Origin of the sequence: Fictibacillus sp. UD, from assembly GCF_043558025.1 — a bacterium.
Taxonomy (GTDB): domain Bacteria; phylum Bacillota; class Bacilli; order Bacillales; family Fictibacillaceae; genus Fictibacillus.
In genome coordinates, this window is the sequence record NZ_JARUHH010000001.1 from 346,028 (window position 1) to 461,370 (window position 115,343).

The following is a 115,343-nucleotide window of genomic DNA, read 5'->3' on the forward strand; positions in this document are numbered from 1 at the left end:
AGTACAACAAATCGTAGAGGAGCTGAAATCATTATGACAAAAAAAATGAATGTAGAAAGCTTTAACCTTGACCATACAAAAGTTGTTGCACCATATATCCGTTTAGCGGGTACAACAACAGGAGCAAACGGAGATGTGATCCACAAATATGATATCCGATTTTGCCAGCCTAACAAGGACCATATGCCGATGGAAGGACTTCATTCCATCGAGCACTTGATGGCAGAAAATATTCGCAACCATCATTCAACAGTCGTTGATATCAGCCCTATGGGTTGTCAGACTGGCTTCTATCTTTCTGTTATCAACCACGATAACTATGATGAGATTTTAGAGGTGCTTGAAAAGACCTTAAATGACGTTTTAGAAGCTACAGAAGTACCGGCATGTAACGAAGTGCAATGTGGCTGGGCAGCTAATCATAGTCTTGAAGGTGCGAAAGATATCGCACGTAAAATGCTTGCTAAAAAAGACGAGTGGCATATTGTTTTTTCAGAATAGAGGACGATTGAAATGAAATTTTATAAAAACGTGCACGAATTGATCGGCAATACGCCTCTGTTGGAAATTACTCAATTTCCCCTTCCGGAAGGTGTACGTCTTTTTGCGAAGTTAGAATTTATGAACCCTGGTGGAAGTGTGAAAGACCGTCTTGGGGTGGAACTTTTAGATTCTGCTTTGACAAAGGGGCAGCTGGTTAAAGGCGGAACCATTATAGAGCCTACAGCAGGGAATACAGGGATTGGACTTGCTCTTGCAGCAATCAATAAAGGAATTAACGTCATTTTTGTTATTCCAGAAAAATTTAGTATTGAGAAACAAGAGCTTATGAAAGCGTTAGGTGCTAGAATCATTCATACACCAACAGCAGATGGTATTAAAGGTGCAATTAAGAAGACAAAGGAGCTCTTAAATGAGAATCCGAACTCTTTTTCTCCGTCTCAATTCTCAAACCCTGATAATCCGAACACGTACTTTAAAACTTTAGGCCCTGAGATTTGGAATGACCTTGATGGAAATGTAGATGTTTTTGTGGCTGGTGCGGGTACGGGCGGAACATTCATGGGAACGGCTCGCTATTTGAAAGAAAAGAACAAAACAATAAAAACCGTAATTGTTGAACCAGAAGGATCAATTCTTAACGGAGGGCAATCTGGTCCGCATAAGACTGAAGGAATTGGGATGGAGTTTTTGCCAGAATACATGGATACTGCCTATTTCAACAGCATTCATACCGTTAATGATGTTGATGCTTTTCAGCGGGTAGCTGAGCTGGCTAAAAAGGAAGGGTTGCTCGTTGGGAGTTCCTCAGGAGCAGCACTTCACGCTGCATTGATCGAAGCACAATCGGCACAGTCAGGACAAAACATCGTCACCATATTTGCGGACAGTTCTGAACGATATTTAAGCAAGAAAATTTATGAAGGAGGCATCTGATATGAAACGTAAAACAAAACTAATCCACGGAGGCATTCCTTCTGATAAAACCACAGGAGCTGTGTCTTTTCCGATCTACCAAGTAAGCACGTATAAACAAGAAGATGTAGGAGTTCATAGCGGTTTTGAATACTCTAGAACTGGAAATCCTACAAGGCATGCACTTGAAGAGCTGATTAAAGACTTAGAAGGCGGCAAGCGCGGATTTGCGTTTGGCTCTGGCATGGCTGCAATCACTGCTGTCATGATGCTATTTGATTCTGGCGACCACGTTATTTTAACGGATGATGTTTATGGTGGAACGTATCGTGTGATGAGTAAAGTATTAAATCGCCTTGGGATTGACTCAACTTTTGTGGATACAACTGATATCGATCAGATTGAAGCGGCTCTGAAGCCAAACACAAAAGCCGTTTATGTTGAAACACCGACAAACCCACTGCTAAAAGTTACTGATATTGAAGCTGTAGCATCATGGGCAAAATCTAAAAACCTTTTATTCATGGTGGATAATACATTCAACACACCGTATTGGCAAAACCCAATCGAACTAGGGGCAGATATCGTTCTTCATTCTGCAACGAAATATATTGGCGGCCACAGTGACGTTGTAGCAGGCCTAGTTGTTGTAAATGATGAAAAGCTAGGGGAAGATCTTCATTTTGTACAAAATTCTACTGGCGGCGTTTTAGGACCTCAAGATTCATGGCTATTAATACGCGGTATCAAGACACTAGGTTTACGTATGGAAGCTCATGAGATCAATACTAAAAAAATTGTTGAGTTTTTAAAGGAGCATCCATCAGTCGAAAAAATTTATTACCCAGGACTTGAAGACCACCCGCAGCACGAAATTGCTAAAAAACAAGCTGGCGGTTTTGGAGGAATGGTATCGTTTGATGTTGGATCTCTTGAAAATGCCAATGCTGTACTGAAAAAAGTAAAGTACTTCACTCTAGCAGAAAGTTTAGGCGCAGTTGAAAGTCTTATCTCCGTTCCTGCACGAATGACTCACGCGTCAATTCCGGCTGAGCGCAGAGCAGAACTCGGCATCACAGATGGCTTGATTCGTATCTCTGTTGGTATAGAAGATGCAGACGATTTGATTGAAGATCTTAAAAATGCATTAAGCTAATGACAAATTGAAAGAACAAGTGCCTGAGCAGGTGCTTGTTCTTTTTTTATTTGGCTCTTCTCTTCAAAAGTTTGTTTCTTTCAAATGTTGTCTTCTAAGATGTTGATTGGAGTGGAAGATGCGAGACTCCTCGAAAATTAAACTTCAAATTTTCTTCGTGCGATGCTTCGCTGCCGTAGCCTTCCTTGTCCTGCGGGACAGGCGGGCAGGTGAAACACTTAAGAGTGAAACGTTAAGAATGTGGCTCACCGTCTGCCCCGCGGAAAGCGAGCATCTGGAATGGAAATCAACCACTTCCAATAATGCTTTCATTAAAGTCAGATCAAAAGCATTGAACTTCCATGATCACGATTTAGACAAAGTTTTTTCACGTTTTTGTCAAAAACTGCTTGGTAGGTCGCTGTCTTACCTATGTTATCCTTTTAGTAGAGGTTAGGAGGTAGAGACTGCTATGAAAAACAAAGCTGAACAATTACAAAAGAAGATGGCTGACTACCAGCGTTTCGGTTTTATTTTGTTGGCTGTTAGCACGTTCTTTTATTTAGGATTAGTACTTCCTGTTGAAGACAAAAACTTTATCCAATCTATCACATTAGGGATTGCTTCTACCATGTGTTTAGGATTCACTGCACTTATGTACAATGTCGTTAGAAAGTGCAAAACACAATTACAAGAACTGAGCGAATAAACTTAAAATAAAAATTTCACGTACCGTCCTTTAAAAAGGGCGGTATTTTTGTTTTTATGAAATGAAATTTAGGGAATGGATACGGAATGGCCACCAATGGCCATACTAAGTTTTAACAATCTATAGAGAGAAAGAAGTGGAGTACTTGGGTATCATATGGGCACTTATTACAGCAGTTTGCTGGGGAAGCATCGTATTAGTGAGTGAAAAGCTCGGCGGTGATTTTCACAGTCAAACATTTGGGATGACATTAGGAGCCTTGTTGTTTTCGGTTGTTGCTTTCTTTATCGTACAACCTGATCTAAACATGTCAGTTATCGCGATAGGGGTCGTTTCAGGTATCTTTTGGGTCATCGGCCAGCGTAACCAATTTGCAAGTGTTGATTATTTAGGAGTTTCTAAAATCGTCCCTTTATCAACAGGTATGCAGTTATTTGGAACAACATTATTTGGTGTCATCGTGTTTCACGAGTGGAAAACGACGACGGAAATTATTATAGGGGTAATTGCAATCTCAGCGATTGTAGCTGGAGCTCTTTTAACGTCGAGAAGAAGCAAGCAGGGCGATCAAAAAGACAAACAGAACTTTAAAAAAGGAATCACATTTCTTTTGATTTCTACAGTAGGATACGTTACATATGTGGTCATCATCAGATGGTTTGAAGTAAATGGCTGGCAGGCTATCCTACCACAGGCAGTTGGGATGTTTCTAGGAGCACTTGTCTTATCACTAAAACATAAACCATTCAATAAATATTCAGTCAGAAATATTCTAACAGGTTTGATATGGAGTACGGGTAATCTGACACTCCTGCTTGCTTTGCCTCTTATCGGAATCGCCACAAGCTTCTCGCTTTCGCAAACCGGTATCATCATCTCAACACTAGGCGGTATTTTCCTATTAGGTGAAAAAAGAAGCAAAAAAGAAATCATTTGGGTGATCTCAGGATGTGTGCTTATCATAGCAGGCGGTGTCATGTTAGGGTTCACTAAATCATAGAGGAGCTGATGTACAATGTACCCAGATTTAAATGGAAAAACAGTCATCATTACGGGAGCAGCTACGGGAATTGGTAAAGCATGTGCTTTACGGTTTGGGCAAGAAAAAGCGAATGTGGTTATTAATTATCACTCTGAAAAACAAGTAAAAGAAACAGATGAAATGATAAATGAAATTAAAAAAAGCGGAGGAAATGCGATATCCGTTCAGGGGGATGTAACGAAAGAAGAGGACATTAAAAAACTTATTAATAAAGCAACTGAAGAGTTTGGATCACTTCATATTATGATCAATAATGCAGGGATTGAGAATGAAGTGCCTTCACATGAACTGAAGTTAGAGGATTGGAATAAGGTAATCTCTACGAATTTAACAGGACAATTTTTAGGTTGCAGAGAAGCGATTGATTACTTTTTAAACAATGATATTCAAGGTGCCATAATCAACATGTCGAGTGTTCATGAGATTATCCCTTGGCCGCACTTTGTTCATTATGCAGCAAGTAAGGGCGGTATAAAATTAATGACACAAACTCTGGCACTTGAATATGCTCCTAAAAAAATAAGAATCAATAGTATTGCCCCGGGTGCTATTAATACGCCAATCAATGCAGAAAAATTTGCTGATCCAAAGCAAAAAGAAGGGGTTCTTAAGCTTATTCCAATGGGGTATATTGGTGAACCTGAAGAGATCGCAGCAACCGCTGTATGGCTAGCATCCAATCAAGCAAGCTATGTAACCGGGTTAACACTGATCGCTGACGGTGGAATGACTCTGTATCCAGGATTTCAAGCAGGAAAAGGTTAAAAAAAAATTGTCCGCCTTTAAATAGGCGGACAATTTTTTATGTTATAGAAGAATTCCAGTTAGTGTACCAACACATAGAAGAATCCCAAAAGCCATATGAAGCAGAGCTGTTAAACCAAGTGCTTTGTTTAATTCTTTGCTATCCCATGTAGATATTGCAATCTTAAGACCTTTTAATGCGATTGGCAGCGTAATGGCAGCTATAAGACTCCATAAAGGTAAAATATCCATTATAACAAGTGCAGCTAAGCTGACATATGCACCAAGCATTAAGATGTAATACTCTATTCTAGATGCTTTTCTCCCGATTAATCCAGCGACGGTCGTTTTACCGATCTGTTTATCAGTATCAAAGTCGCGTAAATTGTTGGCATGAAGAATGGCCATTACAAGAAGGGCATTCGGAATTGCAGCAAGGAAAATTTCAAGATTTAATGTTAATGTTTGTGTGTAAAAAGAACCTACAACAGCAAGTATTCCTAATGTACTTCCTGAGGCTATTTCACCCAAGCCGTTATAAGCAAGGGCATATCGAGTAGCTGTATAAAAATATCCTACTAATAAGGATGGTATACCAATATAAAGTACAACAGGGCCTGTTAAGGCAGTTAAGATAAGTCCAACAATTATGCTGAGGCCAAAGAAGATCAGACCAGTTATATAAACCTGACGAGGTGTCATCTCATTTCGGTCAATGACGCCGGAAGGACTCAATGAACCAGGGATATCTGCACCCTTTACATGATCAAAGTAGTCGTTAACAAGGTTTGTTCCACATTGTAAAAATATAGCACCAAGAAGTGTTAATAAAAAAGTAGTCCAATGAATGCTTGTCCATTGCAGCGCTAAAATCGTCCCGAAAATGACGGGTATGACTGAAGCAGTGAGTGAAAAAGGCCGAGTTGAAGCAAAGATGACCTTAGGATGTATCATTTGTGTTTCCCCCTTTACACTACTTATTATAGTAAAAGTTTGTGAAAGTGTACACATAAATATCTTGCACAGCAAATACCTATTTTTAGAATATTTATCGTTTTTTTTGTAAACTTTTTTCTTTTTCAGCATATCCTTATACAGGCTTAGAAATTATCTCTTTACATCAGTTGGTAATTTGTGTATTATTTGCTAAGTAAAGTAAAAAACAAAAGGAGGTTGAACACAATGATGAAATTGAAAATGATCAATCAATTGAATACTATACGTTCGACCGCCCTCTGGAGCATTATGTCTGTTTAAATTTGTTTAAAAGACACCGCGGGTCGAATGCCTGCGGTTTTTTGTGTGCTTATACAACACCGCAGGGATTAATCTGCGGTGTTTTTTTATAAATCTAAAGGAGGAGATGGAATTGATAATGGTTGGGATTACGCTGCTTACATGGCTTTTAACGGAGAAAGATTCGACCTAAGGAAAAAGATAAATGGAAATGAGGAGTGAATTTTATTATGTTTACACTGCACCTGTTTTTTGTAACGATAACCTTTTCTATAAAAACAAACAGCCGATCTAAAGAGTTACATGCTCATGATGAAGAAGTAAAATCTCTTTATGATCGTGCCAAAGAAAAGGCTTCTTATAATGTATCTTCTTGGCTATAAGACAAATAGAACAAGCGCCTGCCTTAAAGAAGGTTAGGCGCTATTTCTTTAAACAAGCAGGTAGGAAATAAGATAGATTATCTGTTATTGCGTTGCCGATACGATACCCAAAAGCGCTTGGCTTTCCGTTAATTAAAAAGGTACCTGTCATTCGATGGCCTTCTTGTACACCTTGCTGAGATTCAAATTTCATTTTAGGAAGCGGCACATGCTTTTGATAAATACTTACATAGTTCTCATAAGTGTTATGCTGATCTTTAGCAATCAAGCTGCCATTCTCGTCAAATACTCGGACCGTATCTCCCTCACGCCCAAACACTGGTTTTTGCACAAATTTTTCTTTATTATTTAGGAAAATATCAGGCTCTAAATAGGTGGGAAGAAAATAATGTTTGATCCATTCATGTTCTTCTTTTGTAAAGAATGGCGATTGTTCTTCATGAAGACCCCAGATAACAGCGAGAACAGCTTTGCTTTGTAGGAGAAATGCAGAAGGAGGATTAACAATTGCCAGCTTGTTTTGAATAACAAGCTGAGTAAGCTGAAGTCCAATTTCTTCATTGGTCTCACTATCTTTATCTTGAATAAGAAGTTCGATCGGAAACGTCTGTCTATATAATACATCGATTTTTTTGCCTTGCTGATCAAACAATCCTACATTCTTTTTAATAACTAATTCATCCAAAGGTACAAATTGTGAAGGAAAGCCAGATAACTCTTTTAAATAAAGCACCGTTTGTTTATCTTCTGTATTCTCATCATGTGCTGTAAAAACAATGTGAGGTGCATGTGATGTTTTTAATTGGCGATAAGCGGTTAAGATAGCAGAACGCACAGCTTGTTTTAATTGTTCTTCCATACCCTCATTCGGATCACTGCATCCAAAATGTTTACTAAGTAATCCGTTGACTTTAAAGCATTCATAGATAAAGGTAGGGGTATCACTGTTGAACTCCATAATCTTATGTCCAAAAGGTGTTTCGATAGAGTCGATTCTTCCGATCACTGTTTTGGCTAATGGTGTTTGATAGCGAAGAAAGGGAAGAATGGATTCTGGAAAGCCTAACAGCTTTAATGTATCATCCTCTATACTCTCTGATTGCAATAATGAGGCAGTCTTAAATAGAATACGCCCTGCTTTTTCACCAAGATTTTTTATGGCTTTTGGTACGTCTTCGGAGATTTTACATGGGTTGTATAACGCATATTCCTGTCCGTACATGTCCGCCCAAAATTCGGGTAGCTGTTTATAAAAAAATCTTCTGTCTTCCGTATAACTCATACTGATCAATACCTCCGAACATACATTCAAAACAATAAACTGGTATTATAAACATAACAAAGAATAAAGAGGATGAAAATAATGGAACTTACTTATTACATAGAAAAACAAGAGAGTTATGAACCCTTCTTAACCTATAAGATACCTGAAAACATGCATAATGATGAAAAGTATGCGAGGCAGCTTTGTGAATTTTTTGTTTCTGGACAAAGGGAGTACGAACTTCAATCCAACGAAATGAAGGGCAGCGAAGAAATCTTAATCGTAAAAGAAGTCGGTCCTGTTAGAAGCTTTGCAGAAGAACCGAGTTACAAAGGAAGAGGAATATTTTTAGAGTTTAGAAAGTACAACGAAACAGGAGATATGCCGATCCTGCATGTTCAAGCATTAAACAGCCACTGGGATGTTATGCGCTATTTATTAAAAGATGTCGTTGATATTCCAGGTAAAGGGCAGTACTTGCGCGATTCAGCGGAAATTGACGAAGACCGTGCTGTTTATGTTATGTATGTAGGTGAAAAAATTTAAGCATGCGGCAAAATGCCACATGCTTTTTTTAATATGTAAGACATTGAGCGATAACCCAGCCAACAGAAACGCTTAGAAACATAACGAGCAGTCCGACAGCTTTGTTGTCAGCGTCAATCGCTTTTGAGATGCTCGAACGAATGGCTAAGTGTTCTGCAACAAACAATGCTACGATTTGAGCGATAATTCCAACTGATCCCCAGATGAGCAAATCAACAATGCTCAATGAATTTGCAATGGAAGATCCAATTACAAAGGCAAGACCAAAAAGTCTCCCGCCAAGTGATAGAGCAGCCGCACAGTTACCTTTACTGATTAACTGTAGTTCTTTCGTTTTTGTAGTAAGTTCAAATATGATAAAGCCGACAAATAATAATGCAAGCCCCGTAGCCGCATATAGGGCAAAATTAAGAAATAAGTTTTCCATCTTCACAACTCCTCATGATTTATCCGCCAAATCCCTTGCTGCCTCCAAAACCAGATCCACCGCCTTTAAAACTGGAACTGCTTTTGTATGACTTATAAGCTGAGCTTTTTAACAAGCTGCTTTTTCCTTTGTAATATTTTCCGCCATAAAAATAACTGCCAAAATAGCGGGAATTCGTGTCATCACATTCATAAACGCCATCATCTGCATCCCATTCCCAATCTTGGCATTCAGTATCAGTTGGTTCTGGTGGAAGCTCTTCTGCTGAATAATCATTGCAGCCAGAAAGCATAACAGCTACAGAGGCAGAGGATACACTGGCGATAAGTTTTTTCGTTTTATTCACATTTTCACCTCATTCCATGCTCAATTATAGTATGGATCATCGTGTATTTAAACCATTTATTTCTAGTACGTGATAAAAAATAAAAAGGTTTCGTTTGATTTTGTATGTACAGACACACCCAAGCCCAGCTTCGCATAAACATAAGGGAATACAGAACGTCTTGGAGGTGCTGTTATGTCATTAGTAGGTGTGTTGGCCTATTTCTTTAAAGAAGTTATGCTGTTTGTGTCATACGTTAAGAACAATGCCTTTCCCCAGCCCCTGTCTGAAAATGAAGAGAAGCAGTACTTAAAAGAGATGGCAGAAGGAAACGAACACGCGAGGGCTATGCTGATCGAGCACAACTTACGGCTTGTGGCGCATATCGTCAAAAAATTTGAGAACACAGGAGAGGACACAGAGGATCTTATCTCCATCGGTACCATTGGCCTGATTAAAGCGATCGAGAGTTATTCCAGGGGAAAAGGAACGAAGCTTGCGACCTATGCAGCTCGTTGTATAGAAAATGAAATATTAATGCATCTGCGTGCTTTGAAGAAAACAAAAAAAGATGTTTCGCTTCATGATCCGATCGGAACGGATAAAGAAGGCAATGAGATCACATTGATCGATGTATTGAAAGCGGAAACAGAAGATGTAGTAGATGCCATTCAATTAAAGATGCAAAAAAAGAAAATTTACGATTATATTCATGTACTGGATGACCGGGAAAAAGAAGTCATTGTTGGACGTTTTGGCCTGGATCTTCAAAAAGAAAAAACACAGCGCGAGATCGCAAAACAGCTTGGGATTTCTAGGAGTTATGTTTCACGAATCGAAAAAAGAGCGCTTATGAAGTTGTTTCATGAGTTCTATAGAAGCCGTCAGCAATCAGAACGGTAAAACAAAGATGTTCAAGGCTGGTAACATTTACAGCCTTTTTATTTTGGGCTTCGGGCAAACTAAAGAAAAAAAGGAGTTTTTATAGATGGCAAGCAGAAAAAGACAGCCTATTGTTCCTGAAGCTAGAGAAGGTCTTGATCGGCTAAAAGCGAAAGTGATGAGAGAAGCAGGATATAAAGTGTCTGATCAGTCACCAGATGATGTGAAATATGAAGTGGCAAGAGATATGGGAGTATCGTTAGAAAAAGGATATAACGGAACGATTACTTCTAAAGATGCAGGCCGTGTAGGCGGGCAGATTGGCGGAAGAATGGTAAAAGAATTAATACAGCAAGCAAAAGCAAACTTAGGTAAACAAGTGCGTTAAAAAGAATAAAAATGTTCTGTGTTTAAATAAATAAAACAGGGAATAGAATAGGTAAAAAACCAGGAGGCGTTCTTATGCAAGAAGCTGTTTTATATGGATCATTCGTCGTCATGTTGGCCTATTTTGTTTATGCGGCAATAGCTGAATAATATTTAAAGTAAAAACTCTCCATAATAGGGGAGTTTTTTATTTTGATGTTTTTTTGAAGAAGTGGCAAATCAAAAAAATCAGCAAGATGAAAGCTAATGTTATGGCCTCTAGAAAAATAAACACACAAAAATAAACTTCATAGTCGATTTTTGTTTGAATATTTTTTATAATAAGAAAAGAGTGGAAATACGTACATAATGGGGGAGAAATAATGTTATTACAAGACTTAAGGCAAACATGGGAACTTGATTCCGTTTTTCCTGGTGGAAGTGAATCCAAAGAATTATTAGCAGAAATAAAGTGGACGGAAGAAGAAGCGAAGGAATTAGCTAAAAAAGCAGAATCATTCACTTTTTCAAACGAAAATTTTTTAAATCTTATTGAAGAGCTTCAAAACTTTTCTGAGCGATTATCAACTGCAGGAGCTTTTATCGGCTGTTTGATCGCTCAAGATGTAAAAGATAAGAAGGCGATGGCTCTTCGTGGAAGATTAGAATCTGTTTACGCAGCCTTCTCTAACGTAGGTTCAGTAATCGATCAAAAGTTGATGGATATCTCTGAAGATGTATGGAAAGATCTTATGAGTCTTCCTGAATATGAACATATTGCGTTCTCTTTAAACGAGAGAAGAGGAAAAGCAAAAGAAAAGCTTGGCATTTCAGAAGAATCTTTAATCAATGATCTAGCAGTTGACGGCTACCATGCATGGTCAACTCTTTATGATTTAGTAGTGGGCAGAATTAACATTAAGGTAGAGATCGATGGTAAAGAGGAAGAACTATCAGTTGGCCAGGCAGAAAACAAATTCTCAAGTCCTGATCGTCAAGTCCGAAAAGATACGTTCAAAAAGTTTGTTGAAGCTTGGGATCATGAAGGAGAATTTTGTGCTGCGTCTATTAATCACATCGCAGGCTTTAGAAATGAAATCTATAAGCATAGAGGATGGGAAGAAACGTTAAAAGAACCTCTTGCGATCAATCGTATGAAGGAAGAAACGCTTACAGCAATGTGGGATGCAATTACATCTAAAAAAGACATCTTCGTAAAGTATCTTGACCGTAAAGCCAAACTTTTAAATCTTGAGAAATTAAGCTGGTATGATGTAGATGCACCATTGTCTTCAGCAAACAGCAAAATGAGCTATGATGAAGCTGCTCAGTTTATTGTTGAACATTTCCGTACATTAGCACCTAAAATGGCAGATTTCTCAGAAAAAGCATTTTTGGATGGCTGGATTGAAGCGGAAGATCGTTCGGGAAAAAGACCAGGCGGGTTCTGTACAGGTTTTCCTACCAAAAAAGAAACACGTATCTTTATGACATTCTCAGGAACACCTAGCAATGTTTCTACGCTTGCCCATGAGTTAGGTCATGCTTTTCATTCTGATGTATTAAAAGAAATGCCATACTATGCAACAAATTATGCGATGAATGTAGCGGAAACAGCTTCTACATTCGCTGAGATGATCGTTGCAGATGCAGCAGTATCAAATGCAAAAACAAAAGAGGGAAAAATTGCGCTTCTCGAAGACAAAGCACAAAGATCTGTAGCGTTCTTTATGAACATACATGCGCGTTTCTTGTTCGAAACAAGAATGTATGAAGAAAGAAAATCTGGTCAGCTGTCTGTTGACCGTTTATGCGAACTAATGGAAGAAGCGCAAAAAGAAGCGTTTAACGATGCGCTTGAAGAGTATCACCCATACTTCTGGGCGTCTAAGCTTCATTTCTACATTACCGATGTTCCGTTTTACAACTTCCCATATACGTTCGGCTATTTATTCTCTGCAGGTATTTATGCAAAAGCAAAAGAAGAAGGGCCATCGTTTGAGGAAAAATACATTGCGCTTCTTCAAGACACAGGGAAGATGCAAGTGGAAGAGCTCGCACAAAAGCATTTAGGCATTGATGTTACAAAACAAGATTTCTGGTTAAAAGGAATTGAATTAGCAGCAGCAGATGTAGAGGAATTTTTGGCACTAACTGAAGAGTAATATGACTGGTTTGAAGTATACTGGCAGTTTCCGTTATGGGAGCTGCCATTTTTTTGTGAAGGTTTGTCTATATGAGGAGTACACAATTAAGCGGATTGATTTTTTTCCGTGATGGAGCGTATTTTTCCGTGATTCCAGCATGTTTTTCGAAAGTTCATCTTAGTAGTGTATTTACCACACAGAATACTAGAAGAAAGGCTTTGTGAAATATAAAAAAAGCTTGGCATAACACCAAGCTTTTTCTAATTCACAGCACTCCACTATTAGAGAAAAGATATTTATCTCTTTTCAATGGAGATATTGCTTATCATCAAGATAGATAACCCAAAGGTAAGGAACATATATAGAAAACCTGGTACTACATGTACTGTCAAATATCCAGCAGCCATTAAACAGCCTGCTACGGTAATGGGCACACCCACAAAGGAACCGGTAAACTCGGTAATATTGAAGCGGGCAAGACGTATGGCACCGCAAACAATAAAAATGATGGTAAATAGCATACCAGGTACGCCAAACTGATAAAGAACAACTTGATAGATTAAAAAGGCTGGTGCAATACCGAATGAGATTAAATCACAAAGTGAATCTAATTGCTTTCCAAACTCTGATTCAATATTTAGCATTCTAGCGACCATCCCATCAAAACGGTCGAACAAACCTGCCAAAAAGATCAAGATAAATCCAATTTTCAAGTCTCCTGAAATCATAAGTAATAAAGCTAAAACACCTAGTGATAAATTGATTAACGTTAAGAAGTTGGCTGTTTGCCCCTTCACTTTCTTTAACGTTGAATCAATCCTCTCTCTCTCAAGCATGAACATATAATCACTCCTCAAAGGGTAGCAAGCTAGAACAATAAATGAAAGCGGCAGATGAATATAGTAATTCCTGCCGCCCATTTTACCAACAATGTCCGTTGCTTAAAATTATATACCCAATGTTTTTAATATATGTCTGAGAGAAGTTGATTCTAGTTATTGACCGTTGGACCTATGATTCTTTTCGAGTTCATTAAAAACTGTTTTATCAGACAGTGGAACACCTGTCCGATACGCAGCTCTAGAGATCATATGACCTGCTACAGGAGCTGTCATAAGTACGAAGAGGATTCCAAGAATTAGTTTTCCACTGAACAAATTCATCTCAGCTAATACGTATATAAACGACCCAATAAGAATTCCTGACACACCTAGAGTCGAAGCTTTACTGGCTGCATGAAGTCTTGAATACACATCTGGAAATCGAAGAACGCCAAGTGTACCGGAAAAAATGATAAAGGTGCCGATGATAAGGAAAAAGCTAATCACGATCTTGATCAATGATAACACCCTTTTCTAAGAATTTTGCAACTGCAACCGTTGCAATAAAAGTTAATATTCCAATCAGCAAGATGATATCGTTCAATTGGACCGTATCTAAAATTATAGCCATTAGCCCAGTGATCGCAATTAAGTTAATTCCTATTGTATCGAGTGCTACAACACGATCTGGATTGGATGGACCAACTACTGCTCTATAAAGGAGAAGCAGGATAGAGATGGTAGTGACGAATAAACATATATAGACAACAATGGAGAACCAATCTGTCATCGTGTTACCTCCCTTATTGCTTTTTCGAATGAATCCTTAATTGAAACGATTGTTTCATTTACATCAGGTAAATCTAGGGCATGTATATAGATGAATCTTTGATCTTTAGAAACATCAACAGAAAGAGTACCTGGTGTAAGAGTGATCAAGTTTGCGAGCAGCGTAATTTCCCAATTCTTCTTTACATCAATAGGGAGCGCTAAAATTCCTGGTTGAAAATCAAGCCGAGGTTTGTATATCCACTTTAGTACTTCTATGTTTGATAAAATCAGCTCTTTAATGAACAGAAAGATCAAAAATCCAATCGCTTTTACATGTTTGAAATAGTAAGAATCTGGAATGAATCGGTTTAATAAAAACAGAAGAGCAGCCCCAATCACAAATCCAACTAAAAAACTTGCGAAAGAGTAGCTCTCAGATAAAAACATCCAAATAACGCCGATCAGCAAATTTAGAATAAGTTGAAATGTCATGGGATTACTCCTTTAATACATAATCAATATAGATTTGCGGATCAATTAGGCTGTCTGCCGCGGCCTGAATATATGGATAAAACCATTCCGCACCAACCCCTAAAACAATAGAGATAGCCAGCAGTACAGCAGAAGCCGTTAATCCTGAAGATTTCACTTTTTGTTGAGGCTCTTCTTTTAACTCTCCCCAGAAAGCACCTATGAAAATGCGGATTACTGAAAATAAGATTAACAAACTAGATAACAATCCGGCCCCAGCAGCGATATAGTGACCCTCGTCCATTGCGCCTCTTAAAAGAAGGTATTTACCGATAAATCCGCTGAACGGCGGTATTCCTGCTAAAACAAGGGATGCGATAAAAAACATCCAGCCCATAAATGGTGCTGTTTTAATATATCCGCCCATCTTGTGAAGGTTTGAAGTTCCAGCATGCCAAGCAAGTAATCCCACCAAGAAAAATAGTGCAGCCTTGATTGCCATGTCGTGTACTAAATAATAGATCGTACCGGCAATTGATTCAGCTGAGAACGTTCCGATTCCAAGCAGCATAAACCCTATGGCAGGCATGATATTATAGGCGATGATTAGTTTTACATTCGATGTGGATAGTGCTCCAATAACTCCTATTAACATAGTTAGAGTGGCTATCCAAATGAAAAAGGTATGAGTCAGCTCAAGTTTGTGAGAAAAAATGAGTGTAAATACTCTTAGCATGGAATAAACGCCAACTTTAGTTAACAGGGCTCCGAATAGTGCAGAAACAATCGGTGAAGGAACAATGTATGACTTAGGAAGCCAAAAATACAAAGGAAATAATGCTCCTTTAGTTGCGAAAACGATGAATAATAAAATCGCAATACCGGTTAAGATCCCTTGCTGTTCAACTTCGGCAACACGTTCTCCAAGTTGTGCCATATTAACTGTCCCGGTAACAGAGTATAGAAAGGCTACCGTTGTTACAAATAGAATAGACGAAAACAAATTTAGCAAGATATACTTTACAGATTCCCGGAATTGATGCTTGGAACCCCCGATGATAATCAATCCATAGGAGGCCATCAAAAGTACCTCGAAAAATACGAATAGGTTGAAAAGATCACCTGTTAAGAATGCACCACATACTCCTGCAACCAATAAAAAGAACAAAGGATAAAAGTAGTGGTGTATCATCTTCTCGGTAACTGATGATAATGCAAAAATAGCTGCAGTTGCCGCAATTACATTGACAGCAAGTATCATAATGACCGATAACTGGTCAGCAACAAGAACAATTCCATATGGTGCTTTCCATCCACCGGTTTCAAGAACAAGCGGACCTTTTGTAAAAACATAATAACTTAGAAAGATAGATATCCCTAAGTTTAGAAAAACTACAAGAAAAGAAGTATTAATCGTTAGCTTTTGTTTCTTATTAAAAAACACGAGCAAAACACCGAAAAATAATGGTATGAAAATTGGCAAAAATACTAAATTACTCATCATCCGTTCCCCTTAGCTGATCCATCATATCCGTCTTATTGCTTTGATAGGTACGATAAGCTAGAACAAGAAGAAAGCTCGTTACCCCAAAACTTATAACAATAGATGTCAGTATTAGCGCTTGAGGAAGAGGATCAGTGTATACTTTGATCCCCTTTTCTAAAATGGGAGGTGCACCACGGTTCAATTTTCCCATCGTTAAAATAAACAGGTGTGCCCCATGTGATAAAAGCGCTGTGCCTAGTACAATTTTTAATAGTTGTTTTTGAAGTATAAGATAAACGCCGGCTGCAAATAAAGTTCCGGCAAGTATAGACATAAGAATTTCCATTAGTGATTCATGTCTCCTTTATCCCGGTATTTTATCATGGCGAAAATGCCCAAAGCAGCTAGACCAAGTACTGCTATTTCAAATAAAGTATCCAATCCACGGAAATCAACAAGGATGACGTTTACGATATTATCTCCTCCGCCGAGTTTATAAGAGTTATCGACGAAATATTTTGCAATGCTGTCAAAGTATTGTGAGCTATGTGAAGAGATCGCTACAATGGTAAGCAAAGCTCCTGTCGAAGCAGCAATTACAAAATCCACAAGTTTTTCAGAACTCTTTTTATCCGACTTTTTTAGCTTTGGCAAATGAGCAAAGCATAGCAAGAACAATGCTACAGTAATTGTTTCAACGATTAGCTGTGTTAATGCCAAGTCAGGTGCCCGGAAGAATACGAACAGTAAAGAAAGTCCATACCCTACGACCCCGATTACAATGATTGCAGCAATGCGCTGGTTCATCCAAATGGTTGCAATCGCAGCAACAGCCATTACAGATCCAATTAACACCTCAGGCCAAGTGACAGGCGCTAAGTCATCAAAAGAAATTTTAAATCCGTCTGTAATGAAGATAAAGGCTGATGTTGAAATGACCAAAAATACAAGGATGATGGATGTGTATAAACGCAATGACCCCGTCATATAGGATTTTGTAAAGATATTCGAAAACCTCAATAACCCATTTACTAATGCTTGATATAAACGGTCCGTTGAAAATTTCCCAGGTACCCTGTTATAGACCGGCTGCCATTTTTTTAATGTCAGTGTTAGTAAAATCCCAAGTATTACAACAATAATTGACATATAAAGCGGTCCATTCAAACCGTGCCAAAATTTAAGGTGTATAAGAGCAAAATCTCCCGTGACAGAAGCGACTGCTGGTGCAAGAAGGGGCTCGTTGATTAAATTTGGCAATAATCCAATCAATACTACTAATCCAATAAGTACAATCGGTGATATAAGCATGCCGATTGGTGCCTCATGAGGCTTTTTCTCTAACTGATCAAGCTTTGCCTTCCCTGTGAATGTGCCAAATACAAGATACATGGAATAAACAAATGTAAAAATACTCCCAGCTACTGCAAAAACGGGAACCCATTGGGCAAACATTGCAGCAAATCCACTCGTTTGTTCTAGTTTCAAGGAGGCGTCAAAAAACATCTCCTTACTTAGAAAGCCGTTGAAGATGGGAAGTGGTATTCCGGCCATAGAAAACGCCCCAAAAAAGGCAAGAGTAGCAGAGATAGGCATAAACGTGTATAGTCCGCCAAGTCTCCTAATATCTCTTGTTCCTGTCTCATGATCTACAATACCTGCAATCATAAACAGGCTGCCTTTAAAAGTGGCGTGATTAAAGATATGGAAGATAGCAGCTAGAGTAGCAACTCCAGAGCCAAAGCCTAGCATAGACATGATCATACCGAGCTGACTGATTGTAGAATAAGCAAGAATTCCTTTTAAATCGGTTTGGCGTGACGCGAGAAAAGACCCAACACAGAGCGTGATTAGCCCGGCACCTGTAACGATAATAAAAAATATATCCGTACCGCTGAAAATGAGTGAGAATCTTGCGACTAAGTAGATTCCCGCTTTAACCATCGTTGCCGAGTGAAGGTACGCACTGACAGGTGTTGGTGCTTCCATTGCATCAGGAAGCCAGCTGTGAAACGGAAACTGTGCTGATTTAGTAAAAGCTCCAATCAGCAGCAAAAGCATAATGGGAATAAACAAATCGCTCTCAATGATCTCAGATCGATTTGCAATCATCTCTCGAATGCTGTTAGTCTCTGCTGTTATGGAAAGGAGAATAAGAGCACCAAGCATCGATAGCCCTCCAAAGACCGTGACCAGCATCGATTTTTGTGCACCATATGTTGAACGTTCACGGTAGAACCAAAAACCGATTAATAGAAATGATGAGATACTCGTGAATTCCCAGAAGGTATAGAGTACGAATACGTTGTCAGATAGAACGACTCCTAACATCGATCCCATAAATAAGAGTAAATACACATAAAAATGGACGAGTTGTTCTTTTTTCGATAAGTAAAAGATGGAATAAAGAACCACCAATGAACCAATACCAGTTATCAATAAGGAAAAAAGCATACTAAGCCCGTCCAAGTAAAAGCTCAATTGAATATCAAGCGATGGAATCCAGTTAGCGACGCTTTGAACAATTTTCCCTTCAGCTAATACAGGCAATTTCGAACAAAACAGAATAAACAGTACGGCTGGAACAGGAAATACAAACCAGCCAGTATGTATCCGGCTTTCTTTTTTAGCGACAAGCCCGATCAACAGTGCTGCTAAAAAAGGTACAAGTATGTAAATATGTAACATAAATACCGGTAAACCTCCTTAAAACCCAATAATAATCATGATAGTCCATTACATTGTAAGCAAAACCTTTCCGTTTTAGCAAATAGTTTACTAAGCAGAAACTCTCTCGTTCACATTAGATTTATTAACTCTTGAATATCCTTCCCAAAAAATACCTAACCTATTTGAGAGGTGAATGATAATGAGACTATTTCATATATACGGATTACTTTTGATTTTGTTTCAATTAACAGGATGTTTAAATGATTCTGTATATAAAAAAGAAGAAGGAAGCCCTGGTTTTCAGCCAAGAGAATATTATAGGAAACACATAAGTTTTTCCGATACAGGTGTTTTTAACGCTTCGTCGCTTGCCGAAGAAATGAAAAGAGAAATAACAAAAGACAAACATATCAAACATGCGATTGTGCTAAAAGATCAAGAAAAATATGTAGTCGCGATAAAAGTAAAAGCTTATCATCATAAAGAAGCAGAAGCATTGAGTAAGAAGTATAAGCAGTTCTGGGAAGAAAAATGGAGAATTCCTGTTGAAATTACTTTTTCACCAGGGGATTACCGAAAAGCAGAGAAGATGCTAGCCACAAAAAAATAGAGCGTACGTATACGCTCTACATTAAAACTTGCTGTAATCTAGCATGAAGTGATCTTCTGTCAATCTCTTTCTTTATAAGTAAAATAAAGTCTTTGCTAAGTTTCAGTTCTCTTGCCTTTAAGTAGGATTCAATCAACAGGTCGTCCGAAAGTTTTTCCATAATATAGCCCTCACGAAGCGGCATGGTCACCTCCTGTTTTTTATAAAAAAATGATGGAACAGCTATTCTAAATTCGTATAAAAGTCATAAAATGTTAGGTTGATGTTTTATGTACTTGCTTTATGTATTTGAAGCTTACCATGTATTGTAAAAAGGAACAACCGTTCGTTTATCCACAGTGTTTGGTGGATAAGTTGTGGGTAAAATGTTAACATCTTAAAGAAAGATAACTGATACCAAGGTGAATAATGTGTATAAGATTATCCACATTGTTGGGTAGGGGAACAATTTGTCGAAAACTTTTTTATTATTTTAAATAATGCTCTTTTCTTAAGGCTGTTTTCGGATTTTATGTTGAGCTTTGAAAGTAGTGATTTCCGCCAGGTTTTTCGCTTTCAACTTTTCAATGAAGAACAAGAAAAAAGAATTTCTTAAAAAAGATCTTTTAGAAGTTGCTCTTTTAAAGTAATCCTTTTAGGTGTGGTGTGCCACATACAAAACAATCATCTTGTCCAGGAAGCGCATGAACAAAAATAATGTTCTGTATTTCATATTTGAATTCTTACTAATAGCAAACGTCACGAAAATACCCTAAAATCGGGAAATGTAGAAAAATCGTTTGTACTTCCTTTCATTACTGGTAAAATAGAAACGTTCATAAGGAAATGTGAAGAGGTGCTTGAAATGTTAAAACATTTTTTGCCGGATCAGCATGTTCAAAATATATTGGACATTACACCGGAAATGTTAGTTGAACGAGGAGTTAAAGGGATTATCACAGATTTAGATAATACGCTTGTGGAATGGGATAGACCTGAAGCAACTCCCGAATTAATTAAATGGTTTACTTCTATTAAAGAAAAAGGAATCTTGATTACCATCGTATCGAATAACACACAGCATAGAGTGAAAAGTTTCTCAGACCCTGTGGGGATCCCGTTTATCTATAGTGCAAGAAAGCCTATGACAAAAGCTTTTAAAAGAGCTCTAAAGGATATGAAGTTAAAAAATGAGGAAGTTGTTGTAATTGGTGATCAGCTTCTTACTGACGTATTAGGCGGAAACCGATTAGGGCTGCATACCATTCTAGTTGTACCTGTTGCTAGCAGTGACGGGTTCTGGACAAGGTTTAACAGAAAGATCGAACGCATTATATTGTCTTGGATGAAAAGAAAAGGCATGTTGCATTGGGAGGAATAAGTTTGGAACAAATAAAATGTGTGGGCTGCGGAGTCTCCATACAAACAGAGGACAAAGAAGCGCTCGGATACGCACCTCTTTCAGCACTAACGAAAGAGCTGCCTATCTGCCAGCGCTGTTTTCGTTTAAAACACTATAATGAGATTCATGACGTTAGTTTAACAGATGATGATTATCGTAAAATTGTCTCTAGTATTGGTGATGAAGATGCGCTTGTCGTAAAAATTGTAGATATCTTTGATTTTAGTGGAAGCTGGCTACCTGGGTTACATCGATATGCAGGCAAAAATCCGATACTTCTTGTAGGGAACAAACTTGATTTACTGCCAAAATCAGTAAATCCTAATAAAGTCATTCATTGGATGAAGAAAGAAGCGAAAGAACTGGGATTAAAGCCAATTGATGTCCAGTTGATTTCAGCAGAAAAGGGTTACGGAATTGAAGAATTAGCAGAAGCTATCGATCATTACCGTCAAGGAAAAGATGTGTATGTTGTAGGTTGTACGAATACAGGTAAATCTACATTTATTAACCGATTGATTAAGCAGTATGGAGAAGATGCTGCTGATTTTATTACAACTTCTCATTTCCCGGGCACAACTCTTGATCTCATTGATATTCCGCTTGATGGAAGAAGTCACATGTATGATACTCCAGGAATCATAAATCACCATCAGATGGCACATTATGTTTCTAAAAAAGAACTGAATATCATCATGCCGAAAAAAGAGATAAAGCCGATGGTGTTTCAACTAAACGAAATGCAGACGTTGTTCTTTGGCGGACTTGCGAGAATGGATTATGTAAAAGGCGGAAAACAATCCTTTGTCTGTCATTTCTCTAACCATCTAAACATCCATCGAACCAAAACAGAAAAAGCAGACGAGCTTTATGAAAACCACTTGGGTGATATGCTAGCTCCACCAGAAGACGTTACAAACTTCCCTAAGCTTAAACGCTATGAATTCATGATTAAAGAAAGTAAAACTGACGTTGTGATCTCAGGACTAGGTTGGGTTACGTTTCCGGAAGCAGGAGCAAAAGTTGTTTTTCATGCTCCTGAAGGTGTAGCGGTCACTGTTCGTAAATCCTTAATTTAAGGAGGATCTTTCATAATGATAAAAGCACTTGTAATCGGAGATCCAATAGAACATTCTTTGTCACCGGTTATGCATAATGAAGCTTTTAAGCATACGGGAATCTCTGGAATATATGAAAAACAAAGAGTGAAGTCAGAGGATTTAGAAGTTTTTATTAATAAGCTTAAAGAAAGCAACTACGCTGGATGTAATGTAACCATTCCACATAAAGTATCCATTCTTCCTTTTTTGGATGAGGTTGATGAAGAAGCGAGAGAGATTGGTGCTGTTAATACCGTCGTAAACAACGGCGGAAAATTGATTGGATATAATACAGACGGTAAAGGCTTTTTACTAAGTTTAAAGGATAAAATCAGTAAACCTCTTTCAGAACTTAACGTATTGCTAATTGGTGCAGGTGGTGCAGCACGTTCGATTTGTTACGCATTAAAAAAAGAAAACCCAAAACAGTTAGCTATTGCTAATCGTTCAGAGGGACGGCTTCAATCTCTATTAAACGACCTAAAAGATGAGCGTATAGAAGGGTTGTCTTTACAAAGGGCAGAAAAAGTTCTTGAACGGTTTGACGTACTGATAAATACGACTAACGCAGGGATGTACCCTGAGATGGATTCTGTCCCTTTAAAGCTAGCTCATTTGAAGGAAGAGGCAGTTGTATGTGACATTGTATACAATCCTCTCGTCACGAAATGGTTAGAAGAAGCAAAAGCTAGAGGTGCTGTTACAGATAATGGTGTTTCAATGCTCGTCATGCAAGGAGCAATGGCTTTTGAAAAATGGACAGGTATTTTTCCTGACACAAATAAAATGAAACAAATTGTTATTGAACAACTTAGGAGGTAACTATGCTTACAGGTAAACAAAAACGCTTTTTGCGTTCCAAGGCGCATCATATTCAACCCATTTTTCAAGTTGGTAAAGGTGGGGTAAATTCAAATTTAGTCAAGCAAGTTGAAGAAGCATTAGAAGCTAGAGAGTTAATTAAAGTAAGTGTTTTGCAAAACTGTGATGAAGATAAAGATACAGTAGCATCAGAACTATCTAGTGGATCTAAGGCTCAATTGGTACAAGTAATCGGCAGTACAATCGTGCTATACAAAGAATCCGTTAATCAGAAACGCATTGAACTCCCTTAAGGAGTGAAAAAAAGAATGGAAAAGCAGATCGGGCTTTTTGGTGGAACTTTCAATCCGCCGCACATCGGACACTTGCTCATTGCCGAAGAAGCATTGGTACAGTTGAATTTAGATGAAGTGTGGTGGATGCCTTCATCTAAACCACCTCACAAAGAGAAAGACGTCGAAGTACCAGATGAACAGCGTATTGAAATGGTAAGAAGAGCAATTGGTAACAATAATCAATTTTCCCTTTCTTTACTTGAGTTTGAGAGAAGTGGTCCTTCATATACTATTGATACGATACGACTTCTCACCCATAAATATCCGCATATAAAATTCACTTTCATTATGGGTGGAGATATGGTTCATTCATTAAGCAGCTGGCATGAAATTGATGAGTTAAAAAATCTTGTTCAATTTGCAGGTGTCGGACGTGCAGGATACCCCATTGACCAACATTGGGAAAGGTATTCGGTAAAACATGTAGAAATACCTATTATTGAGATCTCTTCTTCTTTCATACGTTCAAGATCAAGATCTGGGGGAAACATCCGTTATTATGTCTCGGATGAGGTATGGAAATATGTTAAGGAGAACCATCTTTATGGAACGAACTGAAGCACTTGAAATTGTTAAGAAGCAGCTTACTGACCACCGCTTTATTCATACGTTAGGCGTAGAAGAAACGAGTATCCTTTTAGCGAATAAATTTGGCGCGGACCCAAAGAAAGCTGAAACTGCTGCGATCTTTCATGATTACGCTAAATTCCGTCCAAAGGATGAAATGAGAGAGATCGTTCGAAATGAGGGACTTCCTCAAGACCTTCTTCTATATGGCAGTGAAGTATTGCATGCACCAGTTGGCGCATTTTTAGTTAAAAAAGAAGTAGGAATTGCAGATCCGGAAATCTTAAATGCGATTTATTATCATACAACGGGTAAAGAAAATATGACAATACTCGAAAAAGTGATCTTTCTAGCTGATTATATTGAACCTAACCGTCAATTTCCCGGCGTTGAAGCTGTTAGAGAACTGGCGCAGGTAAATTTGGATCAAGCCTGTTTAATGGCAGTTAAGAATACGATAGGATTTTTAATGAAACAGAATCAAAAAATCTACCCACTCACGTTTGAAACGTATAACGGATTGCTTCAAGAAATTAAACAATAATTTTAGGAGGAGTGCACTGGATGAACGTAAAAGAACTTATGGAATTGGTAGTAAGAACGGCAGATGATAAGAGAGCAGAAAACATTGCTGTTTTGGATATGGAAGGAATCTCACTCGTTGCGGATTACTTTGTTATCTGTCACGGTAATTCAGAAAAACAAGTTCAGGCCATTTCAAAGGAACTGAAGGATGTTGCTTTAGAAAATGATATTCAAATTCGCCGCATGGAAGGCTACGATCATGCTCGCTGGGTATTGATTGACTTAGCTAATATCGTCGTTCATGTATTTCATCGTGATGACCGCAGTTACTATAATTTAGAAAAACTTTGGGGAGATGCTAACAAAGTTGATGTAGATGCTATCCTTGCCCCTCAACAGAACTTATAAATGAGCTACCAGCAATTTGCATACCTTTATGATGAATTAATGGAGGATGCTCCTTATTCGGATTGGCTTTCTTTTGTAAAAGCGTCTGTATCAAAATATCTTAAGGATGGAACACGTTTTTTAGACGTGGGCTGCGGAACCGGCTCATTGACTATACTCTTAGCAAAAGAGGGCTTTAATGTAACTGGAGTGGATCTTTCATCAGACATGCTAATGGTCGCTAGAGAAAAAGCAGAAGCTGAAAAAGTTTCAATCTCTCTCTTTCAACAGGATATGAGGGATTTAGAAGGATTAGGCTCCTTCGACTGTGTGACGATACTATGTGATTCGCTTAACTACATTTTAACAGAAGAAGATGTAAAACGTACCTTTCTTTCAGCAGGAAATCATCTTAAAGCTGGAGGACTTCTGCTGTTCGATGTTCATTCTATACATAAGATCAACGAAATCTTTATAGGACAAACCTTTGGAAGTAACGAAGAGAAGCTCTCTTACATATGGCAGTGCTATCAAGGTGAATTTGAAAATAGTGTGGAACATGATTTATCCTTTTTTATTCAAAACGGAACCAAGTATGATCGATATGACGAACTTCATATGCAGCGAACATTCTCAGTAGAAGACTATTCAAGATGGTTACTAGAATGCGGCTACGACCTATTAAATGTTTCAGCTGATTTTAAACCTGAAGATCCATCAGATGAAAGTGAACGTATTTTATTCGCTGCGAAGAAAAGATAATAGTTTAGACTTTTTTAAATTGTTTTATTTGAAGCTATCATTGTTGTTTTTGAAAGTAATTGATTTCCGTTTCAGGTGCTTCGCTTTCCGCGGGGCAGGCGGTGAGCCACATTCGTAACGTTTCACTCTTAAGTGTCTCACCTGCCCGCCTGTCCCGCAGGAGTCTCGCACCCTACACTTCAATCAACAATCATAGAAGACAACATTTGAAAGCAGCAATCTTTTAGATAAGGGCTCTTTTCATAATCAATGCTTTTTTGAAAGTAGTTGATTTCCGTTTCTGGTTCCTCGCTTTCTGCAGGACAGGCGGTGAGCTACATTCGTACGTTCCACTCTAAGTGTCTCACCAATCTAGTTGGCTACAAGTTTTAAATATGAAGAGAGTCAATTCTTAAAAGACAGCCTAAGTGCTGTCTTTTATTGTAGGAAACGTTACAATACCATTAAAGAGTATTAGTTTTTTACAGAAATAGGGTGGATATATTTGTTAGTTCAAGATCCGTTATTTAAAAAAACATTTTAGAGACGATTATTGATAGCGCTTACGAATGGATTGTAGTCGTTGATCATGAAGGCATCGTCCGCTATATGAATAAGACATATTGTAAGTTCTTAGGTGAGGATCCTCAAGAAGTTATTGGCAAACATGTAACAAATGTTATTGAAAATACAAGAATGGACAAAGCGGTTTTACAGGGTAAGGTAGAAATTGCTGATCTGCAATTCATTCGAGGCAACTACATGATTGCTAATAGAATTCCCATCTTTAATGAGGGGAAAGTAATAGGCGCAGTCGGAACAGTGATCTTTAGAGACACTGAACAATGGAAAAAGATGAACTCTCATATTAAAGCTTTGCTTCATGAGCTGAATTTTTATAAAAATGAGTGGGAAGAAATCAATGGAGCATCTTATACATTAAATGATTTTGCTGGAACATCTGCTGAAGTTGAAAAAATAAAAAAACATGTAAAAAACATTGCTAGTGGTGATTTATCTGTATTGATTCGGGGTGAAAGCGGAACGGGTAAGGAATTACTGGCTCATAGCATTCATCAGTTAAGCGAAAGAAGTGCAAAACCGTTCATAAAGCTCAATTGTGGCGCGGTACCTGAGCATTTATTTGAGTCGGAATTATTCGGTTATTCAGAAGGCGCTTTTACGGGAGCAAAAAAAGGCGGGAAATTAGGAAAGTTTCAGCTTGCAGATGGGGGAACATTATTTTTAGATGAAATTGGGGATCTCCCTCAAAGTATGCAGATCAAGCTGCTTCGTGTACTTCAAGAGAAAGAGGTAGAGCCTGTTGGTGCTGTACATACTCAGAAGGTAAATGTTAGAGTGATCGCAGCCACAAACCGTCCTCTTGAAAAGCTAATTATGGAAAACAAATTTCGGGAAGATCTATTCTATCGTATTAATGTGCTACAGATTAAGGTACCTCCTCTTCGTGAACGAAAAGAAGATATTTGGCCTTTGGCAGAAAATTTTATAGTGATGAATTGCAAAGTGACAGGTAAAAGAATCCTCAGTATTGATGATGATGTAAAAGAAGCTTTTCTAGAATATGAATGGCCTGGAAATGCTAGAGAACTTAAAAATTTCGTAGAAGCAGCTATTCAGCTTACACTGAGTGATCGATTGACGATTGATTCTTTTCCGGATTTTCTAAAAGAAAAATTAGGTGTACATAAAACAGTAATGACACTTAAAGAACATGTGCAAGAAACAGAAAGGAACGTTATCTCTTATTATCTAGAGAAGATGAATGGTGATATTAAGAGTGTCGCTCAACAACTAGGTATAGGGAAGACAAATTTGTACGATAAAATCAAAAAGTACAATATTCGTTAATTCGCACTCATCTTCCGGAAAAACGGAATCACTTTCCGTTTTTCCGGAATTATTCATAATGTTAATAAAATGAATAGATTAGTAGCTTTGGAAACATTCTTTACAGCAATATTTATTTTTGCAAGAAACTTTATTAGCTTAATGTTCCGCTTTTTCGGAAAAAATGCTTTACTGTGACCTGAATAAAGGAATTTTCATGTTGGCATGGAACTTGCATTACATTACGGGGTGTAGTTTATAAGGAAAGGTGCTGATGCCACAGTAAAATGAAAGCGCTTCAAAGGATACGAGAACGTAAGAAATGGGGGAATAGAAATGGACATTATTATTATTTTATTGGCATTATTTTTCTTAATGTTTGTAGCGTATAGAGGATTTAGTGTTATCTTATTTGCACCGATTGCAGCACTTTTTGCTGTGCTGCTAACAGAACCAGGACATGTACTTCCGTTTTTCTCTGGGGTTTTTATGGAGAAGATGGTTGGATTCATTAAGCTATACTTTCCAGTCTTCTTATTAGGAGCAATATTCGGAAAGGTTATTGAGATGTCAGGGTTTGCAAAATCCATTACGCAGTTTGTTATCAAATTGATCGGACCATCCAGAGCGATGCTTGCTATTGTGCTCGTTGGAGCCATTCTAACTTACGGAGGCGTATCATTATTCGTAGTTGCCTTTGCTCTTTATCCGTTCGCAGCAGAACTCTTTAGACTGGCAAATATTCCAAAAAGACTTATACCTGGAACCATCGCGTTAGGTGCTTTTACCTTTACGATGGATGCTTTTCCAGGCAGTCCTCAGATTCAGAATATCATCCCAACGTCATTCTTTGGAACGACAACATGGGCAGCGCCGTGGCTTGGCTTTATTGGGGGAATGTTTGTCTTTATTATTGGTATGGTTTACTTGGAATGGAGACGAAGACAAGCGGCAGCAAAGGGAGAAGGCTATGGGACGGGGCACAGCAACGAGCCTGAAAAACTAGAGTCTGAAAACCTTCCGAACGCATTTATTGCGATCCTTCCACTCATTTTGGTAGGAGTCTTCAACAAATGGTTCACGGTTCTTATTCCTAAGTATTACGGAACAACTTTTGACTTTTCTGCCATTGGTATGAAGAATGTACCCGCGATCCAGATTCCGACACTTGCTGCAGTTTGGGCAGTTGAAGGTGCATTGATTATTGGTATCGTTACGGTACTTCTGTTCTCATTTAAAAGAATTAAAAACAACTTTAATAAAGGTATCAACTTATCGATTGGCGGTGCTTTGCTTGCCACTCTAAATACAGCATCAGAGTATGGGTTTGGGGGAGTAATTGCAGCACTTCCAGGTTTTACGGCAGTGAATACAGCCATGTCAAATACAATTAAAGATCCGTTAATAAATGAAGCAGTGACGACTACAACTTTAGCTGGGATTACAGGATCAGCCTCAGGCGGTATGAGTATAGCGCTCGCAACAATGAGTGAAACGTATATCGCACAAGCGAATAAATTAGGCATTGATCCAGAAGTCCTTCACCGTGTTGCTTCTATGGCGAGCGGCGGGATGGATACTCTTCCTCACAATGGAGCCGTAATTACACTGTTAGCTGTTACAGGATTAACTCATAAACAGGCTTATATTGATATTTTCGCAATGACAATTATTAAAACAGTAGCTGTATTTGTCATTATTGGACTTTACTATGGTCTTGGTATCGTATAAGAATTATGAAAGAAAAGGAGTAGTCATTCATGAGATCCTTCGTAGAAAAAAAAGTTGTTTTTATTACTGGAGCTGCAAGCGGGATCGGGCTGCAATTAGCTAAAGCGTTTGCTGAACAAGGTGCAAAGGTCGTAATCAGTGACCTTAATGATGAGAAGGCAAAAGAGTCAGCTGAAGTTTTGGTACGTAATGGCCATGATGCCATCGGGCTAGGGTGCAATGTTACAAAAGAGGAAGACATAACAAACGCATTGGATCAAGCTCTTCAACATTATAATCGGATTGATATCCTGATCAACAACGCTGGATTACAATACGTATCACCACTAGAAGAGTTCCCTACTGAAAAGTTTCAGCAGTTGATTTCTGTAATGCTTACTGCTCCTTTTATTGCTACAAAACATGTGTTTCCGATCATGAAAAAACAAGGGTTCGGACGGATTATCAACATGGCATCAATAAATGGATTAGTCGGTTTTGCTGGAAAATCCGCTTATAATAGTGCAAAGCATGGAGTAATCGGATTAACTAAAGTAGCAGCTTTAGAAGGTGCACCACATGGCATAACTGTTAATGCTGTTTGCCCTGGTTATGTTGATACACCCCTTGTAAGAGGGCAGCTTGAGGATCTTGCAAAAACTAGAAACGTTGAACTCGAAAAAGTTTTGGAAGAAGTGATCTATCCGCTTGTTCCTCAAAAACGCTTGCTTGATGTTCAAGAAATTGCCGATTATACCCTGTTTCTTTCTAGTGAAAATGCAAAAGGTGTTACAGGGCAGGCTATTGTGATTGATGGCGGATATGTGGCTCAATAAAAAAGAATAATTTTATAGATTTAATTGACATTTACTATATTTAGTGTCAGAGTAAATAATACAAACCTATATATGGAGAATTTAGGTGCCGGAAGTTTCCGGCTTAAAAGGGAATTCGGTGTAAAACCGAAGCTGTCCCCGCAACTGTAATTGTGGACGAAATGGAATAGCCACTGTACAGATTAGCTATAAGTATTATGGCTGCTGTATGGGAAGGCCCAAAGTAGGAAGAAGCAAAAGCCAGTAGACCTGCCTGAAATACTCCTATTTTCTTTTCCTCGGGGATTGGGAGAAAGAACAGTGACTGTATAAAGGTATTCTTGCAGCAATCACACGTTTCTTTCACCCTCTTCCTGATGGAAGGGGGTTTTTATTATGATTTAAGGAGTGTTTGAACAATGAAAATGACAGCTGCAAACTCTTTACTCGGGGAGTGGTTAAGAGAATGTGTCGAGAATTTCCCAGGAATAGAAGCGAAGGCATTTTTAGAAAGAGCTGAAAAACTAGAAAGTGAAACTGAAACAAACGATTCTGCATCTCTATTCAGACAATTAGTGATGGAAGCATTAAATGGTTTAACTGCAGAAGAACCTGATTGGACGTTTGTAGCGGCACAGATTTATTTGAGGCAGCTATATGAAGAAGTAAGACGTAACAGAGGAGAATTAGAGAATCCCCCCTATTCAAATCTGTGTGGATTAATTCAAAAATTAGTGGGCTTGAATATCTACGATTCTACGATCCTAACCTGTTATAATGAGCAAGAAATTGAAGAAGCTGAAAAAATGATAGATCCAGCTAAAGATAAGCTTTTTACATACATAGGGTTGAAAACGCTGGCTGACCGATATTTGGCAAAAGGGTTTGATAATGAGATTTATGAACTGCCTCAAGAACGGTGGATGCTGATTGCTTTGTATTTAATGAGAGACGAGGATAAAACGAATAGGCTTCAACAAGTGAAAGAAGCTTATTGGGCACTTTCTAATTTATATATGACGGTTGCAACCCCGACCCTAGCTAATGCAGGTAAAAGTTTTGGCCAGCTTAGCTCATGCTTTATTGATACGATCGACGACAGTCTTAGAGGGATTTTCGATTCGAATACCGATGCAGCAACCGTCTCTAAAGGCGGTGGAGGACTAGGAATCTATCTTGGTAAGATTCGTGCGAGAGGCTCAGATATTAAAGGATTTAAAGGGAATTCATCAGGTGTTATTCCATGGATGAAGCAGTTAAACAATACTGCAGTTTCTGTTGATCAACTAGGACAAAGGCAAGGAGCGATTGCCGTTTACCTAGATATATGGCATAAAGATATTTTAGAATTTTTAGATGCAAAGTTAAATAATGGTGATGAGCGAATGAGAACACATGACCTGTTTACAGGAGTATGTCTTCCGGATCTATTCATGGAACAAGTTGAGAAACGGGGAGAGTGGCATCTGTTTGATCCCCATGAAATAAGAAAGGTAAAGGGATACTCATTGGAGGATTTCTTTGACGAAACAAAGGGCATGGGAAGCTTCAGAGAAAAATATACGGAGTGTCTTGAAGACGATAGACTTTCTAAAAAATGTGTACCGGCAATTGAAATCATGAAACGTATCATGAAATCTCAGCTAGAGACGGGAACTCCTTTTATGTTTTATCGCGATACGGTCAACCGTTTAAATCCCAATACTCATCTAGGAATGATCTATGCTTCTAACCTGTGTACAGAGATTATGCAAAACATGTCCGCAACCGTCGTTTCTTCTGAAGAGACTGAAGATGGAGAAATTCTTATCAGAAAAACACCAGGAGATTTTGTGGTATGTAACTTATCGTCGCTTTCTCTCGCTAAGGTAATTCAAGATAATGTGTTAAAAAGAGTAATTGATATTCAGATCAGAATGCTCGATAATGTGATCAATCTTAACCGTATTGATGTACCTCAAGCAATGCTTACTAATCAAAAATACAGAGCAATAGGGGTAGGGACATTCGGATGGCATCATCTTCTTGCAAAAGAGGGGATCAAATGGGAAAGTGATGAAGCGGTATCTTATGCAGACAAACTTTATGAAATAATCAATTACTATGTAATAAGTGCTAGTTGTGAGCTCGCAAAAGAAAAAGGAAAGTATCCCGCATTTGATGGGTCAGACTGGGCCAATGGAGACTATTTTTTAAAGCGAGGGTATTCTTCTGAAGAGTGGGAGTGCTTAAAAGAAAGAGTAAGAGTGCACGGCTTAAGAAATGGATATCTTATTGCTGTTGCCCCAAATTCTTCTACGTCAATTATTGCAAATTCAACGCCTAGTGTTGATCCGATCTTTAAAAAGTTTTATTCAGAAGAAAAAAAGAATTATAAGATTCCAGTAACAGCACCCGATCTGAGTATTGAGACAACGTGGTTCTATAAATCTGCTTTTCTTATTGATCAAACTTGGAGTATCAAGCAGAATGCTGTAAGACAAAGACATGTGGATCAATCCATTTCGTTTAACCTTTATGTTAATCACAATATAAAAGCGAAAGAGCTGCTTGATCTGCATATGTTGAGCTTCCAAAAAGGGTTGAAGACTACCTATTATACGAGATCTACATCAATTGAGCTGGAAGGATGTGAAAGCTGTGAAAGTTAAAGCTGCCGAACATCTGCAGAAGAGAAAAATCTATGATGTGGAAGCGCCTAACGCTTCTACGGGTATTATCAATGGTAGAAGCTCTAATATACTGAACTGGGACGACGTAAGATACAAATGGGCATATCCGCTGTATAAAAATATGTTATCTAATTTTTGGACGCCTTTTGAGATCAATATGTCTAGCGACAGCAAACAATATGTAAATCTATCTGAAAAAGAGCAAGATACCTTTAATAAAATTATTGGATTGTTAGCTTTTTTAGATAGTGTACAAACCGATTATTCAAGCAGAGTAGCAGCCTATTTAACAGATTCGAGTCTAGCTGCACTCATGGCGACCCTATCTTTTCAAGAAGTCATTCATAATCAGTCGTATTCATACGTATTGTCTTCGTTGGTTCCTAAGGCGAAGCAAGATGAAATCTTTGAGTATTGGAAGACAGACGCTGTTCTAAGAGAACGCAACGATTTTATTGTGCAAGGCTATGAGGAGTTTCTTCATCACCCCAGCCCTGAAACATTTTTAAAGTCTATTATTTACGATGTGATTCTAGAAGGATTAAATTTTTATTCGGGATTCAGTTTTTTCTATAATTTAGCTAGAAATCAAAAGATGGTCTCTACTTCAACGATGATTAACTATATTAATAGAGATGAACAGCTGCACGTTTATTTATTCTGCCAAGTATTTAAAGCAGTCTTAGCTGAATATCCGCACTTGAAAGACGAAGAACTTGAGATGTTTGCTAAGAGTACTTTCAAAAAAGCTGCTGAGCTGGAAATTAAGTGGAGTAATTATATTATAGGAAATTCGTTCGATGGCATCCATGCTTCTGATTTAGAAGCGTATATTAAGTTTATGGCAAATAAACGTCTAAATGAGCTCGGGTTTGAAAAGATATATCCACAGCATAATAAAAACCCTCTTCCTTGGATCAAAGCATATTCTGATGTGAATGCTGGAAAAAGTGATTTTTTTGAGCAGAAATCGAGACAATACACTAAGGTATCTGATGAAAATGGGTTTGATGAACTATAAAAAGCCGGGAAATTCATTCCGGCTTTTTTCATTTGATTGTTTATAATGACAATAAACCTTATTTCAGTTCTTCCTTCACTTCAAACTGCTGACTCACTTTTTCACACTCTTCATAGTATTTTTCATGTGTCCGTTTAATAACATGATCAAACACTTCGTCAACCTCGTTGCTTAAAATCTTTATTCCTTCTCCTGTAATACCGCCCTTTACACACACTTTCTGTATGAGTGTAGGCAATGTGTAAATATCTTTTTCTAGTAATTTTCCCATGCCGATGATCATGTCACTAGCAAGCTGAGTTGCTTGAGCTTTTGTTATGTCTGTTTGATTAACCGCAGAGTTAATGAAACATTGCAGGACGTAGCCTATAAATGCAGGACCGCAGCTAGCGATATCCGAGGAGATCCGAGTTATATTCTCATCAATAACAAGCGGCGTAGAAATATAGGCCATTAATGAAAGGAGCTTCTCCCTATAATCAGAGTGACAATTTTTTCCGAAAGATAGGAGAGATGATCCGGATAATGCTCGGTTATTGATGCTCGGGATGGCTCTGGCAACATTGCATTCTACTACATCTTCAAGCTGTTCACAGGAAATAGGACTTGTGATCGACACGACTAACTGATGTTTAGAAATATTGTTTTTGTTGGTAGACAGCAGCGAATAAAATTCATGTGGTTTTACACAAATAAATACAATTTCAGCAAAACGAAAAACTTCTTCAGGTGTTTTTCCGATTCTCATTTTAGGATAGGCGTTCTGCAGCCTCTCCGCTTTCGACAGGGTGCGGTTAGTAACCATCAGCCTAGATGGTGAAACGGCTGAAGATTCGATAAAAGAAGAAGCAAGAACGCTTCCCATATTTCCGGTTCCGATAATTCCAACCTTCATACCTGAACCTCCTTCCTCTACCTTAAAATCTATGCACACGATGTTTTGAATATGATTTTTGCGTAGTTCAAGCTTATCTAAGTAGGTGAAATAATGGAGAAAATTAAAGAACATCTGAATGGAATCATTGGCATAGGTATCGTCTTTCTACTCGTAATAAGTTTATCTTTATTCAATTATTTCAAAAGCGAGGAAAATATTCCGATAACATCTCAAATACCTGCACATAATGAACCCGTAATAAAGATTTCTGACACGCCTAAGCAAGAGGAAATAGATGAGAATAAAGAAGTACAAGATATTATGGTCGATGTTCAAGGAAGTGTTAAGAATCCTGGTGTATATAAAATGAGAGATGGAGACCGCGTGATGCATGCTATTCAAAAGGCGGGCGGTTTCCAAGAGCAAGCAGAGCTTCGTTCCGTTAATCAGGCTATGAAAATATCTGATGAGATGATTGTTTATGTTGCTTCAAAAGGAGAGGAATATGAAGTTCAGAGGGAAGAAGGAAGCAATGGGTCTCAAACTAGCGGTTTAATAAACATTAATTCTGCTGATGAAGCCTTGCTGCAAACGTTAAACGGCGTAGGTCCTGCCAAAGCACAAAGTATCATCACATATCGAGAAGAACATGGACCATTTACTTCAATAGAACAATTAATGGAAGTTAGGGGTATTGGAGAAAAGACGATCGAACAATGGAAAGATAAAATCAGTTTTCAGTAATGGTTTTTATTGACCCTATAAATAACGGGGTCTACACTAGTGTTATACAAAATAGAGGAGGCGGTTGGTGTTGCAGCGAATTTCCTGGAATGAATATTATATGGCACAAAGTCAGTTGCTTGCTCTGCGGAGTACCTGTACGAGGCTAGCGGTGGGCGCAACAATTGTTAGAGATAAACGGATTATCGCGGGTGGATATAACGGTTCTATCTCAGGTGGAGTGCACTGTATTGACGAAGGTTGTTACGTTATTGATGGCCACTGTGTAAGGACAATACATGCTGAAATGAACGCTCTTTTGCAATGCGCAAAGTTCGGAGTGCCGACTGAAGGTGCTGAGATGTATGTAACCCATTTTCCTTGTTTGCATTGCTGCAGATCTATTATCCAAAGCGGTATAAAAAAGATCTATTATGGTGAAGATTACAAAAACCATCCGTACAGCATTGAACAGTTTAAAGAAGCGGGTGTGATTGTAGAAAAAGTTGAAATGAAAACCCCTCCTGCAGCCTTTATCACGAACGAAGCATGAATCCTCGATACGCCGTCTTAAGTGCACTTGTTGCGCTATGTGGAATTTGGCTGTCAAAATATCAAACGGTAACCGGAATTGCAGGTACTGCTTTTCTGGTTATCGTAATAGTTATTCAGATTAAAAGAAAATCCCTTCTTATCCTCTGTTTCCTCCCACTCTTTTTTATTTATTCTCAATATGATTTGAAGCACAGCAAATCTAAAATACCTCATGATCAAATGATATTCACTGGTCAAATAAACACCATCCCAAAAATTGACGGAAAGATGCTCCGTTTTCATTATGAAACAAACAACGAAACTATAGTTGTTCAACACAAAATGAAATCTTCAATTGAAAAAGAACAACTGAGCAATCTAGAAATTAATATGACATGCATGCTAAAAGGAAACCTGAAAGAACCTGAACAAAAAAGTCATTTTTACGGAATGGATTATCCCGAGTACTTAAAAAATAAGGATATATATTGGATCCTTGAGACTAGGGATTTTAATCTTGATCATTGTCAGATGAAGAATAAGCTAGATTTTCAAGATAAGATAAAAGTATGGAGAAGCAGGGCGATTCAACAAATCGAAAGTCAATTTTCAAAAAACACGGCCGGTCTAATGAATGCACTTCTTTTTGGCTATAGGGATGGCATAGAATCAGGAACTCTTCAAGCCTATCAGAGGCTGGGCTTGACACATCTTTTAGCTGTATCAGGATTTAATGTTGGTATCGTTTCATTTATTTTATATTTCTTCTTTGTACGAGTGGGTATTGTGAAAGAATTCGCCTACTTAATCATCATTTTTTTCTTGCCGGTTTACATTGTATTAACCGGAGGAGAGAGTTCTATCATTCGAGCTGGTTTGATGGGGATAATTGTGATGCTGGTCATGATGTTTAGAAAAAAGGTTAGCCCAGCGACTCTTCTGTCAGGTGTTTGCATAGGAATGCTGGTATATCATCCCTCTTATAGCTTTGAACTAGGGTTTCAGCTTTCCTTTTTAATGACCTTCGTCTTAATTACCTCAATCTCATTATTCCAAGGCAGATCCTACATCAGTTTGCTGATCATGACATCTTTTATGTGTTCTTTATTTTCTTTTCCTATCATTCTCTATCATTTTTACGAGTTTTCAATATGGTCTATTCCTTTTAACATGATCTACATACCATTTGTATCTTTTGTGCTGCTCCCTATTTCTTTTGTTGCGCTTGTTCTTTCTTTTAGTGTACCTGGGGTAATTTCACACGTTTCATTTTTCATTGAATTTGTCTTCGGATTTTCTGTAACCCTCCTTACTTATGCTCAATCATTAAAAGGAAGTATCGTTCTTGGTCGTCCAGCTACGTGGTTATTTGTATTTTATTTTATATCTATATTTTATTTTTTTTATAAATGGGAGGTAAATAAGCGATTTCAATTACAATTAGCCATACCCTTTTTGCTTATAATTTTGATACACACCTTTATCCCTTATTTCAATTCAAAGGCGACTGTAACCTTTTTAAACGTTGGTCAAGGAGACAGTATTTTAATAGAATTACCTTATAGAAAAGCTGTCTATTTAATTGATACAGGCGGAACAATTTCTTTTGATAAAGAGGACTGGGAAAAACGAGAAGAAGAGTATGATGTTACGAAAGAAGTTGTACTTCCTTTCTTAAAAGCTAAGGGAATAAGGGAAATAGACGGGATGATCATTAGCCATGGAGATATGGATCATGCTGGCGGGGCAATATTTTTACTGGAAGATTTCAAGGTTAACACTGTTTATTTGCCGCTTAATCAAAGTGATAATGAACTAGAAGAAACGATTCAGATTGCTGCTCAAGCGAAAGATATCGAACTAATCAGGTTAAGTAAAGGTATGCAATGGGGAACCGATCAGACTTTCTTTTACGTATTGCATCCGGGTTCCAGTCCTTACTCCTCTAACAACGGCTCTATTGTTTTATGGGTTAATCTTTTTAATCAGCGTTTCCTTTTTACAGGTGATCTTGAAAAAGAAGGAGAAGCTGAAATCATGTACAATTTTAATGATCTGCATGCAGACGTTCTCAAAATAGGCCACCATGGAAGTGCGACTTCGTCTACTGATGACTTTCTAAAAAAACTATCACCGCAATATGCGATTATCTCGGCGGGGAAAAATAATATCTATGGCCATCCTGCTCATGAGGTTGTAGAACGGTTGAAACACGAAAGAATCGAGATCTACCGAACGGACCAACATGGTGATATATCATTTGAAGTTGGAAAAGAGAGTTTGAAAATAAGAACATCACAATAAAAAAGGACCGAATGCAATTCGCGATTCGGTCCTTTTTTATGTATTATGCAATTGCTTTTAGAATGACTCCGATGGCGAAAATAACTGTGAAGAATCCAAATGATACGACAAAGCCCATGCCGGAATCTATAAGGTCGTTACGCTTGCTCTGTACATCTTTCTCAAAATGGTTCATGTGACAACCCTCCTAATCCATTTTTAGTATACGTTATCATTTTTGAAAAATCCATACTGAAAATGCTTTCTTTTATTCCTTTTATCAAAAACTTACCAGAGATGAGATTCGTTGTCACCAATAATATAAAAATGCATAGGATATCCTAATTAAAGCTAACCGTAAACGATAGGCTCGTTTAGGTGTTAGTGTTTATCATAAATGAAGGAACAGGCATATTGCTCTGTTCCTTCTTTTGCTTGCAAATGCCGTTAGTTCACCATAGGATTATAAGGAGAGGTGAAAAAGGTGCTAACAGTTGAATCATTAAAAAAGAGAATTAAAAATAAAGAGATGTCTCCGATCTATCTCATTTGGGGAACAGAGCTTTATTTAGCAGAAGATGCTATACAAACCATAACAAGCCTCTTGTCTCCTGACGAGAAGGACTTTAACTTGAGCGTACATAACCTGGATGAGATCTCCGTTCAGGAAGTGATTGAAGATGCAGAGACGATGCCTTTTTTAGGGGACCGTCGAGTTGTAGTCATGAAAAATGCTGCATTTTTAACTGCTGTCAAAGAAAAGACAAAAATAGAACACGACTATAAAGTATTTGAACATTACATACAAAACCCTGCTGATTATACAATTTTAATTATTGCAGTACCCTATGAAAAGCTGGATGAACGCAAAAAGATCGTTAAACAGCTAAAAACACAAGCAGAAGTCATTCAAGTTTCCCAGCTTAGCAATGATACTGCAGAAAAATGGCTACAAAAAGAGGCGGTGAATTTAGGGGTTTCAATCGATGGTGAAGCCATCCGGCTTCTTCTTTCAAGACTGGGTACACATATGGCAGTATTGGCAAAAGAGATGGAGAAAATGGCTCTCTTTGTAGGTGAGAATGGGGTTATTACAAAGGAAACAGTGGATTCATTAGTTGCTAGAACACTTGAAGATGATGTGTTTGGGCTTGTGGATCACGTTGTTCATAAAAAGACAGAACAAGCGCTAAGAAGTTTTTATGATCTTATGAAACAGAATCAGGAGCCCATACAGATTCACGCATTAATTACGAGGCAATTTCGAATGATTAACGGAGTAAAAGAGCTGCAAAAGAAAGGATACGGCGAGAAACAGATTGCTTCTTCCCTAAAATTGCATCCTTACGCAGTAAAGCTGGCTTCAAAGCATGCTAATCGATTTCATGAAGAATTTCTAAGGAACTGTCTGAATGAATTTGCGGAAACGGATTATAAATTAAAAACAGGTCAGATGGATAAAACGCTTTTACTGGAGATGGAGATTGTAAAACTTTCACAAGGTTCATAAGAAGCTACAATTCCACGTTAGGTTCTTAATCTGAATAAAGAGCCACATTCTTTTGCACAATGATCATATGTAAGGCACGGATGGTGCCTAAAATTAGCTACGATCATGAACCTTGAGCAACTTTTAAAAGCCGTAAAATTAATTTATGGGCCCTTAAAAAGTTTTATAGTCCTTCAAATTATTTTATAGTCCCTCCGCAAATTTTATAGTCCCTCTTATAGTCCCTCAAAACTTTTTATTGGCTTTTCGACAATCGGCAAACAAAACAACGCCTCACAAATTTGCCTTGCCCGAAAATGCTAATTAAACAATTAAAAAGACTGCCATTATACTAAACGTAAATGCCAGCCTTTTCTATGTAGTGAGACCCCTTTTCATCAGTTGAAAAGGGTTTTTTTGTACTTTCTGCCTAAAGTCAGAGAAAAACCAGCTCATATTAGGTTAGAGCTGGCTCAAAAAAAATGATTTTTTAGGCAAAATAAAAAAACGACCTATTGGTGTAAGGCCGTTTTTCGGGTTTCATCCTTCAATTTATGCGTTAACACCGTTTAAAGCCTTAGCAAGACGAGACTTTTGGCGAGAAGCTGCATTTTTGTGGATAAGTCCTTTGTTTGCTGCTTTGTCAATCTTCTTAGAAGCAGTAACAAAAGCTGCTTGAGCACCTTCTGCATTGTTTGAAGCTGCTAGTACTTCAAAGTTTTTGATAGCAGTACGCATGCCAGACTTAAGTGAAGCGTTGTGAGCACGACGCTTTTCGTTCGTTTTTACACGTTTAATCGCTGATTTAATATTAGCCAATCCATTCACCTCCCTAAATGAACCATGAGCAACAAAATTACTTTCCGTTGCAAAAAATAGGACACAAAGTATTCTATCAAAATCGCCCTTTAAATGCAATACAAGAATGAAAAGGAAGAGTTGCGGCAAAAATACATGATAAAGGATGGTGGTAGATTATGGGTAAAGATTTAGATCTACAAGCCTATTCAGTTCGAACTGATTTGGCGATTGAAGCTCACGATATGCTGGTAAAAGAAGATGCGGCCGTTAATAAGAGTACTCTTGAGGGCGTCATTATACATGAAAAAGACAGAGATGGTATCAAGTGTGTACGAGTTGAAATCGATGAAAAGGGTGCAGAAACAACAGGTAAAAAAGCGGGGGTATATATAACTTTTGAAGTTCAAGGAATTCGTGAAAAAGATTCAAAGCTCCAAGAAAGAGTTCAAGAAGTTTTTGCACACGATTTTAATCAGTTTTTAAATGAACAAGGTGTAAAAAAAGATGATACTTGCTTAGTCGTGGGTCTAGGCAACTGGAATGTAACACCAGACTCACTAGGTCCTCTTGTTGTTGAAAACTTAACAATCACGAAGCACCTTTTTGAATTAGCTCCTGAAAACGTTGAAGAAGGATTCAGACCCGTATGTGCGATCTCTCCGGGAGTAATGGGTATTACAGGGATTGAAACAAGCGATATTATTGATGGCATCGTAAAAAGGGTGAACCCTGATTTTGTAATCGCAATCGATGCTTTAGCATCACGATCAATTGAGAGGGTAAACGCTACGATTCAAGTTTCTAATACTGGGATTCATCCGGGTTCAGGCGTTGGCAACAAACGTAAAGAACTGAGCAAAGAAACACTAGGTATTCCGGTTATATCTATAGGTATCCCAACCGTTGTTGATGCAGCAACCATTACAAGTGATACAATTGATTTTATCTTAAAACACTTCGGGCGGGAGATGAACGAGAAAGACAAACCTTCCAAATCTCTTTTGCCTGCTGGCATGACGTTTGGAGAAAAGAAAGTATTAACCGATGATGACATGCCTGAAGAAGGTCACCGCAAATCATTTTTAGGTATTGTCGGCGTGTTAGAGGACGACGAAAAGCTTCGGTTGATTCGTGAAGTTTTAGCACCACTTGGACATAATTTAATGGTTACGCCAAAGGAAGTGGATGTGTTTATAGAAGATATGGCGAACGTTCTTGCCAATGGATTAAACACCGCTCTTCACGGTGGAATCGATCAAGGGAACACATCATCCTATACACATTAAGTTTTATAGTCATGTTTGGACAAGCTTGTGCATAAATTTAAATTGTATATCCCCACGTGGAGGAAAAATCATGGCAAAATTTATGTTAAAGTGTTTCGGACTGGTAATTATACTTTTATTTGGGGTCTTATTTGGTATTCAAAAAGCGCATTTTGAAATGGATGAATTAAAGACGCCATCTCTAAAGAGTATTGAATCTTTATCATCAACATCACAAAATCAATCTAAAACAACAGAAGCTGAGACCGTAACGAGTCATGATATTAAAACAAAACAAGAAACGTTAAATAAAATTGATTCTTTTAATGTGTTTTCTGCACTGGGTCAAAATCTTACATCATGGATTTCTTCAGCTTTTAGTGTCATGATCTCTGTTTTCGGTATTATCATACAGGAGATGTTAGCAGTCTTTTCGCCATAAGAACCATGAAGGATTTTTTCCTTTAGAGGTTCTTTTTATTTGTTTTGCTTGTGGCAGAGAGATTTTCTCGTTTTATTTAAAAGGCTATTTTCGCAAGCTTTGTTGCTCTTGAAGGTAGTTGATTTCCGTTCCAGGTGCTCGCTTTCCGCGGGGCAGGCGGTGAGCCACATTCGTAACGTTTCACTTATAAGTGTCTCACCTGCCCGCCTGTCCCGCAGGAGTCTCACACCTTACACTCCAATCAACTTGTCATAGAAGAGAATTGAACAAAACTCTTCCAAAGCAACAATCCTTTAGAAAAGAGCCATTTAATATGAATGGTATTTGGGTAATTTATGAAAATAAAGATGTGCTAATCGTAATTTTATTAGGTTGTCATTGAAACAGGTACCTTGTATTGCTATAATCAAAGCTAGTGACTTTTCCTAAAATTGTAGGAGTGAACGTATAATGAATAGAGAAGAAAAATTAAAAAGACAAGCTAAGATACGAAACTTTTCCATCATTGCTCATATTGACCATGGGAAATCTACATTAGCTGACAGAATTTTGGAAGAAACAAGTGCTCTAACACAGCGTGAGATGAAAGAACAGCTGTTAGACTCAATGGATCTAGAACGTGAACGTGGAATTACGATTAAATTAAATGCCGTTCAGCTTCAATATAAAGCAAAAGATGGTGAGATTTATACGTTCCACTTGATTGATACCCCGGGACACGTAGACTTTACATACGAGGTTTCTAGAAGCTTAGCAGCTTGTGAGGGAGCGTTGCTTATTGTAGATGCCGCTCAGGGTATTGAAGCGCAAACGTTAGCAAACGTATACTTGGCTCTTGAGAATGATCTTGAGATCTTGCCAGTTATCAACAAGATCGATCTTCCGAGTGCTGAGCCAGAAAGAGTACGCCAAGAGATTGAAGATGTTATCGGACTGGATGCTTCAGAAGCAGTACTTGCTTCAGCGAAAGCAGGTATTGGTATTCAAGATATTCTAGAACAGATTGTAGCAAAAGTACCAGCTCCTCCAGGTGATCCTGAGGGACCTCTTAAAGCGCTTATCTTTGACTCTCTTTATGATCCATATAGAGGCGTAGTAACGTATATTCGTGTGGCTGAAGGTACAGTTAAGGTCGGCGATAAAATTAGAATGATGGCAACTGGAAAAGAGTTTGAGGTGCTTGAACTCGGAGTATTCACTCCTAAAGCGGTTCAAAAAGACTTTTTAACAGTTGGTGATGTTGGTTTCTTAACAGCTTCTATCAAAAACGTTGGGGATACTCAAGTCGGGGATACGATAACAAGTGCAGTTAAAGGCGCATCTGAACCTCTACCTGGTTATAGAAAGATGAACCCAATGGTATATTGCGGACTATATCCAGTAGACACTGCAAAATATAACGACCTGCGTGAAGCGTTAGAACGACTTGTGTTGAATGATTCTGCTCTTCAATATGAGCCTGAGACTTCTCAAGCCCTTGGCTTTGGATTCCGGTGTGGATTCTTAGGACTTCTTCATATGGAGATCATTCAAGAACGTATTGAACGTGAATTTAATATTGACCTTATCGCAACAGCACCAAGCGTTATTTATAACGTTACGATGACGGACGGTGAAAAAATAATCGTCGATAACCCTGCTAATATGCCTGAAGCACAGAAGATTTCTGTCGTTGAAGAACCATATGTTAAAGCTTCAATCATGACACCTAACGATTATGTTGGGACAATTATGGAGATCTGCCAAAAGAAACGCGGCATCTTCATGACGATGGATTATTTAGAAAACAATCGCGTAAACGTTCTTTACGAGATTCCGCTTTCTGAGATCGTTTATGATTTCTTTGATCAGTTAAAATCTAGTACAAAAGGGTACGCATCTCTTGATTATGAGTTGATTGGTTATAAACCATCAAAGCTGGTTAAGATGGAAATATTGCTGAACAATGAAAAGATTGATGCCTTGTCTGTTATTGTTCATAAAGACTTCGCGTATGAGCGCGGTAAAGTAGTAGTTGAAAAGCTAAAAGAATTGATTCCGCGTCAACAGTTTGAAGTGCCAATACAAGCTGCAATTGGTCAGAAGATTGTCGCTCGTTCAAACATTAAGGCATTAAGAAAGAACGTTTTAGCTAAGTGTTACGGCGGGGATATCTCGCGTAAACGTAAGCTTTTAGATAAACAAAAAGAAGGTAAAAAGCGTATGAAGACAATCGGTCGAGTAGATGTACCTCAAGAAGCGTTTATGGCCGTTCTTCGTATGGATGATACAAACAACAACAAATAAAAGCTGTTTTAAGACCGCGAAGGCAATTTTAGCGGTCTTTCCTAATTTATGAGAATAAAAGGCGGTGAACATCGTGCTTAAAGCGGCATACCTTCATATCCCATTCTGTGTCCAGATTTGTAACTATTGTGATTTTAATAAGATTTTTATTCATCAACAGCCAGTAGATGAATATTTAGCGTCTATGAAAAAAGAGATGCTGAATACGACGTCCAGGTTTAAGAACTATGAAATGGAGACGATTTTCGTAGGAGGGGGAACGCCTACTTCTCTAAGTGAAGATCAATTGAAAACTTTCTTAAATGATGTAAACGAAGTGTTTGGAAACAAATACTTAAAAGAATTCACAGTTGAGGCAAATCCAGAACAAACAACAAAAGAAAAAATCGCAGTTTTAAAAGATAATGGGGTTAACAGGCTGAGTATCGGCGTGCAGGCGTTTCAATCCTCTTTGTTAAAAAAATTAGGTCGGACACATAACAGAGAAGATGTGTATTCAACTGTTGCTGAAGCTAAAGTTGCAGGAATTCACAATATGTCGATTGATTTGATGTTTGGTTTGCCAGGACAAACGATGGATATGTTCAAGAAGTCAGTAGACGAGGCACTGGCACTTGATGTTCCGCACATATCGTCTTATTCATTGCAGATTGAAAAGAAAACTGTATTTTATAATCTAGCCCAAAAAGGTAAGCTCGTCTTGCCAGAGCAAGAGCTTGAAGCCGCAATGTATGAATATTTAATTGAGACTCTTGATAAAAAAGGGTTCAAGCAATATGAGATCAGCAATTTTGCAGTTCCTGGGTTTGAGAGCAAACATAATCTCCAATACTGGAATAATAACGAATATTTTGGGATTGGTGCAGGAGCCCATAGTTATGTTGAGGGGACGAGAAGAAGAAATGCGGGTCCATTAAAACAATATATGAACTTAATCGAGGAACAAGGTTTTCCTTATATCGAAGAACATCAAGTACCTATAGCTGAAAAGATGGAAGAAGAAATGTTCATGGGTCTTCGTAAAGAAGAAGGTGTTTCTGATAAGACGTTTATGAATCGTTATGGCAGATCCATGTTTGATATTTATAAAGAACCCATTCAAAGACTCATTCAAAAAGGTTGGCTGGAACAGAGGGAAGACACTCTTCTTTTAACAAAGGATGGAAGACCTTTAGGCAACGAAGTCTTTCAAGAATTTATTGGTGTAGTTTTAGATTGACAACGAAGAGTACCTTTTGGTAACTTATATTATAGATTTAGCACTCGCTCTTTAAGAGTGCTAACAAATGGGGTGATGGTATGTTAACGGAACGTCAACTCTTTATTCTGCGTGTTTTAATAGATGACTATATTAAGCATGTTGAGCCTGTAGGTTCCCGTACAATTTCTAAGCGAGAGGACATTACCTACAGTCCCGCAACCATTCGAAATGAACTTGCGGATTTGGAGGATCTTGGATTCTTAGAAAAAACCCATACATCATCTGGTAGAATACCGTCTGAAAAAGGTTATCGTTTTTATGTAGATCATCTTCTACCTTCTCTTTTCATGAAGGAAAGTGAGATTGGACATTCAGAACTTTTATTCACAGAAAAAGTTCAGGAGGCAGAAGCGTTATTTGATCAATCTGCTAAAATTCTATCAGATCTGACCAATTATACATCTGTTGTTTTAGGGCCTAACGCCCTAGATATGAAGCTCAAACACATGCAGATCATTCCGATATCGTCTCAGATGGCTGTTGCTATTTTCGTAACGAACACCGGACATGTTGAAAACAGACAGATCGTTCTACCTGAAACAATTGAACCGTCTGAACTTGAGAAGCTCGTGAATATTTTGAACGAAAGACTTGCAGGGGTTAGATTGATAGAGCTGAACACACGTATTCAAAAAGAACTTTCAGCTGTGTTTAAAAAACATCTCCGAGATTATCAAAACATGGGAGTTTTCCTTGATCAGCTTCTATTATGGAGTAAGAAAGAAAAGCTTTTTTATGGCGGGAAAACAAACATGCTTTCTCAACCGGAATTCCGTGATCTTGATAAGGTTAGACCGCTACTCGACTTTTTGGAAACGCGTGATCTAATGGAAAAGCTTGTTTCCTCTACTGATAAGGGTCTAACAATTCGGATTGGTACAGAGAATGAGCATGAAGCCATGAAAAACTGCAGTGTGATAAATGCTTCCTATACCATGCATGGCAAACATATAGGAACCATTTCATTAATCGGTCCAACGAGAATGGAATACAAGAAAGTTATTTCGCTGCTAGATTCGTTATCCAAGGAAATGACAAATCGATTAAACGGTTTTTCTAATTAATTGTATTAGTTTAGGGAGGTGAAAGCATGAACAAAGAGGATATCACTCAAGATCAATCACAGACAGATGTGAATGAAGAAGTGGCGGAAACTGAAGAAGTTGTTGAAGAATCAGCAGAATCTTCAACGGAGGAAACTCTTAGTGAGGAACAGCTACGTATCTCAGAATTAGAAGCAAAACTTGAGGAAGCTAGTCAAAAGAATCTTCGTTTGCAAGCGGATTACGATAATTTCCGTCGCCGTACAAGAGAAGAACAGGCAGCGAGCCTTAAATATAAATCTCAAAGTCTTTTAGAACAGTTATTACCTGCACTCGATAACTTTGAGCGTGCTTTGAAGACTGAAGCTACGAACGAGCAAACCAAAACGCTAATCCAAGGGATGGAAATGGTTTATCGTCAGTTGGCAGATGCTCTGAAACAAGAGGGATTGACAGAAATTCCGTCAGTTGGTCAAACATTTGACCCGAACTTGCACCAAGCTGTAATGCAAGTAGAGGATTCTGAATTTGAATCCAACACGGTTATTGAGGAATTGCAAAAAGGTTACCTGTTAAAAGATCGAGTAATTCGACCAGCAATGGTAAAAGTAAACGCTTAAGAACTACATATGAATGATGGAGGGAAAAAACATGAGTAAAATCATCGGTATTGACTTAGGTACAACAAACTCTTGTGTAGCTGTTATGGAAGGTGGAGAAGCGGTTGTAATTCCTAATCCGGAAGGAAACCGTACAACACCATCAGTAGTAGCATTCAAAGACGGAGATCGTTCAGTTGGGGAAGTTGCAAAGCGTCAGGCTGTAACGAACCCGAATACAATCATGTCGATCAAGCGTTATATGGGAACTGACCATAAAGAAACGGTTGAAGGTAAAGATTACACTCCACAAGAAATCTCTGCGATCATCTTGCAAAAATTAAAGTCTCATGCAGAAGACTATCTTGGAGAAAAAGTTGAAAAAGCGGTTATTACAGTGCCTGCTTATTTCAATGATGCACAGCGTCAAGCAACTAAAGATGCTGGACAAATCGCAGGACTTCAAGTTGAGCGTATCGTAAACGAGCCTACAGCAGCTGCTTTAGCTTACGGTCTTGAAAAAGACGAAGACCAAACGATTCTAGTATTTGACCTTGGTGGTGGTACGTTTGACGTATCTATCCTTGAACTAGGCGATGGTTTCTTTGAAGTAAAAGCTACTTCTGGAGATAACAAGCTTGGTGGAGATGATTTTGACCAAGTAATCATCGACCACTTAGTTAGCGAATTCAAGAAAGAGAACGGCATTGACCTTTCTAAAGATAAAATGGCACTTCAGCGTTTGAAGGATGCAGCTGAGAAAGCGAAGAAAGATCTTTCTGGTGTAACATCTACTCAAATCTCATTGCCGTTTATTACTGCGGACGCTTCTGGACCTAAGCACTTAGAGTTAAACTTATCTCGAGCAAAATTTGAAGATCTTTCTTCAGACTTAGTTGAGCGCACTATGGGACCTACTCGTCGAGCACTTCAAGATGCTGGAATGTCACCTTCTGATCTTGATAAAGTAATTCTTGTCGGTGGATCTACTCGTATCCCTGCTGTGCAAGAAGCGATCAAGAAGTTTACGGGCAAAGAGCCTCATAAAGGTGTAAACCCTGATGAAGTTGTAGCACTAGGTGCAGCTATTCAAGGTGGAGTGCTTGCTGGTGATGTAAAGGATGTTGTTCTTCTAGATGTAACACCACTTTCATTAGGTATCGAAACAATGGGTGGAGTATTTACTAGATTGATCGATCGTAACACGACGATCCCAACTTCAAAATCCCAAGTATTTTCAACGGCTGCTGACAACCAAACATCTGTTGATATCCATGTTCTTCAAGGAGAGCGTGAGATGGCAGCGCACAATAAAACGCTTGGAAGATTCCAGTTATCTGAAATCCCACCAGCACCGCGTGGAGTGCCTCAAATCGAAGTAAGCTTTGACATCGATGCGAACGGGATTGTAAACGTACGTGCAAAAGATCTAGGAACGAATAAAGAGCAATCCATCACGATTAAATCTTCTACAGGACTTTCTGACGAAGAGATCGATCGCATGGTAAAAGACGCTGAAGAAAATGCTGAAGCGGATAAGAAGAAACGTGAAGAGATCGACACTAGAAATGAAGCGGATCAGCTTGTATTCACAGTTGATAAAACGTTGAAAGACCTTGAAGGTAAAGTAGACGAAGCTGAAGTGAAGAAAGCTGAAGAAGCTAAAGAGAGCTTGAAAAAGGCCCTTGAAGGTGACGATATTGAAGCGATTAAGAAAGAAAAGGACGCATTGAGCGAAATCGTTCAACAGCTTTCTGTTAAACTTTATGAGCAAGCAGCTCAACAAGCTCAAGCTCAACAAGGCGATGCAGAAGGACAATCAACGAAGAATGATGACAACATCGTTGACGCTGATTATGAAGAAGTAAACGACGACAAAAAGTAATTTTTAGCAGATAAAAGTCAAAGTCAGGTCATCTTGACTTTGACTTTTTTTCTGAGTTGACGATGAGAACATCGGACTTAAGACCGTAACAAAACCTTTGCAGTTTTCGTCTTGAGTCAGGTGGTATTCAATGGTAAGATAACTTTTATGTGAGAAATCGGGAGTGTCCTATATGAGTAAACGAGATTATTACGAAGTACTTGGATTAGATAAAAACGCCTCAGGTGATGAGGTAAAAAAAGCATACCGTAAACTTGCCAGAAAGTATCACCCAGATGTAAATAAAGAGGCAGATGCGGAAACGAAATTTAAAGAAGTTAAAGATGCATATGAAACGTTGAGCGATCCTCAAAAGAAAGCTCACTATGATCAATTTGGCCATACGGATCCAAATCAAGGATTCGGTGGAGGTGGAGCTGGTTTTGACGGCTTTGGCGATATATTTGATATGTTTTTCGGCGGTGGCGGAGGAAGACGAAATCCGAATGCTCCCCGCCAAGGTAATGACCTTCAGTACGGACTGCGTCTTTCTTTTGAAGAAGCTGTGTTCGGAAAGGAAACCGATATTCAGATTCCTACAGAAGAGTCGTGTGCTACTTGTCACGGATCAGGTGCAAAGCCTGGAACAAAACCGGAAACGTGCTCACATTGTAATGGCAGCGGCCAGCTGAATGTTGAACAAAACACACCTTTTGGCCGAATTGTAAACAGAAGAGTATGTAACCATTGCAGTGGTAAAGGAAAGATTATTAAAGAAAAATGTAATACATGCCATGGTGCAGGAAAAGTACGCAAAAACAAGAAAATCTCAGTTAAAGTACCTGCTGGTGTTGATAATGGTCAGCAGATCCGTATGTCTGGGCATGGAGAACCAGGCGTGAACGGCGGACCTGCAGGTGATCTTTATGTGGTGTTCCAAGTAGCAGATCATGAGTTCTTCGAGCGTGATGGAGATGATATCCTGTGCGAGATGCCATTGACGTTTTCTCAAGCAGCTCTGGGAGATGAAATAGAAGTCCCAACCTTGTACGGGAAAGTTAAGCTGAAGATTCCAGCAGGAACACAAACAGGAACTCATTTCCGCTTAAGAGGAAAAGGTGTGAAAAATGTTCATGGAAGAGGTCAAGGTGACCAGCATATTCAAGTGAAAGTCATAACACCTAAAAATCTTACCGAGAAACAAAAACAGCTGCTGCGTGACTTCTCAGAGATCAGCGGAAGCCTGCCAGATGAACAACAAGATGGATTTTTCGATAAAGTAAAGCGCGCGTTCAAAGGCGACTAAACAAACTCAGCATTCGAGTAACTTATTAACTTACTCGGATGCATTTAATTGTTCTTTTTTAATTTAAATGCTCTTTCTAAAAGATTGTTGCTTAAGGTATTACTTTGTATTATTCTCATCATTGACAAGTTGATTGGAGCGTAAGGTGAGAGACTCCTGCGGGATGAGTGGGGCAGGTGAGACTCCTAACAGCATAGAGCGCTAGGAGGCTCACCGCACACCCCGCGGAAAGCGAACACCTTGAGCGGAAATCAACTACTTTCAATAGCAACAAAGTTTTACGAAAACAGTCTATTTAAAATATCTAAAAGCCAAACTAACTAACGGAGTTGATATGATGAAATGGTCAGAGATTAGCATCCACACTACTCAGGAAGCTGTTGAACCAGTATCGAATATTTTACATGAGGCAGGAGCAAGCGGAGTTGTGATTGAGGATGTTGATGACCTCTCTAAAGAGCGTCAATCCGTATTTGGCGAAATCTATCAGCTGAATCCATCTGATTATCCTTCTGAAGGGGTTATTTTAAAAGCGTACTTACCTGTAAATAGTTTTTTAGGTGAAACGGTCGAAGAGATCAAACAAGCGATTACGAATCTTGTTAAGTACGATATTGATATTGGGGCAAACACGATATCTATTTCAGAAGTGAATGAAGAAGAATGGGCAACTGCTTGGAAAAAATATTATAAGCCGGTAAAAATCTCAAAGAGAATTACAATTACCCCTACTTGGGAAGACTACAAGCCTGTAAATTCTGATGAACTTATAATCGAATTAGATCCTGGGATGGCTTTTGGTACGGGAACACACCCTACAACTGTTATGAGCTTACAGGCTATCGAAAAATATATCAAAGAAGGCGATTCTGTTATTGATGTTGGAACAGGATCAGGAGTTTTAAGTATCGCGTCTGCTATGTTAGGTGCAAAACAAATTGAAGCTTATGACCTTGATGAAGTAGCAGTGAACTCTGCCCGTTTAAATGTGAAGCTGAATAAGGTTCATACAAAAGTCCATGTAGACCAGAATGATCTCTTAAAAGGCATTGATGGTCCAGTCGATCTTGTTGTAGGAAACCTTTTGGCTGAAATCATTCTATTATTTGTCGAAGATACAGCAAAAGCATTGAAGCCGGGCGGATACTTTATTACATCAGGTATTATACAAGGTAAAAAACGCGATGTGAAAGAAAAGTTAGAACAACAAGGCTTTACCATCGTAGAAGTTCTAGAAATGGAAGATTGGGTAGCGATCGTTGCTCAAAATCAGAAATAAGATGATAGGAAGTGCGCTTCATGCAAAGGTACTTTGTTCCGTCAGAAAACTGGAGAGATAACCGCGTGTCAATAACAGGCGAAGATGCGAAACACATCTTAAAAGTGATGAGAATGCAAGATGGAGATCACATCATCTGTTCGGATAACAACGGTCGCACCTCTTTGTGTGAAATCGTGGAGCTTGACGGTAACGCTGTTGAGGTACAGGTAGTTAAAGATGTTGAGACAGAAACTGAGATGCCTGTGTTTGTTACCATTGCACAGGGACTTCCAAAGGGAGATAAGCTCGAGTATATTGTCCAAAAAGGCACAGAACTTGGAGCTGTATCCTTTTTCCCATATACAGCTGAGCGTTCAGTCGTAAAATGGGATGAAAAAAAAGCTTTGAAGAAACAAGAACGTTTAGAAAAAATTGCAAAAGAAGCTGCAGAACAGTCTCATAGAAGCAGGGTTCCAGAGATTCTGAAGCCAGGTTCTTTTTCTGATTTGCTTAAAATGGCAGAACAGTATAATATAAAAATCGTTGCGTTTGAAGAAGAAGCTAAACAACACGAATCATCACGTTTTGCTTCTGTTTTGAAAACAGCAGCTAAGGGAGATTCCATCCTCTGTGTCATTGGACCTGAGGGAGGAATCAGTGAAAAAGAAGCGTTTTCTCTTAGTGAACGTGGATTCGTATTATGCGGGCTTGGTCCCAGAATCTTAAGGACAGAAACAGCGCCATTATATATGTTATCTGCCATTTCTTATCATTTTGAATTAAAGGGGTGATCAATATGCCATCCGTTGCATTTCATACATTAGGTTGTAAAGTAAATCATTACGAAACAGAAGCAATCTGGCAGCTTTTTCAAGCTGAAGGTTACGAACGAGCTGATTTTGACAATACAGCAGACGTCTATGTGATTAATACATGTACAGTGACAAACACTGGTGATAAAAAAAGCAGACAAGTAATTAGAAGAGCCATCCGTAAAAACCCTGATGCGGTTATTTGTGTTACAGGTTGCTATGCTCAGACTTCACCAGCCGAAATTATGGCGATCCCGGGCGTAGATGTTGTTGTAGGCACACAAGATCGTTCTAAAATGCTTTCCTATATCCAACAATACAAAGAGGAACGTATGCCGATTAATGGAGTCTCTAACATTATGAAGGCACGAGTATATGAAGAATTAGATGTGCCAGCCTTTACTGATCGAACAAGAGCATCATTAAAGATTCAAGAAGGCTGCAATAATTTCTGCACATTTTGTATTATTCCTTGGGCAAGGGGGCTTCTTCGTTCTCGAAAACCAGAAGATGTTCTTTCTCAAGCACAGCAGCTCGTTGATGCAGGATACAAAGAAATCGTTCTTACTGGAATCCATACAGCAGGTTACGGCGAGGATATGAAAGATTATTCGTTTGCAAAACTGCTTGATGATTTAGATAAAAATATTTCGGGGCTTAAACGTATACGTATTTCTTCTATTGAGGCTAGTCAGATTTCTGATGAAGTGATTGAGGTAATGGGCAGATCTGACAAAGTGGTTCCCCATCTTCACATACCGCTTCAATCTGGTTCTAATTCAGTTCTGCAAAGAATGAGAAGAAAGTATTCGATGGAAATGTTTGGAGAAAGATTAGATCGTTTGAAAGAGGCGCTTCCGGGTCTTGCGATTACATCGGATGTTATAGTTGGGTTCCCAGGAGAGACAGAAGAAGAGTTTATGGAGACGTATCGATTCATTGAGAACCATAAATTTATGGAACTTCATGTATTTCCTTACTCGAAACGTACCGGTACCCCAGCTGCTAAGATGGAGAATCAAGTTCCAGAAGATGTTAAGAATGAACGTGTTCACAAGCTGATCGCATTATCCGATCAATTAGCGAAAGAATATGCTTCGAACTATGAAGATACAGTTGTTGAAGTTATTCCAGAAGAAGCTTTTAAAGAAGAAGCTGGAAGCCATTTATTTGTAGGATATACGCCAAATTATCTAAAAGTTGTATTTGAAGGCAGCGAAGAGATGATCGGTAAATTAGTGAAAGTGAAAATTACTGAAGCTGGGTATCCTTATAATAAAGGTGTATTTGTAAAACAAGAGATGGAAGAAATCCTGAAGCAAGCTGTTTCAAGCTAACACCCTGGAGTTCATGCCAGGGTGTTTTTTAAAAAGAAAAAAAATTCTTGAAAGCAACAATGTTTACAAAAACTGCGATTTATCATTTAAGATTTGAAGTAACTCGATTTATGTCGAATTATTTGATATGATACTAACGGTGTTTAATTTTTTATTTAAGAAAGGGTTTGTTGAAATGAGCAATTTAAACGTTGCAAGAATGATTGACCACACAGCATTAAAAGCAGATACTTCAAAGCAAGAGATCTTAACTCTTTGTGAAGAAGCTAAAAAATATAATTTCTTTTCTGTATGTGTTAATCCAACTTGGGTTTATACAGCATTTGAACAATTAAAGGATTCAGATGTTGCCGTTTGTACGGTAATTGGTTTCCCATTAGGTGCAAATACGCCAGAAGTAAAGGCATTTGAAACAAAGAATGCGATTGAAAATGGTGCTACTGAAGTTGATATGGTTATTAACATTGGTGCTTTAAAAGATGGAAATTATGAACTAGTTGAACAAGATGTTCGTGCAGTTGTTGAAGCAGCTAAAGGCAAGGCACTTACTAAAATTATTATTGAAACGTCTCTTTTAACGAATGAAGAAAAAGTTAAAGCATGTGAAATCGCTGTAAAAGCTGGTATTGACTTCGTTAAAACATCTACTGGATTTTCAACTGGCGGAGCGACTGTTGAAGATGTTAAGTTAATGCGTGAAACAGTTGGACCAAACATTGGAGTAAAAGCATCTGGTGCTGTACGTGACCGTGAAACAGCTTTAGCTATGATCGAAGCTGGTGCGACTCGTATTGGTGCTAGTGCAGGAATCGCAATTGTTGAAGGCGGAACATCCACTTCAGACTATTAATATCTGTTTTTGAATAATTACCTGCTCTCTCCGACCAACTTGTTTAAATTAAGTTGACCGTATTGCAAGGATATATTATAATGGCAAAAGATATGTGACGCATCTTTACTTTATGTAAGGGTGGTCTGGAGGGAGGGAAATACAAATGGCAGAAACACGTATTCGCAAGAATGAATCCATTGATGATGCTCTTCGTCGTTTTAAAAGATCCGTTTCCAAAGATGGAACATTGGCTGAAGTTAAAAAGCGCAAGCATTATGAAAAGCCAAGCGTAAAGCGTAAGAAGAAGGCTGAGGCAGCAAGAAAGCGTAAGTTCTAAGCGGGGTGTAAGTAAGAATTATGAGTCTTCTTAACGATTTAAATCAAGATATGAAACAAGCGATGAAGGACAAGAACAAGCAAAAGCTTTCTGTTATTCGTATGCTTAAGGCATCACTTCAAAATGAAGCCATCAAGCTAGGACGCGAATTAAATGAGGAAGAAGAGCTTACCGTTCTTGTACGCGAAATGAAACAAAGAAAAGACTCCCTCCAAGAATTCGAAAAAGCTGGCCGCGATGATTTAGTCGCTGGTCTTCAAGATGAAATTGCTGTTCTTACGCCATACTTACCAAAACAGCTTACAGAAGAAGAACTGCAAGAAATCGTTGCTCAAACGATTTCTGAAACAGGTGCTGCTTCAAAAGCTGATATGGGTAAAGTTATGGGTGCTCTTATGCCGAAAGTTAAAGGGAAAGCCGATGGCGGACTCGTTAACCGTATTGTGCAGCAACAATTATCATAATTGAATTGACAAACGCTCTGTATACTATACAGAGCGTTTTCTTATTTTTTGAAACTTTTCCCACAAAATAACGTAAAATAAAATGAAGGGGGGGTTCTTGTGAAAAAAACCCGTTTATTCATATATTTGCTTTGTCTTTTATGGGGGATATACGGTTTGATTTCTACACAACATGTTTTCTCTGCTGGAAAAGGGAAGACTGTAACTTTTATTCCAGTTGAACATGAGGTTGAGAGAGGTCTCGAAGCTTTTTTAGAACGGAATATTAAAAAAGCAGAAGAAGATGGTACTGATCATATCGTGCTTGAAATCTACACACCAGGAGGCAGAGTAGACGCCGCATTACATATAGCAAAAGTCATGCGGGAAACAGAGATTCCGATTACGGCTTATGTCGTGAAGAATGCTTTTTCTGCAGGAGCTTATATAGCTCTTAATGCCGATCAAATTGTCATGAAGCCTTCTACTACCATTGGATCAGCAGCTGTTATCGATGGCCAAGGTAATGCAGCAGGTCAAAAAGCAGAATCTGCATGGAAGGCAGAAATGCTAGCAGCAGCCGAGCTAAATGACAGAGATCCATTGTATGCTGAAGCAATGGTAGATCCAGACATCGAGATATCAGAGTTGAATGTAAAAAAAGGAGATTTGCTAACGTTAACAGCTAGTGAAGCTTTAAAGGTTGGTTACGCTGAGAAAATTGCTCAAGACAGGCAGGAGCTTTTAGCGTACTTAAATCTAGAAGATGCTAAAGTTTTAGAATCCAATCCTACATTTGCTGATAAGATAGCCCGGTTCGTTACAAATCCAGTAGTTGTACCGATCTTACTTTCATTAGGAAGCCTAGGCCTCGTTTTAGAGCTATATACACCAGGATTCGGGCTTGCAGGCTCAATCGGAGCACTATCATTAATGTTGTTTTTTTATGGCCATATGATTGCGGGTCTTGCTGGCTGGGAAGCCATTATATTGTTTGGTGTCGGATTAGTTCTGATCATATTGGAGTTATTTCTGCCTGGAGGAATTATGGGTATACTGGGGGTGGCAGCAATGTTAACGGGGTTGATACTCGCTGGCGGTTCGCTATCTGGAATTCTGATCGCGATTGCAATCGCAATTGTTGTAACAATTATAGGGTCTTACTTTTTTATTAAATCTTTTGGATACAACGGGCCTTTGAAGCGGTTAGTTCTTTTTGATTCAACCAGTTCTGAAAAAGGTTACCTCTCCCATCAAGAGCGTATAGATCTAACTGGCAGAACAGGTGTAACAGCTACACCATTGAGACCATCAGGTAGTGTGAAGGTTGATGAGGAATATCTCGATGTTGTTACAGAAGGCTCATATATTGAAAAAGGTCAACTAGTAAAGATTGTAAAAGTTAGTGGAGGACGTGTCGTTGTCAGATCAGTTGAAAATAATGAATGAATGGAGTGTGTGTGAATGTTAGAATTCGGTTCTATCGCAAGTATTGTAATTATCGGACTCATTGTTATTGGTTTAGCAGTATTATTTACTTTTGTCCCAGTAATGCTATGGATCTCAGCATTAGCTGCAGGTGTTAGAGTGGGAATCTTTACTTTAGTAGGGATGAGATTAAGAAGGGTTATTCCGAATCGCGTAGTTAACCCATTAATCAAAGCTGTAAAAGCTGGATTAGGCTTGAGTACCAATCAGCTTGAGAGTCATTACCTGGCTGGAGGGAACGTAGACCGTGTCGTTAACGCATTAATTGCTGCGCACCGTGCAAATATAGAACTGAGCTTTGAAAGAGCCGCAGCAATCGACTTGGCAGGACGTGATGTACTTGAAGCCGTTCAGATGAGTGTTAACCCAAAAGTAATAGAAACTCCTTTCATTGCCGGTGTGGCTTTAGATGGAATTGAAGTTAAAGCAAAAGCTAGAATCACGGTTCGTGCAAACATCGACCGCCTTGTAGGGGGAGCTGGAGAAGAAACAATTATCGCCCGTGTTGGTGAGGGGATCGTAAGTACAATCGGTTCATCTGAAACGCATAAAAAAGTTCTTGAAAATCCAGATTTAATTTCTCAAACGGTATTATCAAAAGGACTGGACGCAGGCACAGCTTTCGAAATTCTATCCATTGATATTGCGGATATTGATATCGGTAAAAACATTGGGGCTGAACTTCAAACAGATCAAGCTATGGCTGATAAGAATATTGCTCAAGCAAAAGCCGAAGAGAGACGTGCCATGGCCGTTGCTAATGAACAAGAGATGAAGGCAAGAGTTCAGGAGATGAGAGCAAAAGTTGTGGAAGCAGAAGCAGAGGTTCCTATGGCTTTAGCAGAAGCGCTTAGATCAGGAAACATGGGCTTTATGGATTATATGAACATGAAGAACATTATGGCAGACACAACGATGCGTGAATCCATCAGCAAGTCCTCTAATACAGATAAAGAGAACAACGATGATAAAGGACGGAAGATTTAAGGATGAACATCTTTGAAGCGATTCTTGAACTGCTGTTTGCGAATATCTTTTTTGTTATTCTGGTTGCAGGTGGGATATTTAGCTTCTTTAAAAGGATGAAAGAAACTCAGAATACCTCGAGACCTGTGCCTGATAGGCGTGCAGCGGAACAACCAAAACAAACCGTATCTCCTTTTGGCAGCCCAGCACATGTTGAACATCAAGAAATCGCTGAAAGTAAAGCTGCAGAGGCTGGAGGCAAGAAATACGAAAGGCAGACGCCTAAACGTCAAAAAAGTGCCGATTTTAATAATCGATCGAACCGCTACCAAGATAAAGAAGAAGAAATTCTGAGCAGCTTTAAAGTAGATCAGCAAGAACTCCAAAAAGCGATTATCTGGTCTGAAATTCTTTCAAAGCCTAAAGCTATGCAAAAGCGATAGAGTATCTAAACAAATGACTCTTTTACATTAGTTTTTTTCTAAAGAAATGCTGCCACTGGCTTTCTCTACTCTTATCATTACTTTCAGCGAAGCCATGCGAAAACAACGAAACGAAACAATGAAATAGTGATAGTTTACCCCCTGCTCTCATAAAAATGGAGAGAGGGGGTTTTTTTATGGGAAAATTGCGGCAGCAAGTAAACAAATGGATGATGCAGAACCTTGAACTACCAGCAGATGTAGTGATGGATTTACCCCGAATCACGATGATTGGACAATTACACATATATATTGAAAACCACAGAGGTGTAAAAGCTTTTTCGAATGAACAGCTTACACTCAAATTAAAACAAGGGACTCTCGTTATTAAAGGAAGTGAATTTGTCATTAAAACCATCTTACCGGAAGAAATCTTACTTGAAGGAACGATATCTTCAGTTGATTTTAAAAATGAATAACGTGTTGATGAATAGGGAGGGACAAGATGAAAACCAATTGGAATCATATAAAAGGCTATATAAGGGTTGAAATTATTGGACAAGATTCTAGCTCTTTTATAAATACTTGCATACAATCTGGAATACAGATATGGGATATTCAGCCTCTTGATCATAACCGCGTACTCGTTTCCATATCCTTATCTGATGTAAGAAAAGCAAAAGTCATTCTAAAAGAAAACAAATTAAGAATTAGAATAAAAGAAAAGAAGGGTACACCTTTTCTATTGAATAGAATGTGGAAAAGAAATGGTTTTATCCTAGGTATGGCCTCTTTTATCTTTGTGCTTTTTTTATTATCTAATATGATTTGGAATATAAATGTTACGGGGGCAAATCCTAAGACTGAATATGAGTTAAGAAAAGCCGCTGTTGAAATAGGAGTGACGAAGGGGAAATTTATTTTTCTATTGCCTAACGTTAGAGAAATTCAGCGGGAATTAACAGAAAAAATGGACAATGTCACATGGATCGGTGTTACCCAACATGGTACCTCATATCGCTTGGAAGTAGTTGAAAAGGAGATACCTGAAGCAAAACCGATTACCGGCCCAAGACATCTTGTCGCAACGAAAGAAGCTGTGATTCATTCTGTATTCGTTGAAAAAGGACAACCCATCGTTGGTGTGAATGATTATGTTAAGAAAGGGTCCTTATTAGTTTCTGGGCTTATAGGAAAAGAAAAAAAACCACAGCTCGTAAGTGCAAAAGGGAAGATCTGGGGAGAAGTATGGTATCAAACAGAGGTGGAAGTTCCTTTAAATACTTCTTTTCAAACGTACACAGGTGAATATAAAAACAGACATTATGTATCTTTGTTTGGTCTAAATCTTCCGATATACGGATTTTCTGATGGAGAATTTAAAGACAAAACGGAAACACTAAATGAAAGCCCTCTTTACTTAGCGAAATGGAAGATGCCCTTTTCTTATATAAAAAAAGAAATCAGGGAAACGGATGGAGTCAAGCGCTCCTACACGAAAGCAGAAGCCATCGAAGTTGGTAAGAAGATGGCAAAGAAAGAATTAGGAAAGAAATTGCCTGAAGATGCAAAAATTAAAGGTGAAAAAGTTTGGCAACAAAACGTCTCGAATGGTAAAGTTAAATTAACGATGCTCTACCAAGTAATTGAAAATATTGCATCTGAACAACCTATACCTATCCAACAAGGAGAATGAGTAGTTTGTCAGAAACGAAAAGACTTAATTCATTACAACTCGAAAATACGACTGAAGCAGCTTCCCTTTTTGGGCCGAACGATGCTTTCTTGAAGGTGATTGAAGACAAGCTCAATGTTAGTATAGTTACCAGAGGAGAAGACATTTTAGTCTCAGGTGAACTTACTAAAGCAGAAATGGTTGAAGAGACTCTGTTTGTCTTGCTGAAATTGGTACGCAAAGGAATTAAGATTTCAGAAAGAGACATTGTTTATGCTGTTCAGCTTGCTGAAAAAAATATGCTGGATGAATTAAGTGAACTTTATGAAGAAGATATTGCGGTTACTGCAAAAGGAAAACCAATTCGTGTAAAAACTCTTGGTCAGCGGCATTACGTTCAATCCATGAGAAAGCGCGACCTTGTATTTGGTATTGGTCCTGCTGGTACTGGTAAGACCTATCTTGCTGTAGTTATGGCAGTTAACGCTTTAAAAGAAGGTAAAATGAAAAAGATTGTACTTACTCGCCCTGCTGTTGAAGCAGGAGAGAGCCTTGGTTTTTTGCCGGGGGATTTAAAAGAAAAAGTGGATCCTTATCTGCGGCCTCTTTACGATGCGCTGCATGACCTTCTAGGGGCTGAACATACTGAAAGGCTGATTGAGCGCGGGACGATTGAAATTGCTCCATTAGCGTACATGAGAGGCCGTACACTTGATGAAAGCTTTGTTATTTTAGACGAAGCGCAAAACACAACACCAGAACAAATGAAAATGTTTATAACGCGTCTTGGCTTTGGCTCTAAGATGGTTATTACAGGTGACTTAACACAGATCGATCTTCCGCGTGGAAAAGAATCTGGGTTGAAAGTAACCGAAAAAAGGCTCGAGAGCGTAAAGGGCATTGATTTTATATACTTAAAACAATTGGATGTTGTACGTCATCCGCTAGTACAACGAATCATCGAAGCATATGAAACATACGAAGACTAAGCCGCCATTTCTCTGGGGGCTTTTTTACGTGCTGTTTGGACATTGCGGCTGTTATTAATATACTTAAAAGTGAAACGTTATGAATGTGGCTCACCGCCTGCCCAGCGGAAAGCGAGCATGTGAAATGGAGCTCAACTACTTTTAAAAGCAAAAACAGCCTATTTAAAAATACTTCATTCAAAAAAACTGCAATTATCTTTTCCCCCTAGAAAAGTACCATATTTGTACAATTTTTGCTAAGATTAGAACAGGATGTACAAGTTTAAGGAGTGGTATCGCTTGTCCAATATCAGGCATCTTTTGTCCAATTACTTTCGTTTAAGTGTAGCAACAGTATCCTTTATTGTTATGGGCATCATTTTGTTTTCCCTTTTAGTCAGCAATGTTACTCCCAATGTAGTGGACGTCAATGTTTATGAGCGTGCTCCTAGGGATATCCAATCTCCTATTACGATTCCGCTTGAAGATCAGACGGAAGCGAGGAAAAGGCTGGCTGAAGAGAGTGTTAAGAATGAATATACATTTAATAAAGATCTCGCTTTACTTCAAGCAGAAGCCTTGAAAGATCTATTTGATCTAGTTATAACCATTAATAAGTCAGAAGAGGAAAAAAAGGATGACGAAGCCCCGCTATCCATGGATCAGAAGCTGGAACAGATAAAAGATTCAATAGACAAATCTGAAATATCTGATGAGACATATACTGCTTTGGCTCAAGCGAGTGAAACAGAATTAAACAATATGAAAAATTTAGGTCCGGATGTTGTGAACAAGGTATTATCCAATCCTATCATGGTTGAAGAGGTAGAAGAGGCCAGAAATGAAGCTGTTCAACTGATCCGTGAAAACAGCAATCTGTCTTATTCTTTAAGGAATGCTACAGAAGAAATCACTAGAAGTTTTATTATTGCGAATAGAACGCTTGATACTGAGAAAACAAGACAAAAACGAAAAGAAGCAAGTGATAAAGTTGAAGAGGTTGTGATTAGAGAAGGAGAAGTCCTAGTTAAAAGTGGGGCGGTAATCACACCTGAAATCTTTGATAGGCTCAAAAAGGTTGGATTACTGGATCAGGAAATGAAAACGTATCCGTATTATGGTTTGTTCCTCTTTGTGTTGATCGTAATGGCTGGTTTGTATTATTTTATGAAAGAAGAGCGCGAGAAGGAGCATTTTAGAAAATATGTAACAATCTACGCCTTATTGTTCACGCTTACCCTTGTCGTAATGAAAGTATTGAGTATCAGTACCAATCTTGGTTTAACAAGTCTAATGTATGCCGTTCCTGTTGCTGCAGGTGCGATGATGATCAAGATGCTCTTTAATGAAGAGCTCGCAGTTGTTTCTACGATTATCTTTGCTTTTAGTGCAGCTTTAATCTTTAACGAACAAACAGCAGGAAACTTTAACTTTATCATGAGCATGTATGTTTTATTTAACGGGATTTCTGGAATTGTGTTTCTAGGCAAAACACAGCAGCGTTCGAAAATCCTTCAAGCTGGATTTTTTGTATCTTTTATTGCCATCCTAACTGTAGCGAGTGTTCTATTGCTGCAAAACGGAAAGTTCACATCTCTGCAAATAGGATTAGATCTTGGCTGTGCAGCCATTTCTGGTTTTGTCTCAGCTGTACTTACGCTAGGGTTGTTACCTGTTATAGAGTCTTCTTTTAACATATTGTCAGTAACAAAACTTATCGAACTATCTAATCCAAATCATCCTATATTGCGAAAAGTGCTGATGGAAGCACCGGGTACTTATCACCATAGCATCATGGTAGCCAATCTTTCTGAAGCAGCTTGTGAGTCTATTGGTGCTAATGGACTTCTTGCAAGAGTGGGTTCATATTATCACGATGTAGGAAAAACGAAACGCCCCCATTTTTTTATAGAGAATCAAATGAATATGGAGAATCCGCATGACAAGATTGCTCCACAATTAAGTAAGACGATAATAACGGCGCATCCCTACGACGGAGCAGATATGCTTAGAGCAGAAAAAATACCGAAAGAGATTATTGACATAGCTGAACAACATCACGGAACGACTTTGTTAAAATTCTTTTATCATAAAGCAGCTAAGCTAACAGATAAGGAAGTCGCAGAATCAGACTTTCGATATCCTGGGCCAAAAGCACAAACAAAAGAAGTTGCTATTATCGGTATATCTGATGCTGTTGAAGCGGCTGTTCGATCATTATCGAAACCGACACCAGTTAAAATCGACGGAATCATTCGAAAGATAATAAATGATAGACTTGAGGATGGACAGTTTGACGAATGTGACATTACCCTTAAAGAACTGGATACGGTAGCTAAGACATTGACCGAAACATTGAAAGGAATTTTCCATTCCAGAATTGAGTATCCAGAAGAAACGAAAAAGGTGGAAAAACAATGATACTACATGTAGAGTATTTAAACGAAATTGATGAAAACAGTACAGAATTTCAGGAACTTTTAACAAAGGTACTTGAAAAAGCGGCTGAAATGGAAGAAACAGGCCAAGCGGAAGTATCTGTAACCATTGTAACCAAAGAAAGAATTCAAGAAATTAATAGCGAGTATCGCCAAAAAGACAGCGTAACAGATGTGATTTCTTTTGCCATGGAAGAGATGGGTGAAGATGAGACAGAAATTATAGGCGGAGAAGAGACGAGGTTTCTAGGAGACATTATTATCTGCTTAGATGTTGCTAAAGAACAGGCTGAAGAGTATGGACACTCTTTAGATAGAGAAATGGGCTTCCTCGCTGTACACGGTTTTCTGCATTTGTTAGGTTATGACCATATGAACGAAGAAGATGAAAAGAAAATGTTTGGCAGACAAGAAGAAATATTGGAGCAATACGGATTAAGCAGATGATTTCATGGAGAAAGTTGTTCTCAAGTTTTATGTTTGCATTTGCAGGCATATTTACAACGTTTAAAACAGAGCAAAATTTTCGGATTCACACCATTATTAGTGTAATCGTTATCACTACAGCGATTGCACTTGATTTTTCTTCATTGAAATTAATCATTTTATTGATTGTAATCGGTCTGGTTTTGGCACTCGAGTTGATCAACACTGCGATTGAAAACACAGTGGACTTAATCACACCTGAATATCATCTCCTTGCGAAGAAGGCGAAAGATGCTGCTGCAGGAGCAGTTTTGGTTTTTTCAATATTTGCTGTTATAATCGGTATACTGCTCTTTATTGAACCGCTTATGAACAGCATAAACAATATGAAGCAATAATTGTTAAGAAGGTGAATGTGTAATGAACAAAGAACAATTGATGGATCAAGCGAAACTAGCACGTGAAAAGGCTTATGTACCTTACTCTAAATTTCAAGTAGGTGCAGCACTTCTAACGTCTGAAGGTAAAGTATATATGGGTGCAAACATTGAAAACGCTGCATACAGCCTTACTTGTTGTGCTGAAAGAACGGCATTATTTAAAGCGTATACAGAAGGCGATAAGAAATTTAGTGCAATCGCTGTAGTGGCAGACACAAAGCGTCCAGTGCCGCCATGTGGAGCATGCCGCCAGGTGATCTCAGAGCTTTGCCCGCCGGAAATGCCAGTATATTTAACAAACTTAAAAGGTGACGTTCAAGAAATCTTAGTAAAAGATTTATTGCCAGGTGCTTTTTCGCCGGAGGATTTAAATGAATAAAGAAAGTTATAAATCTGGATTTGTTACGATCATTGGAAGACCGAACGTTGGAAAATCCACACTGTTAAATCAAGTGATCGGCCAGAAAATTGCCATTATGAGCGATAAGCCTCAAACAACAAGAAATAAGATTCAAGCTGTTTACACAACAGATGAAGCGCAAGTTATTTTTATTGATACACCAGGTATTCATAAACCTAAGCACAAGCTAGGGGATTTTATGACGAGAACCGCTCAGCAGACGTTAAATGAAGTGGATCTGATCCTCTTTGTGATCAATGCTGAAGAAGGGTATGGCCGTGGAGATCAATTCATCATCGATAGACTTGAGCATGTAAAGAATCCTATTTTCTTGGTTGTGAATAAAATTGATAAAGTCCATCCTGATCAATTGCTTCCGCTGATTGACATGTACAGAAATAAATTAGACGTTGCTGAAGTAGTGCCGATTTCTGCTTTAAACGGCAATAATGTTGATACTCTTTTAGAACAGATCGTTTCCTACATGGAAGAGGGGCCGCAATTTTATCCTGAAGACCAGGTTACTGATCATCCTGAACGGTTCATTACTGCAGAGCTGATTCGGGAAAAGGTTCTTCATCTTACTCGAGAAGAAATCCCTCATTCAGTGGCTGTTGTCATCGAAGAGATGAAAGTGCGTGAAGAAAAGAATGTTGTGTTTGTAAATGCTACGATTATCGTAGAACGTTCTTCTCAAAAAGGAATCATCATCGGTAAACAAGGAAAGATGCTTAAAGAGATCGGAAAAAGAGCAAGAACAGACATCGAAACACTGTTAGGATCCCGCGTCTTTTTAGAACTGTATGTAAAAGTACAAACCGACTGGAGAAACAAGCAAAAACAGCTAGTTGAATATGGTTTTAACGAAGACGAGTACTAATAATAAAGATACTCTCTAAAGATTGTTGCTTATGAATTGGCTCCTTGAATTTCTTAATTCTCTTCATTGACAAGTTGATTGAAGTGGAAGATGCGAGACTCCTGCGGGACAGGCGGGCAGGTGAGACAATTAAGAGTGAAACGTACAAATGTGGCTCACCGCCTGCCCCGCGGAAAGCGAGCATCTGAAACGTAGATCAACTACTTTCAATGACAACAATGAATGCGACAACAGCCATCATTAAAAACTGTTAAAATTTCCTTCACATGAAAAAAACAATTAAGGTGAACCTAGTTATAACAGGAGAAAAACAAATAGAAAGGTGTGTCCAAAATGAAAGAATTTACTTGGAAAGTATTCTGTGAAACGGGCAGTATTGATACCTATTTGTTATACAAAGAGCTAGACCATGAAATAACAGCATTATCAGCAGTTATTCCTTATGAAGAGTCTCTTGAGGAACCTCCATTTCATTAATCGTAACTACGGTGCCTTCTTGACGAGAGGGTGGTGATTTACCTTGCTTTATAAAGTCGAAGGAATAGTCATTAAAACCGTTCCGTATGGTGAATCCAATACAATTATAACTTTGTATACAAAAGAATTAGGGAAAATCGGCGTAATGGCCAGAGGGGCTAAAAAACCAAAAAGCCGCTTCACATCCATTACGCAGCTTTTTACATACGGAATTTTTGTTTTTCAAAAAGGAAGAGGGCTTGGAACACTGCAGCAAGGTGAGGCGTTGTCTTCTTTTCGCAAAATTAGAGAAGATTTAGTTAAGACCGCTTATGCTGCTTATTTAGCAGAATTGTTAGATAGACATACATCTGAAGATGATCTGAGGCCAGACCTTTTTGGATGGATTAAACAATCGCTGGAATATATCAATCACGGTATTGACCCAGAAGTGATTACCTTTTTATTTGAAATGAAAATGATGAAAACAGCTGGAATTGTACCTGAGTTAACCAAATGTGTATCTTGCCACTCGACAGAAGGGGATTTTTCTTTTTCTATTCGAGAAGGTGGTTTTCTTTGTGAAAGGTGTTCTTATAAAGACCCTTATCGAATGAACATTTCTAAAGGTACAGCTAAACTTTTAAATATGTTTTACTACTTAGATTTAGCTAGACTTGGCAATGTATCTTTAAAAAAAGAAACGAAAAAAGAACTTAGGATGTTATTTGATGCATACATGGATGAATATTCAGGTGTGTTTTTAAAATCAAAGAAATTCCTTAAACAATTAGATGATCTATCTTGAAAAACTGTGAAGCCCTAAATCTTTGCAGTTTTTTTAGTTCGCATTCTTCCTTTAATAGGTTATAATAATGAAAATAAGTATAACACATTGGATGCGGCAAAAGGTGGTGTAAACAATCGAACTAAATAAGAGGCAGCAAAAAATTATAGAGATTGTTAAAGATAATGGACCAATAACCGGAGAGCAAATTGCAGATCAGCTGGACTTAACAAGAGCGACTTTGAGACCAGATCTAGCTATTTTAACGATGGCAGGGTACCTGGATGCAAGACCAAGAGTAGGGTATTTTTATACAGGTAAGACGGGTTCACAATTGTTAACCGAAAAGGTAAAAAAGATTAAAGTTGCTGAGTTTACTTCTATTCCAGTGGTTGTTCAGGACTCAGCTACTGTTTACGAAGCGATTTGCACGATGTTTTTAGAAGACGTCGGAACACTATTTATTATTAATAAAAACGGACATCTGGCAGGGGTCGCTTCACGAAAAGATTTATTGAGAGCAAGTATGGGGAAACAAGAAATAAACAGCATTCCAATAAACATTATCATGACAAGAATGCCTAATATAACGTATTGTTTTAAAGAGGATTACTTGTTAGATATCGCTCACATTTTGATTGGAAAGCAAATCGACTGTCTTCCAGTAGTTAAGCGTTCGAACGAAGAAAGCGGTCTTGAAGTTGTTGGCAGAATAACAAAGACCAATATCACTAAGGCTTTTGTCGAACTAGCGCATGACGAATTACTATAATGAAATGGGGAGGCCAACATGAAAGGACGTCCAATTGTATACGTCGTTTCCGATTCAGTTGGTGAAACGGCAGAGTTGGTTGTTAAAGCAGCTGCTAGCCAGTTTAATTCAACCGGGATTGAGATTAAACGTGTACCTTATGTAGAAGATAAAGAAACGATTGATGAAGTGGTCTCTTTAGCGAAAGACCATAATGGTATTATTGCTTTTACACTTGTGGTACCTGAAATAAGCAACTACCTTGCAAAACAAGCTGCATCACTCAACATCCCGACTGTGGATATTATGGGACCGATGATGGACCAGCTGCAATCAAGATTAAATCAAGTTCCTAGATATGAACCGGGTGTTGTACACAAACTCGATGATGACTACTTTAGAAAAGTTGAAGCGATAGAATTTGCTGTAAAGTATGATGATGGAAGAGACCCGCGAGGTATTTTAAAAGCAGATGTCGTTTTAATAGGTGTTTCTAGAACCTCAAAAACACCTCTATCACAATATTTAGCACATAAACGATTGAAGGTTGCTAATGTGCCGATTGTTCCTGAAGTAGAACCGCCCGAAGAATTATTCAAGGTATCGCCTAATAAATGCTTCGGCCTTAAGATCACACCTGAAAAGCTAAACGACATTCGTCGTGAGCGTTTAAAAGCACTTGGATTAAATTCAGAGGCAAACTACGCTAACATGGAAAGAATCAAGCAAGAGCTTGTTTATTTTAACAAAGTCGTAGATCGAATTGGATGCAGAGTAGTAGAGGTTTCCAATAAAGCAGTTGAGGAATCTGCAAATGTTATCTACAATCTGTTTCAAGGAAAGTCTTATAAATAAATAACGAATCGTAAACTCCCCCTATGCAAATATAAAAATTATGGGGTCTATCATAAAAAGCGCAGAAGATTGCGCTTTTTATTTTGGGATGGATCATTGTTTTCAAGTCTCATTTTTAATTTCTTCTATGGCAGTTGAATGGAGAAAGTGATCACCTGGAACGGAAATCAACCACTTCCAATAATAACAAAGTTTTTACAACTTTATTTTTTATTCTTTTTACTGGTAAAACAGGCCGACTTTTATTATAATATTACATTGTGATTAAAATTTATAAGTTTGTCCAAAATAGTGATACATTGACTATGCTTTTTTTCGACAAATGCTCTTATATGAAGGAGAATCACTGTTAAAGTAGAACATAAGAATATGGAAAAATTAATTGGAAATGTATTTGTTGATGCAGATGCTTGCCCCGTTGTTATAAAAGAAGAGATTAATAAGTTCTCTAACATGTTTAACTTTGAACCTATCTTCGTCACTTCGTATGCACACGCAAGCAGCACTGACCAGCCTGGGCGCTGGGTTTTGGTTGATGCAAGTCCTGAGGAAGTTGATCTGTACATACATAATCATTCTAAGCAAAATGATCTTGTTGTTACCCAAGATCATGCATTGGCTAGTCTTCTTCTTTCAAAAGGGGTTTACGTGATTACCCCAAGAGGGAAACAATTTCAAGAGAATGAAATGGAAAGAGTACTGCATGAACGTTATATGTCTGCAAAAGCAAGACGTTCAGGCAAGCATTCAAAGGGACCTGCAAAATTTAAAAAGGAGGACACTGAAAGGTTCTGCACAGTTTTTTGCGAAATCCTGTCGAATGTTGAAGGAAAATAGAGTTGTGCCACGAATATATATCTAGTGTCTAAAGAAACAGAGATTCTGTGGTGGTAATATGGAACGAATACCTGAGGATTTAATAGAGAAAGTCAGGTCATCAAACGATATAGTAGATGTGATTAGTGATTATGTTCCTCTAAAAAAACAAGGCAGAAATTATTTTGGCCTTTGCCCGTTTCACGGGGAAAAGTCGCCTTCCTTTTCTGTTTCGCCTGAAAAGCAGATCTACCATTGTTTCGGGTGTGGAGCAGGAGGCAATGTTTTTTCTTTTTTGATGAACATTGAAGGGTACTCTTTTATTGAAGCGGTAACTCAACTTGGGAAAAAAAGTGCCATTGAATTGCCTCAAATTCATCAGCAAAATTTCTCCGAAAAAAGTACTGACGAAAAAAGGACAATGGCTGAGGTTCATGAGTTATTGGCTAAATTGTATCATCATTGCTTACTCCACACAAAACAGGGCAGACCAGCATTGGAATATTTGGAAAACAGAGGATTTACAAGAGAATCCATCGAACGCTTCCAAATTGGCTTTGCACCAGATTCATGGGAAACAGCTTCACAGTTTCTTCAAAAACGAGGTATGGATCTGAATACAGCTGAAAAAGTTGGACTGATTGGAAAAAGACAATCAGAGGGGAAGCCATATGATCGTTTTAGGAATCGGATCATGTTTCCAATCTGGGATCGCACAGGTTTAGTCGTGGCTTTTGGAGGAAGGGTGTTAGACGGAGAGGACGAGCCGAAATATTTAAACAGTCCTGAGTCTAAAATCTTTCAAAAAGGAAAAACGCTCTACGGATTAAACTTGTCACGTGCTGAGATGAGACAGAAGCAGCATGCTGTCATTTTTGAGGGATATGTAGATACGATTGCAGCTTTCAGAGCAGGAGTTACAAATGGTGTTGCAACATTAGGTACATCGCTTACCGAGGATCATGCTTCTATTTTGAAACGAAATGTTCAATCAGTCACAATCTGCTATGATTCTGACCGTGCAGGAGTAGAGGCAGCGTTTCGTGCATCTGAAATTTTAACGAAACAAGGCTGTGCCGTGAAGATTTCACAAATGCCAGATGGAATGGACCCCGATGACTATATTTCAAAATATGGAAACGAATCGTTTCTAAAAGATATAATAGGGGCTAGCCTGACCGTGATGGCATTTAAAATACAATACTACAGACGGGGCAAAAACCTTCGTGATGAAGGAGAACGGATGATCTATATCGAAGAGATTATCAAGGAAATAGCCCGTCTGCCAAAAGCGGTGGAACGAGATCATTATCTTCGGCAAATCGCTTCTGAATTTAATCTGTCTTTAGATGCATTAAAGCAGCAACAAACTCAGACTTTCAAGCAACTGCAAAGGTCTAAGGATAACGGCCCTAAAAAGCGGGATAATAATTTTAGAATACAAACACTTTTGCAGAAGTCATTGTTGCCGAGAAATCTGAATGCTGAACGAATTGTTCTTGCTCACATGCTAAAGAGTGAGGACGCAGCTTTTTTAATTCAGGAAAAGTTGGACTCGGGCTTTAATGTAGAAGAACATAATGCAATCGCCGCATACTTATATGCCTTTTATGAAGAAGGAAATAAACCCAATGTAGGGTTGTTCATGCAGCGTATTGACGATGACAAGTTAAGAAAATTAGCTTCAGAATTGGCGATGCTCACAATCAGTGAGGAATTGAATGAAATAGAGCTCGCAGATTATATTCGTATTATTTCTAGTTATCCTTTATTGCGGGAAATACAAGAAAAAGAGAAGCAGCAAGAAGACGCGATAAGAAGGAATGAAATAAAACTGGCAGCCCAAATTGCCCAAGAAATTATGAGAATGAAAAGATCTCTTAAATAATCGGGATGTAGGATGGTTGAAGTTTTGGAAGGAGGGGATCGAATGGCTGAGAAACCAAACCGTCAAGGGACGGAAGGCGAATTAACCATCGATCAAGTTAAAGAACAATTAGTTGAAGCCGGTAAAAAGCGAGGACGGCTCACATATACAGAAATTACAAGTAAGCTAGCTCCGTTTGAACAAGATTCAGATCAGATGGACGAGTTCTATCATTACTTGGAAGAGCAAGGTGTTGAAGTTGCCGAAGCATCTGATGATTCCGACGATGAAGAAGATCCTAAGTTTGAAATGGAAAAAGAGGAAGAAGAATTCGATCTGAATGATTTAAGTGTGCCACCAGGAGTTAAGATTAACGATCCAGTTCGTATGTATTTAAAAGAAATCGGACGTGTGGACTTGCTTTCAGCAGATGAAGAGATCGAACTCGCTAAGCGTATTGAAAACGGTGATGAAGAAGCAAAACGCCGTCTTGCAGAAGCTAACTTGCGTCTAGTTGTTAGTATTGCGAAACGATACGTTGGCCGGGGTATGCTGTTCCTGGATCTTATTCAAGAAGGAAACATGGGTCTGATTAAAGCTGTTGAAAAATTCGACTATGACAAAGGATTTAAATTCAGTACGTATGCTACGTGGTGGATTCGTCAAGCAATTACACGTGCAATTGCAGACCAAGCCCGTACAATCCGTATTCCTGTTCATATGGTCGAGACGATCAATAAATTAATTCGCGTTCAGCGCCAGCTTCTTCAAGATTTAGGCCGAGAACCATCTCCAGAAGAAATCGGAGCTGAAATGGAACTGACACCTGAAAAGGTCCGTGAAATCCTTAAGATCGCACAAGAGCCGGTTTCATTGGAAACTCCTATTGGTGAAGAGGACGACTCACATCTTGGTGATTTTATTGAAGATCAGGATGCACTTGCACCTTCTGAAGCTGCTGCATACGAACTATTAAAAGAACAACTTGAGGATGTCCTAGATACGTTAACAGATCGAGAAGAAAATGTTCTTCGCTTACGTTTTGGTCTTGATGACGGACGCACTCGCACTCTTGAAGAAGTAGGTAAAGTATTTGGCGTAACACGTGAACGTATTCGTCAAATTGAAGCCAAAGCTCTCCGTAAACTCCGCCATCCAAGCAGAAGTAAACGATTAAAAGATTTCTTAGAATAGAAAGTTTGCCCCATAGCGGGCAAGCTTTTTTTATTTTTATTTTACTGATTATTGCACTTCAATGCAAACTGCCCAAAAATCTATTTCCTGCGGCTTTTTTCTGCCAAATTCTATTTTTTGCTTACTCATTCTGCTGTATATTAAATTTAAAATTCTTTAAATCTTGTAAAAATTCAGCCTTTATATCTATAATAAATATGTAAGCGCATACAATATTGAAGCTAAAATTATTAAAGGGTGGGATGCAACCATGAATTTTACATTAACGGAAGAGCAGTTAATGATTCAAAAGATGATGAGGGAATTTGCAGATGAAGTTGTAGCACCAGGTGCTGAAGCAAGAGATAAAAATAAAGAATTTCCACTAGAAATTTTCCAAAAACTTTCTAAGCTTGGCATGATGGGTCTTCCTTTTCCAGAAGAATATGGAGGGGGCGGCGCTGACACGATTAGTTTTGCGATTGCTGTTGAAGAACTAAGCCGTGCATGCGGATCTACAGGAATTACATATTCTGCACACGTTTCTTTAGGTGGAGCTCCATTAAATTTATTTGGTACTCATGAACAAAAAGAGAAGTATCTAACACCGATCTGTACGGGTGAATCTTTTGGGGCATTCGGATTAACTGAACCGAATGCGGGATCAGATGCTGGAGGTACGGAAACATCTGCGGTACTGAATAACGGAGAATGGGTTATTAATGGAAGTAAATGCTACATTACGAATGCAAGCTATGCAAAGCATTTAGCGTTAACCGCTATTACGAACAGAAATGGCAGTGATAAGGAAATCTCTGCGATTATCGTTCCAACAGATGCTAAAGGTTTCCGAGTTATTGATAATTATGAAAAAATGGGCCTTCATTCTTCTAATACAACTGAACTTTTTATGGAAGATGTAACAGTTCCAGAAGAAAACTTGCTAGGGAAGCGCGGAGATGGCTTTAAACAGTTCCTGGTGACGTTGGATGGCGGAAGAATAGGAATAGGCGCTATGGCAGTTGGAATTGCACAGGCGGCTTATGAGAAGGCTCTTGCGTATGCAAAAGAACGTAAACAGTTTGGAAGGTCGATTTCTAAGTTTCAAGCTATTCAGTTTAAACTTGCAGATATGGCTATGAAGATTGAGCTTGCAAGAATGATGGTATATAAAGCAGCTTGGTTAAAAGACCAGGGTAAAAAGTTCTCTAAAGAAGCTTCAATGGCAAAATTATATGCGTCTGAAGCGTGCATGCAGATTTGTTCTGAATCTGTTCAAATTCATGGTGGTAACGGGTACATGAGAGATTATCATGTAGAACGTTATTTTAGAGATGCAAAGCTTCTAGAAATCGGAGAAGGTACTTCAGAAGTACAACGTATTGTTATCGCTAGAGAGATTGGTTGCTAACGTTCATATTATCAGGTGATGGGGTGAATTATGGCTGAGTTAATGAAAGTAACTATAGGAGATTGTTTGAAGAAACAAGCTTTAAATTTTAAAGATCAAGAAGCTATGGTTTACAGTAAACTTGGAGTTCGCTACACCTATAAGGAATTTTATGAATTAACGACTAAAGTTGCCAAAGGCTTGATGGCAATGGGAATTGAAAAAGGAGATCACATTGCTGTATGGGCTACAAATGTACCAGAATGGCTGCTTCTTCAATTTGGATCAGCCCGAGCAGGGGCTGTTTTAGTAACTGTAAATACGAACTATCAGCTTTCAGAACTCGATTATTTATTAAAACAATCTGACGCAAAGGCACTTTTCTTTATAGAAGAATTCCGTTCCACTTCATATAAGGAAATGGTTGACTCTGTTAAAGGCAGACCGGATGAATTCCCATTGCTAAAACACTTTGTTTTACTGGGGTCAGATTCTTCATCTTATGAAGCGTTCCAAGATATTTTAGAAGCAGGGGATGTGATATCAGATGAAGCCCTTCAGGAAAGAGAGGCTTCTCTTCACTATGATGATGTAATCAATATGCAATACACATCAGGTACGACAGGGTTTCCTAAAGGTGTAATGCTGACACACTACAACATTGTGAATAACGCTAGGCAGATTGCTGATAGCATGAATCTCACAAATGCTGATCGGTTATGCATTCCTGTTCCTTTTTTCCATTGTTTTGGATGTGTTCTTGGAACGCTCGCTGCTGTTTCTGTTGGAGCAACGATGGTACCAATCGTACAGTTTGATCCACAAGAAGTTTTAGAAACGGTAGAAAAGGAAAAATGCACAGGTTTGCATGGAGTTCCGACGATGTTTATTGCAGAACTCAACCTTCCAAACTTTGATTCATATGATTTAAGCACACTGCGTACGGGCATCATGGCAGGATCACCATGTCCGATTGAAGTAATGAAAAACGTGATCGGAAAAATGGGTATGTCTGAAATTACGATTGCATATGGCCAGACAGAGGCATCACCTGTTATCACACAAACGAGAACAGATGACCCGATTGAGAGAAGAGTTGAAACGGTCGGTAAAAAACATGAACAAGTGGAAGCGAAAGTGATAGACCCTGTCACAAATAAAGAAGTTAAAGCAGGGGAGCAGGGCGAACTTTGTACGAGAGGCTATCATGTGATGAAAGGCTATTACAAAATGCCTGAAGCTACAAATGAAGCCATTGATAGCGAAGGGTGGCTTCATACTGGGGATTTGGCAACGGTGGATGGTGAAGGTTATTTTAGGATTACAGGCCGCTTAAAAGATATGATCATACGTGGCGGTGAAAACGTATATCCAAGAGAGGTAGAAGAGTTTATTTATTCTCATCCTTCCATTTTAGATGTTCAAGTCATAGGAGTACCAGATAAAAAGTTTGGTGAAAAAGTAGCAGCGTGTATTCAGCTGAAAGAAGGGCACACTCTTTCTGAAAAAGAATTAAAAGATTTTTGTAAAGGGAAAATCGCTCACTTTAAGATTCCTGAATACTACATCTTTCTCGAACAGTATCCTATGACTGCTTCTGGTAAAGTACAAAAGTTTAAGTTAAGAGAACAAGCAATCGAGGCTTTGTCTGTTACCCATGAATAGCCACCTTGTGTGGCTGTTTTTTTTATATCAAAGAAGCTCAGAGTTGCAGTACGAAGATAAAAATAAGTTTAAATCGTTAATACTGTGACAAAACTGGGAAAAATAGAGTTTGTACTTCCCAAGTAAACGCTTTTACAGTACAATAGGTTATGGATTGTAAACCAATACATATTAAGTTTATCAAGACGACAACAAATGTACCTGTACAGATGAAGGAGGAATTTGCATGAAACGTAATCCACTCATTCCTTTTGCCATTATTGGAGTTATTGGAATTGTTCTTATGCTTACAATGGGCGGATATGGTATTAACAAAATTCATACGGCTAGTCAGGATAAAGAAAAGGCTGCTATGGATCCAGAAGCAATCTATAAGCAGAACTGTTCTTCTTGTCATGGACAAAATTTAGAAGGTAACGTTGGTCCTGCACTTGAAAAGATTGGCGGACAGTATAAGGCAGAAGAAATTGCAGATATCGTTAAAAACGGTAAAGGATCTGGAATGCCAGCAGGGCTAGTAAAAGGTGAAGAAGCGAAAATACTAGTTGATTGGTTAGCAGAAAAAAAATAAAATAAGAAGAGCTTCTTGTTTCTATAACAAGAAGTTTTTTTATTTGCAAAAAATCAAACAAGTTACGAATACTAAAATGAACAAACTAATGAAACGGTGATGAAATATGAATTCTGAAAAATTATCGAAACGGCTTGAAAGAGTCGCATCCTATGTACCACAAAACTCAATTTTAGCGGATATCGGTTCTGATCATGCTTATTTGCCTTGCTTTTTGGGGTTGAAAAAAGTTATAAAAAAAGGAATTGCTGGAGAGATCACAGATGGACCATTCTTATCTGCAAAAGAGCAGGTAACATTAGACGGATTGAACGATATGATCGAAGTGAGAAAAGGTGATGGCCTTTCGGTTCTGGAAACAGGTGAAGCAGAAGTCGTAACCATATGCGGTATGGGAGGTTCTCTTATAACATCTATTCTTGAAAAAGGAAAAGAGAAACTAGGAAATACTGAACGTCTCATTCTTCAGCCTAATATTGGTTCTAGAACCGTTAGGAACTGGCTATTAAAAGAAGATTGGGTGCTATCAGAAGAAGAAATTCTAAAAGAAGACGGAAAAATTTATGAAATTCTTATTGCTGATCGAGCAGGGAACCAGCCGTACACGAGCAACATGGATGCAGAGATTTTATTCGGACCCTTTTTATTGAAAAATCAAAACGAAGCGTTTAAAGAAAAATGGACTGGAGAAGTCAAGCAATGGAAAACAATTTTGAATCAGATGGAAAACAGTCAAGGAACAGCATCAGAAGATAAAAGAAAAGAAATTGAAAAAAATCTAAGACTAGCAGAGGAGTGGATTCTTTGAGTAAAGCGGCAAGCGGGCAATATATTATTTCTCTCTTAGAAAGCTTTGCACCAAAAAAGATGGCAATGGAGGGCGACCCGATTGGATTGCAGGTTGGCACACTAGATAAGCCTGTAAAAAAAGTAATGATTGCTCTAGATGTTTTAGAAAGTGTTGTAGATGAAGCGATTGAAGGTGATGTAGATTTAATCATTGCACATCACCCATTGCTATACCGTTCTTTAAAGAAAATAGACACAAGTACTTCAAAAGGAAGAGTGATCGAAAAGCTAATCAAAAACGATATCACGGTATATGCTGCCCATACAAACCTTGATGTTACCGCTTTAGGTGTGAATGAGTGGCTGGCGAATCAATTGCAGTTAACACAAACCGAAGTGCTTTCAACTACTTATGAAGATCAACTTGTAAAATTATCTGTCTTTGTACCAGCTTCACATGAGGAGCAGGTGAGGGAAGCGATTGGCAATGCAGGGGCAGGCCATATTGGCAACTACAGTCATTGTACGTTCACTTCTAAGGGGCTTGGTACATTTACTCCGCTGGAAGGGACTGCGCCATACATTGGAAAACAAGGTCAATTAGAGCGGACTGAAGAAGTTAAGATTGAGTCAATCCTGCCGGAATCCATTCAAAAAGCTGTGATTGCAGCCATGAAAAAAGCTCATCCATACGAAGAGGTAGCCTTCGATCTTTATCCGCTGTTGAATAAAGGAAACGAGCTCGGAATAGGCAAAATCGGAAAGCTGCCTAAAGAGATGAGTCTTCAAGAATTTGTAGATCATGTAAAAAAGGTCTTTCAGATTTCAAATGTTCGTGTTATTAAGGGGAACAAGTCTTTTATAAAAAAAGTAGCCGTTGTTGGCGGAGATGGAAACAAATATATTTATCCAGCACTTCATAAAGGTGCAGATGTTTTAGTGACAGGTGATATTTATTATCACAATGCACATGATGCACAAGAAGATGGCCTGACAATTATTGATGCAGGACATCATATTGAACAAATTATGAAACGTGAACTAAAAAACGTTTTGGAGAACAAGCTTACGTCCGGTAAATATGAGACTGTTGTTGTAGAATCAAATCTGATAACCGATCCTTTCACGTTTATGTAGAATTCTTTTAGTAGGACGATGAAAAAAAGCAAAGCTGATCTTTTTGTCAGCTTTGCTTTTTCTTATTTTTTTTCTTTTACTTTTGGAAGAATGCGGTTTAATGTAACTTTACGTTCTTTTTTCCACGTTTCCTCATTCGTACCATCATAATTTTTAAGAAAATCAATAACTTCTTTAGTTATTGGTGTAGGAGTAGAAGCACCAGAAGTGATGCCAACCTTTTTAACCCCTTCTAACCATGCTAGATCAATCTCTGATACATCTGAAATTCGATAAGCGGTTGTACCAGCAATTTCTTCTGATACTTGTGCCAAGCGGTTTGAGTTATTGCTTCTAGGGTCACCGACCACAAGAACAAGGTCACAATCTCCAGCTTGGTTCGCAACAGCTTCCTGTCTTACTTGAGTCGCTAAACAGATTTCTTTATGAACCTCTGCAGAAGGGTATTTCATTAGCAAGCGTTTAATAAGTTCTGCTACATCCCATTGGCTCATTGTTGTTTGATTCGTAATAAGAATCTTATCGCTTTGAACATCTAGTGCTTCTAAATCATCAATATTTTCAACTAAGTGAACAATGTGTGGCGCGATGCCGATCGCACCTTCTGGCTCAGGATGGCCCTTTTTTCCGATATAGATAATTTCATAGCCTTCTTTTTCTTTTTCTCGTATAAGATCATGTGTTTTTGTTACATCTGGGCACGTTGCATCTATTTCGTATAGACCCTTTTCGTGAGCGATTCGTCTCACTTCTGGTGAAACTCCATGAGCCGTATAGATTACTGTACCTGAATCAATATTGCGGATGATATCTAAGCGGTTATTTCCGTCGAGCGTAATGATTCCTTCTTCTTCAAAGGCATCTGTTACATGTTTGTTGTGAACAATCATACCAAGAATATAGATAGGTCTTGGCAGAGTGGGATCGTTCGCAGCTTGCCGAGCCATAACCATTGCATCAACCACGCCGTAACAATACCCTCTCGGAGATATTTTTACTATTTCCATGTTTGGATCTCTCCTTTATTCATATAAAAGACAGCACAGAGATCTATGCTGTCTTGGGAGATTTACTTCTGTATGTCTTTTATTATATAGGAGAGATCATTAGAACTCAAACACTATACTTATACATATAACTTAGGTCCTTGCAATCTAAAGCCTTTTGGCACATTTGTCTTTGGCGCAGATGGTATGGATTTCGTTCCCGGTGAAGCGATCTTGCCTTTGGGCGCTTCGTTGGGCTGTATGGTAGCTTTTGAAGATTTAGGACCTGCTACAGCTATTTTTTCTTCAGAATCTGATTTTTCTTTTTCTCTCTTTTCTTTCTTCTTTGATTCAGTATTTTCTTTTTTCTTTGACTCAGTATTTTCTTTAACTTCATTTTTCTCAACGTTCATTTCCGCTTTTTCGGAGGTATCTGCCTCAGTATCGTTGTCCGCCTTTTTGTTCGATCCGCTCTGAAAATCTTTAAGAGCTGTCATGATGGATGGCAGATTTCTCATTGCAGGACCGTATTGTTTGATCATAGGACCCATGGTTTCAGCAACTTTTAGTACCTTTTGAACATTGTTCAGCATTGTAAAGACACTCGTGCCGCCTGCCACACTGCCACCGCTTCCAATCGTTCCTAAAAATCGATCTACTGACCCCATCTGACGAGGCATGTGGTTCATTCCAGGCATTCCATGCATGTTGTGCATATGAGGATTTACTTGAAACGGCTGCATCGGATGCTGAGGTTGATTCGGATATCTATAAAATGGCTGCATAATTCCCCCTCCTTTCCAAAATAATACGCTCATATACAGAATATGAAATTAGAAAAACATGTGTGATATTTATCCCTGTTTTCTTCCTAATCTTAAGGATGGTTGGCGGAAAAGCAAAACTTACTCTATAATACTAAAAGTGAATGAATTTATATTGAAAAAGAAAAGGTGAGCGTATGAAATCTCCGTTTGAACGGTTAAAAATAAACGAATCGCTCCAAACTGCGTTAAGCAGTATTGGATTTGAAAGACCAACTGATATACAAGAACGTGTTATTCCTGGAATTATTAATGGACAAGACATGATCGGACAGTCACAAACAGGGTCAGGAAAGACATTTGCATTCTTGCTGCCTCTTATGCACAGAATTGATGTAACTAAAGATGAAGTACAAGCTGTTATTACAGCTCCAACTCGTGAATTGGCTCAACAGATCTACAACGAGTTTCTTAAGATCTCTGAACATATGCCAGAAGAGAAACAAATCCGTGCAAAAGCAATCGTTGGCGGAACAGACAGAAAGAGAATGGCAGAAAAATTGAAGACTGTTCCTCAACTTGTAATCGGTACTCCAGGGCGTATTAAAGATCTTGTAAACGCGCAAGAGCTCGTTGTTTTCACAGCTAACATGCTCGTAGTAGACGAAGCGGATCAGATGCTTGATATGGGCTTTATTGAAGATGTGGACTTGATTGCATCTCGTATGGCGAACGAACTTCAGATGATGGTGTTCTCTGCAACTGTACCGGAAAAATTGCAGCCTTTCTTGAAAAAATATATGCAGAACCCTAAGCACGTTCATGTAGAGCCTCAGCATATTACGGCAAAAGACATCAAGCATGTTCTTATTCAAGCAAAGCATAATGATAAGCTTCCCATGTTGATAAAAACAGCGAGAAATTATAATCCTTATTTTGCGATTATTTTTGCTAACACCAAAAAAGCAGTTGATGAAATCGCGGACGCTATGAGTGCAGAAGGAATGAGTGTTGAGCGTTTGCATGGTGACATACCGCCACGAACAAGAAAGAGCATCATGAAACGCGTTCAAAAAGCGGAATTTCAATTCTTAGTTGCTACAGATCTTGCAGCACGCGGAATTGATATTAAAGGTGTCAGCCACATCATTAATTATGAGTTTCCGAAAGATCTTGATTTTTACATTCACAGAGCGGGCAGAACTGGCCGTGCAGGAATGTCAGGAATCTGTGCTTCTCTTTATGAACAGACAGATCAGCATTCTGTTCAAAAACTTAAAGAGAAAAAAATTGTTTTCCACTTAGAACAATATAAGAATGGTGAATGGGTACCTGTAAAACCGAGTAAGAAAAGCACAGGATCTAAAGAGCAAGACGGCGTGTATGTACCTAAACCTCGTAAAGTAAAACCAGGTTATAAGAAGAAAATGGACGAGCAGAAAAAGAAATTAATGAAGAAGAAAAGAAGAAACATCAGATAGTTTGTTAGGGAAGAGGGGAAAATATGATTAAACTAGGATCTCACGTTTCAATGAGCGGTAAAAAAATGCTTCTCGCTGCTAGTGAAGAAGCTGTTTCATATGGTGCCAACACATTTATGATCTATACAGGTGCACCCCAAAACACGAGACGAAAAAAAATCGAAGACCTTAATATTGAAGCCGGAACGAAGCACATGATCGAGAACGGCATCGTTGATATTGTCGTTCATGCTCCGTACATCATCAATATCGGAAATGCAGTTAAACCTGAAACCTTTGAGCTCGGTGTTGACTTTTTAAGAAGAGAGATCGAACGAACAGATGCACTTGGAGCGAAACAGATTGTGCTGCATCCTGGTGCACATGTTGGTGAAGGTTCTGAGGTCGGTATCAAAAAGATTATCGAAGGTCTTAATGAAGTGCTGACAAAAGAGCAAAATGTTCAAATCGCGCTAGAGACAATGGCTGGAAAAGGATCTGAATGCGGAAAAACGTTTGAAGAGCTTGCACAGATAATTGATGGCGTTACTCTGAACGAAAAGCTTTCTGTTTGCTTTGATACGTGTCATACACATGATGCAGGCTATGACATCGTAAACGATTTTGATGGAGTTATGAATCAGTTTGATAAGATAGTCGGCATGGATCGGATAAAAGTATTTCATATTAACGACAGTAAAAATGTTACCGGAGCAGCAAAAGACAGACATGAAAACATTGGCTTCGGACATATTGGATTTGATGCATTAAGCTATATCGTACATCATGATCAATTCAAAGATATCCCTAAAATCCTTGAAACACCTTATGTAGGTACTGATAAAAATAACAAAAAACCACCTTATCAACTTGAGATCGAGATGATTAAAGCAAAGACGTTTGACCCTGAACTTCAGAATAAACTGTTGAACGCATAAGTTTGTGCGACAACAAGAAAAAATGGATCAACCTATAACAAAAAGCCGCAATGTTTGCGGCTTTTTGTATTACCTATCAATATAAGTCTGAATTAAGTATTGGATATAGTTCGCTTTTTCAGGACTGACTTCTTTTGCAATAGTGTCAATGATTCTCTTGCGCTGTCCAAGGTTTTTAATATCGATGGTCTGCCTTCGCAGAATGTTTACGATTTGTACGGCTTCTTTTTGAGATATTGGAAGTTGATATTGCGCGGCTAGTGTGATCAGTTCATTCGGACTGATCGAATTAAGTTTTTGATTTACAAAATGAACAATAATTGGATTCATTAAGCAACCACCTCCCGACTTTCTCATTGTATGAGTCCTAAGAGGAGAAAGTGCTAAAAAAAAGACTCTTTTCTAGGAGTGTGTTACTTTATATATTTCGTTGAAGCTGAATTCAGCTACTTCCAAGAGTAATATTATTTGCGAAAACAGCTTTTAAAAAGGCTGTTTTCACAAACTTTGTTGCTTTTGGAAGTGATTGATTTCCGTTCCAGGTTGCTCGCTTTCCGCGGGGCAGGCGGTGAGCCACATTCGCACGTTTCACTCTTAAGTGTCTCACCCGCCAGCCTGTCCCGCAGGAGTCTCGCACCTTACACTCCAATCAACAATCATAGAAGACAAAATTTGAAAGCAACAATCTTTTAGAAAAGAACGTTTAAAAAAGACTTTGGAAGTTGTCCAAAGTCTTTTTGTTTATATTTTTATACGATTGTATGAAGGATAAAATTCATAAAGAATAAAAAGGCGATAACATACATTGGTGCTGTAACTTGTTTCTTCTGCCCAGACATCCATTTAACAAGTGGATATGCGATAAATCCAAATGCAAGACCATCCACAATGCTGTACGTTAATGGAATCAGCGCGATGATTAGAAAAGATGGAAACATCTCTGTAAAATCAGCAAAAGGGATATGCTGAATCTGCTGTACCATCAAGCCGCCAATAATGATTAAGATTGGAGCAATTGCTCCATCTGGAATATAAGCGATAAAAGGCGCTGCAAAAATAGAACCGATAAACAAAACAGCAACTGTAATACTTGTGATCCCTGTTCTGCCGCCCTCTTGAATACCAGATGCGCTCTCTACCGTTGAGATCGTCGGACTTGTTCCGAAGAGACCAGAAACGATGGATGAAGCAGCATTGGCTTGAAAGGCTTTTGGGAATTTCTTTTGATCAGGCAACAGTCCATATAACAATCCCATGTTTTCAAAAGTGATAATCATGGTCAAGGAAAATGTCGCAATCCAAAAGGAAAGCTCCGTAATGCCTGAAAAATCAAAAGCGAATAGCAATTCTCCAAACGGTTTAAAAGAAAACCCATCAGACATTCCTTTAACTTCTTGTGTATGGCCCATAAAAAAGCCAATAAGAGTGGTTAAAGCAATACCGATTAAAAAGCTTCCCTTCACGTTCTTTAAGAACAGGGCTAGTGTAACAGCCAAACCTACAACTGTAAGGATTGCGTCAGGGTGATCTAAATGCCCTAACTTCACGAAAGTAGCAGAGCTAGCTTCAATGATTCCACCCTTTTGTAGTCCTATGAACGTTAAAAACAACCCGATTCCAACTGTAATACTGTGTTTTAATGATTGAGGAATACTTTTAGAAAGTATATCTTTTAACGGTGTTGAAGCTGCGATTAAAAAGAAAATACCAGACATAACGACCGCTGCAAGAGCTTCTTGCCAGCTTAGGTTCATACCTTGGACGATAGTATACGTGAAAAACGCATTAACACCCATGCCAGGTGTCAGAACGATTGGAGCATTCGCATATAGCCCCATGATTAAACATCCAACAACAGAAGTAAGAATTGTAGCAAGCACTACACCCTCATATGGCATTCCAGCATCTGCTAATATCAGTGGATTAACGACAATAATATAAGCGATAGTGAAGAATGAGGTAATCCCTGCGAGTACTTCTTTTTTTAGTGAAACTTGATTTTGTTCCATTTGTTCCTTCCTTAATACTGTAAAACAACCCTCTCCCACCCAGCAGTTTACTGCCAGAGTTGATTATATAGCAAATGTAGAAATATGGCTAGAAAAAATCATTTACAATCTTGTGTCCACCCTATATAATTTGACTTAAGTAAAAAAGTTGCCCGAAGGAAACATTTTCTTGTGCAAAAATAATCACTATCCTTCTTTTTGTTTCATACATTGTGAAGGAACTATTTTTTTAACTAAAAGTTGCTCTTAGGCAAAAAAAGTTACCGGGTGAAAAAGGAGGTCTTTTTTCAATGGAACGTGCATTAAAGATTGAACACTTATACGTTTCCTATCTAGGGAATCAAGTTGTTAAAGATATCTCTTTTTCAGTGGAAAGAGGAAGTTTAGTCGGCATCATAGGACCAAATGGAGCGGGTAAATCCAGCATGATGAAAGCTGCATTAAACTTAATCGCTAAAGATAAAGGTGATATCCAGGTTTTTGGAGAGCCGCTGAAAAAGTGGAAGAAAAAAATCGCTTATGTTCCGCAGCGGTCAGATATCGATTGGGATTTTCCTATCACTGTATTTGATGTAGTGCTTCTTGGGACTTATCCAAAATTAGGGCTATTCAAGCGTCCATCTAAAAGTGATAGAGAATGGGCTTATGAATGTTTAAAGACAGTAGGTATGGAAGCGTTTGGTAACCGGCAGATCGGAGAGCTTTCAGGAGGACAGCAGCAAAGGGTATTCCTTGCCCGAGCACTTGCACAAAAAGCAGAGTTGTTTTTCCTTGATGAACCGTTTGTTGGTATTGATGTCGCAAGTGAAGAAACAATCATTCATATATTGAGGGATTTGAAAAAAGAAGGAAAAACGATTCTAGTCGTGCATCACGATTTAAGCAAAGCGGAGTCCTACTTTGACCACTTGCTACTGCTGAACAAAAACATGATTCATTACGGAGCATCTGAAGAAGTTCTTCAGCCAGAGGTGATCACAAAAGCTTATGCTAATCAGTTTTCATTTCTGCAGCCTAAAGGGGTGAATGTGACAACATGAGTATTTTTGAATTTTTTCAAGCGCTGCTGCAATATGAGTTTTTACAGAAAGCACTCTTTACTTCAGTTGTAGTAGGGATAATATGCGGAATCGTAGGATGCTTCATCATTTTAAGAGGCATGGCTCTAATGGGTGATGCGATTTCTCACGCAGTATTACCAGGAGTCGCAATCAGCTATATGCTAGGCATTAACTTTTTCTTTGGAGCAGTTATTACAGGTGTGCTGACAGCAATTGGGATCGGATATGTAAGCCAAAACAGCAGAATTAAACATGATATGGCGATTGGGATCATGTTCACAAGCATGTTTGCTGTGGGTATTGTAATCATCACGATGATGAAAAGTTCTGCAGATTTATATCATATTCTCTTTGGTAATGTTCTTGCTGTAAGGATGAGTGACATGTGGATCACGCTTGGAATCGGCTTATTAGTGATCGGGCTAGTTGTTCTGTTTTATAAAGAACTGCTCGTTTCAACCTTCGATCCAACAATGGCTCAAAGCTACGGACTGCCGAATAAATGGATACACTATGCGCTGATGGCTGTACTAACAATGGTTACGGTTGCATCTCTGCAGACCGTTGGAATCGTTCTTGTCGTTGCCATGCTAATTACTCCTGCAGCGACGGCATATCTTTTAACAAACCGATTGTCGGTGATGATTTATTTATCTGCATTAATTGGAGTTGTTTCGTCAGTATTCGGTTTATATTTCAGCTTTACTTACAACCTGGCATCAGGTGCCACGATTGTTTTAGTATCAGCCTTTCTTTTTGCCCTTGCGTTCTTCTTCTCGCCATCTCAAGGGTTAATATGGAAGGCGCACAAATCAAGAAAAAACAGACTAGAGCTGATGGAAAAGTAGGGAGGATGGTTACATGTTCAAAAGAATAGCAAGTCTCATTTTAGCTGGTTCATTAGTAATGGCTGCAGCAGGTTGCAGCTCGGGCAAGGATGATTCAGAAAAGGTGGAAGTCGTAGCGACTTACTCTATCATTTATGACTTAGTTAAAAATGTTGGTGGAGACAAAGTCGACGTTCATAGCTTGGCGCCGATCGGTTCGAATCCACATGAATATGATCCGTTACCAGAAGATGTTTTAAAAACAACTGACGCAGATGTTATCTTTTATAACGGATTAAACCTAGAAGAGGGAAATTCGTGGTTTAATAAATTATTAAAAACCTCTAATAAAGATGGGGAAGATGCGCCTGTGTACCGTGTAAGTGAAGGCGTTAAAGCCATTCACTTAGAATCTAAAGGACTTGAAAAACAATATGATCCGCATGCATGGCTTAATATTGAGAACGGCATAATCTATGTGGAAAACATTCGAGATGCTCTTATGAAAGAGGATCCTGAAAACAAAGAGTACTATAAAAGCAATGCTGAAAAATACATTGGTGAATTAAAAGCTCTGCATGACAAGACCGTTTCAGAGTTAAATAAGATTCCGAAAGAAAAACGAGTACTTGTTACAAGTGAAGGGGCATTTAAGTACTTTGGAGAAGCCTACAATGTGGATACGGCATATGTTTGGGAGATCAACTCAGAAAACCAAGGTTCTCCACAACAGATCAAAAGTTTAGTCGATTTGCTTAAAGAAAGAAACGTTCCTTCGTTGTTTGTAGAAACAAGCGTCGACGCTAGAAGTATGGAAACTGTATCAAAAGAAACAGGTATTCCTATTACAGGAAAAGTGTTTACTGACTCATTAGGGAAACCTGGTGAAGATGGAGACACGTACAAAAAAATGATGGAATGGAACACGAAAACCGTTATTGAAGGATTAAAATAAGAATATAAAGGAAGCTGAGGAATCTTCAGCTTCTTTTTTGTTTTTAATGAATTTGTTTTATAATAGTAAGATGTAAGTTCGAGGTTAAGGTGGTTATTGTATGAAAATTAAAGCCGTTTGTTTTGATATGGATGGCGTGGTTGTAGACACGATGCGTTACCATGTTGAAGCATGGCGTCATGCATTTAATATAAAAGGCTATGAGCATGATGAGCATGTTTTTTATTTGAGAGAAGGAATGCCAGGTAAGAAGACGATTAAAGATGTATTTGAAGTTTCTAATGTAGATGCTTCTGAGGAAATCATAGAAGATATATATGTACAAAAGAGAAACTACTTTAAAAAGAATGCCCAATACGATTTTATAGAAGAAACAGTTTCGACGCTTAAAAGCCTGCAAAATCTTCATATTCCGATCGCTTTAGTAACAGGAAGCAGAAAAGAATTCGTCAATGAAGTCTTAGGGAAACTTCCATTCACTTTTCATACGATCATTACCGGTGATGATGTGAAAGAAGGAAAGCCTGCGCCTGAACCCTATTTATTAGCCATGGATCAGCATCCTTTCGACCCGTCTGAGTGGCTGGTCATCGAAAACGCACCACTTGGGATTCAATCTGCGAAAAGTGCAGGCGCTTATTGTTTAGCCGTAGAAACAACACTTGATCAGAAGTATTTAAAAGAGGCCGATCAAATTGTTAAATGTAAAGATTTAGAACAAACGGTTGAGAGCCTATTAAAAGGGGCTAAGTAAGATTCGAACTTCATCCATTTCACAGCATGTCACTTAGGCATGTTGTTTTACTTTGTTCATATTTCGTGTATACTATGAGACAGTCTAAATCGTACTCATTACTACTTATTATTCATTTTCACGGAGGTTAGTCATGGAGAACAATTCAAATTCTATAGCCATTCGTGTAGATGATTTATCGTTCCATTATGGTGATAAAAATGTACTTCAACATGTAACAATGGAAATCAAAAAAGGATCTTTTTTAGGGCTTGTTGGTCCGAATGGTTCAGGTAAATCTACACTGATTAAATGTATCTTAGGTCTCCAAAAGCCACAGCAAGGGCAAGTTTATCTATTTGGAGAAAAAGTAAATAAATTTAATGATTGGGAAAAGATCGGCTATGTTTCCCAAAAAGCGAACAGTTTTAACACTGCTTTTCCTGCAACGGCATTTGAAGTCGTATCTATGGGGCTTTTCGGTAAGGTTGGTTTGTTCCGTTTTTTAAAGGCAGCGGATAAAAAGAAAGTATGGGATGCTTTAAAATCAGTGAATATGGATAATTTTGCGCATCAAAATATAGGTGAACTCTCTGGTGGTCAGCAGCAGCGAATTTTTATCGCGCGGGCGTTAGTAAGTGATCCTGAGCTTTTGATCTTGGATGAACCGACTGTTGGTGTTGATACGGAGTCATCAGAATCTTTTTATAAGATGTTAAAAGATCTGCATCATGATAACAACATGACGCTTGTATTGGTTACACATGATGTAGGGGTTATGACGAATTATGTAACAGATGTAGCCTGCTTGAACAAACAGGTTCACTTTCATGGAAACACAAAAGAATTTGAGGAGAGTTCTTCTGAAAACATGTCTGCTTTTTATGGACATCATGTTCATGTTCTCCACCATGACCATGAACAGAAGTAAGGGGATGAATGAATGTTACCGTTTTTAAAATACGAATTTTTACAAAACGCCTTCTTAACAGGGATAATGGTCGGACTGCTTGCTCCAGTGTTAGGAGTCTTTATCGTTGTGAGGAGGCAAGCTTTAATTGCAGATGCACTTTCTCACATTACTTTAGCGGGAATTGCAGCTAACTTGTTGTTAGGAAAGTGGTCTTCATTCTTTGCTGCAGCTAATCCCATATATCTAGGAATGGCTTTTTCGGTAGGTGGAGCCATTTTTATAGAACAGCTTAGAAAAGTATACAAACATTACGAAGAACTAGCTATACCAATTATTATGTCAGCAGGAATAGGCCTAAGTGTTATTTTTATTTCAATGGCAGATGGATTCAATACTGATCTGTTCAATTACTTATTTGGAAGTATTATCGCAGTTAAGAAGTCGGATGTATGGACTGTTTTTGCTATTCTTATTGTTGTCCTTCTATTTGTATTCTTTATGTACAAAGAATTGTTCGTCCTATCCTTTGATGAAGAACAAGGAAAACTATCTGGAATACGAAGCAGCTGGATCTTAATTGCTTTTATGGCCATTACCGCTTTAGTTATTGCAGCATCGATGAAAATAGTCGGTATTCTTTTGGTTTCTGCGCTTATGACGCTGCCGGTGGCGGCAAGTATCCGAATCGCAAAAGGATTCAAACAGGCAATCTGGCTTTCCGTTCTTTTCGGAGAGGCTGCCGTAATTTCTGGCATGTTTCTTTCCTACTATCTCGATCTTGCTTCAGGAGGAACCATTGTTTTATGCCTTGTTGTCATTTTATGTCTAAGTATTCTTTATAAAAAATTTACAGGTTCCAGAAAGGTGGGTCACTTGTGAAATTTGCCATAACGATAGATAAAGCAATGGAGATTCTGAAAGAGAATGGCTATAAGTATACAGAAAAGAGAAAAGATCTTATTTCTTTATTCGCAGAGGAAAAAAGGTATCTTTCTGCAAAAGATGTACAAGAAGCGCTAAAAGAAAAATATCCTGGTCTTAGTTTTGATACGATTTATCGAAATCTAACGACCTTCGTTGACCTAGAATTGCTTGAAGATACCGAATGGGAAGGCGAAAAAAAGTTTCGGTTTACGTGTGCACACAATGAACATCATCACCATTTAATCTGTCTCACCTGTGGCAGCACGAAATCGATTCACACTTGCCCGATGGAAGTTCTGAACAGTGAACTAAACGGGTTTGACGTGACAGGTCATAAATTTGAGATCTACGGCTATTGTACGGACTGCAGAGATTAAATTTTTTTGTGTGTAAACAAGTATGTTCCTCCTTTTATTTAGCCAAGCTAAAGAGAAAGGAGGTTTTTTTATGCCTGAAGTAAAATGTAATGTATCGAATTGTACCTATTGGGGTGAAGGCAATAACTGTGCAGCAGATGCCATTCTTGTTGAAATCGATAAGCATGCGAATATGTCTGTTGATATGAGCGCTGATGGTAACCTCCATGGAGATGCCGCTCATAAAGATGCTGCCTATGATCCAGCTGAAACGTGTTGTCATACATTTAAACCAAAGCACTAAACGAGGGGGCCATTTATGTGGCCTCTTTTCTTATGCCCATAACTTAACATCTATGAAATATCTCTTTTAAAGCCATAATAAGAACGCTCCTTAAGACTAAAAGAGGGGGAATCATCATGGCATACGAAAGAGATGAACGTAATATAAACGAAGCTGGATTTCGTGAAGAGATGGCGGCTGAAGCTGTACCCGTTCCTGTAAGAAGTGATATGACATTACCTGAAAACGAGCGTCCTCGTTATGCAGATAGAGAAAAAGATCACCGACATGAACACGAAGTAAACCGTGAAAGAGCAGGAGGAAAAGCGGCTGGAGTCATCGCGATTATTCTTTCTGTCTTATCACTGTTCATACTACCCGTGTTATTTGGAGCAGCAGGTATTATCGTTGGTTTTATTGCCAGAAGACAAGGTGCACATTCGCTTGGAAATTGGGCGATCGGAATTGGTATCGTATCGATAATCATTTCGTTATTTTTCGCACCGTTCTTTTAAAGGAAGAAGGAGCAAAGGAGAAGCTGAGGCTTCTCCTTTTTTATATAAAGCTGAAGTTTCCTGGGATAATATGGTTAACGTGAAATTATTACGATTAACGTGAAATTATAGAGATTAATGTGAAATAAATTCAAATAACGTGAAATTATATAAAATAACGTGAAATTAAATAGCAATGAGCTTTTTTGTATAAATGGGATGAACATGTATAGAAATTGTTTGTTCCACGTGAACACTCCCCATGTAAAAGTGATCAGCTAAAAGTTTTTTTTTCAATTATTGCCAGACCACCGCTCATGCTTGCTGAATTTCCGCAGAAAATATGGAATGACAGCCAATCCTTTAATTAAAAAAAGCTCCCAAAACGGGAGCTTACGTACTTTATATTTGTTGTGCAGCTGCTTCAGCTTTTAACTTTTCTTCATGAGCTTTTGCTAAGATATCTACTTCTTTCTTCAGTTCATCTAACAATTGATCTTCAGGAATCTTTCGTACAATTTCTCCATGTCGGAATAATAATCCTTCTCCACGAGCCCCGGCTATACCGATATCTGCTTCGCGAGCCTCACCAGGTCCGTTTACAGCACAGCCTAGAACAGCTACTTTAATAGGAGCACGTACATTAGAGATATATTCTTCTACTTCATTCGCTATTGAAATTAAGTCAATTTCAATTCGTCCGCAAGTTGGACAGGAGATCAAGGTAGCTGCGTCAGATAAAAGTCCGAATGATTTCAAGAGCTCACGAGCCACTTTCACTTCTTCAACCGGGTCGGCACTTAACGAAATACGTAAAGTATTACCGATGCCTTTGTGAAGAATTGCTCCAAGACCAGCGGCACTCTTAACAGTACCAGCAAAAAGTGTACCTGATTCTGTAATACCAAGGTGCAATGGATAGTCAAATGCTTTTGAAGCTTTTTCATAAGCTTCTATCGCTAAATTAACATCAGAGGCTTTCATTGAAACGATAATATCATGAAAATCAAGATCCTCTAGAATTTGAATATGGTGAAGTGCGCTTTCCACCATACCATCTGCAGTAGGATATCCGTATTTTTCAAGATATTTCTTTTCAAGAGAACCAGCGTTAACACCTATTCGAATTGGAATCCCTTTAGCTTTAGCTGCTTTTACTACGGCTTCTACCTTTTCGCGGCGCCCGATGTTACCTGGATTGATTCTGATCTTGTCAGCTCCGCCTTCGATCGCTTTAAGAGCAAGTTTATAATCAAAATGAATGTCCACTACAAGCGGAATATTAATTCTTTTCTTTATATCTGCTATTGCTTCAGCAGCGCGCATGTCTGGACATGCTACACGTACGACCTGACAGCCTGCTTCTTCTAGACGCTTTATTTCAGCTACAGTGGCTTCTACATCATGTGTCTTCGTTGTTGTCATACTCTGAACAATAACCTGGTCTGTACCACCTATTGTCAATGGTCCTACTTTTACAGGTCTTGTTTTAGAACGGTGGGTGATTTCACTCATTTGGTGAATCGCTCCTTTTTTCAAATTGACAGTATTAGTCTGTCCTATCATCAGTTCATTTTAGCAGGGATTATTTTGTTTTGACAAGTAATGTTATCTATCCACTTTATTATATAGCGGAAATTTATATGATTTTCCTAATTGAATATTTTCTGGATTCACTCCAGGATTCAATGATTCAAAATCTTTTATCATGGTAACGATGGAATAATTTCCATTCGTATTTAGCTTCTCAACAACTGAGATTAAGGTTTCACCTGGCTTAACCTCATATGTTTCGTAAGATTTGTTTTGCTTTTTTTCTGTTTTTATTTCCGCATTAGCATTTGCAGGTGTAGATTGAGGGAGTGTACCAATTTTTAAATCATAAGCGACCACATATAAAATAAGCATAATCGCACAGGCTCTCAGGAAACGTTTCATGAATTCCCTCTCCTTTCGCATAATTTCACATATAAGACTATATGCTTGTCCATCTTTAATATGACAAGTTTAAAGTGACTTCTGGATAACCATTGGTGTAAAATGGAAAGGCAGGAAGGACAGAAAAAAATACATTTCTGCGTATCTTTTTAGATGTACCGATTGGAGAGGTGAAATTTATGAAAAAAGCAAAAGTGCTCGCCCTGCTATCTATAATGGCTGCAGCATTATTTATTGCCCCTTTAAAAATGTTTGCAGACGCAGCACCTGGGGATGTCATCGTTACACTTGGACAAAACTTAACTGAAGAACAAAAGAACAGTTTATTAAAAGAGATGGATGTATCTGCTGATGTAGAGACAGTACAAGTTACAAATGAAGAAGAACACCAATATCTAGGTGAATATATATCAAAAGCTCAAATTGGATCAAAAGCGATCTCGTCATCTAAGATTACAATTGGTGAAAAAGATCAAGGTTTATCTGTTGAAACCAACAATATTAATTGGGTAACAGAAGAAATGTATATGAATGCATTAACGACTGCTGGTGTTACAGATGCAGAGATTTATGTTACAGCACCTTTCGAAGTGTCTGGTACAGCAGCGTTAACGGGTATTCTAAAGGCATACGAAACAACAGCTCAGATTGAGATTCCAGAAGCACAAAAACAAGTAGCTAATGAAGAAATGGTTAAAACAGCTAAATTAGGAGAAAGAATCGGTACAAAAGAAGCAACAGAATTAATGACTCGTGTTAAAGAGGAAATCGCAAAGAATCCGGTACAGTCAGAAGAAGATTTGAGGGCGTTAATCGAAAAAGTTGCAAAAGATATGGGAATCGAACTGACTCAAGATGAATTGAACGGGCTTATTGCACTATTTAATAAGATGAAAGATCTAAATATTGATTGGGATCAAGTTCAGAGCGATCTTAAGAACATTAGTGAAAACCTTGGAGACTTCTTAAACAAGGAAGAGACACAATCTTTTATTCAGAAAATAATCGACTTTCTTATCGCACTGATAGAGGCGATTAAATCACTCTTTAAATAGACAGAAAAAAAAGCGGCTTATATGCCGCTTTTTTTATTTTTTTTCGAAGGTGTCTTAGTAATAGCTAGGATGCAAATAATAAATGATAATAGCCAAAACCAAATAAAAGAGTGAGGAACATGAATATTTAAAGTAAAAAGAATTGTGATCAAGACAGAAGGAAGGGTAATTGAATAACAAGATATGACCCATAGATGTCTATACGCAAGTCTTCTCCCCAAAATTTTTGCTGCAGGAATTGCAATACCAGCTAATATGGAAACACCTGAAAATAGTATGCCTGAGAACAGGACATACATCACCGCATAGATTACGGCTACAATGATAGGGAATATTCCATCTAGTGAGGAAGCAAAATTTTGCATTTGATCTGGATTTAAGCCAAAGCTTTCAAAATTGGACAAGGATTTATTATCTGACAAAAGACTTAATAAGAAAATGATTAATACAGGCACAATACATAATAAGGTTAGGGATAAAACATAAAGAATAGTACTCCCTACACCTAATAATCTAAATTGAGCAATCGACTTTATTGAAAATAAACTTTTAACAAAACGAATATGTAATTTCATTGAAAAATACTCCTTCATTTACTGACCATAAATAGTTTACATGAACCCAGACCTTTCGACAATAAGATTCAATTGTAAAGGAAATGTTACAAATTCCCCTTTTTTATTTACACAAACTATACAAATAGAGATAATGGCAAAGGTTGATAAATGATAGTTAATAAGGAGCTGTAAACATTGAATTATCAAGAAATGTTATTTCAATTCATCGGAGGACTGGGGATCTTCTTATTTGGGATTAAGTACATGGGAGATGGACTTCAAAATTCAGCAGGAGACCGATTACGAGAAATACTTGATAAATTAACAACAAATCCTTTTATGGGAGTTTTAGCAGGGATATTTGTAACAGTATTAATTCAAAGTAGCTCAGGTACGACTGTGTTAACAGTTGGACTTGTTAATGCTGGATTCTTAACCTTAAGACAAGCGATCGGTGTTATCATGGGGGCAAACATTGGTACAACGGTTACGTCCTTTATCATCGGTATCGATGTAGGTGAGTATGCATTGCCGATCATAGCAGTTGGATCCATCTTAATCTTTTTCTTTAAAAATCCGAAGTATAACTATTTTGGACAGATTACGTTTGGTTTTGGTGCGTTATTCTTAGGTCTAGAACTAATGGGTGACGGAATGAAACCATTACGTAGCCTTCAAGCGTTTCAAGATCTGACGGTTTCCATGAGTGACAACCCAATCCTTGGAGTTGTAATTGGAACTTTATTTACTGTTATTGTTCAGTCTTCAAGTGCAACGATTGGGATACTGCAAGAACTTTATTCTCAAAATATGATTGATCTTAAAGCCGCACTGCCTGTATTGTTTGGTGATAATATTGGTACTACTATTACGGCAATCTTAGCAGCTATCGGTACTACAGTTGCAGCAAGACGCGCTGCGCTTACTCATGTAATCTTTAACTTGCTTGGAACAGTTATCTTTTTGATCGTTCTTGTTCCGTTCAGACACTATATTGAATTCTTGTCAGCAAAGCTTGACTTAGAACCAGCCATGCAAATTGCATTTGCTCATGGTACGTTTAATGTGACGAACGTTCTGATACAGTTCTGGTTCATTGGGTTATTAGCCTTTATTGTTACCAAACTAATTAAAGGTGAAGATGTATTGATTGAGTACAAGGCGAAACATCTTGACGAAATCGTATTAGAGACATCACCTTCACTAGCAATCAGACAAGCTAAGCAAGAAATTATTCGTATGGCCAATTATTCTCAAGCGGGATTAAAAGAAGCCATCGCTTATTTAAATGAAAAAGATAAAAAGAATTCTGATCTTGCTCTTCAATATGAAGAAGCAATCAATAATTTAGATCGCCAGATAACATCTTATCTTGTAAAACTGTCTGCACATCCGTTAACACCTCAAGAATCAAATGAACACTCAATGCTGCTAGACACCTCTCGTGACATTGAACGTATTGGGGACCATATGGAGAATATTATTGAACTTGTTGATTATCAACTGCGTAATAATGTTCGTTTGACAGACACGGCTAAAAAAGACTTAGATGAAATGTTTACTCTTACCGTTTCAACAGTCGACAAGGCCGTTAAAGCATTAGAAGAAGGAAACATTGAACTGGCTAAAGAAGTGCTTGGATTAGAAGATAAAATCGATAAAATGGAGCGTACACTTCGCAAACAGCACATTATGCGTATGAACGAAGGACTTTGTGACGGAAATGCAGGTATTGTTTTTGTTGATATCGTAAGTAACCTAGAAAGAATAGGTGACCACGCTGTTAACATTGCAGAAGCTGTGCTAGAGAAGTAAAATGAAGCCAGGGGGAATTTCCTCCTGGTTATTTTTTTGGTCTTTTACAAGAAAGGAGACAGAAGTGGACTATGTATATTGGTTTTTAATTGGTTTAGTGTTCGTAATCAGTTTTATTGCGTTAACCTATCCGATTTTACCTGGTGTATTATTTTTAGCTGCCGGTTTTTTAATCTATGGATTTGCTTTTTCATTTGAGCCGTTCACGCCTTTATTTCTTACTGTGCAAATCTTATTGTTTATCAGTTTGTTTGTTGTTGACTACATAGGGAATGCTTATGCGGTTAAGAAAAAAGGAGGATCTAAAGCGGCTTTATGGGGAAGTTCGATCGGATTGATCGCTGGACCTTTTGTAATACCTGTTGCCGGAATACTGATTGGACCGTTTTTAGGTGCTGTAATTGCAGAACTTCTATTCCAAAGAAAAGGATTGAAGTCAGCCGTTTCTGTAGGTATTGGTACTGTGCTTGCTTTCGTAGGAACAACTCTGATTAAAGTCTTTACACAGGCTTTAATGATCGGTTATTTTTATTATCAAGTATTATAAATCTTCATTGCTTATTGCTGGCGGGCGTGTTATATTATTTTTGTTCTAAAAAGTACATGTGTTCGCGCAAATTCATTTCAAAAATGTTATTGACATTAATTACGACAACGTGATATAGTAGTTCTTGTCCTTAACAAAGTTAAGACGTTATTCCACAGTAGCTCAGTGGTAGAGCTATCGGCTGTTAACCGATCGGTCGTAGGTTCGAGTCCTACCTGTGGAGCCATTTTGGCGGTGTAGCTCAGCTGGCTAGAGCGTACGGTTCATACCCGTGAGGTCGTGGGTTCGACTCCCTCCGCCGCTACCAAAATGTTTTTTTTATTAATCACGATGGCGGTCGTGGCGAAGTGGTTAACGCATCGGATTGTGGTTCCGACATTCGGGGGTTCGATTCCCCTCGTCCGCCCCATAACATTTACATAAGTTTTATCTTTGGACCCTTAGCTCAGTTGGTCAGAGCGGTCGGCTCATAACCGATTGGTCGTAGGTTCGAGTCCTACAGGGTCCACCATATAATCGAGGAGGTATACCCAAGTCCGGCTGAAGGGATCGGTCTTGAAAACCGACAGGGGTTTAACGACCCGCGGGGGTTCGAATCCCTCTACCTCCTCCATTACATATTTTGTAGTAAATAAAATCATAAATATCTTCTTTTTGGCTCGATAGCTACGAGCGTTACAGCAAGAGTATGCTGCGAGTTGTCTCGACGGATACACCCTAGAAGGGAACGTGTAGAGGAAGAGACACAGTAATTAAATAAGACCAAAAATTTTGGTTTTGAAAAATTTTTGGCTCGATAGCTCAGTCGGTAGAGCAGAGGACTGAAAATCCTCGTGTCGGCGGTTCGATTCCGTCTCGAGCCACCATACTATACATATTAACCTTGCGGCGTGCCGTAAGGTTTTTTTATGATTAAAAATGGTACAGTGTTTAAAAATTGAAAGTTCGCTTTAAATTTGATAAGGTAAACATGTTGAATACTTTCTAAACAAGTAAGTTGATTAAATGGTTTCACTTTTCAAGCTACCTTGAAAATGAACATATAAAACTCTACATATTATAAGGAGGAAATGAACATGGCTAAATTTGAACTGCCTGCATTACCTTATGAAACAAACGCACTTGAACCGCATATCGACAAAGAAACAATGGAGATCCACCACGGTCGCCATCACAAAACATATGTTGATAATTTGAATGCTGCTCTTGAGGGGCAAGCTGAATTTGAAAACAAGAGCTTGGAAGATCTTCTTTCAAACCTTGATTCTCTTCCGCAAAGTATCCAAAATGCTGTTAGAAACAATGGTGGTGGGCACGCTAACCATAGTCTTTTCTGGGAAGTAATTGCACCAGGCGGAGCAAACGCGCCATCTGGAGAACTTGCTGACAAAATCAACAGTAAATTCGGAAGCCTAGATGCATTTAAAGAAGAGTTTGCGAACGCTGGTAAAACAAGATTTGGCTCTGGTTGGGCATGGTTAGTTGTAAACAATGGAGAGCTTGAAGTTACAAGCACGCCAAACCAAGATACACCTGTTATGGAAGGTAAGACACCGATCCTAGGACTAGATGTTTGGGAGCATGCTTACTACTTAAATTATCAAAACAAACGTCCTGATTACATCGCTGCATTTTGGAACGTTGTAAACTGGGATGAAGTTGAAAAGCGTTATAACGAAGCAAAATAATTAATGAAAGCTGCTGGCTTGCCAGTGGCTTTTTATTATGCCTTTGTCATGTATTTCATATTGATCTGCTAACCTTACTAATAGTTCATCAAGAGCTAGATTACCGTCACCGAATGGAACAAACGATTGAATAACACATACATTTTTTGATTGAAAATACCAAATAAAATCTTTGTACAACTTCGGACTGTCTTCTAGTTTTACATCGGAGTCATAGAAAAGGTCTATATCTACAGAATCAAAAATCCAATACTCAAACATATCATCATACCCCTTTATACAATAAAAACCAATTTGTGAAAAAGTGAATAGCCCCTATCGTCTTGAAAGACACTAACGACGATATGTAAGGGGGCGAAAACATGAGATTAAAAAAAATCATGGATACCGACCAATACCCTAGAGATTTGTTCTTATTGCTATTTGTAGGCGGATTATTTACCTTAAGTACAGCTCTTTCAAATACGTTTGTTAACATTTTTTTGTGGAAGCAATCTGGGAAAATTACAGATATCGCTTTTTACAATCTTTCTATTGTTGTCATGCAGCCGATAGCGTTTTATTTAGCGGGATGGTTTGCCAAAAAAATTGACCGCGTTATCGTACTGAGAATAGGTGTTTTAATACTTGCTTTATTTTATATAGGCGTCCTTTACATGGGATCGTTGGCGAGTAACTACATCATTTTACTTGGGGCTATGTTAGGATTTGGTTTAGGATTTTACTGGCTTGCTTTTAACGTGCTGACATTGGAAGTTACCGAACCGGAGACCCGTGATTTTTTTAACGGATATCTAGGCGTACTGAATTCCCTTTCAGGAATGATTGGTCCACTCAGTGCAGGGTATATCATTACTAGGATGGACAAACATGCAGGATACGAAACAATTTTCACCGTTTCAATGGTCTTGTTTTTTGTTGCAGTTGCTATAAGTTTTTTTTTAAATCGAAGAAAAGCAGATGGCAGGTTTGGTATAAGAGAGGTTTTACAGGAACGTAAAAAAGACAAAGCTTGGTTGCAGTTGCTAAGAGCACATTTTTTTCAGGGATTTCGTGAAGGAACATTTGTTTTTTTAATTGTAATATGGGTATATACAGCTTCTAAAAGTGAATTCGCTCTTGGAACTTACGGGTTTGTTCAGTCCTTTGTATCTTTTGTTGGGTATTATTGTGTCTCGCATTATTTAACACCAAGGAATAGAATGAGAGCGATATTTACTGGAGGATTGTTGCTCTTTATTTCGCCGTTTATGCTGCTTTTCCCAGTTTCATTTACACTCCTTGTCGTATACGGGGTATCTGTTTCGATTGCTTATCCGCTGTTATTAGTTCCATATGTCTCATTAACGTATGATATTATCGGAAAATGCAGGGGTATTCATGAAAAAAGAATTGAATATATTGTTGTTCGTGAAATGTATCTGAATGCAGGAAGAATCATTTCAATCATTACGTTTATCATCGTAGTAAATCTGTTATCACAAGAAAAGGGTATTCCTTTATTGCTGCCCATCTTAGGTGCCGGACACTTTTTAATTTATTTTTGCTTAAGAAAAGTTTCTTTCTCAAAAAGCAGCTCTCAAAAAACAATTGAGCTTGCAGAATCACAGCAAGACGGAAACAATCCTAACAAACAATAATTATCTTTTGACATAATTGCCTTTGTAAGGATACTATTATTATGCAGATATAATTACCGGTTCGCTTTAGACACCTTTTTAGAAAGGTGTCTGTGATGTTTTAGAGGGAGATTTACAATATTATGAAAACAAACGACAATAAAAAGAAAAACCATGTACCAATTCGAATCAATGCCCTTTTTTTATCGGCGTTCTTTCTCTTTTCAGTGTTGGTTCTCAGACTTGGTTATGTGCAGATCGTAAAAGGTGAAGAATATAAGCGCGATGCTTACTTAACAGAGAATGTAACAACGAAATTGGATGCTCCACGAGGTAAAATGTTTGATGCGAACTACCGGGTAGTAGTGGATAATGATCCAGTTTTCTCTATTACATATACAAGAACTCAGGAAGCTGATGCTGAGCAAAGATACAAATTAGCCTTAAAGCTAGCGGATCTTATAGATAAAGATTTTGAAGAGCTAACCGAACGAGATAAAAAAGATTATTTTATTTTTCTAAACGAAAAGGAAGTAGAATCAAGATTATCTAAGGAAGAGAATAAGGATACTCCCCCAGAAGAGCTTTATAATCTTATGCTTCAAAAAGTAACTCAAGAAGATATTGACTCCTTTACAAATAAAGAGCTTGAAGTTCTTGCGATTAAAAGTGAAATGGACAGGGGTTATACGCTTTCTCCCCAAAGAATTAAGGTTGGAGCTACCGAAAAAGAAATTGCGTTGATCAGTGAGCATTTACCTGAACTAGAAGGTGTGGATATAAAACCTGATGCTGAACGATCATATCCTTATGGTAATTCCTTTCGTGATATCTTCGGTCAAGTAAAGCAAATACCGAAATCGAGAATGGATTATTACACAGCACGTGGTAATGACCGTAACGATATGGTCGGCACGAGTTTTCTTGAAGAACAATACGAATCACTTCTACGTGGAACAAAGTCGAAAATTAAATATGTTACAGATAAAAAGGGTAATCCAGTTGGAGATCCGGTAGAGGAAGATGGTGCAAGAGGAAGCGATCTTATTCTGACTGTAGACATGAATCTTCAGCAAGAAGTTGAAAAAGTCATCGAAGAAAAATTAAAAGATGCTATCCGGGGCAAGTTTGCATACGACAACAACAAGTTAAACAGCGCGTATGTTGTCATGATGAATCCGAATACCGGTGAAATATTATCCATGGCGGCTAAAAAATACGACAGAAAAACAGGGAAGTTTACAGACATACCTTTTGGCAATGTTTATGACTCATATGCTATGGGGTCAACTGTTAAAGGAGCAACTGTTTTAACTGGCCTCAAAGAAGGAGTTATCGAGCCAAATACGATCATTAATGATGCACCGTTAACTTTTGGTGACAGCCGTCCTTTAAAATCGCATGAAAACATGGGGGCAGTCGACGCTGTTGAAGCTTTAGAAAGATCTTCAAACGTATATATGTGGCACATTGCTATGCGTTTAGCGGGATATGACTATTCCAATAAGCGCTTTAACGAGAACAAGGTCCAAGAAGCGTTTAATATATTAAGAAACTCATACAGTCAATTTGGTCTTGGTGTACCAACTGGGATAGATCTTCCCTCAGAGGCGACTGGTTATAACACAGGGATGAGCAATGAACTGTCACAAGCGATGTTCTTCTCCATCGGTCAATTTGACACATATACTCCGATGCAGATGGCACAGTATGTTTCTACTATTGCTAACGGTGGCCTTAGAATGCAGCCTCATCTTTTAAAAGAGGTAAGAGAACCATCCATAGATCCTAACAAGTTAGGAAAGCTTCTTTATCGGTTTGAACCAAATATTTTAAATAGGATCGAAATGAAGCCAAGTGAAATCGCAGTTGTACAAAAAGGATTTTATGAAGTTATGCACGGCAACGGCGGTACAGCGGCATGGAAGTTCAAAAACAAGGATTATAATCCAGCAGGAAAAACAGGTACAGCTGAAATTGATAAGGCTACAGGTATTGTTAATAAGACACTGATTGGATATGCACCATACGAAAATCCAGAGGTAGCATTTGCAGTCGTTGTTCCAAACATTAAAGAGGGGAATACGAACAGTGAAATAGCTGAAGGTGCACTGGATGCGTATTTCTCAATGAAAAAAGAAGGCATTCCGGCTAATCCGGATACAAAAGGTAGAGCTCAAGATCAAGAATCACGCTAAAAGGCGTGATTCTTTTTTTGTATAGATAGATAGTCTTAGTAAAGACTAAGAACATATTCGTCGATGAATCAGTCTTAACAATACCTTTACAATTCATTAAAACGCAGTTCACATTCAAGGGTTATTGTAGAACTTGTAAGAAAGAAACAAGCTTTTAAAAAAGGGATCATGACCTGAGAGAATTCTCTAACATGAAAAGACGAAAATCATATTTAGGGGGACCTATCAAGATGAAGAAAATGAAGTCTGTGTACCTTTTAGCGGTAATGTCACTAATCCTAGTTTTCGCTGCAGCATGTGGAAACAAGAGTGAAGATGGAGCTGCTGGCGGCGGAGATCTAAGCGGTAAAATCAAAATCGATGGATCATCCACAGTATTCCCAATTATGGAAGCTGTTTCTGAAGAGTTCCAAGCTTCAAATCCTGATGTTCAAGCACCAGTTGGGGTTTCGGGTTCAGGTGGAGGATTTGAAAAATTCGTTCGTGGAGAACTTGATCTAGCTAACGCTTCACGTCCGATTAAAGATGAAGAAAAAACAGCTGCTACAGATAAAGGTATTGAATTTACTGAGTTCGAACTAGCAAAAGACGGTTTGTCAGTAGTAGTACCAAAAGAAAATGATTTCATTGATCACTTAACATTAGATGAGCTTAAAAAGATCTTCCTTGAAGAAGAGGCTGCAAAAACTTGGGCTGATGTACGTGAAGGATGGCCTAAGGAAAAAATCGAAATTTATGCTCCTGGTACAGACTCTGGAACATACGATTATTTTGATGAAGTAATCCTTGAAGAAAAACCAATGCGCCGTGATGCTCAATTATCTGAAGATGACAACGTATTGGTTCAAGGTGTAACAGGTTCTAAAAATGCTATTGGATTCTTCGGTTATGCATACTACCAGGCAAATAAAGATAAAGTAAAAGCGGTTCCGATCGATGGTGGAAACGGTCCTGTTGAACCAACAGCTAAAACAATTGAATCTGGTGAATACGCTCCACTTTCTCGTCCGTTGTTCACTTATGTAAACAACAAATCTCTAAAAGAAAACGAAGCAGTTTATGAGTACATGAAGTTTGCTCTTGAGAACGCAGGTGAGCTTGCATCATCTGATTCAATCGGATATGTATCACTTCCGAAAGAAAAGTACGAAGAGCAAATGAAAAAGCTTGATGAGCTTGCAGGTAAATAAGAATTTCTTATGGAATAACTTAGGAAAATAATAAAGGGTGAGGAGCGGGATATCTCCTCACCTTTCACCTGTTTAGTATTGTCGAATTATAGGAGGTCTTGTTGGTGTCCAGAGATAAAACAAACCAAAAATCAATCCGCTCTATGATTCAGGAGAATAAATCTTCAAGAAGTCAATCAGCGGTAATGGAAAAGGTAGTTCCAAAAATCTTTTTGATTTGTGCAATTATATCTATTTTTACAACGTTAGGCATTGTTTTTACTTTATTAACAGAAACTGTTACGTTTTTTAGCCGAATTTCAATATTTGAGTTTTTAACGAATACTCGCTGGTTCCCTTTTACTTCTGACGAAAATGCTGACTACGGGATTCTTGCACTAGTTATGGGTACATTGACGATTACTGCCATTGCCATGGTTGTTGCAATCCCTGTAGGTCTTGCTGTAGCTATATATTTAAGTGAGTATGCATCAGCAAAAACTCGAAAGATCATTAAACCAATTCTTGAAGTTTTAGCTGGAATCCCTACGATTGTTTACGGATTCTTTGCACTCACGTTTGTAACACCTTTATTAGATAAAATTATTCCAGGCGGCATTTCAATCTTTAATGCTTTAAGCCCCGGAATTGTTGTGGGTATTATGATTATACCTATGATTGCATCATTATCAGAGGATGCGATGAATGCTGTGCCAAACTCTATGAGAGAAGGTGCTATGGCTTTAGGTGCAACACGTTTTGAAGTTGCCATTAAAGTTGTATTGCCTGCTGCACTATCTGGAGTGATTGCTTCGTTTGTTCTAGGAATCTCAAGAGCAATTGGTGAAACAATGATCGTAACCATTGCAGGTGGTTCTAGACCGACTGCCGATATTAATGTGACGGAATCCATTCAAACGATGACTGCTTACATCGTACAAGTCAGTCAAGGTGATACAGGATATGGAACTACGATTTATTACAGTATCTATGCTGTAGGTATGACGTTGTTTGTATTTACGTTAATCATGAATTTACTTGCTCAATTTATTTCCCGCAAGTTTAGGGAGGAATATTAATGGGTTTAATTAATAAAGAGTCTGTTAAAAAGAAAATGGGGAGCAGAATAGCAGCGAACGGCTTTGCTAAATTCCTGTTTATACTTGCAACATGCTTCTCCCTGCTTGTACTAGGTGTTTTGATCTATAGAATTTTATCTGAAGGATTACCTTATTTAAGTTTAGATTTTATTACTAACTTCGCATCTAGAATGCCTGAACGTGCAGGTATTTGGGCAGCGCTGCTAGGAACGATCTGGATCATGGCGGTTACGGCACCTGTTTCATTTATCCTTGGTGTTGGAACGGCTATCTATCTTGAAGAGTATGCGAAGAAAAATGCATTCACAAAATTTGTTCAGATTAATATTTCTAACTTAGCTGGTGTTCCATCCATTGTATTTGGGTTGTTGGGACTTACAATCTTTGTTCGTTTAGCTGGACTCGGATCGAGTGTGCTGGCTGGTGGATTAACGATGAGTTTATTGATTCTTCCTGTTATTGTAGTTGCTTCTCAAGAAGCGATCAGAACAGTTCCGAGGGAAATTCGTGAGGCTTCATTTGGAATGGGCGCAACAAAGTGGCAAACCATTAGAAGAATTGTGTTTCCTGCTGCGCTACCTGGTATTTTGACTGGAACAATCTTAGCTCTATCTCGTGCAGTTGGGGAAACAGCTCCATTATTAGTGTTAGGAGCATTAGCATATGTTGCATTTGTGCCAGAAAATTTATTCTCGCAGTTTACGGTACTTCCTATTCAGCTTTACAACTGGACGAGCAGACCACAAGAAGATTTCCATATGCTCGCAGCGAGCGGAATCATTATCTTGATGATTATCTTGCTGATTATGAATTCCATTGCGGTATTTATTCGAAATAAGTTTCATAAACGCTTCTAACAGAGAGAAGGAGGACAAAAAACATGGACATCACAATTAATAAGCAATTGGTACAAAAGGGAGAAAAAGAACAGGATTTCACACCTGTCTTTAATATAAACAATTTAAATTTATGGTATGGTCAAGATCATGCATTAAAAGATATTAAATTTGATATTCCTGAAAAACAGGTTACTGCCATTATCGGGCCATCAGGGTGCGGGAAATCAACATTTATTAAAACGTTGAACAGAATGGTTGAAATGATTCCGATCGTTCGTATGTCCGGGGAAATTGTTTATAGAGATAAAAATATTTTTGATCCTAAATACGGTGTAGAAGAACTTCGTACACAAGTAGGTATGGTATTTCAAAAGCCGAATCCATTCCCTAAATCAATTTATGATAATGTAGCATATGGACCGCGTATTCACGGAATCAAAAACAAAAAAGTATTAGATGAAGTTGTTGAAAAAAGCTTAAAAGGCGCAGCAATTTGGGATGAAGTGAAAGACCGTCTGAATGAGAATGCTTACGGTTTATCCGGCGGCCAGCAGCAGCGTCTATGTATTGCACGCTGTCTTGCAATTGAACCAGACGTAATCCTGATGGATGAACCAACATCTGCACTTGATCCAATCTCGACATTAAAAGTTGAAGAGCTTGTTCAAGAATTGAAAAAGGATTATAGCATTGTTATCGTTACACATAACATGCAGCAAGCAGCTCGTATTTCGGATCGTACAGCATTCTTCCTTAATGGGGAAGTTGTAGAATACACAGATACCAGCACATTGTTCTCTAATCCATCTGATAAGCGAACAGAAGATTATATTACAGGACGTTTTGGCTAATAAAAGGGAATAGGAGTGGGATAAATGGTTGTTCGTGAAAATTTTCAGCTTCAATTAGAAGAAATGAAAAATGCTATTATTCAGATTTCAAAGCTGACAGAAGAAGCTTTGCTTGAATCTGTAGAAGCTCTAAAAAATCAAGATTTAGATAAAGCATTAGTAGTAATTGAAAATGACAACAGAATAAATGTGTTAGAAGATGAGATCAATGATATGGCCATTCTTTTAATCGCAAAACAAGCTCCTGTAGCTTCAGATTTAAGAAGAATCATCGCTGCTATTAAGATTTCTTCTGACATTGAAAGAATGGCTGATTTTGCTGTGAATATTGCAAAATCAACGATTCGAATCGGCAAGCAGGAACTGATTAAACCCCTTGAAGAACTTCCTAAAATGGCGCATCATGCTATAAAGATGCTGACTGCAGCTACAAAAGCTTACGTGGAAGAAGACGTTGCACTTGCAAAAGAACTTGCTGAAATGGATGACTTTGTTGATGAAACGTATGGAAAAATTATTAAAGAGCTTCTAGAGTTAATGACTAAAAATCCTGATCACCTTTCACAAATTAGCCAATTATTGTTTGTATGCAGATACATTGAGCGTACAGCTGATCATGCAACAAATATTGCAGAAAGCATTATCTTCCTGGTTAAAGGAAAAAGATACGGTTTAAATGATTAAAGGCAGTTTTCACTTATTGCACTTCATCCTTTAGAAAAGAGCAAAAAAGAAAGAGCAAGCGTCATAATGCGCTTGCTCTTTTTTATGTACAATTATGAACTTGTAATCTCTTTAGCGATTTCGTCAAAGTTCATCTTGCTGTTTACTTGATGAGATTCAGCCCTTACTGCACCTTCTAAGTTGTTTGAACGTAAATATTTTAAAAACTCTTTGCTGTCTTTGATGATATTCCCTTTTTGTAATTGGTCACAAACCTCACCAGTTGTCATTCCTTGAGTGATTGTCAAAGTCATTTGAAAAACTTTTTCTTCCTCTTCTTTTACAGGAGCAGCCTTTGGTTCTTCTTTGGCTGCAGGAGCCGCAACGGCAGTTTGTGTTTCTTTTAATGCAGTAAATTCGTCTTTTGAAATTGCTATTTCGCCTTTTTCAGAAAGATATTGAGATACCGTTTCATCTGTTAAAACAGAATTTGTATCTGTATCAGCCGTATAATAAAAACCAGCTAAAATACCAGTTGAAAGAATAATACCTGCTGAAAATCCGCGAAGGTTTTTGCTTGTCATACCCATTTCCCCTCACAAATTTAGTTCTTATCGTTAATCATCATTTCGTCTTCAAGAACTTTTAATTTCTTTTTTACTTGATAGATTTCTTTCATTAGCTGAATCGTGAAATTTTCCAGCTGTGTTTCAACTGAGTTTTCGCGATTTTTTCTAAAGGAAAGAATCAAAAGAATAACACCTACAAGTAACAATCCAAAAATAGCAAACTCCATAAAATCCTCCCTAAAATAAAGCTATACACTTTACTTTTATAACATAGTATTTATCCGTGGTATAGGTTTTTTCGCAAATGTTTACACAAATTGCTACAATTCGACTATTTTCATACAGGACATGAATGAAGTAGATAGGTTTCGCCTTCAATCATTGGCGTTTTTTGTCCTGATTTGTCAATTTAACAGAATAATCTGACGGAGAAACCGATTTCAAAAACTTTACATATACGGAAATCCCAAGTGGGGCATGGAAGCGTCATTTTTCGACTTTTTTGACACATTGTATATAAAAATATCCAGTGATACGATTAATAAAAATGAGGTATAAAACTTAGTTTACTAGAATAATTGAATAGGATGAGGTGATGAACTTGATCGAAGATATTGTGAAATTAAAGGAAAAAGGTCTTACGTTACAAGAGATCGCACAAAGAATGAACATGTCTTTAGGAAAGGTTCAATACCGCTGGAATAAATACCGCCAGCAGCAAACACCATCGAATCATGAACTTTCTCCTGAAGCCGTAGCTGTTAAAGAGAAGGAAAAGTGGACGATGCCATATGAATACGAAGAAGATAATGTGTGTCTCATGCCAAGAACATCTGATAGTTTGTATGCCTATTGGAGTTTCACAGAATCCATCAAACAGATGGCAGAACACCATTTTCGCACAAAATGGGAAGAACTTCCTTCCGTTTTGAAGATTTATGATGTAACTGACATTGAATTTTTTGGACATAATGCACACCGTACATTTGAAATGGAGCTTCCACCCATGACTAATAATTGGTTTCTTCAATCTTTAGAACCAGGGAGAACGTTTATTGTGGATATCGGAACGCGCACTTTTGATGGAAGTTTTTTCACACTGCTGCGTTCAAATCCCGCTGAAACAAGTCCTGATCCTTATAACAGTATACATGATGAAAAGATAGAACGATGGAAGCATCAGGATGTTAACGAGCCTGAATGGTTGGAGAACTTTTCAACCTATTCGTACTATCAAAAAATTAGATAGGAGAGTAAAACATGTCTAACGGGTATTTTTCACTGGTCTTGCACGCTCACCTTCCTTATGTGAGGCATAAAGAAGCAAATCGTTTAGAGGAAAGATGGGTATTTGAGGCACTTACTGAGACATACATCCCGTTATTGTGGGTACTCGAAGAACAGCCCGAATACTTGTCTTGGACTCTATCATTTTCACCGCCACTTCTTGAATTACTAAACGATCCTGTGATTCAGAAGCGCTATTTAGAACATTTAGATCTAACGATGAAACTTGTTCAGAAAGAAAAAAAACAATCGACTCAAACGGAAGAGCAAGATGTTATTCAGTTTTATGAAGAACGTTATAAAAAAATTATGGAAACTTACCAAAAACACGACTGTAAGATTACAAATGCGTATAAACAGTTTATGGATCAAGGGAAGGTAAACTGTATTACATCTGCTGCTACTCACGCCTTCCTTCCTTACGTTGAAACAGAGCAAGGTATTAAAGCTCAGATCCTTTCTGGTGTTCATACGTTTGAAAAGTATTTTAATGAAAAGCCTAAAGGGTTTTGGCTTCCAGAATGCGCATACTCTCCTGGAGTAGATAAAGTATTAGCTGAAGCTGGGATTCGCTACACATTTGTTGATGAGGAAACGTTGTTAAGAAGCAAGCCCGCACCTTCTAAAGGAATTGGTGCGCCCGTTTATTCTCCACATGGAGTGGCATTGTTCTCAAGAAATCAATGTATCTCTGAAACAATTTGGAACTCATCAGTTGGTTATCCTGGTGATTATGACTATCGTGAGTTCTATCGTGATGTAGCTTATGAGCGTGACCATGAGTACATTAAGAGCTTTATACATCCTGATGGTATAAGGATAGATACTGGATTAAAGTATTGGCGTATAACAGGGAAAACAGAAAATAAAGATTGGTACCAAAGAGATTGGGCTTTTAATAAATTGCAGCAACATGCATTTGATTTTTGTCATCGAATTACAGATTATCTACATAACAACAAACAATCTTATCCTCCTCAGCTTATAACTGCACCATTTGATGCAGAACTATTTGGACACTGGTGGTTTGAAGGACCGGAATTTTTACTTCAATCAATGAAAGTTTCAACTGACCAAGACATCACGTGGATTACACCTCAAGAATTTTTAAACAGACACTATCAAGACTTAGAAACCGTTAGACCTTGTTTTTCAACATGGGGAAAAAATCAAACAGGCGAAGTATGGCTAAACGAGACTAACGCTTGGATGTATAGACACCTGCATCACTGCGAAAGAAAGCTAGTTCAGCTTGCCGCTCATCTTTCAAATGGTAAGGGAAACATTGTCGTTGAACGCTACGCGAATCAAATGGTAAGAGAATGGATGCTTGCTGCTAGTTCAGACTGGGCTTTTATTGTTGAAGGCAATAGTGCATCACAATATGCTAAGAACCGTTTTCAGCAGCACATTGAAAGATTTCATGAACTGAATAATTCGATCGATAAACAAAACTTCAATCCGGAAGAAATTTCTGCTTACGAAAGTGAATTTCCTTTTCTTATGACAGATCTCTGGCAATTCTTTAAAAACCCGCATGATGAATATGTGGAAGCTCACTACAGCAAGAAAAAAGGCAACGGAAAGAAAATCTTAATGCTATCTTGGGAATTTCCTCCGATGGTAGTAGGTGGATTAGCAAGACACGTATTTGATCTATCTAGAAAGTTGGTAGAACAAGGTTCAGAGGTTTATGTTGTTACTTCTTCGGTTGAGGGTTATCCGGAACATGAAGTCAATAATGGTGTTCATGTTTACAGAGTTGCAGGCAAACAGCCGAACTTTGAATCGTTCTTCCATTGGACCGGAAGTTTGAATATGGCGATGGTTGAACAAGCGAATTGTCTTGCTAAAAAGTTTGATTTTGATTGTATACACGCACATGATTGGCTCGTTTCAGTTGCCGCTCTCGCCATAAAGAAGGAACTTAATATTCCTCTTATCACTACGATTCATGCAACTGAGCACGGAAGGAATAACGGAATTACATCACCGCTTCAGTATGAGATCAACCAAAAAGAATGGGAACTTATGGATGGATCGGACAGCCTTATTGTGTGCAGCAAATATATGAAAACTGAATTAACCGATGTTTTTAGCATTCCAGAAGAAAAGATCACGATTCTACCAAATGGAATTGATCCTGAGCAGATTGTTTATGAGTCTGAATCAGCCATAGAAAATCAAAACGATAACGATCAAGAACTTCTTTTATTCTCGGTTGGAAGGCTGGTAAAAGAAAAAGGATTTCAAACGATCATCGAAGCAGCAGAGATTTTAAGAAACAATGGAAAGCGAGTAAAATTCGTTATTGCTGGAAAAGGGCCTTTGTTTGATGAACTAAATGAAATGATAAGGCAGAAACATTTATCGGAATTTGTTCATCTTGCTGGATTCGTTAGTGATGAAGAAAGAAATGAATGGTTTGCGAAAGCAGATGCTGCTTTGTTCCCAAGTCATTATGAACCGTTCGGCATTGTAGCTCTTGAAGGCATGGCGTCCGGAAAGCTAACCATTGTTTCAGACACAGGTGGATTAAGAGAGATTATTGATCATGAGAAAACGGGTTTAAAGGTATATCCAAATGATCCTCATAGTATTGTTTGGGCAGTTGAATTTATTCTATCTAATCGTGATCGCTGCAAAGAGATTGCCCAAAATGGTGAAGAAATCGCTAGAACGGTATTCAGCTGGAATTCTATTGCAGAAAAGACAGCTGAATTATATGCAATGTTTCATAAAAAAAATACATCAAAAGTGGGAGGAATCGTGTAATGAAGGGTGTAATTATGGCAGGCGGAAAAGGAACACGCTTAAGACCTCTTACATGCAATATGCCTAAACCAATGGTACCAATGCTTCATAAACCTGTAATGGAATATGGAATTGAACTTCTAAAGAAATTTGGTATTACAGATATTGCCGTTACGGTCCATTATCTGCCGGATGCAATTAAAAACTATTTTGGCAACGGCCGTGACTTTGGTGTAAACCTTCATTATTTTGTAGAAGACTCCCCGCTCGGAACAGCAGGTTCGATCAAAAATGCTGAAGAATTTTTAGATGAGCGTTTTATTGTAATCAGTGGTGATGCTTTAACTGATTTTGATCTTGCTAAAGGGATTCATTTTCATGAAGAAAACAATTCGTTGGCTACGATCTTCATGAAACAAGTAGATTCCCCTCTGGAATATGGCGTGATCATGACGAATCAAGAAGGAAAGATTATTCGCTTTCTTGAAAAGCCAAGCTGGAATGAAGTATTCAGTGATACGGTAAATACGGGGATTTATGTATTAGAGCCGGAAGTGTTTAACTATATCGAAAAAGATGTTCCAGTTGATTTTAGTAAAGATCTGTTTCCTTTACTTATGAAAGAAGACAAAAACCTTTTTGGGTACCAAGCAGAAGGCTACTGGTCTGATATCGGAAGTCTGCAGCAGTACCGCCAATCTCATTACGACATGTTAAACGGTCTTGTTAATCTTCCGTTTTCAGGAAAAGAACATGAACCAGGAGTTTGGGTTGGTGAAAATGTCTTTATCGAAGACGGCGCAGTCATTGATGCACCTGTCAGTATCGCGGATGGAGCAGTGATCAGGAAGGGTGCGCATATCGGGAAATTATCTGTTGTTGGAAAAAACAGTGTTGTCAGCACCGGAAGTTCATTAAAGAAAACCGTCTTATGGAATGATGTATTTGTAGGTGATCAGTGTGAATTAAGAGGAGCTACAATTGCAAACGGTACGAAAGTAGAAAAAGATGCTTCTATATTTGAACATGCGGTTGTTGGTAATCATTGTACAATCGGAAGAAACGCAACACTTAAACCAGATGTTAAAATTTGGCCTGAAAAAGAAATTTTCGAAGAAGCCCTCGTTCATACTTCTATCGTATGGGGAAAAAAGGCGACTAAATCTTTGTTCGGCTCTAGAGGTGTATCTGGCATTGCTAATGTGGAAATTACACCTGATTACATTGCTCGACTGGCTTCAGCATATGGAGCTGTTCTCCCTTATGGATCACAGATTCTCATAGCTAGCGACTCCCATGATTTTTCAGTTATGATTAAACAGTCATTCATCCAAGGTCTTCATTCATCAGGGGTGCATACCCTGGATATCAGCCCTACAGTTGCACCTGTTGTTCGTTTTTCGATTGAAGAAGAACGTTTAGAAGGCGGAGTATATGTAAGGTTCTCCAACCCTACAGGAGAAAAGCAGCTGATGATCGAGTTTTATGATAATAAAGGACTTCCGATTCACTCCGATCTTGAGAGAAAGATTGAAAATGCTTATTGGCAGGAAGATTATCGACGTGCTTCATTTGACAGAATCGGAAAAGGTGCTGTTCAAGGGAACAAACATGAAGACTATATCTCTGCTCTTTTAGAAGAAATACAAGAAAAAGGGATTCAAGAAGCCAAGTTTCGTGTAGTGGTCAATTACAATCATCAACCCTATTTAAACTTCATTCCTAACCTTTATAATCGTCTAAACTGTGAGATCTTAACGGCACCCTATCAAACAAAGCCAGAGGAAATGGCATCCTTTGTAAGAGTAACGAATGCCAACATCGGTGTTCTTATTGGAGAAGCGGGTGAAACGTTGCGTCTCATTACTGAGACAGGTGAAGTGCTTGATGAAGAGACGATGCTCGCATTATATGTATTTACTGCATTTTCACAAGGTAAACAAAAAGAGATGGCAATCCCGGTTTACGGATCGTCAGCGCTAGACTCTATCGCTGAACGCTTAAAGGGGAAATTAATTAGAACGAAAGCCAACCCTAGATCGATTATGGAAGTAGGGAAAGGTGTTCTAAATTACCAATATGATGCTCAATATGCTTTTGTTCATATTTTAGAAATTATGGCTATGCAAAAGATCACCCTATCTGAACTGGTAAAGATGCTTCCAGATGTGCATATGTTAAGAGAATATGTACCATGTCCAAAAGACAAGAAGGGAAGAGTGATGCGAAGACTGATGGAGGACATACGAGATAATAATGTAGAGTTGCTCGATGGTATCAAAGTCTTTCATCCTGAGGGAGGCTGGACGCTTATATTGCCAGATGTTGAACAGCCTGTATTTACAGTTTATTCACAGAACAAAGACCCTGAACAAGCGAAACAAGCTGCATCGCAATATATTGAAAAAATCCAGTTATACCAGCAGGTGTAATGTATGCCAAGACATTTGGTTTTAGGTAATGGAAATTTATTAATCAATTTAGATGAGCATTTGCAGATCAGAGACATCTATTATCCTTACGTCGGTCAGCAAAATCATGTGCAGGGGCATGTTAACCGCTTAGGAGCCAGTATAAATGGCTCCTTTTCTTGGCTTTCCTCAAAAGAATGGATTATTGAGCCAGGATATCACGATGACTCGCTTGTAACTCTTTCATATGCTAGAAACAATAAAGAAGGCGTAACTCTTAAAATTGAGGATGCCGTTCATCAAAGAGAAAACATGTTTATGCGCAGGATTACTGTTCACAATGAGTCGTATGAGGAAAAAAGATTAAACTCTTTTTTCATCAGGATCTATCGATTTATGAAAATGAAGTTGGTGACACTGCCTATTATGATCCAGAAAAATCAGTGATCATCCACTATAAAAAGAATCGGTACTTTTTGTTTGCAGCTTCTTTTGACCAAAAAGGGATTGACCAGTATACGACAGGTGTCAAACGATTCTTAAGTGCAGAAGGAACATGGAAAGATGCTGAGGATGGGCATCTACATGTGAACCCGATCGCACAGGGATCAGTAGATAGCACTTTTTCAGTGGAAGGAATTGTTCCTCCTCATGGAAAAGGTGACGCATATTATGCGTTAACTGTTGGCAAAAGCAGAGAAGAAGTGTTTTCGCTATATGATTATCTCATGGAGATCGGACCTTCTTTAACCTTAGATAAAATCGACGTTTATTGGCGGAGATGGGTGAATAAAACGAAAGTTAACCCATGCAATCTATCTGATGAACTACTGAATCTATATAATCGCAGTTTACTCATCATACGTACTCAAACGAACGAGAACGGATATATCATAGCTGCTAATGATTCCGATATTCAGCATTATAATCGTGACCATTATAGCTATATGTGGCCAAGGGATGGTGCCTTAGTAGCAGCAGCTGTTGCTAAGGCTGGTTTTCACGGCATGGTGAAAAACTTTTATCGTCGGTGTGCAGATGTTTTAACAAAAGAAGGCTATCTTCATCATAAATATAACCCTGATGGATCGATTGGATCATCTTGGCACCCTATGATTAACAAAGATGGTGCTAGTCAGCTGCCGATTCAAGAAGATGAAACCGCTCTTGTTCTGTGGGCGTTTTGGGAGCATTACAAAGAAACAGGAGATATTGAGTTTGCACAGTCTCTTTATCGATCACTTGTTAGGCCGAGTGCGAGATTTTTGCTTCAGTATATGCAGGATGAATTAGATCTTCCTATGCCATCGTATGATTTATGGGAAGAAAGAAGAGGGATCTTTACTTTTACAGCTAGCAGTGTTTATGGCGGACTCATGGCAGCTCATTCATTCGCAACATTATTTGGTGAAGATGATCGTGCAGAACGGTATAAAAATGGTGCGGATCGTATAAAAGCAGGAATGGAAAAACATTTGTACGATGAAGGAGCAGGCAGATTTTTAAGAGGCATCTACTTATTAGATGATAATGCGTATAAGAAAGACTTTACCATGGAATCCAGTATGTATGCTCTCTTTGCATTTGGTGTCTATCCAGCCGATGATGAGCGTGTTGTTCGAACGATGCACCAGATGAATGAAGAGTTAAACATTAAGTCAGGTGTAGGCGGAATTGCAAGATATACGAATGATTATTACTTTCAGCAAACGCATGATATGGCAAGAGCTCCAGGGAATCCTTGGCTTATCTGCACACTCTGGCTGGCAAAGTGGCATATTCAATGCGCTAAGTCTATTTCTGACCTAGAACGACCTCATGAAATATTGCGCTGGGTACAGCAGCATAGCTTTTCAACAGGTGTCTTACCTGAACAGCTTCATCCGTTTACTGGTGAAGCATTGTCAGTTGCGCCTTTAACATGGTCACATGCCACATATGTAGACGTTTTGAAAGAATATACGAAAGTCTACGAGAAACTTTCGCAAAACTCACTTGCTCGTTAGAAAAGAATTTGTTATCATGTTATGGTATGGTTTAATAGAGA

General features: G+C 38.4%; 119 protein-coding genes, 6 tRNA genes, 1 pseudogene and 1 riboswitch (1 of these 127 cut by a window edge). Of the genes and pseudogenes, 99 read left to right on the forward strand and 27 right to left on the reverse strand.

Features of this window, described 5'->3' with window-relative positions; all coding sequences use genetic code 11:
• The 7 genes from mtnN to P8610_RS01745 form a co-directional block, all read left to right on the forward strand.
• On the forward strand, positions 1-37 hold the final stretch of the coding sequence (gene mtnN / locus P8610_RS01715) for a 5'-methylthioadenosine/S-adenosylhomocysteine nucleosidase (protein ID WP_394602870.1). 668 nt of this gene lie to the left of the window's left edge; only the last 37 of its 705 coding nucleotides appear in the window; the start codon falls outside the window, past its left edge; the stop codon is at positions 35-37.
• Positions 34-501 (forward strand): S-ribosylhomocysteine lyase, encoded by a 468-nt coding sequence (locus tag P8610_RS01720; protein WP_394602871.1) that lies wholly within the window; start codon positions 34-36, stop codon positions 499-501. The genes mtnN and P8610_RS01720 overlap by 4 nt, the downstream gene beginning before the upstream one ends.
• Positions 502-513: 12 nt before the next feature.
• Entirely contained in the window at positions 514-1,437 is a 924-nt protein-coding gene (locus tag P8610_RS01725) for a PLP-dependent cysteine synthase family protein (RefSeq protein ID WP_394602872.1), read from the forward strand.
• Position 1,438: 1 nt separating this feature from the next.
• Positions 1,439-2,572, forward strand: a complete 1,134-nt coding sequence (locus P8610_RS01730; protein WP_394602873.1) for a bifunctional cystathionine gamma-lyase/homocysteine desulfhydrase — start codon at positions 1,439-1,441, stop codon at positions 2,570-2,572.
• A 451-nt stretch (positions 2,573-3,023) separates the two neighbouring features.
• Positions 3,024-3,260, forward strand: coding sequence for a YrhC family protein (locus P8610_RS01735; RefSeq protein ID WP_394602874.1), 237 nt, complete (start codon positions 3,024-3,026; stop codon positions 3,258-3,260).
• A 145-nt stretch (positions 3,261-3,405) separates the two neighbouring features.
• Complete coding sequence (locus tag P8610_RS01740) at positions 3,406-4,260, forward strand: GRP family sugar transporter (RefSeq protein ID WP_394602875.1); 855 nt, start codon at positions 3,406-3,408, stop codon at positions 4,258-4,260.
• 15 nt (positions 4,261-4,275) lie between these two features.
• Positions 4,276-5,067, forward strand: a complete 792-nt coding sequence (locus P8610_RS01745) for a glucose-1-dehydrogenase (protein ID WP_394602876.1) — start codon at positions 4,276-4,278, stop codon at positions 5,065-5,067.
• Between the two features lie 42 nt (positions 5,068-5,109).
• Here the strand turns inward: P8610_RS01745 and menA are convergent, their stop codons facing one another.
• Positions 5,110-6,000 (reverse strand): 1,4-dihydroxy-2-naphthoate octaprenyltransferase, encoded by an 891-nt coding sequence (menA, locus tag P8610_RS01750; RefSeq protein WP_394602877.1) that lies wholly within the window; start codon positions 5,998-6,000, stop codon positions 5,110-5,112.
• Positions 6,001-6,512: 512 nt separating this feature from the next.
• On the opposite strand from menA, the gene P8610_RS01755 reads away from it, so the two are divergent.
• On the forward strand, positions 6,513-6,665 hold the full coding sequence (locus P8610_RS01755) for a YrzI family small protein (RefSeq protein WP_289495033.1): 153 nt from the start codon (positions 6,513-6,515) through the stop codon (positions 6,663-6,665).
• 40 nt (positions 6,666-6,705) lie between these two features.
• Here the strand turns inward: P8610_RS01755 and P8610_RS01760 are convergent, their stop codons facing one another.
• Positions 6,706-7,947 carry a glutathionylspermidine synthase family protein gene (locus P8610_RS01760; RefSeq protein WP_394602878.1) on the reverse strand — a complete coding sequence of 414 codons (1,242 nt, stop codon included), beginning with the start codon at positions 7,945-7,947 and terminating at the stop codon, positions 6,706-6,708.
• Positions 7,948-8,028: 81 nt separating this feature from the next.
• On the opposite strand from P8610_RS01760, the gene P8610_RS01765 reads away from it, so the two are divergent.
• Entirely contained in the window at positions 8,029-8,475 is a 447-nt protein-coding gene (locus P8610_RS01765) for an RNA helicase (RefSeq protein ID WP_394602879.1), read from the forward strand.
• A gap of 28 nt (positions 8,476-8,503) precedes the next feature.
• On the opposite strand, the gene P8610_RS01770 is transcribed toward P8610_RS01765, so the two are convergent.
• Positions 8,504-8,902: a DUF350 domain-containing protein gene (locus P8610_RS01770; protein WP_394602880.1), complete on the reverse strand. Its 399-nt coding sequence runs from the start codon at positions 8,900-8,902 to the stop codon at positions 8,504-8,506.
• A 19-nt stretch (positions 8,903-8,921) separates the two neighbouring features.
• Complete coding sequence (locus P8610_RS01775; RefSeq protein ID WP_394602881.1) at positions 8,922-9,248, reverse strand: aminotransferase yhxA; 327 nt, start codon at positions 9,246-9,248, stop codon at positions 8,922-8,924.
• Positions 9,249-9,422: 174 nt separating this feature from the next.
• On the opposite strand from P8610_RS01775, the gene sigK reads away from it, so the two are divergent.
• The 3 genes from sigK (at position 9,423) to P8610_RS01790 (ending at position 12,640) form a co-directional block, all read left to right on the forward strand.
• The gene (gene sigK / locus P8610_RS01780) at positions 9,423-10,130 is read left to right on the forward strand and encodes an RNA polymerase sporulation sigma factor SigK (RefSeq protein WP_066237772.1); all 708 of its coding nucleotides are present in this window, start codon (positions 9,423-9,425) and stop codon (positions 10,128-10,130) included.
• An 85-nt stretch (positions 10,131-10,215) separates the two neighbouring features.
• Positions 10,216-10,497, forward strand: a complete 282-nt coding sequence (locus P8610_RS01785) for a small, acid-soluble spore protein, alpha/beta type (RefSeq protein ID WP_394602882.1) — start codon at positions 10,216-10,218, stop codon at positions 10,495-10,497.
• A gap of 361 nt (positions 10,498-10,858) precedes the next feature.
• Positions 10,859-12,640 (forward strand): M3 family oligoendopeptidase, encoded by a 1,782-nt coding sequence (locus P8610_RS01790; RefSeq protein WP_394602883.1) that lies wholly within the window; start codon positions 10,859-10,861, stop codon positions 12,638-12,640.
• A gap of 278 nt (positions 12,641-12,918) precedes the next feature.
• On the opposite strand, the gene pssA is transcribed toward P8610_RS01790, so the two are convergent.
• From pssA to P8610_RS01825, 7 genes are all read right to left on the reverse strand, one after another.
• Entirely contained in the window at positions 12,919-13,464 is a 546-nt protein-coding gene (gene pssA / locus P8610_RS01795) for a CDP-diacylglycerol--serine O-phosphatidyltransferase (RefSeq protein WP_289495041.1), read from the reverse strand.
• Between the two features lie 153 nt (positions 13,465-13,617).
• The gene (gene mnhG / locus P8610_RS01800) at positions 13,618-13,971 is read right to left on the reverse strand and encodes a monovalent cation/H(+) antiporter subunit G (protein WP_066237757.1); all 354 of its coding nucleotides are present in this window, start codon (positions 13,969-13,971) and stop codon (positions 13,618-13,620) included.
• Positions 13,943-14,233 carry a Na(+)/H(+) antiporter subunit F1 gene (locus P8610_RS01805; RefSeq protein ID WP_394602884.1) on the reverse strand — a complete coding sequence of 97 codons (291 nt, stop codon included), beginning with the start codon at positions 14,231-14,233 and terminating at the stop codon, positions 13,943-13,945. The genes mnhG and P8610_RS01805 overlap by 29 nt, the downstream gene beginning before the upstream one ends.
• A complete protein-coding gene (locus tag P8610_RS01810) occupies positions 14,230-14,706 on the reverse strand; it encodes a Na+/H+ antiporter subunit E (protein ID WP_289495043.1) in 477 nt (158 codons plus the stop codon). Before P8610_RS01810 ends, P8610_RS01805 begins: the two co-directional genes overlap by 4 nt.
• A gap of 4 nt (positions 14,707-14,710) precedes the next feature.
• On the reverse strand, positions 14,711-16,186 hold the full coding sequence (locus tag P8610_RS01815; protein WP_394602885.1) for a Na+/H+ antiporter subunit D: 1,476 nt from the start codon (positions 16,184-16,186) through the stop codon (positions 14,711-14,713).
• Entirely contained in the window at positions 16,179-16,517 is a 339-nt protein-coding gene (locus P8610_RS01820; RefSeq protein ID WP_289495045.1) for a Na(+)/H(+) antiporter subunit C, read from the reverse strand. Before P8610_RS01820 ends, P8610_RS01815 begins: the two co-directional genes overlap by 8 nt.
• Positions 16,517-18,859, reverse strand: a complete 2,343-nt coding sequence (locus tag P8610_RS01825) for a Na+/H+ antiporter subunit A (protein WP_394602886.1) — start codon at positions 18,857-18,859, stop codon at positions 16,517-16,519. The genes P8610_RS01820 and P8610_RS01825 overlap by 1 nt, the downstream gene beginning before the upstream one ends.
• A 181-nt stretch (positions 18,860-19,040) precedes the next feature.
• On the opposite strand from P8610_RS01825, the gene P8610_RS01830 reads away from it, so the two are divergent.
• On the forward strand, positions 19,041-19,451 hold the full coding sequence (locus tag P8610_RS01830) for a hypothetical protein (protein ID WP_289495047.1): 411 nt from the start codon (positions 19,041-19,043) through the stop codon (positions 19,449-19,451).
• 16 nt (positions 19,452-19,467) lie between these two features.
• Here the strand turns inward: P8610_RS01830 and P8610_RS01835 are convergent, their stop codons facing one another.
• Positions 19,468-19,611, reverse strand: a complete 144-nt coding sequence (locus P8610_RS01835) for a sporulation histidine kinase inhibitor Sda (RefSeq protein ID WP_197133330.1) — start codon at positions 19,609-19,611, stop codon at positions 19,468-19,470.
• A 675-nt stretch (positions 19,612-20,286) separates the two neighbouring features.
• Between P8610_RS01835 and P8610_RS01840 the strand changes: the two genes are divergently transcribed.
• From P8610_RS01840 to P8610_RS01875, 8 genes are read left to right on the forward strand one after another with little or no spacing between them, the layout of a single operon-like run.
• Complete coding sequence (locus P8610_RS01840) at positions 20,287-20,811, forward strand: YqeG family HAD IIIA-type phosphatase (RefSeq protein WP_289495048.1); 525 nt, start codon at positions 20,287-20,289, stop codon at positions 20,809-20,811.
• Positions 20,808-21,911 (forward strand): ribosome biogenesis GTPase YqeH, encoded by a 1,104-nt coding sequence (gene yqeH / locus P8610_RS01845; protein ID WP_394603095.1) that lies wholly within the window; start codon positions 20,808-20,810, stop codon positions 21,909-21,911. The genes P8610_RS01840 and yqeH overlap by 4 nt, the downstream gene beginning before the upstream one ends.
• A gap of 15 nt (positions 21,912-21,926) precedes the next feature.
• A complete protein-coding gene (gene aroE, locus P8610_RS01850) occupies positions 21,927-22,754 on the forward strand; it encodes a shikimate dehydrogenase (protein WP_394602887.1) in 828 nt (275 codons plus the stop codon).
• Positions 22,755-22,756: 2 nt separating this feature from the next.
• Positions 22,757-23,047, forward strand: a complete 291-nt coding sequence (gene yhbY / locus P8610_RS01855; RefSeq protein WP_289495050.1) for a ribosome assembly RNA-binding protein YhbY — start codon at positions 22,757-22,759, stop codon at positions 23,045-23,047.
• A gap of 15 nt (positions 23,048-23,062) precedes the next feature.
• Positions 23,063-23,647 carry a nicotinate-nucleotide adenylyltransferase gene (locus tag P8610_RS01860; protein WP_394602888.1) on the forward strand — a complete coding sequence of 195 codons (585 nt, stop codon included), beginning with the start codon at positions 23,063-23,065 and terminating at the stop codon, positions 23,645-23,647.
• Positions 23,634-24,200 (forward strand): bis(5'-nucleosyl)-tetraphosphatase (symmetrical) YqeK, encoded by a 567-nt coding sequence (gene yqeK, locus P8610_RS01865; RefSeq protein WP_394602889.1) that lies wholly within the window; start codon positions 23,634-23,636, stop codon positions 24,198-24,200. Before P8610_RS01860 ends, yqeK begins: the two co-directional genes overlap by 14 nt.
• A 20-nt stretch (positions 24,201-24,220) precedes the next feature.
• Positions 24,221-24,589 (forward strand): ribosome silencing factor, encoded by a 369-nt coding sequence (gene rsfS, locus P8610_RS01870; RefSeq protein WP_066237716.1) that lies wholly within the window; start codon positions 24,221-24,223, stop codon positions 24,587-24,589.
• Positions 24,590-25,330: a class I SAM-dependent DNA methyltransferase gene (locus P8610_RS01875; protein WP_394602890.1), complete on the forward strand. Its 741-nt coding sequence runs from the start codon at positions 24,590-24,592 to the stop codon at positions 25,328-25,330.
• 24 nt (positions 25,331-25,354) lie between these two features.
• Here the strand turns inward: P8610_RS01875 and P8610_RS01880 are convergent, their stop codons facing one another.
• Entirely contained in the window at positions 25,355-25,501 is a 147-nt protein-coding gene (locus P8610_RS01880; protein ID WP_394602891.1) for a hypothetical protein, read from the reverse strand.
• Between the two features lie 345 nt (positions 25,502-25,846).
• Between P8610_RS01880 and P8610_RS01885 the strand changes: the two genes are divergently transcribed.
• From P8610_RS01885 to P8610_RS01905, 5 genes are all read left to right on the forward strand, one after another.
• A complete protein-coding gene (locus P8610_RS01885) occupies positions 25,847-27,181 on the forward strand; it encodes a sigma-54 interaction domain-containing protein (RefSeq protein WP_394603096.1) in 1,335 nt (444 codons plus the stop codon).
• Between the two features lie 315 nt (positions 27,182-27,496).
• A complete protein-coding gene (locus tag P8610_RS01890; protein WP_394602892.1) occupies positions 27,497-28,891 on the forward strand; it encodes a GntP family permease in 1,395 nt (464 codons plus the stop codon).
• Between the two features lie 29 nt (positions 28,892-28,920).
• Complete coding sequence (locus tag P8610_RS01895) at positions 28,921-29,706, forward strand: 3-hydroxybutyrate dehydrogenase (RefSeq protein ID WP_394602893.1); 786 nt, start codon at positions 28,921-28,923, stop codon at positions 29,704-29,706.
• A 66-nt stretch (positions 29,707-29,772) separates the two neighbouring features.
• A riboswitch (cobalamin riboswitch) is annotated at positions 29,773-29,978 on the forward strand.
• 126 nt (positions 29,979-30,104) lie between these two features.
• The gene (locus P8610_RS01900) at positions 30,105-32,336 is read left to right on the forward strand and encodes a ribonucleoside-diphosphate reductase subunit alpha (RefSeq protein ID WP_394602894.1); all 2,232 of its coding nucleotides are present in this window, start codon (positions 30,105-30,107) and stop codon (positions 32,334-32,336) included.
• Positions 32,326-33,378, forward strand: coding sequence for a ribonucleotide-diphosphate reductase subunit beta (locus P8610_RS01905; RefSeq protein WP_394602895.1), 1,053 nt, complete (start codon positions 32,326-32,328; stop codon positions 33,376-33,378). The genes P8610_RS01900 and P8610_RS01905 overlap by 11 nt, the downstream gene beginning before the upstream one ends.
• A gap of 58 nt (positions 33,379-33,436) precedes the next feature.
• Here the strand turns inward: P8610_RS01905 and comER are convergent, their stop codons facing one another.
• A complete protein-coding gene (gene comER, locus P8610_RS01910; protein ID WP_289495060.1) occupies positions 33,437-34,273 on the reverse strand; it encodes a late competence protein ComER in 837 nt (278 codons plus the stop codon).
• 93 nt (positions 34,274-34,366) lie between these two features.
• Here comER and P8610_RS01915 point away from each other — a divergent pair, with 93 nt between their 5' ends.
• From P8610_RS01915 to P8610_RS01925, 3 genes are all read left to right on the forward strand, one after another.
• Positions 34,367-34,999: a helix-hairpin-helix domain-containing protein gene (locus P8610_RS01915; protein ID WP_394602896.1), complete on the forward strand. Its 633-nt coding sequence runs from the start codon at positions 34,367-34,369 to the stop codon at positions 34,997-34,999.
• A gap of 70 nt (positions 35,000-35,069) precedes the next feature.
• The gene (locus P8610_RS01920; protein WP_289495062.1) at positions 35,070-35,531 is read left to right on the forward strand and encodes a ComE operon protein 2; all 462 of its coding nucleotides are present in this window, start codon (positions 35,070-35,072) and stop codon (positions 35,529-35,531) included.
• Positions 35,528-37,816 (forward strand): DNA internalization-related competence protein ComEC/Rec2, encoded by a 2,289-nt coding sequence (locus P8610_RS01925; protein WP_394602897.1) that lies wholly within the window; start codon positions 35,528-35,530, stop codon positions 37,814-37,816. The genes P8610_RS01920 and P8610_RS01925 overlap by 4 nt, the downstream gene beginning before the upstream one ends.
• Positions 37,817-37,859: 43 nt before the next feature.
• Here P8610_RS01925 and P8610_RS01930 read toward each other — a convergent pair whose 3' ends face one another.
• Positions 37,860-37,991 carry a YqzM family protein gene (locus P8610_RS01930; protein ID WP_082820577.1) on the reverse strand — a complete coding sequence of 44 codons (132 nt, stop codon included), beginning with the start codon at positions 37,989-37,991 and terminating at the stop codon, positions 37,860-37,862.
• A gap of 288 nt (positions 37,992-38,279) precedes the next feature.
• On the opposite strand from P8610_RS01930, the gene holA reads away from it, so the two are divergent.
• Positions 38,280-39,305, forward strand: a complete 1,026-nt coding sequence (gene holA / locus P8610_RS01935) for a DNA polymerase III subunit delta (RefSeq protein WP_394602898.1) — start codon at positions 38,280-38,282, stop codon at positions 39,303-39,305.
• A gap of 531 nt (positions 39,306-39,836) precedes the next feature.
• Here holA and rpsT read toward each other — a convergent pair.
• Positions 39,837-40,103 (reverse strand): 30S ribosomal protein S20, encoded by a 267-nt coding sequence (gene rpsT, locus P8610_RS01940; RefSeq protein WP_066237684.1) that lies wholly within the window; start codon positions 40,101-40,103, stop codon positions 39,837-39,839.
• A 158-nt stretch (positions 40,104-40,261) separates the two neighbouring features.
• Here rpsT and gpr point away from each other — a divergent pair, with 158 nt between their 5' ends.
• The 37 genes from gpr (at position 40,262) to P8610_RS02125 (ending at position 77,533) form a co-directional block, all read left to right on the forward strand.
• A complete protein-coding gene (gene gpr / locus P8610_RS01945) occupies positions 40,262-41,371 on the forward strand; it encodes a GPR endopeptidase (RefSeq protein ID WP_289495065.1) in 1,110 nt (369 codons plus the stop codon).
• A 70-nt stretch (positions 41,372-41,441) separates the two neighbouring features.
• The gene (locus tag P8610_RS01950) at positions 41,442-41,792 is read left to right on the forward strand and encodes a DUF3679 domain-containing protein (protein ID WP_394602899.1); all 351 of its coding nucleotides are present in this window, start codon (positions 41,442-41,444) and stop codon (positions 41,790-41,792) included.
• A gap of 450 nt (positions 41,793-42,242) precedes the next feature.
• Positions 42,243-44,078, forward strand: a complete 1,836-nt coding sequence (lepA, locus tag P8610_RS01955; protein ID WP_394602900.1) for a translation elongation factor 4 — start codon at positions 42,243-42,245, stop codon at positions 44,076-44,078.
• Positions 44,079-44,151: 73 nt separating this feature from the next.
• A complete protein-coding gene (hemW, locus tag P8610_RS01960) occupies positions 44,152-45,297 on the forward strand; it encodes a radical SAM family heme chaperone HemW (RefSeq protein ID WP_394602901.1) in 1,146 nt (381 codons plus the stop codon).
• 80 nt (positions 45,298-45,377) lie between these two features.
• On the forward strand, positions 45,378-46,403 hold the full coding sequence (hrcA, locus tag P8610_RS01965; RefSeq protein ID WP_394602902.1) for a heat-inducible transcriptional repressor HrcA: 1,026 nt from the start codon (positions 45,378-45,380) through the stop codon (positions 46,401-46,403).
• Positions 46,404-46,429: 26 nt separating this feature from the next.
• Complete coding sequence (gene grpE / locus P8610_RS01970) at positions 46,430-47,002, forward strand: nucleotide exchange factor GrpE (protein ID WP_289495070.1); 573 nt, start codon at positions 46,430-46,432, stop codon at positions 47,000-47,002.
• 31 nt (positions 47,003-47,033) lie between these two features.
• Positions 47,034-48,866 (forward strand): molecular chaperone DnaK, encoded by a 1,833-nt coding sequence (dnaK, locus tag P8610_RS01975; protein WP_394602903.1) that lies wholly within the window; start codon positions 47,034-47,036, stop codon positions 48,864-48,866.
• 172 nt (positions 48,867-49,038) lie between these two features.
• Positions 49,039-50,151: a molecular chaperone DnaJ gene (gene dnaJ, locus P8610_RS01980; RefSeq protein WP_289495072.1), complete on the forward strand. Its 1,113-nt coding sequence runs from the start codon at positions 49,039-49,041 to the stop codon at positions 50,149-50,151.
• 337 nt (positions 50,152-50,488) lie between these two features.
• Positions 50,489-51,430, forward strand: coding sequence for a 50S ribosomal protein L11 methyltransferase (prmA, locus tag P8610_RS01985; RefSeq protein ID WP_394602904.1), 942 nt, complete (start codon positions 50,489-50,491; stop codon positions 51,428-51,430).
• A gap of 20 nt (positions 51,431-51,450) precedes the next feature.
• On the forward strand, positions 51,451-52,203 hold the full coding sequence (locus P8610_RS01990; RefSeq protein ID WP_394602905.1) for a 16S rRNA (uracil(1498)-N(3))-methyltransferase: 753 nt from the start codon (positions 51,451-51,453) through the stop codon (positions 52,201-52,203).
• Positions 52,204-52,208: 5 nt separating this feature from the next.
• Complete coding sequence (gene mtaB / locus P8610_RS01995; protein ID WP_394602906.1) at positions 52,209-53,561, forward strand: tRNA (N(6)-L-threonylcarbamoyladenosine(37)-C(2))-methylthiotransferase MtaB; 1,353 nt, start codon at positions 52,209-52,211, stop codon at positions 53,559-53,561.
• Between the two features lie 175 nt (positions 53,562-53,736).
• Positions 53,737-54,411 carry a deoxyribose-phosphate aldolase gene (gene deoC, locus P8610_RS02000; RefSeq protein ID WP_289495076.1) on the forward strand — a complete coding sequence of 225 codons (675 nt, stop codon included), beginning with the start codon at positions 53,737-53,739 and terminating at the stop codon, positions 54,409-54,411.
• Between the two features lie 145 nt (positions 54,412-54,556).
• A complete protein-coding gene (rpsU, locus tag P8610_RS02005; RefSeq protein WP_066237650.1) occupies positions 54,557-54,730 on the forward strand; it encodes a 30S ribosomal protein S21 in 174 nt (57 codons plus the stop codon).
• A gap of 20 nt (positions 54,731-54,750) precedes the next feature.
• Positions 54,751-55,194 (forward strand): GatB/YqeY domain-containing protein, encoded by a 444-nt coding sequence (locus P8610_RS02010; protein ID WP_289495077.1) that lies wholly within the window; start codon positions 54,751-54,753, stop codon positions 55,192-55,194.
• A 147-nt stretch (positions 55,195-55,341) separates the two neighbouring features.
• Positions 55,342-56,622 (forward strand): NfeD family protein, encoded by a 1,281-nt coding sequence (locus P8610_RS02015; RefSeq protein ID WP_394603097.1) that lies wholly within the window; start codon positions 55,342-55,344, stop codon positions 56,620-56,622.
• Between the two features lie 15 nt (positions 56,623-56,637).
• Positions 56,638-57,648 carry a flotillin-like protein FloA gene (floA, locus tag P8610_RS02020; protein WP_289495079.1) on the forward strand — a complete coding sequence of 337 codons (1,011 nt, stop codon included), beginning with the start codon at positions 56,638-56,640 and terminating at the stop codon, positions 57,646-57,648.
• Positions 57,649-57,650: 2 nt separating this feature from the next.
• Positions 57,651-58,070: a hypothetical protein gene (locus P8610_RS02025; RefSeq protein WP_394602907.1), complete on the forward strand. Its 420-nt coding sequence runs from the start codon at positions 57,651-57,653 to the stop codon at positions 58,068-58,070.
• A gap of 176 nt (positions 58,071-58,246) precedes the next feature.
• Positions 58,247-58,528 (forward strand): sporulation protein YqfC, encoded by a 282-nt coding sequence (gene yqfC / locus P8610_RS02030; RefSeq protein WP_394602908.1) that lies wholly within the window; start codon positions 58,247-58,249, stop codon positions 58,526-58,528.
• A 26-nt stretch (positions 58,529-58,554) separates the two neighbouring features.
• Positions 58,555-59,745 carry a sporulation protein YqfD gene (yqfD, locus tag P8610_RS02035; protein ID WP_394602909.1) on the forward strand — a complete coding sequence of 397 codons (1,191 nt, stop codon included), beginning with the start codon at positions 58,555-58,557 and terminating at the stop codon, positions 59,743-59,745.
• A gap of 5 nt (positions 59,746-59,750) precedes the next feature.
• Positions 59,751-60,713: a PhoH family protein gene (locus P8610_RS02040; protein ID WP_394602910.1), complete on the forward strand. Its 963-nt coding sequence runs from the start codon at positions 59,751-59,753 to the stop codon at positions 60,711-60,713.
• Positions 60,714-60,992: 279 nt separating this feature from the next.
• Positions 60,993-63,113, forward strand: coding sequence for an HD family phosphohydrolase (locus P8610_RS02045; protein ID WP_394602911.1), 2,121 nt, complete (start codon positions 60,993-60,995; stop codon positions 63,111-63,113).
• The gene (ybeY, locus tag P8610_RS02050; protein ID WP_394602912.1) at positions 63,110-63,577 is read left to right on the forward strand and encodes an rRNA maturation RNase YbeY; all 468 of its coding nucleotides are present in this window, start codon (positions 63,110-63,112) and stop codon (positions 63,575-63,577) included. The genes P8610_RS02045 and ybeY overlap by 4 nt, the downstream gene beginning before the upstream one ends.
• On the forward strand, positions 63,574-63,954 hold the full coding sequence (locus P8610_RS02055) for a diacylglycerol kinase family protein (RefSeq protein WP_394602913.1): 381 nt from the start codon (positions 63,574-63,576) through the stop codon (positions 63,952-63,954). Before ybeY ends, P8610_RS02055 begins: the two co-directional genes overlap by 4 nt.
• A gap of 22 nt (positions 63,955-63,976) precedes the next feature.
• A complete protein-coding gene (locus P8610_RS02060; RefSeq protein ID WP_289495087.1) occupies positions 63,977-64,375 on the forward strand; it encodes a cytidine deaminase in 399 nt (132 codons plus the stop codon).
• A complete protein-coding gene (gene era / locus P8610_RS02065) occupies positions 64,368-65,276 on the forward strand; it encodes a GTPase Era (protein WP_394602914.1) in 909 nt (302 codons plus the stop codon). The genes P8610_RS02060 and era overlap by 8 nt, the downstream gene beginning before the upstream one ends.
• A gap of 333 nt (positions 65,277-65,609) precedes the next feature.
• The gene (locus P8610_RS02070; protein WP_082861442.1) at positions 65,610-65,753 is read left to right on the forward strand and encodes a YqzL family protein; all 144 of its coding nucleotides are present in this window, start codon (positions 65,610-65,612) and stop codon (positions 65,751-65,753) included.
• A 43-nt stretch (positions 65,754-65,796) separates the two neighbouring features.
• Positions 65,797-66,540, forward strand: coding sequence for a DNA repair protein RecO (recO, locus tag P8610_RS02075; protein WP_394602915.1), 744 nt, complete (start codon positions 65,797-65,799; stop codon positions 66,538-66,540).
• A 115-nt stretch (positions 66,541-66,655) separates the two neighbouring features.
• Positions 66,656-67,291, forward strand: a complete 636-nt coding sequence (locus tag P8610_RS02080; RefSeq protein ID WP_197468127.1) for a helix-turn-helix transcriptional regulator — start codon at positions 66,656-66,658, stop codon at positions 67,289-67,291.
• Positions 67,292-67,309: 18 nt separating this feature from the next.
• Complete coding sequence (locus P8610_RS02085) at positions 67,310-68,125, forward strand: pyruvate, water dikinase regulatory protein (RefSeq protein WP_289495091.1); 816 nt, start codon at positions 67,310-67,312, stop codon at positions 68,123-68,125.
• A 369-nt stretch (positions 68,126-68,494) separates the two neighbouring features.
• Positions 68,495-68,962: a YaiI/YqxD family protein gene (locus tag P8610_RS02090; RefSeq protein ID WP_394602916.1), complete on the forward strand. Its 468-nt coding sequence runs from the start codon at positions 68,495-68,497 to the stop codon at positions 68,960-68,962.
• 58 nt (positions 68,963-69,020) lie between these two features.
• A complete protein-coding gene (dnaG, locus tag P8610_RS02095; RefSeq protein ID WP_394602917.1) occupies positions 69,021-70,829 on the forward strand; it encodes a DNA primase in 1,809 nt (602 codons plus the stop codon).
• Positions 70,830-70,871: 42 nt separating this feature from the next.
• The gene (rpoD, locus tag P8610_RS02100; RefSeq protein ID WP_289495094.1) at positions 70,872-72,002 is read left to right on the forward strand and encodes an RNA polymerase sigma factor RpoD; all 1,131 of its coding nucleotides are present in this window, start codon (positions 70,872-70,874) and stop codon (positions 72,000-72,002) included.
• 250 nt (positions 72,003-72,252) lie between these two features.
• Entirely contained in the window at positions 72,253-73,392 is a 1,140-nt protein-coding gene (locus P8610_RS02105) for an acyl-CoA dehydrogenase family protein (RefSeq protein WP_289495095.1), read from the forward strand.
• A gap of 30 nt (positions 73,393-73,422) precedes the next feature.
• Positions 73,423-75,036, forward strand: a complete 1,614-nt coding sequence (locus P8610_RS02110; protein WP_394602918.1) for an AMP-binding protein — start codon at positions 73,423-73,425, stop codon at positions 75,034-75,036.
• Between the two features lie 226 nt (positions 75,037-75,262).
• On the forward strand, positions 75,263-75,607 hold the full coding sequence (cccA, locus tag P8610_RS02115) for a cytochrome c550 (protein ID WP_289495097.1): 345 nt from the start codon (positions 75,263-75,265) through the stop codon (positions 75,605-75,607).
• Between the two features lie 106 nt (positions 75,608-75,713).
• Positions 75,714-76,415, forward strand: coding sequence for a tRNA (adenine(22)-N(1))-methyltransferase (locus P8610_RS02120; RefSeq protein ID WP_394602919.1), 702 nt, complete (start codon positions 75,714-75,716; stop codon positions 76,413-76,415).
• A complete protein-coding gene (locus tag P8610_RS02125) occupies positions 76,412-77,533 on the forward strand; it encodes a Nif3-like dinuclear metal center hexameric protein (RefSeq protein WP_394602920.1) in 1,122 nt (373 codons plus the stop codon). The genes P8610_RS02120 and P8610_RS02125 overlap by 4 nt, the downstream gene beginning before the upstream one ends.
• Before the next feature lie 62 nt (positions 77,534-77,595).
• On the opposite strand, the gene P8610_RS02130 is transcribed toward P8610_RS02125, so the two are convergent.
• Entirely contained in the window at positions 77,596-78,540 is a 945-nt protein-coding gene (locus tag P8610_RS02130; protein WP_394602921.1) for a 4-hydroxy-3-methylbut-2-enyl diphosphate reductase, read from the reverse strand.
• A 119-nt stretch (positions 78,541-78,659) separates the two neighbouring features.
• A complete protein-coding gene (gene vrrA / locus P8610_RS02135) occupies positions 78,660-79,304 on the reverse strand; it encodes a VrrA/YqfQ family protein (protein WP_394602922.1) in 645 nt (214 codons plus the stop codon).
• Between the two features lie 176 nt (positions 79,305-79,480).
• Here vrrA and P8610_RS02140 point away from each other — a divergent pair, with 176 nt between their 5' ends.
• Complete coding sequence (locus tag P8610_RS02140; RefSeq protein WP_289495102.1) at positions 79,481-80,764, forward strand: DEAD/DEAH box helicase; 1,284 nt, start codon at positions 79,481-79,483, stop codon at positions 80,762-80,764.
• A gap of 23 nt (positions 80,765-80,787) precedes the next feature.
• On the forward strand, positions 80,788-81,681 hold the full coding sequence (locus P8610_RS02145) for a deoxyribonuclease IV (RefSeq protein WP_394602923.1): 894 nt from the start codon (positions 80,788-80,790) through the stop codon (positions 81,679-81,681).
• A gap of 69 nt (positions 81,682-81,750) precedes the next feature.
• On the opposite strand, the gene P8610_RS02150 is transcribed toward P8610_RS02145, so the two are convergent.
• The 3 genes from P8610_RS02150 to P8610_RS02160 form a co-directional block, all read right to left on the reverse strand.
• Positions 81,751-82,011, reverse strand: a complete 261-nt coding sequence (locus tag P8610_RS02150) for a DUF2624 family protein (protein WP_289495104.1) — start codon at positions 82,009-82,011, stop codon at positions 81,751-81,753.
• 112 nt (positions 82,012-82,123) lie between these two features.
• Positions 82,124-82,318 (reverse strand): hypothetical protein, encoded by a 195-nt coding sequence (locus P8610_RS02155; protein ID WP_394602924.1) that lies wholly within the window; start codon positions 82,316-82,318, stop codon positions 82,124-82,126.
• Between the two features lie 112 nt (positions 82,319-82,430).
• Positions 82,431-83,690, reverse strand: coding sequence for an NCS2 family permease (locus P8610_RS02160; protein WP_394602925.1), 1,260 nt, complete (start codon positions 83,688-83,690; stop codon positions 82,431-82,433).
• Between the two features lie 290 nt (positions 83,691-83,980).
• Here P8610_RS02160 and P8610_RS02165 point away from each other — a divergent pair, with 290 nt between their 5' ends.
• The 9 genes from P8610_RS02165 to P8610_RS02205 all read left to right on the forward strand — a co-directional run bounded on the left by P8610_RS02165 (position 83,981) and on the right by P8610_RS02205 (position 90,257).
• A complete protein-coding gene (locus P8610_RS02165; protein ID WP_394602926.1) occupies positions 83,981-84,730 on the forward strand; it encodes a metal ABC transporter ATP-binding protein in 750 nt (249 codons plus the stop codon).
• A complete protein-coding gene (locus tag P8610_RS02170; protein ID WP_289495108.1) occupies positions 84,727-85,599 on the forward strand; it encodes a metal ABC transporter permease in 873 nt (290 codons plus the stop codon). Before P8610_RS02165 ends, P8610_RS02170 begins: the two co-directional genes overlap by 4 nt.
• A 13-nt stretch (positions 85,600-85,612) precedes the next feature.
• Positions 85,613-86,533: a metal ABC transporter solute-binding protein, Zn/Mn family gene (locus tag P8610_RS02175; protein ID WP_394602927.1), complete on the forward strand. Its 921-nt coding sequence runs from the start codon at positions 85,613-85,615 to the stop codon at positions 86,531-86,533.
• 100 nt (positions 86,534-86,633) lie between these two features.
• Positions 86,634-87,287: an HAD family hydrolase gene (locus P8610_RS02180; protein ID WP_394602928.1), complete on the forward strand. Its 654-nt coding sequence runs from the start codon at positions 86,634-86,636 to the stop codon at positions 87,285-87,287.
• A 133-nt stretch (positions 87,288-87,420) separates the two neighbouring features.
• A complete protein-coding gene (locus tag P8610_RS02185) occupies positions 87,421-88,197 on the forward strand; it encodes a metal ABC transporter ATP-binding protein (protein WP_394602929.1) in 777 nt (258 codons plus the stop codon).
• A 12-nt stretch (positions 88,198-88,209) separates the two neighbouring features.
• Positions 88,210-89,058 (forward strand): metal ABC transporter permease, encoded by an 849-nt coding sequence (locus tag P8610_RS02190; protein WP_394602930.1) that lies wholly within the window; start codon positions 88,210-88,212, stop codon positions 89,056-89,058.
• Between the two features lie 8 nt (positions 89,059-89,066).
• Entirely contained in the window at positions 89,067-89,480 is a 414-nt protein-coding gene (locus P8610_RS02195) for a Fur family transcriptional regulator (RefSeq protein WP_394603098.1), read from the forward strand.
• A 70-nt stretch (positions 89,481-89,550) separates the two neighbouring features.
• Positions 89,551-89,763 (forward strand): DUF1540 domain-containing protein, encoded by a 213-nt coding sequence (locus P8610_RS02200; RefSeq protein WP_289495112.1) that lies wholly within the window; start codon positions 89,551-89,553, stop codon positions 89,761-89,763.
• A 116-nt stretch (positions 89,764-89,879) separates the two neighbouring features.
• Positions 89,880-90,257, forward strand: a complete 378-nt coding sequence (locus P8610_RS02205; RefSeq protein ID WP_394602931.1) for a DUF4190 domain-containing protein — start codon at positions 89,880-89,882, stop codon at positions 90,255-90,257.
• A gap of 381 nt (positions 90,258-90,638) precedes the next feature.
• Here the strand turns inward: P8610_RS02205 and ispG are convergent, their stop codons facing one another.
• Entirely contained in the window at positions 90,639-91,751 is a 1,113-nt protein-coding gene (ispG, locus tag P8610_RS02210; RefSeq protein ID WP_394602932.1) for a flavodoxin-dependent (E)-4-hydroxy-3-methylbut-2-enyl-diphosphate synthase, read from the reverse strand.
• Between the two features lie 93 nt (positions 91,752-91,844).
• A complete protein-coding gene (locus P8610_RS02215; protein ID WP_394602933.1) occupies positions 91,845-92,174 on the reverse strand; it encodes a LysM peptidoglycan-binding domain-containing protein in 330 nt (109 codons plus the stop codon).
• Positions 92,175-92,353: 179 nt separating this feature from the next.
• Here P8610_RS02215 and P8610_RS02220 point away from each other — a divergent pair, with 179 nt between their 5' ends.
• A complete protein-coding gene (locus tag P8610_RS02220; protein WP_394602934.1) occupies positions 92,354-93,229 on the forward strand; it encodes a DUF1002 domain-containing protein in 876 nt (291 codons plus the stop codon).
• Between the two features lie 17 nt (positions 93,230-93,246).
• Here the strand turns inward: P8610_RS02220 and P8610_RS02225 are convergent, their stop codons facing one another.
• Entirely contained in the window at positions 93,247-93,804 is a 558-nt protein-coding gene (locus tag P8610_RS02225; protein ID WP_394602935.1) for a DUF1189 family protein, read from the reverse strand.
• Positions 93,805-93,996: 192 nt separating this feature from the next.
• Here P8610_RS02225 and P8610_RS02230 point away from each other — a divergent pair, with 192 nt between their 5' ends.
• The 9 genes from P8610_RS02230 to P8610_RS02270 all read left to right on the forward strand — a co-directional run bounded on the left by P8610_RS02230 (position 93,997) and on the right by P8610_RS02270 (position 97,836).
• A complete protein-coding gene (locus P8610_RS02230) occupies positions 93,997-95,601 on the forward strand; it encodes a Na/Pi cotransporter family protein (protein WP_394603099.1) in 1,605 nt (534 codons plus the stop codon).
• A gap of 64 nt (positions 95,602-95,665) precedes the next feature.
• A complete protein-coding gene (locus P8610_RS02235; RefSeq protein WP_394602936.1) occupies positions 95,666-96,148 on the forward strand; it encodes a DUF456 domain-containing protein in 483 nt (160 codons plus the stop codon).
• Between the two features lie 151 nt (positions 96,149-96,299).
• A tRNA-Asn gene (locus P8610_RS02240) sits at positions 96,300-96,374 on the forward strand.
• Positions 96,375-96,378: 4 nt separating this feature from the next.
• Positions 96,379-96,455: transfer RNA gene (locus P8610_RS02245), tRNA-Met, on the forward strand.
• 26 nt (positions 96,456-96,481) lie between these two features.
• Positions 96,482-96,557: transfer RNA gene (locus tag P8610_RS02250), tRNA-His, on the forward strand.
• 25 nt (positions 96,558-96,582) lie between these two features.
• Positions 96,583-96,659, forward strand: a tRNA-Ile gene (locus P8610_RS02255).
• A gap of 9 nt (positions 96,660-96,668) precedes the next feature.
• Positions 96,669-96,761, forward strand: a tRNA-Ser gene (locus P8610_RS02260).
• Between the two features lie 177 nt (positions 96,762-96,938).
• Positions 96,939-97,014 (forward strand) — tRNA-Phe (locus tag P8610_RS02265).
• A 210-nt stretch (positions 97,015-97,224) separates the two neighbouring features.
• Entirely contained in the window at positions 97,225-97,836 is a 612-nt protein-coding gene (locus P8610_RS02270) for a superoxide dismutase (RefSeq protein ID WP_289495118.1), read from the forward strand.
• Here P8610_RS02270 and P8610_RS02275 read toward each other — a convergent pair whose 3' ends face one another.
• Entirely contained in the window at positions 97,837-98,097 is a 261-nt protein-coding gene (locus tag P8610_RS02275) for a hypothetical protein (RefSeq protein ID WP_394602937.1), read from the reverse strand.
• Between the two features lie 101 nt (positions 98,098-98,198).
• On the opposite strand from P8610_RS02275, the gene P8610_RS02280 reads away from it, so the two are divergent.
• The 7 genes from P8610_RS02280 to phoU all read left to right on the forward strand — a co-directional run bounded on the left by P8610_RS02280 (position 98,199) and on the right by phoU (position 106,296).
• Positions 98,199-99,476 carry an MFS transporter gene (locus tag P8610_RS02280; protein ID WP_394602938.1) on the forward strand — a complete coding sequence of 426 codons (1,278 nt, stop codon included), beginning with the start codon at positions 98,199-98,201 and terminating at the stop codon, positions 99,474-99,476.
• A gap of 122 nt (positions 99,477-99,598) precedes the next feature.
• Positions 99,599-101,653, forward strand: coding sequence for a penicillin-binding transpeptidase domain-containing protein (locus tag P8610_RS02285; protein WP_394602939.1), 2,055 nt, complete (start codon positions 99,599-99,601; stop codon positions 101,651-101,653).
• Between the two features lie 230 nt (positions 101,654-101,883).
• Positions 101,884-102,843 (forward strand): PstS family phosphate ABC transporter substrate-binding protein, encoded by a 960-nt coding sequence (locus P8610_RS02290; RefSeq protein WP_394602940.1) that lies wholly within the window; start codon positions 101,884-101,886, stop codon positions 102,841-102,843.
• A 101-nt stretch (positions 102,844-102,944) separates the two neighbouring features.
• Entirely contained in the window at positions 102,945-103,901 is a 957-nt protein-coding gene (pstC, locus tag P8610_RS02295; RefSeq protein ID WP_394602941.1) for a phosphate ABC transporter permease subunit PstC, read from the forward strand.
• Positions 103,901-104,779, forward strand: a complete 879-nt coding sequence (gene pstA / locus P8610_RS02300) for a phosphate ABC transporter permease PstA (RefSeq protein WP_289495123.1) — start codon at positions 103,901-103,903, stop codon at positions 104,777-104,779. Before pstC ends, pstA begins: the two co-directional genes overlap by 1 nt.
• 47 nt (positions 104,780-104,826) lie before the next feature.
• Positions 104,827-105,612, forward strand: a complete 786-nt coding sequence (gene pstB / locus P8610_RS02305) for a phosphate ABC transporter ATP-binding protein PstB (protein ID WP_394603100.1) — start codon at positions 104,827-104,829, stop codon at positions 105,610-105,612.
• 24 nt (positions 105,613-105,636) lie between these two features.
• Complete coding sequence (gene phoU, locus P8610_RS02310; RefSeq protein WP_394602942.1) at positions 105,637-106,296, forward strand: phosphate signaling complex protein PhoU; 660 nt, start codon at positions 105,637-105,639, stop codon at positions 106,294-106,296.
• 92 nt (positions 106,297-106,388) lie between these two features.
• Here phoU and P8610_RS02315 read toward each other — a convergent pair whose 3' ends face one another.
• Together P8610_RS02315 and P8610_RS02320 are read right to left on the reverse strand one after the other, a co-directional pair.
• Complete coding sequence (locus tag P8610_RS02315; protein ID WP_394602943.1) at positions 106,389-106,859, reverse strand: hypothetical protein; 471 nt, start codon at positions 106,857-106,859, stop codon at positions 106,389-106,391.
• A 20-nt stretch (positions 106,860-106,879) separates the two neighbouring features.
• On the reverse strand, positions 106,880-107,071 hold the full coding sequence (locus tag P8610_RS02320) for a hypothetical protein (protein ID WP_066242378.1): 192 nt from the start codon (positions 107,069-107,071) through the stop codon (positions 106,880-106,882).
• Between the two features lie 368 nt (positions 107,072-107,439).
• On the opposite strand from P8610_RS02320, the gene P8610_RS02325 reads away from it, so the two are divergent.
• The 4 genes and pseudogenes from P8610_RS02325 (at position 107,440) to P8610_RS02340 (ending at position 115,302) form a co-directional block, all read left to right on the forward strand.
• Positions 107,440-108,093 carry a DUF4912 domain-containing protein gene (locus P8610_RS02325; protein WP_394602944.1) on the forward strand — a complete coding sequence of 218 codons (654 nt, stop codon included), beginning with the start codon at positions 107,440-107,442 and terminating at the stop codon, positions 108,091-108,093.
• Between the two features lie 11 nt (positions 108,094-108,104).
• Positions 108,105-110,906: a 1,4-alpha-glucan branching protein domain-containing protein gene (locus tag P8610_RS02330; RefSeq protein ID WP_394602945.1), complete on the forward strand. Its 2,802-nt coding sequence runs from the start codon at positions 108,105-108,107 to the stop codon at positions 110,904-110,906.
• Positions 110,906-113,317, forward strand: coding sequence for a sugar phosphate nucleotidyltransferase (locus P8610_RS02335; protein ID WP_394602946.1), 2,412 nt, complete (start codon positions 110,906-110,908; stop codon positions 113,315-113,317). The genes P8610_RS02330 and P8610_RS02335 overlap by 1 nt, the downstream gene beginning before the upstream one ends.
• A 3-nt stretch (positions 113,318-113,320) precedes the next feature.
• Positions 113,321-115,302: pseudogene (locus P8610_RS02340) on the forward strand (glycoside hydrolase family 15 protein).
• Positions 115,303-115,343: the final 41 nt, after the last annotated feature.

Coding starts and splice junctions, on each gene's coding strand:
- P8610_RS01950 (WP_394602899.1), top strand. CDS start 41,442: ATGGCAAAATTTATGTTAAAGTGTTTCGGACTGGTAATTATACTTTTA.
- P8610_RS01735 (WP_394602874.1), top strand. CDS start 3,024: ATGAAAAACAAAGCTGAACAATTACAAAAGAAGATGGCTGACTACCAG.
- P8610_RS01805 (WP_394602884.1), bottom strand. CDS start 14,233: ATGACAGATTGGTTCTCCATTGTTGTCTATATATGTTTATTCGTCACT.
- P8610_RS01815 (WP_394602885.1), bottom strand. CDS start 16,186: ATGAGTAATTTAGTATTTTTGCCAATTTTCATACCATTATTTTTCGGT.
- P8610_RS01755 (WP_289495033.1), top strand. CDS start 6,513: ATGTTTACACTGCACCTGTTTTTTGTAACGATAACCTTTTCTATAAAA.
- P8610_RS02165 (WP_394602926.1), top strand. CDS start 83,981: ATGGAACGTGCATTAAAGATTGAACACTTATACGTTTCCTATCTAGGG.
- P8610_RS01820 (WP_289495045.1), bottom strand. CDS start 16,517: ATGGAAATTCTTATGTCTATACTTGCCGGAACTTTATTTGCAGCCGGC.
- P8610_RS01785 (WP_394602882.1), top strand. CDS start 10,216: ATGGCAAGCAGAAAAAGACAGCCTATTGTTCCTGAAGCTAGAGAAGGT.
- P8610_RS02285 (WP_394602939.1), top strand. CDS start 99,599: ATGAAAACAAACGACAATAAAAAGAAAAACCATGTACCAATTCGAATC.
- yhbY (WP_289495050.1), top strand. CDS start 22,757: ATGCTTACAGGTAAACAAAAACGCTTTTTGCGTTCCAAGGCGCATCAT.
- P8610_RS02220 (WP_394602934.1), top strand. CDS start 92,354: ATGAAAAAAGCAAAAGTGCTCGCCCTGCTATCTATAATGGCTGCAGCA.
- P8610_RS02290 (WP_394602940.1), top strand. CDS start 101,884: ATGAAGAAAATGAAGTCTGTGTACCTTTTAGCGGTAATGTCACTAATC.
- rpsU (WP_066237650.1), top strand. CDS start 54,557: ATGGCAGAAACACGTATTCGCAAGAATGAATCCATTGATGATGCTCTT.
- P8610_RS02140 (WP_289495102.1), top strand. CDS start 79,481: ATGAAATCTCCGTTTGAACGGTTAAAAATAAACGAATCGCTCCAAACT.
- P8610_RS01725 (WP_394602872.1), top strand. CDS start 514: ATGAAATTTTATAAAAACGTGCACGAATTGATCGGCAATACGCCTCTG.
- pstA (WP_289495123.1), top strand. CDS start 103,901: ATGGGTTTAATTAATAAAGAGTCTGTTAAAAAGAAAATGGGGAGCAGA.
- lepA (WP_394602900.1), top strand. CDS start 42,243: ATGAATAGAGAAGAAAAATTAAAAAGACAAGCTAAGATACGAAACTTT.
- P8610_RS01765 (WP_394602879.1), top strand. CDS start 8,029: ATGGAACTTACTTATTACATAGAAAAACAAGAGAGTTATGAACCCTTC.
- P8610_RS01900 (WP_394602894.1), top strand. CDS start 30,105: ATGAAAATGACAGCTGCAAACTCTTTACTCGGGGAGTGGTTAAGAGAA.
- P8610_RS01930 (WP_082820577.1), bottom strand. CDS start 37,991: ATGAACCATTTTGAGAAAGATGTACAGAGCAAGCGTAACGACCTTATA.
- P8610_RS01730 (WP_394602873.1), top strand. CDS start 1,439: ATGAAACGTAAAACAAAACTAATCCACGGAGGCATTCCTTCTGATAAA.
- P8610_RS01760 (WP_394602878.1), bottom strand. CDS start 7,947: ATGAGTTATACGGAAGACAGAAGATTTTTTTATAAACAGCTACCCGAA.
- P8610_RS02160 (WP_394602925.1), bottom strand. CDS start 83,690: ATGGAACAAAATCAAGTTTCACTAAAAAAAGAAGTACTCGCAGGGATT.
- P8610_RS01990 (WP_394602905.1), top strand. CDS start 51,451: ATGCAAAGGTACTTTGTTCCGTCAGAAAACTGGAGAGATAACCGCGTG.
- P8610_RS01890 (WP_394602892.1), top strand. CDS start 27,497: ATGGACATTATTATTATTTTATTGGCATTATTTTTCTTAATGTTTGTA.
- hrcA (WP_394602902.1), top strand. CDS start 45,378: ATGTTAACGGAACGTCAACTCTTTATTCTGCGTGTTTTAATAGATGAC.
- yqeK (WP_394602889.1), top strand. CDS start 23,634: ATGGAACGAACTGAAGCACTTGAAATTGTTAAGAAGCAGCTTACTGAC.
- P8610_RS01875 (WP_394602890.1), top strand. CDS start 24,590: ATGAGCTACCAGCAATTTGCATACCTTTATGATGAATTAATGGAGGAT.
- dnaJ (WP_289495072.1), top strand. CDS start 49,039: ATGAGTAAACGAGATTATTACGAAGTACTTGGATTAGATAAAAACGCC.
- P8610_RS02055 (WP_394602913.1), top strand. CDS start 63,574: ATGATTTCATGGAGAAAGTTGTTCTCAAGTTTTATGTTTGCATTTGCA.
- P8610_RS02180 (WP_394602928.1), top strand. CDS start 86,634: ATGAAAATTAAAGCCGTTTGTTTTGATATGGATGGCGTGGTTGTAGAC.
- dnaK (WP_394602903.1), top strand. CDS start 47,034: ATGAGTAAAATCATCGGTATTGACTTAGGTACAACAAACTCTTGTGTA.
- P8610_RS01915 (WP_394602896.1), top strand. CDS start 34,367: ATGGAGAAAATTAAAGAACATCTGAATGGAATCATTGGCATAGGTATC.
- P8610_RS02060 (WP_289495087.1), top strand. CDS start 63,977: ATGAACAAAGAACAATTGATGGATCAAGCGAAACTAGCACGTGAAAAG.
- dnaG (WP_394602917.1), top strand. CDS start 69,021: ATGGAACGAATACCTGAGGATTTAATAGAGAAAGTCAGGTCATCAAAC.
- P8610_RS02205 (WP_394602931.1), top strand. CDS start 89,880: ATGGCATACGAAAGAGATGAACGTAATATAAACGAAGCTGGATTTCGT.
- P8610_RS01895 (WP_394602893.1), top strand. CDS start 28,921: ATGAGATCCTTCGTAGAAAAAAAAGTTGTTTTTATTACTGGAGCTGCA.
- rpoD (WP_289495094.1), top strand. CDS start 70,872: ATGGCTGAGAAACCAAACCGTCAAGGGACGGAAGGCGAATTAACCATC.
- P8610_RS02120 (WP_394602919.1), top strand. CDS start 75,714: ATGAATTCTGAAAAATTATCGAAACGGCTTGAAAGAGTCGCATCCTAT.
- sigK (WP_066237772.1), top strand. CDS start 9,423: ATGTCATTAGTAGGTGTGTTGGCCTATTTCTTTAAAGAAGTTATGCTG.
- P8610_RS02145 (WP_394602923.1), top strand. CDS start 80,788: ATGATTAAACTAGGATCTCACGTTTCAATGAGCGGTAAAAAAATGCTT.
- P8610_RS02105 (WP_289495095.1), top strand. CDS start 72,253: ATGAATTTTACATTAACGGAAGAGCAGTTAATGATTCAAAAGATGATG.
- P8610_RS02070 (WP_082861442.1), top strand. CDS start 65,610: ATGAAAGAATTTACTTGGAAAGTATTCTGTGAAACGGGCAGTATTGAT.
- yqfD (WP_394602909.1), top strand. CDS start 58,555: ATGAAAACCAATTGGAATCATATAAAAGGCTATATAAGGGTTGAAATT.
- P8610_RS02315 (WP_394602943.1), bottom strand. CDS start 106,859: ATGACAAGCAAAAACCTTCGCGGATTTTCAGCAGGTATTATTCTTTCA.
- P8610_RS02110 (WP_394602918.1), top strand. CDS start 73,423: ATGGCTGAGTTAATGAAAGTAACTATAGGAGATTGTTTGAAGAAACAA.
- P8610_RS02170 (WP_289495108.1), top strand. CDS start 84,727: ATGAGTATTTTTGAATTTTTTCAAGCGCTGCTGCAATATGAGTTTTTA.
- P8610_RS02215 (WP_394602933.1), bottom strand. CDS start 92,174: ATGAAACGTTTCCTGAGAGCCTGTGCGATTATGCTTATTTTATATGTG.
- mtaB (WP_394602906.1), top strand. CDS start 52,209: ATGCCATCCGTTGCATTTCATACATTAGGTTGTAAAGTAAATCATTAC.
- prmA (WP_394602904.1), top strand. CDS start 50,489: ATGAAATGGTCAGAGATTAGCATCCACACTACTCAGGAAGCTGTTGAA.
- P8610_RS01770 (WP_394602880.1), bottom strand. CDS start 8,902: ATGGAAAACTTATTTCTTAATTTTGCCCTATATGCGGCTACGGGGCTT.
- phoU (WP_394602942.1), top strand. CDS start 105,637: ATGGTTGTTCGTGAAAATTTTCAGCTTCAATTAGAAGAAATGAAAAAT.
- P8610_RS02200 (WP_289495112.1), top strand. CDS start 89,551: ATGCCTGAAGTAAAATGTAATGTATCGAATTGTACCTATTGGGGTGAA.
- P8610_RS02325 (WP_394602944.1), top strand. CDS start 107,440: ATGAACTTGATCGAAGATATTGTGAAATTAAAGGAAAAAGGTCTTACG.
- aroE (WP_394602887.1), top strand. CDS start 21,927: ATGATAAAAGCACTTGTAATCGGAGATCCAATAGAACATTCTTTGTCA.
- rsfS (WP_066237716.1), top strand. CDS start 24,221: ATGAACGTAAAAGAACTTATGGAATTGGTAGTAAGAACGGCAGATGAT.
- P8610_RS02335 (WP_394602946.1), top strand. CDS start 110,906: ATGAAGGGTGTAATTATGGCAGGCGGAAAAGGAACACGCTTAAGACCT.
- P8610_RS02330 (WP_394602945.1), top strand. CDS start 108,105: ATGTCTAACGGGTATTTTTCACTGGTCTTGCACGCTCACCTTCCTTAT.
- P8610_RS02270 (WP_289495118.1), top strand. CDS start 97,225: ATGGCTAAATTTGAACTGCCTGCATTACCTTATGAAACAAACGCACTT.
- P8610_RS01720 (WP_394602871.1), top strand. CDS start 34: ATGACAAAAAAAATGAATGTAGAAAGCTTTAACCTTGACCATACAAAA.
- menA (WP_394602877.1), bottom strand. CDS start 6,000: ATGATACATCCTAAGGTCATCTTTGCTTCAACTCGGCCTTTTTCACTC.
- pssA (WP_289495041.1), bottom strand. CDS start 13,464: ATGTTCATGCTTGAGAGAGAGAGGATTGATTCAACGTTAAAGAAAGTG.
- gpr (WP_289495065.1), top strand. CDS start 40,262: ATGGGTAAAGATTTAGATCTACAAGCCTATTCAGTTCGAACTGATTTG.
- P8610_RS02025 (WP_394602907.1), top strand. CDS start 57,651: ATGAACATCTTTGAAGCGATTCTTGAACTGCTGTTTGCGAATATCTTT.
- P8610_RS02175 (WP_394602927.1), top strand. CDS start 85,613: ATGTTCAAAAGAATAGCAAGTCTCATTTTAGCTGGTTCATTAGTAATG.
- cccA (WP_289495097.1), top strand. CDS start 75,263: ATGAAACGTAATCCACTCATTCCTTTTGCCATTATTGGAGTTATTGGA.
- comER (WP_289495060.1), bottom strand. CDS start 34,273: ATGAAGGTTGGAATTATCGGAACCGGAAATATGGGAAGCGTTCTTGCT.
- vrrA (WP_394602922.1), bottom strand. CDS start 79,304: ATGCAGCCATTTTATAGATATCCGAATCAACCTCAGCATCCGATGCAG.
- grpE (WP_289495070.1), top strand. CDS start 46,430: ATGAACAAAGAGGATATCACTCAAGATCAATCACAGACAGATGTGAAT.
- P8610_RS02090 (WP_394602916.1), top strand. CDS start 68,495: ATGGAAAAATTAATTGGAAATGTATTTGTTGATGCAGATGCTTGCCCC.
- P8610_RS01835 (WP_197133330.1), bottom strand. CDS start 19,611: ATGGAAAAACTTTCGGACGACCTGTTGATTGAATCCTACTTAAAGGCA.
- yqfC (WP_394602908.1), top strand. CDS start 58,247: ATGGGAAAATTGCGGCAGCAAGTAAACAAATGGATGATGCAGAACCTT.
- P8610_RS02280 (WP_394602938.1), top strand. CDS start 98,199: ATGAGATTAAAAAAAATCATGGATACCGACCAATACCCTAGAGATTTG.
- P8610_RS01860 (WP_394602888.1), top strand. CDS start 23,063: ATGGAAAAGCAGATCGGGCTTTTTGGTGGAACTTTCAATCCGCCGCAC.
- P8610_RS01790 (WP_394602883.1), top strand. CDS start 10,859: ATGTTATTACAAGACTTAAGGCAAACATGGGAACTTGATTCCGTTTTT.
- ybeY (WP_394602912.1), top strand. CDS start 63,110: ATGATACTACATGTAGAGTATTTAAACGAAATTGATGAAAACAGTACA.
- floA (WP_289495079.1), top strand. CDS start 56,638: ATGTTAGAATTCGGTTCTATCGCAAGTATTGTAATTATCGGACTCATT.
- P8610_RS01925 (WP_394602897.1), top strand. CDS start 35,528: ATGAATCCTCGATACGCCGTCTTAAGTGCACTTGTTGCGCTATGTGGA.
- P8610_RS01830 (WP_289495047.1), top strand. CDS start 19,041: ATGAGACTATTTCATATATACGGATTACTTTTGATTTTGTTTCAATTA.
- ispG (WP_394602932.1), bottom strand. CDS start 91,751: ATGAGTGAAATCACCCACCGTTCTAAAACAAGACCTGTAAAAGTAGGA.
- P8610_RS02150 (WP_289495104.1), bottom strand. CDS start 82,011: ATGAATCCAATTATTGTTCATTTTGTAAATCAAAAACTTAATTCGATC.
- P8610_RS02225 (WP_394602935.1), bottom strand. CDS start 93,804: ATGAAATTACATATTCGTTTTGTTAAAAGTTTATTTTCAATAAAGTCG.
- era (WP_394602914.1), top strand. CDS start 64,368: ATGAATAAAGAAAGTTATAAATCTGGATTTGTTACGATCATTGGAAGA.
- P8610_RS01745 (WP_394602876.1), top strand. CDS start 4,276: ATGTACCCAGATTTAAATGGAAAAACAGTCATCATTACGGGAGCAGCT.
- P8610_RS02275 (WP_394602937.1), bottom strand. CDS start 98,097: ATGTTTGAGTATTGGATTTTTGATTCTGTAGATATAGACCTTTTCTAT.
- P8610_RS01825 (WP_394602886.1), bottom strand. CDS start 18,859: ATGTTACATATTTACATACTTGTACCTTTTTTAGCAGCACTGTTGATC.
- P8610_RS02085 (WP_289495091.1), top strand. CDS start 67,310: ATGAAAGGACGTCCAATTGTATACGTCGTTTCCGATTCAGTTGGTGAA.
- P8610_RS02230 (WP_394603099.1), top strand. CDS start 93,997: ATGTTATTTCAATTCATCGGAGGACTGGGGATCTTCTTATTTGGGATT.
- P8610_RS02130 (WP_394602921.1), bottom strand. CDS start 78,540: ATGGAAATAGTAAAAATATCTCCGAGAGGGTATTGTTACGGCGTGGTT.
- P8610_RS02010 (WP_289495077.1), top strand. CDS start 54,751: ATGAGTCTTCTTAACGATTTAAATCAAGATATGAAACAAGCGATGAAG.
- P8610_RS02320 (WP_066242378.1), bottom strand. CDS start 107,071: ATGGAGTTTGCTATTTTTGGATTGTTACTTGTAGGTGTTATTCTTTTG.
- P8610_RS02190 (WP_394602930.1), top strand. CDS start 88,210: ATGTTACCGTTTTTAAAATACGAATTTTTACAAAACGCCTTCTTAACA.
- P8610_RS01810 (WP_289495043.1), bottom strand. CDS start 14,706: ATGACATTTCAACTTATTCTAAATTTGCTGATCGGCGTTATTTGGATG.
- deoC (WP_289495076.1), top strand. CDS start 53,737: ATGAGCAATTTAAACGTTGCAAGAATGATTGACCACACAGCATTAAAA.
- P8610_RS02185 (WP_394602929.1), top strand. CDS start 87,421: ATGGAGAACAATTCAAATTCTATAGCCATTCGTGTAGATGATTTATCG.